Source organism: Streptomyces sp. AJS327 (genome assembly GCF_013450295.1).
Lineage (GTDB): Bacteria > Actinomycetota > Actinomycetes > Streptomycetales > Streptomycetaceae > Streptomyces.
On the sequence record NZ_SKBR01000003.1, the window covers coordinates 173,015 to 288,357 of the forward strand.

Here is a 115,343-nt window from a genome sequence, read left to right on the forward strand (position 1 = left end):
CCACCGTGGCCAGGGCCTCGCGGGTGGCGGCCGGGGGGTCGGCCAGCCGGTGCAGCTCCGCGTTGGCGAGCACGAACTCGTAGCCCGTCAGGAAGTCGTACATCCCCTCCTGTTCGGGGACGATCCCGATCTCCCGGTAGACGTTCCGCTCGCCCCAGATCCGGGTGCCGTCCAGCGTGACGGAACCGCCGGAGGGCTCCAGGAACCCGGCCATCATGTTGATGAGCGTGGACTTCCCCGCGCCGTTCGGGCCGAGCAGCCCGGTGACGCCCGGGGAGATGTCCATGGTGATGTCGTTGACGGCGACGACGTTCCCGAACCAGCGGGACGCGCGCGCGATGTGGAGGGTGGTCACAGCCCGGCCTTTCGGTAGCGGCGCAGCAGCAGCAGGTACGTCCCGCCGATCAGCGCCACGATGCAGAGGAGATACGCGAGGCCCTCGACGCCGGCCAGCTCGCGTCCCCCGGGGAAGAGGGTGATCCCCCCGAGGTAGGCGCCCTGGATCCCGTCCAGCAGCGAACCCGGCGAGCCGAGTCCGATCCAGCCGGTGAGGCCCCGCTGCTCCTGTTCGACGGCGATCTCCTGCAAGGCGCTGACCAGGAAGTACGGGACTGTGAGCACCGCGATGATGGCGGCGACGCCGAAGCCCCGGCGCGGAGTCACGGCGGCGATGGTCAGCCCGATCCCGGCGTGCAGCAGCGAGAACAGCGCGCACAGCACCAGTCCGCCCGCGAACTTCCCGGTCTGGTCGGCGAAGCCGAGTTCGCCCAGCAGCGCGCCCACGTACAGCACGAGCACCGGCGCGGCGGTGAACACGAAGATCGCGGCGGCGAGCGCGGCGTACTTCGCCAGCACGTAGTCCTGGCGCTCGATGGGGCGCGAGAAGTACAGCGGCACCGTCTTGAAGCGGAGGTCGAGGGAGACCGCCTGCGGGGCCATGGCCGCGATGAAGATCCCGGTGACCGGCTGGAGCTGGAGCGTGTACTCCGAGTACCCGACGGCGAGTTCGTCCCCGCCGGTCGCCACCGCCACCGCCACGACGATCGCGGCGGGCATGCACACCACCACGAACAGCACCATCGGCAGCGCCTTGGACTTGGCCGACCGGCCGAGCCCGTAGGCACCGCGCAGCGACTGCGTGAACAGCGACAGGCGCGCGTAGCCACGCCCCAGCCGGGGCCCGTCGTAGTGCCGGTACCCGATGTCGTGGATGACCCCGTCGCCGCCCCGGGTACGGGCCGGTTCTCCCACCGAGGGTTCAGACGCCATGCTCGTCCCCTCCCTTCCCGGCCACGCCGGTCTCTCCTGCCGCGCCGGTCCGCTCCGCCGCGCCGGTCCGCCCCGTGGGCTCCTCGCCTCCCGGCCGTCCGCCGGGCTCCTCCCCCGGTTCGCCGCCCCCGCCGTCCGCGGGCTTCTCGGCACCTTCGGGGTCTTCGGGCTCTTCGGGGCCCGCGTCCGGCCCGTCGGCCGGTGCCGCTCCGAACACCTCGGCGATCCGGTGCCGGCGCTGCTCCATCCGGACAAGTCCCAGGCCCAGCCGGGCCGTAACGTCACGGACGGTGTCGTAGACCGACTCGTCCGCCAGGTCCACCATCAGCAGATGAGCGGAGTCAGCCGCCCCGGACTCCGCGGACGGGCTGCCGAGGCGCAGCCCCGCCTCCGTCAGCGCGGCCCGCAGCGCGCCCGTCCCGTCCGGGCGCTCCTCCGTGTCGGTGACCTCGACCGCCAGCACCGCGGCGGCCTGCGTGTAGTCCGCGGTGGACCGGGAGCTGAGCAGCGTGCCCCCGTCGATGACCACCACGTGGTCGCAGGTGCGCTCCAGCTCCCCCAGCAGGTGCGAGGTGACCAGCACCGAGATGCCGAACTCCCGGTACACCCGGCGGATCAGCTCCAGCATGTCGTCCCGGCCCACCGGGTCGAGCCCGTTCGTCGGCTCGTCCAGGAAGACCAGCCGCGGGTCGTGCACCAGCGCCTGGGCCAGCTTGACGCGCTGCTTCATGCCCGTGGAGTACCCGCCCATCGGGCGGTACCGCTCCTCGTAGAGGCCGACGTGGCGCAGGGTGTCCGCGGTGCGCTCGCGCGCGGCGGTCGGCGGCAGCCCGGACATCCGCGCCAGGTGGACGACGAACTCGGTGGCCGAGACGTCCGGCGGCAGACAGTCGTGTTCGGGCATGTACCCGACGCGCTCCCGGATGGCCAGCCCTTCACTGGCCACGTCCATGCCGAGCACCGAACCGGTTCCCTCGGTCGCTGGCGAGAGTCCCAGCAGGATCTTGATGAGGGTGGACTTACCGGCGCCGTTGGCTCCCACCAGGCCGGTCACGCCCGGCTCGATACCGAGGGTCAGCCGATCCAGGGCGGTGACCTCGGGGAACCGTTTGCTGAGGTTGTCCGTGGCGATCACATTCACCCCACGACCGTATCGACGGCTCCCGACGGGGGCGTCCCCCCAGGGCCCCGAACCGACGTCCCCCTCAGGTCTGACAGCCCGTAAGGGAGGGTGTCCCCACGGACGACGCTCCCCTGACACCGCTCCGCGACGCCGGTTCGGAGTGGCTGCTGGCTGGGGTGGCGGCCGGTTCGGGCGGCCGGTTCAGGACGGCCGGGAGTTTTCCACAGCCCTTGACTGCGCCACGCCCCGTTGTCACATTCATCAGTGTCAAGTTACGCGCACGACCGCTCACGGGACGGACGGTTCGCGATGCCCCCGAAGATCCCCCCAGCCCCCGCGCACGCGCGGCCCACCCCACCTCCCCCGGCCGGGGCGTCGGCCAGCCAACTCCCCGCCGATCTGCGGGGTTTCCGCGAGGTGCAGCGGCTGGCATACGCCTGCGCCGAAGCCGTCGCGGCCCGGCTCGCCCCCGGGGTCACCGAGCGGGACGCCGCCCGGATGCAGCGTGAGTGGCTCACCGCGCGCGGCGTGCGCGACTGGTTCCATCTGCCCTTCGCCTGGTTCGGGGACCGCACGGCGTTCGCCGGGTTCCGCGTCCCGCTCCAGTTCTTCCCCACCAACCGGGCGCTGGAGCCCGGTATGCCGTTCATCCTCGACCTCGCGCCCATCCTCGGCGGACACACCGCCGACGTCGGCTACTCCGGAAGCCTCGGCCCGCACCGCGTGCAGCACCGGATGCTGAGGGACCTGCGGGCACACCGGGAGCTGATCCTGCGGGAGGTCCGCGAGGGCCGTCCGCTGCGCGCGATCTACCAGAGCGTGGATCGCCTGATGGACCGCCAGGGATACGCCAACCGGCACCGCCGCTATCCCTTCGGCGTCGTCGCGCACAAAGTCGGCCGGGTCCGGGAGCGGCGGGCGGCCCCCACCCTCTTCGGCTTCGGGACCAACGCCCTCCGGGGCCTCGCCCAGGACGCCCTGCGCGGGCACCGGGAGGGCTGGTCCCCGCTCTGGAGTCCGTACCGCTTCTCGGACCACCCCCCACAGCCCGGGCTGTGGGCCGTCGAGCCGCATCTCGGATTCCGGGGCACCGGCGCCAAGTTCGAGGAACTGCTGGTCGTCACCGACTCCAGCGACCCCGAGCAGCGGGCCTTCTGGCTGGACGACGATCTGCCGCACGTGCGGCGCTGGCAGGACGACCAGGAAGAGAGGGTGGCAGCATGAGCGCGGCAGTCTCGGGAGCCCGGGAGCGCTGGGTCCACACCGGCGGCATCGAGTTGTGTGTGGCGGAGTGGGGAGACCCCTCCCGGCCGACCATCGTGCTGGTGCACGGCTATCCGGACAGCAAGGAGGTCTGGTCGCGGATCGTCGAACGCCTCCGGGACACCTACCACGTCGTCCTGTACGACGTGCGCGGCTGCGGGCGCTCCACCGCTCCGAAGCCGCTGCGCGGCGGCTTCACCCTGGAGAAACTCACCGACGACTTCCTCGCCGTCGCGGACGCCGTCAGTCCCGACGAGCCGGTCCATCTGGTCGGCCACGACTGGGGATCGGTGCAGGGCTGGGAGTTCGTCACCGTCCCGCGTACCGAGGGGCGTATCGCCTCCTTCACCTCGATGTCCGGGCCCTCGCTGGACCACTTCGGCCACTGGATCAAGCAGCGCGCCGCCCGGCCGACGCCGCGCCGCGCCGCGCAGCTTCTCAGCCAGGGCGCCATGTCCTGGTACGTCTACCTGCTGCACACCCCCGTCCTGCCGGAACTCGCCTGGAAGGGCCCGCTGGGCAAGCGCTGGCCGAAGATCCTGGAGCGGCTGGAGAAGGTTCCCGCCGGGGACTACCCCACCCCCTCTCTCCCCTCCGACGCCTCGCACGGCGCCTGGCTCTACCGGGACAACATCCGCTCCCGCCTCAGTCACCCGAGGGACGACTGTCACGCGCACGCCCCCGTCCAGCTCATCACCCCCACCGGGGACGTCTTCCTCAGCGAGCGCCTCTACGACGAGCTGGACCAGTGGGTCCCGCGGCTCACCCGCCGCACCCTCCCCGGCAAGCACTGGATCCCGCGCACCCGGCCCGACCAACTCGCCACCTGGATAGACGAGTTCGTCGCGGGTCGGTCCGGTCGGAGCATGCCGCGGCCCGCGCCCTCCGGCGCGCACGCCGACCGCTTCAGCGACCAGCTGGTGCTGGTCACCGGCGCTGGAAGCGGCATCGGCCGGGCCACCGCCCTCTCCTTCGCGGAGGCCGGGGCCCGCGTCATCGCCGTCGACCTGGACGCCGCGAGCGCCGCCCGCACCGCCGAGCTGGCCGAGCTGGTCGGAGCGCCCAGCGCCTGGGCGGAGTGCGTCGACGTCGCGAACGGTCAGGCGATGGAGCAGCTCGCCGAGAAGGTCACGGAGGAGCACGGCACCGTCGACGTGCTCGTCAACAACGCCGGGATCGGCATCGCCGGGAGCTTCCTGGACACCAGCGCCGAGGACTGGCGGAAGACGCTGGACGTCAACCTCTGGGGCGTCATCCACGGCTGCCGGGCCTTCGGTCGGCGGATGGCGGAACGCGGCCAGGGCGGGCACATCGTCAACACCGCCTCCGCGGCGGCCTTCCAGCCCTCCCGGGTGATGTCCGCCTACAGCACCTCCAAGGCGGCGGTGCTGATGCTCAGCGAGTGCCTCCGGGCGGAACTCGCGGGCTCCGGTATCGGGGTCAGCGCGATCTGCCCCGGCCTGGTCAACACCAACATCACCAGGACCGCGCGGTTCACCGGTGTGGACGCGCAGGAGGAGAAGCGCATCCAGCACCGCATGGCCCGGCGGTACGACCTGCGCGACTACCCGCCGGAGAAGGTGGCGCGGGCGGTGCTGCGGGCGGTCGTCCGGAACCAGGCCGTCGTCCCGGTCACCCCGGAGGCCCGGGGCGCCCGGTTCGTATCCCGCCTCAGTCCCCGGGCGCTGCGCGCCGTGGCCCGCGTCAGGCCGCCCATGTAGCCCACGCCGAGCGGTAGTTCGTGTCCGGAAGCAGCTCGTGTCCAGCGGTAGCCCGTGCCCGGCCACGGCCCGTGCCCGGCCACGGTGCGTGCCCTGCGGTGGCGCACGCCCAGCGGTGGCGCACGCCCAGCGGTGGCGCACGCCCAGCCGCAGCCCGTGTTCAGCGACGAACGGCCCCGGGCCGCCCGCCCGTACCCCAGGCGGCCCGGACCACCCCCGGCGAGGAGGCACCGTGTACGAGGAGCAGGGTGAGGCGCACCGGTCCGGGCGCCCCCGCAGCCCCCGCGACCCCCATGACCCGTCCGGAACCCCCGAGTTGGACTCCGCCGGTCTCCCCACGGACGGTTCCACCACGACCGGTTCCCTCCAGGGCGGTTCCCCTCCGAGCGGTGCCGCCCTGGGCGCTTCCGCCGGGACCGGATCGGCGGGGAGGGGGCACGGGCTGAGCGAGACGAGCGGGACGGAGGGGTTGGCGCAGACGGACGGGGAGGGCGGGACGGGCGGCCAACCGCCCCCCGCGCGCCACGTGATCGCGCCCCGCCGGGTCGCCTTCGACTGGGAGCGCACGCCCCTGCACTGGCTCCCCGGCGAGCCGACGGCCACCCACGTCATCAACGTGCTGCACCTGCTCCTGCCCGCCGGGGAACGCTGGTTCGTCCGCGTCTTCAGGGAGGCGCTGCCCCTGGTCCGGGACGAGCGGACACTCCGGGACACCAAGGGCTTCATGGGCCAGGAGGCCACCCACAGCGTGCAGCACGCCCACGTGCTGGACCACCTGGCCGCACAGCGCCTGGAGACCCGGGAGTTCACCCGGTACGTCGACTTCCTCTTCGACCGGCTGCTCGGCGAGCACCCGCCCTTCGGTCTGCGGATCCCACCCCGCGAGTGGCTCCGTTTCCGGCTGTCCGTCGTCGCGGCGATCGAGCAGTTCACCGCCGTGCTGGGGGATTGGGTGCTGCGAGCTGACGGCCTGGACCGGGCGGATCCGGACGCGGTGATGCTGGACCTCCTCCGCTGGCACGGCGCCGAGGAGGTCGAGCACCGGGCGGTGGCCTTCGACCTGTTCCAGCACTGCGGAGGAGACGGCCTGCCCCGCTACACCCGCCGGGTCGCCGGCATGGCGGTCACCGCTCCGGTGATCGTGTGGCTGTGGGCCTGGGGAGCGTCCTACCTGATACGCCACGACCCGCTGCTCGACGGCCGGGCACGCTACTCCCTCCGGGCGCACAACCGGGCGGTGGCCAAGGGGCTGCTCCCCGGCTGGCGGGAACTGTTCTCCGCGATACCCCGCTACCTCCGGCCCTCCTACCACCCGTCGCGGGAGGGGTCGACGCGGCGGGCCCTGGCGTACCTGGCGACCTCGCCCGCCGCGCGGGCGGCGGCCGGGGCGCTGGCCCGCGCCTCCCCCTGAACCGTCCCGCTCTGTCCCGTCCCGCTCTGTCCCGTCCCGCCCTGCCCCGGTCCGTCCCACCCTGACCTGTCCTGTCCTGCCCCCAACCGAACCCACCGAACCGAACCGGGAAGTCGGCGCACCGGACTGCTCCACACGCTGAACTCGCTCCGCACGCCGGGCCGTCCACATGCCAGCCCGATCCACACACCGGGCCGATCCACACCGTGAACTGATCCGTGCGGTGGACCGATCCGTACGGTCGGCTGGTCAGCACGGTCGGCCGATCCGTACGGTCGGCCGGTCGCCCGCGGCGGGGAGCAACCGCCGCACCACCGCATCCGAGGAGACCCGAGTCATGGCCCTGTCCGAGTCCGAGTACCGGATCGAGGACCTCGCCCGCCACAGCGGCGCGACGGTCCGCACGATCCGCGCGTACCAGGATCGCGGTCTGCTGCCCAAGCCCGAGCGGCGCGGCCGGGCCAACGTCTACGGCGGCGCCCACCTCGCGCGCCTGCGGCAGATCGCCGACCTGCTCGACCGCGGCTACACCCTGGCCTCCATCAAGGAGTTGCTGGAGGCGTGGGACGAGGGCCGGGGGCTGGGCGGGGTGCTCGGCCTGGTCTCCGAGGTGGAGGGCCCCTGGACGGACGAGGAGTCCACCCGCGTCGGCCGGGCCGAACTGCACGAGCTGTTCGGCGGCTCCGAGGACGACGACGCGGTGGACGAGGCCGTCGAACTGGGCGTGCTGGTCCCGGTGTCCGGCGCCCCGGACACGTTCCTGGTGCCGAGCCCCCAGGAGCTGCGGGTCGCCGCGGAACTGCACCAGGCCGGGGTTCCGCTGCGCGCCATCACCGGCCACCTGCGCGAGTTGCGCGGCCAGGTGGAGCACATCGCCGCTCGCTTCCTGGACTTCACCAACGAGCACGTCTTCATCCGGTACCTCGGCAGCCGCCCGAGCGACGAGGACGCCTCGGAGGCCGCCGAGTTGGTGCGGCGGCTGCGCCCCCTCGCGCAGTACGTGGTCGACGCCGAACTGGCCCGCGCGATGCGGCTGCTCTCCACCCGGAACCTCCGGGACCACCTGCGGTCGGCCGCCGCCGCCCCGCCTCCCGCCGTGGATCCGAACCTGTCCACCACCGCCGTCCGGCTCCCCACGCAGACGATGGAGTCCGTACGGGAGTTGGTCGGCACCGACCAGGTGGCGGAGTTCGTCGCCGCCGCGGCGGCCCGCGAGGTCCAGGCCCGGCTGATGGACCAGCTCACCGCCCACGGCGCGGTCCACCCCCACCCCCGCGCGCGCCCCTCCGCGTCCGCGGCCGACGATCCGGACCTCCAATGACCGTCGGACCGGGACCGGAGATCGGGTTCAGGGGCAGGGTCCGGCGGCCCGGCGGCCCGGCGGAAATCCGGCTGCCGACGGCGCGGGTCCGCGACAGGCTGGGCGGATGAACGACCAACGCACCGTACGGATATCGAGGTTCCTCTCCCGGCACCTACGTCACCAGCCCGAACGCCTCGGCCTCCACCTCGACCCGGCGGGCTGGGTGGCGGTGGACCATCTGATCGCGGCGGCGACGGAACACGGATTCCGCTTCAGCCGCGAGGAACTGGAACACGTCGTCGCCAGCAACGACAAGCGCCGGTTCACGCTCTCCGGAGAGCACATCCGCGCCAACCAGGGCCACTCGGTCCCGGTGGAACTGAACCTGCCACCCCGCGAACCGCCCGAGTGGCTGTACCACGGAACCGTTCCCCGGGCGCTAGAGGCGATCCGGGCCGAGGGGCTGCGCCCCATGAACCGGCACGCGGTCCACCTGTCACCGGACCGGGAGACCGCCCGCCAGGTCGGAGCCCGCCGGGGCAGGCCCGTCGTGCTGAGCGTCCACGCGGGCCGGATGAGCCGTGGCGGCCACACCTTCCAGCGCAGCACGAACGGGGTGTGGCTCACCGAGGCGGTCCCGCCCCGCTTCCTCCACTGGCCGGCGTCCCCCGGCAGCTCCCCCGACAGCGCCTCCGGGAGCACCGCCCCAGCGGACGGCTCCGACCGGGACCCGATGACGCCGGAGTGACCGGCCCGTTCGACGGAAGCCCCGTAGGCTCTGAACCATGCGTCTGAGCACCGTGATTCTCCCGGTATACCGCTGGTCCGAGGGTGGCGAGGAGGTCTGGCGCCGCGCCGAGCGGCTCGGTTTCCACACCGCGTACACCTACGACCATCTGAGCTGGCGCTCGTTCCGGGACGAACCCTGGTACGGCGCCGTCCCCACCCTGACCGCGGCGGCGGCGGCCACCGAGCGCCTGCGCCTGGGCACCCTGGTGACCTCCGCCAACTTCCGTCATCCGGTGCCCCTGGCCAAGGAACTCGTCTCGCTGGACGACATCTCCGGCGGGCGCGTCACCCTCGGCATCGGCGCGGGCGGCTCCGGTTTCGACGCGACGGCGCTGCTCCGCGCGGAGGAGGAGCCCTGGACGCGGGGGGAACGGACCGCCAGGTTCCACGAGTTCGTGCCGCTGCTCGACCAGTTGCTGACCCATCCGGTGGTCACCGCCGAGGGCCGGTTCTACTCCGCGCGCGAGGTACGGAACATCCCCGGCTGCGTCCAGCGGCCCCGGCTGCCGTTCACGGTGGCCGCCACCGGTCCGCGCGGATTCAACCTCGCCGCCCGCCACGGCCAGGGCTGGGTGACGACCGGGGACTTCGCGGTGAACGCCGACGGCACCGCCGAGCAGTCACACGCCGCCCTCGAAGCGCAGATGAAGCAGCTGACGGCGGCCTGCGCCGTGCGGGACCGGGACCCGGCCGAGCTGGACAAGGTGCTGCTCACCGGCTTCACGCCCGACCAGCCCCTGCGTTCGGTCGACGCGTTCGTGGACTTCGCGGGACGCCACTTCGCACTCGGCTTCGACGAGATCGTGCTGCACTGGCCGATCCCGGACTCGGTGTTCGCCGCCGACCAGTCCGTGTTCGAGCGGATCGCGACGGAGGCCCTGGCGCAACTGCGCTCCTGACGCCCCTTCCTGCCCGGCCGCTGCCTCTGTCCCTGCCTCCTGAAGTGGGTCGGCGTGGCTGGGACGGACCGTGCCCCGCGTGCGCCGTGGGCCGGGCACGGTCCGATGGGCGTCCAGCCGTCCGCCGGGCGGGGACGGATCCCCGGGACGGGTCCAACAGCTGGGCGCAGCCGCTCAGTTCATGCTGTCGCCGTACACGTGGCCGACGGTCATCGTCATCAGCACCCGGCGGTCCGCGACCATCACGGACCGGTACTCCGCCCAGTCCGGATGCTCGCCCGAGGCGAGCCGGTAGTAGGTCACCAGCGCCTCAACCTCCGGCCCGTCAGGGTCACTTCCCGGCCCGACGAGCGTCACGGCGCCCTCGGCCGTGGCCCACGACCGGCCGTCCGCAGCGGTGACCTCCAGGGCCGCCCGCGGATCGCGCCGCAGGTTCGCCGTCTTGGCGCGTCCCTCGGTCATCGAGACGTACAGGACCTCGGCGGCACGGTCATAGAACGGCATGACGGGCGACAGCTGGGGCAGGCCGTTCGACCTGATCGTCGCGAGGACCCCGAGCCGGGACGCCGCGAGCAGCGCGCGCGGGTCGAACCGCGCTCCGCCCGGCCCCGGTGCGGAGTCTCGCTCGCTACCCCGCTGTTCCTGGCTTCGCTGGTCTCGTTCGGTCACGATCGCACTCCTGACTCCGCGCGGAACGGTTCGATCGCCGGGGCGTCACCGCTCCCCGAGGCGGGATGACCGCCAGCCGCCCGGCATCCGCCCGGCCCCGGCCCCGGGGAACTCGCCGTCGACGAGGGGGAACTGACATCGTGCGGCCACCGATGGGCGCGCGGCGTCCAACCGGCCCTCGCGTGTCCACGGCCCCGGCTCCGAAACCGCCGCCACGGCTGTTCCGCACCCGACCCCGTCTCCGGGCCCAACACCCCTCGCACGCTGCGCATTCCGTTCCGCCCGGCCTCCAGCCTCCGGCGTCCGCCATCCCGGAGACCGCCGGGACCGCCGACCGGACGCGTACGGTCGGCCCCCGGTCGGATCGGTGCGCGCCGTCGAGGAACCCCGGCGGCGAGACGCGCCCGGTCGTGGCCGGGGCACCGCGCTCCCGCCGTCCGGGGGACCCTCGTCCGGCGGCGGGGCCCACCGGCCGAACCGATGCCCCGGCCGGGCCACACGACCGAGCCCGCCGGTGCGCCGCGGCCCCGGACGCGGCTCCCGAACTCAACGCCCGAACTCCATCCCGAACACAGCTCCCGGCCGCCTTCGTTCGGGGCCGCGAAGGTGACACGCCAGCGAGTCACCGGGGCTGGGCGGGTCAGCGGGCCGGGCGGGTCAGCGGCGTAGCTCGGCGGCGGACGGTGGGCGCGCGCCCGCCCGGGAGCAGGTGACCGCGGCGGCCCGCGCGGCGAAGTCCAGGACGTCCAGCCACTGTTGCTGGGTGAGCTTGCCCAGCGCCCGGTGGGACAGCGCGCCGTGTTCGGACAGCCGGTGCAGCAGCGCGGCGTTCACCGTGTCCCCCGCCCCGATCGTGTCCACGACGGCGACCGGTTCCCCGGGAACGGCGATCTGGTGGTCCCGGGTGAACACCGTCAGCCCGTCACCGCCCTGGGTCAGCACCAGCGCGGCCGGACCGGCGGCCAGCCACTCACCGGCGGCCCGCAGCACGTCGCCGATCCCGTCGGCGTCCGCGAGCCACCGCGCGTCCTCCAGCGACAGCTTGACCAGGGAGACGCTGGGCAGCCACGAGCGGAACCGGGCCCGGTAGGTGTCCGGGTCGGAGATGAGCCCCGCGCGGATGTTGGGGTCGAGCACGGTGAACACGCCGCGCGCGAACTCCCGCCGCAGCAGCGCCTCGTAGGCACTCGCGCCCGGTTCGAGCACGAGGGAGCAGGTGCCGAACACCAGGGCGCTGGTGTCCTCGGGAACCTCGGTGGGCAGGGTGAACAGTCGGTCGGCGGTGCCCTCCACGTAGAAGCGGTACGCGGCGGAGCCGTCGGGGTGCACGTCCGCCAGGGCCAGCGTGGTGGGTTCCGCGCCGCGCTGCACCAACGCGGTGTCCACCCCGTTCTCCCGCAGTCCGTCGAGCAACCGCTCGCCGAAGCCGTCCGTCGACACCCGGGAGCAGAACGCCGTCGGCGTCTCCAACCGGGCCAGCGCCACGGCGGTGTTGTACGGCCCGCCGCCCCGCACCGACCGGAGCACGGGCAGTCCGCCCTCCTCGGCGGCCTCCCCCTCGGGCACCAGGTCGATCAACGCCTCACCGGCGACCACTATCACGATGTGCTTCCCCGTCCGTCCGAATGCTCTCGCCCGCCACGTCCGCCCCCATCCTGCCCAATCCCCCCGCCACCCGCGCGACCACCTCACACCCGTCACCGTCACCCGCCGCCCCGGCCCCGGCGACCCGGCTCACGCACGGCCGCCACCCAACGCACCGAGTGCGCCCGGTCATCACCCAACCGACGGTCGGGCCACGCCCGTTGCTCAACCGCCCCCGCACACCGGTCGCTGCTCAGCCCGGTTGGCGGGCCTGGACGATGAGGGTGCCGACGTGGTCCGGGTGGGGTGCGGGGACCACGTACGCGTGCGCGCCCACGAAGCCGTGGCCAGCGAGGATGGCCTCCCACTGGTCGGGCTCGTACGCCCAGCTCCGGATCGGGGTGCGGTCCCCCTTGAACCCGCCGGCGTACATCCCCTGCATGCCGTAGCAGCCCGGGACGGGCGGGGCGTGGGAGAACACCAACCGCCCGCCCGGAGCGAGCCGTCGCCGGACGGCGGGGAGCAGCACCTCGGGGTCGGTGAACCAGATGGCGCCCCAACTGCCGTACACCGCGTCCCACTCGGTGTCCTGGTCGGTGAGGAAGGCGACGGCCTCGGCCTCCTCGAACCGGACGCCCGGAAGGTGTCCCCACCGGCTCCGGGCCTGTTCACAGTGGACCGGCGACAGGTCGATCCCGGTCGCCCGCACCCCGTTCAGCGCGAGCGCGGCGACCGCCGCCCCCCGTCCGAACCCCAACTCCAGGGCGTTGGACGGTTCGCCCAGCAGCTCGGCTCCGGGCCCGTGTCCCGGATACTGCGACCAGCCGAAGGCCGTGCGCAGCGCCTCCTCATCCGACTCCTCCCCCCTCCGCTCCACCACCCTCGCGGCGAAGTCATCCCAGTAGCCGGCGCGTTCGTCGACGGTGCTCATGACGCTCCTCGCTCGGTAGGTGGCGGGATCCCCCTGCGTACGGCCGTCGTCCCGAGAGTGGGCGCGGCGCCGGAGTCCCACTAGCACGCTAGCGAGCGACAGCCGGTGACCATCAGGTCCCGGCGAGCCTCTACCCGATCGAATGAGAGCGCGCCGTCCCGCTGACCCTCCGCCGGCACCGCCCTGACCTGCGAGGTCGCGAACCCCTCGGAGCTCCGGGCGCCCCGGACCGCTCCCCGCGCCGGAAGCCAGGCCGTACTCGCGCCACCGGAACCCACCACGGCGTACAACGGACTGCGGCGGCACGCGAGTTCAGCCCCGTCCGGCGCGCGGTGCACGGGCGGGGAGGCTCACGAGCCCCCGTGCCACCGGAGCACGACGGTTCGCCGGCGCCCCGGCCCACGCGGAACGCTCCGGTGCCCGCTCGCCGCAGCGTCCCGACGGCGGATTCGGTGGCGTCAAGAGTGCTGGGTTCAGGGACGTACCGGGTCTGACCCGTCCCGCGCACCGGTGATCTCGCCACCCTCCCGCCCCGACTCCGCGCCAGACCGTGCCGACGGACCGGACCGTGCCGACGGACCGGACCGCACGGGCTGGACGGGCTGCACGGACCGGGCGGGGCGGTCAGGCTGGACGGGCTCGGCGGGACGCCCGCGCACGGTGATCGTGCTGCGGCCGTCCACGACCGTCCGGACCTGGAGGGAGCCGCAGGCGCACCGCGTCCAGAGGGTGTACCCCTCGCTGGTGGCGTGGCGGGAGAGGGTGCGCGGCGGTTGGTCGTCCGGCCATCCGCAGTACGGGCACGCGGACATGGGGTCTCCTCCTCGGGGACGTACGGTCACAGGCCCACGAACTCCCCCTCGCCACACGGCGATACGAGAGGGGGCGTGGGAACGCCAGCCGCGGATCGGTGTTCTCGGAACGGCTCGCGGCCGGACGTGGGACTCGGCGGGGCGGCGGGCACGGCGGGGCGTGGGACTCGGCGGGGCGTCGTCGGTGTCGTTCCTCTTCCTGGTGTCGGCTGGTTCCGGGGGCGCCCGCAGCGGTTTCGGGACGCGCGCGGTCGCGCCCGGGAGGGTTCGGTCAGTCCGCCGAACCCCGGGGCGTCCCGGGCGTGTGACCGGCTTTCCCGCTCCCGCGCGAGGAGCGGGCGGACGGTGGGCGGTGCCCCCACCGGGGGCGCCACACACAAGCCTCGCGCGCCACCGTCATGTAGGTCCAGGTTCTCTTTCCGCAGACAATCGTGTACAACAGCTTCATGATTGATCTGCGTCGCCTCTCCGTCCTCCGCGCCGTCGCGCACTACGGCACGGTGACGGCGGCAGCCGAGGCGGTACACCTGACACCCTCCGCCGCCTCGCAGCAAATACGCCAGCTGAGCAAGGAGTTGGACGTAGCGCTGCTGGAGCGGCACGGCCGCAGGGTGCGCCTGACCCCGGCGGCCCGCGGCCTGCTGCGGCACGCCGACCGGATCGCCGAGTACTGGCAGGAGGCCGAGGCGGAGCTGCACACCGCGCACCCCACGGCGCTGCGGGGGCACGTGCGGCTCGCGGGCTTCCCCACCGCCGTCTGCTCCCTGCTCGCGCCGCTGGCGGCCCAACTACGCGCCGAGGGACCGGATCTCACCGTCGAACTGCGGCAGGCCGAGCCGGGGGAGTGCTTCGACCTGCTGTTCTCGGGAGACGCCGACCTCGCGGTCGTGGAGGCCACCACCGACAGCCCGCCGCTGAACGACGCCCGGTTCCACCAACGTCCGCTCATGGACGACGCGTTCGACCTGCTGACTCCGGCTGACCACCCGCTGGCCACCGGACCCGCCCCGAAACTCGGTGAGTTGGCGGACGAGCCGTGGATCCTGGCCGCTCCGCCGTGTTCGGCCCGGCAACTGGTGCTCGCCGCCTGCACCAGCGCCGGGTTCACTCCGGCCATCGCCCACCAGGTGTCCGAGTGGAGCGTGGTGGCGACGCTGGTGGCGCACGGGCTGGGAATCGCGCTGGTGCCGCGCGTCGTCCAGCTGCCGCCCCAACTGAACCTGGCACGAACCCCGTTGGACGGCGAGGTCCGCCCCTTCCGGCGGTTGCTGCGGGTGGTCCGGAGCGGGGACGAGCGGCATCCCACCATCGCCGCCGCGGCCTCCCGGCTCGACGCCCTCGCGCCGCGCTGACCGCCACCGTCCTCCGCCCGTCCGGCCCCGGGGCTCCCGTCTCCTCCACCCCGGACCGCCGTGACCCTCATCACCCCAGGTCACCGACGTACGGGAGTGCGGCGCGCTCCCCCCGGGGGCGGCACGGGTGGCAGCCGTCCGGCCCACCGGCCACCGCACGTCGGGCCTGGTCTCCGGGGGCTCGGGAGCGCCCGGGCCGGGATGGCACTCTGGAGACATGACCAAGCGCCCCCGCGTCCGCGCGCCCGAGCTGCGCGGACGCGCCTGGATCAACACCGGCGGCCGGCGACTCTCCCTCGCGGAGCTGCGCGGCCGTCTGGTGGTGCTCGACTTCTGGACGTTCTGCTGCGTGAACTGCCTGCACGTGCTGGACGAGTTGCGCGCCCTGGAGGCCCGGCATCCGGACACCCTGGTCGTCGTGGGGGTGCACTCGCCGAAGTTCGCGCACGAGGCGGACCACCAGGCGGTGCTGGACGCCGTCGAGCGGTACGGCGTCGAGCATCCGGTGCTGGACGACCCGGAGTTGGCGACCTGGCAGCAGTACGCGATCCGCGCCTGGCCCACGCTGGTCGTCATCGACCCCGAGGGGTACGTGGTGGCGCAGCACGCCGGAGAGGGCCATGTGCACGCCGTCGACGCGCTGGTGACCGAGCTGGAGGCGGAGCACGCGACGAAGGGCACCCTGCGCCGGGGCGCTGGCCCGTACGTACCGCCCGAGCCGGAACCGACCCACCTGCGCTTCCCCGGCAAGGTGATCGCGCTGCCGTCGCGCCCCACCGTGTCCGGCGACGGAGGCCCGGACGAGCCGGAGTCCGGCCCCCGGTTGCTGGTCTCGGACACCACCCGGCACCAGCTGGTGGAGCTGGCGGCGGACGGCGAGACGGTCATCCGCCGTGTCGGCACCGGCGAGCGGGGGCTCAGCGACAGCCCCGTCCGGCTCAGCGAACCGCAGGGCATGACGCCGCTGCCGGACGGCCGCGTGATCGTCGCCGACACGGTCAACCACGCGCTGCGGATCTACGATCCGGGCACCGGCGCCGTCACGACCGTGGCCGGGACGGGCGCGCAGTGGATGTCCGGGGACCCCACCTCCGGCCCGGCGCGCGAGGTGCCGCTCTCCTCGCCGTGGGACGTGGCCTGGTTCCAGGACCGGGTGTGGATCGCGATGGCCGGTATCCACCAGCTGTGGACGTACGATCCGGCGACGGAACGGGTGGCGGCGGTGGCCGGAACCCGGAACGAGGGCCTGGCCGACGGTCCGGCCGAGGCCGCCTGGTTCGCGCAGCCCTCGGGTCTGGCGGTCTCGTCCGACGGGGAGCGGCTCTGGATCGCGGACTCCGAGACCAGCGCGCTCCGCTGGATCGACCGGGAGCTGACGGTGCGTACCGCCGTCGGCAGCGGCCTGTTCGACTTCGGTCACCGGGACGGCCCGGCGCCCGAGGCGCTGCTCCAGCACCCGCTGGGCGTCACCGCGCTGCCCGCCCCCGGCGGCGGGCCCGGCCCCGTCCTCGTCAGCGACACCTACAACCACGCCCTCCGGCTCTACGACCCGGTCAGCGAGGAGGTGAGCACCCTGGCGACCGACCTCAGGGAACCGTCCGACGCCCTGGTGCTCCCGCCCGCGCCCGGCGGCGCGGAGCGTGGCGAGGGCGGAGGGCCGCCGGAGGTCCTGGTGGTGGAGTCGGCGCGGCACCGGCTGACCCGGCTGCGGCTGCCCGTGGAGGCGGTGCCGGTCGACGCCGTCGCGCGCCGCACCCGGCGGGAGGCGACCGCGCTCGCGCCCGGCGAGGTACGGCTGGAGGTGGTCTTCCAGCCGCCCCACGGCCAGAAGCTCGACGAACGGTACGGACCGGCCACCCGGCTGCTGGTCAGCGCCACCCCACCGGAGTTGCTGGTGGACGGGGCGGGCCGGGGCACCGAGCTGCGCCGCACACTGCGGCTGGCCGACGGGGTGCCGGAGGGCGTGCTCCACGTGTCCGCGATGGCGGCGTCCTGCGACGAACCGGCGGGCGGCGCGGAGGCCGAGGAGTACCCGGCCTGCCATATGCACCAGCAGGACTGGGGGGTGCCGGTGCGGATCGGCCCGGAGGGCGCGGATCGGCTGCCACTGGTGCTGGCCGGGCTGGACGAGGGCTAGCCGACCGAGCGCCCCCACCGCCCCGTCCCGACCGGCCCCCGTCCCGGGTCCGGTACCTCCGCCCGAGGACGCCCCCGTACGGGGGGCTCGGCGCTCCGGGACGTCAGCCCTCCAGGAAGGCGGTGAGGCAGTTGGCGAGGAGGTATGGGTCGCGGGCGCCGCACAGCTCGCGGGCCGAGTGCATGGAGAGGATCGCGACCCCGATGTCCACGGTGGAGATCCCGTGCCGGGCGGCGGTGATGGGGCCGATGGTGGTGCCGCAGGGCACCGCGTTGTTGGAGACGAAGGTCTGCCAGGGCACTCCGGCCCGCTCACACGCCTCCGCGAAGACGGCCCGCCCGGTCCCGTCGGTGGAGTACCGCTGGTTGACGTTGACCTTGAGGATGGGGCCGGCGTTCGGCATCGGGTGGTGCCCCGGCTCGTGCCGCTCCCCGTAGTTGGGGTGGACGGCGTGCCCGGTGTCGGAGGAGAGGCACACCGAACCGGCGTAGGCGCGGGCGCGGTCCTCGTACCCCCCGCCGCGCGCCAGCACCGCGCGCTCCAGGACGTTCCCGAGGAGCGGCCCGTCGGCGCCGGTGTCGGACTGGCTGCCGTTCTCCTCGTGGTCGAAGGCGGCGAGGACGGGGATGTGGCGCGGGTCGCCGCGCTCGGCGGCGGCGATCAGCGCGGCCACCCCGGCGTGCACCGACAGCAGGTTGTCCATCCGGGGCCCGGCCAGCAGCTCCCGGTCGCGGCCCAGGTACGCGGGCGGCTCCACGCTGTGCACCATCAGGTCCCAGCCGAGGACGTCCTCCGCCGGGACTTCGGCCTCCTCGGCGAGGAAGCGGACCAGGTCGCCCTCGCGTGGCTCACCGAGCCCCCAGATGGGGGTCATGTGGCGCTGGCGGTCCAGCTTGAGCCCGTCGTTGGCCTGCCGGTCGAGGTGGATGGCGAGCTGCGGCACCCGCAGCAGCGGCCGGTCCACGTTCACCAGCCGGGTGTGCGTGGCGGCCGGGGCCCCGGTGGTGGTCCGGCGCGGGTCCTCCCCGCGGACGGTGAGCCGCCCGGCCAGTCCGAGGTCGCGGTCGAGCCAGGTGTTGAGCAGGGTGCCCCCGTAAATCTCCACGGCGATCTGCCGCCAGCCGTGCGCCCCGGTGTCGGGCAGCGGCTTGACCCGCAGGTTGGGGGAGTCGGTGTGCGCGCCCACGATCCGGTACGGGGTGGCGGGCGTCGCGCCCTCGGGCACGTACCAGGCGATCAGGGCGCCGCCGCGCAGCAGGTACTTCCCCCCGCGGGTGGCGTCCCAGGCGTCCGTCTCGTGGAGCTGCCGGAAGCCCGCCCCGTCCAGCAGCCGCGCGGCACTGCGGACCGCGTGGTAGGGCGTGGGCGAGGCCGTCAGGAACGCGAGCAGGTCGTCGGTGTGGCCGGGACCGAAGGGGGCCGCCGGGGGGTGGGGGTGCGAACTCATGGGCCTCAGCATACGAACGCGGAACATCCCGCCCTCACCCAATGGGCGGGAGCGGGATGTTCCGGATGAGGGGTGAGACGGCGAGCGGCTCAGAAGGCCGCTTCGTCGAGCTCCATCACGGACTGGTCGACGGCTTCGGCCAGCTCGCGCTGCACGGCGACACCTGGGAGGACGTTCGCCGCGAAGAACTTCGCCGCCGCGATCTTGCCCTCGTAGAAGGGCTTGTCCTTGGCGGAGGCGTTCGGCAGCCGCTCGGCCGCGACGGCGGCGCCGCGCAGCAGCAGGTAGCCGATCACCACGTCACCCGAGGTGAGCAGGAACCGGGTGGTGTTCAGACCGACCTTGTAGATGGCCTTCACGTCCTGCTCGGTGGCGGCCAGGTCGGTCAGCATGGTGCCGACGATGGACTCCAGGTCCGCGGCGGCCTTGCCGAGCTGCTCGCGGGAGCGCGCCAGCTCCTCCCCGCCGGGGGCCTCGGCCAGGAACTTCTTGATCTCCTCGGAGAGCGCGGTCAGCGCCTGGCCCTGGTTCCGGACCACCTTGCGGAAGAAGAAGTCCTGACCCTGGATGGCGGTGGTGCCCTCGTAGAGGGTGTCGATCTTGGCGTCCCGGATGTACTGCTCGATCGGGTACTCCTGGAGGTACCCGGAGCCGCCCAGCGTCTGGAGGGACTGCGCCAGCTGCTCGTAGGACTTCTCCGAGCCGTAGCCCTTGACGATCGGCAGCAGCAGGTCGTTCAGGGCGTGCGCGGCGGAGGCGTCCTCGCCGTTGTGCTCCCTGACGACGATCTCGTCCTGCACGCTGGCGGTGTACAGCACCAGCGACCGCATGCCCTCGGCGTACGCCTTCTGCGTCAGCAGGGAGCGGCGCACGTCCGGGTGGTGGGTGATGGTCACCCGGGGAGCGGTCTTGTCGGTGAACTGGGCCAGGTCGGCGCCCTGCACCCGCTCCTTGGCGTACTCCAGCGCGTTGAGGTAGCCGGTGGAGAGGGTGGCGATCGCCTTGGTGCCGACCATCATCCGCGCGAACTCGATGATCTTGAACATCTGGCGGATGCCGTCGTGCTTCTCCCCGAGCAGCCAGCCCTTGGCCGGGGTGTTGGCGCCGAAGGTCAGCTCACAGGTGTTGGAGACCTTCAGGCCCATCTTGTGCTCGACGTTGGTGGCGTAGACGCCGTTGCGCTCGCCCAGCTCACCGGTGTCCCAGTCGAAGTCGTACTTCGGCACGACGAACAGGCTCAGGCCCTTGGTGCCGGGGCCGTGGCCCTCGGGGCGGGCGAGCACGAAGTGCACGATGTTCTCGGACATGTCGTGCTCACCGGAGGTGATGAAGCGCTTCACGCCGTCGATGTGCCAGGTGCCGTCCGCCTGCTGTACCGCGCGGGCACGACCGGCGCCCACGTCCGAGCCGGCGTCCGGCTCGGTGAGCACCATGGTCGAGCCCCACTGCCGCTCGGCCATCAGCTTCGCGATCTTGTTCTGCTCCGGGGTGCCCTCGTCGTAGAGCACGCCAGCGAAGGGCGGGCCGGAGGCGTACATCCACAGGGCCGGGTTGGAGCCCAGGATCGCCTCGGCGAAGCCCCAGAGCAGCGAGCGGGGGGCGGTGGTGCCACCGATCTCCTCGGGGATGCCGAGCCGCCACCACTCGGCGTCCATGTACGCCTGGTAGCTCTTCTTGAAGCTCTCCGGAACGGGTGCGGTGTTCGTCTCGGGGTCGAAGACCGGCGGGTTCCGGTCCCCGTCCTCGTACGACGCGGCCAGCTCGTTCTCGGCGAGACGGAAGATCTCGTCCAGCACGTTCCTGGCGGTCTCCACGTCCATGTCGGCGAACGGCCCGGTGCCGTACACCGTGTCGCGACCGAGCACCTCGAAGAGGTTGAACTCGATGTCGCGGAGATTCGACTTGTAGTGCCCCATGGCGACGGCTCCGTAAGGCTCGTTCGTGCGTAACTGCTCAGCGTTCCACATCATGCTACCCGCCGGTAATAAGAAGCAACCCCTCATCGCCGGTCTGTGACTCGTTACTCTTTCCCGCATGTACGGCTATGACCAGACGGCCTCCGCGGGACACGGCTACCCCCACGCCGGTCACCCCGGCCACCCCGGGCAACAGCAGTACACCGCACCCCACGGGCCCCCGCCCCCGCACTACGGGCAACCGCCGCAGCAGCCGCTCTACCCCGAGCCCTCGCCACCCTCCCTCCAGGAGGCGGTGCGGGCCTTCACCACCGGCACCATGACGGCCGAGGACTTCCAGGGCGTCTTCTCCACCGCGAAGGTGTACTGCCCGCGCGGTGAGACCCCCGGGTTCCTGGCGCTGCACAACACCCAGCAGCCGGTGATCCCCATGTTCAGCACCCTCAAGGAGCTGCGGGGCTACGCGGGCAAGGAGTCCCGGTACTTCGTGATCACCGGCGCCGAGGTGCTGGACCTCCTGCCCTCGGGGTACGGCTTCGTACTGGACATGGAGGGTGAGCACCGCGTGGTCTTCGACGCCAAGGCCGTCGAGGAGATGGTCGACTTCGCCATGCGCCGGATGTACGGCTGACCCGCGCGCCCACGACCAGCGCAGCCACCCCGGCCACCGCGACCGCCCCGGGCCTCAGCCCCCGAGACCGCCGCGATCCGCACCCCCTGACGGCCACCGTGAGGGCCGTGATCCCCGCGGACGACACCGTCACCCCGTCCGTCTGATCGCCCGCGGCGCCTGAGGCGCTCTGGCCGCCCGGCTCACCGGCTCGGCACCGCGTCCCGCCCCTGAGCGACCCCCTCCGGGAGGTCGCGAGGGGTCAGTTCAGTCGCGGAACTCCTCCGGGCATCCGGAACCGCCCTGCGGCAGGTGCCCCTCGGCCCAGCGGGTCAGCTCGACCATCGCCGGGCGGAGCGCGGCTCCGGCCTCGGTGAGGGTGTAGTGCACCCGCAGCGGGGGGCCGTCCTCGACCCGGCGGGCGACCAGGCCGAGCGCGCCCAGCTCGGAGAGCCGGCCGGACAGCATGCGCTCACTGATCCCGGGGACGGCGCGGCGCAGCTCGGTGAAGTGTCCCGGGCCGTTCATCAGCGCGGCGAGGATCAGGCCCGTCCAGCGCTTGCCGAGCAGCTGGAAGACACGGGTGATGTCGGCCGTCGGCTCCGTGCAGATCGTCCCCTCGCCCGGCGTGGACTCTGACATCGGACCCCCTTCCCGCGTCGGCTGCCGTGGCCCCCTCATCGCGCCAGGGTACTACCCCGGAAGCAGGAGATGAAAAAAAGTAAGCAGCTGTGCTATTAATAGTCACGTACGTCAGCACACCTACTTATGCGCTACAAGGAGTCTCCGCATGGCCACGCTGCTGCACCTGGACGCGTCCCTCTTCTCCCGCGAGGGGTCCGTCTCCCGCGACGTCACCGCTTCCTTCCGAAACGCGTGGGAGGAGCAGCACCCGGAGGGCACCGTCATATACCGGGACCTGGCCGCCGAGCCGCTGCCGCACCTCGACGAGACCGTGGCGGTCGCGGGCTTCACCCCGCCCGCGCAGCGCACCCCCGAACAGGAGGCGGCCTTCGCCCCGCGCGAGACGCTCATCCGTGAACTGGAGCGGGCCGACGCGGTGTTGATCGGCGCGCCGATGTACAACTACACGATCTCCTCGACGCTGAAGGCGTGGCTGGACCACGTGATCGTGGTGGGCCGCACCACCGCCGCGGCGGAGCGGACGGCCGCCGGTACCCCGACGGTCGTCGTGGCGAGCCGGGGCGGCGGCTACGGGCCGGGCACCCCGCGGGAGAGCTTCGAGTTCGTGCTGAACTACCTGGGCAAGGTGCTGGGCGAGGAGATGGGGCTGGCGACCGAGTTCATCGTCCCCGAGCTGACCCTGGCCCCCACCACCCCCGGCATGGAGTCCCTGATCGACCTCGCCGCGCAGTCCCGCGCCGCGGCGCACGAGGCGGCGGGCGAGCGCGGGAAGAGCCTGGCCGCCGAGCTGCGCTGAACAGCCCGGTATCCCGCCCCGTCCCCGGGTCGGTCCCCCACCCCGGCCTCGGCCAGAGACACCAGCCCGCCCTCCACCGAACGGTCCGGACGCGCCCGCGTCCGGACCGTTTCGTCGTGCGCGGCTTCGTCGTGCGCGGCCGCCCCGGACCGTCCTGGGGCACGGAGTCCGGTGTCCGGTAGGCGGAGTCCGGGGCTCCCGTTCTGCGGGCGTCCGCCCTCTGGGCAACGGGGGCGGCGGACATGTGGAATGGCCTCCCCTCCGCGCGGAACGCGCACCGCGCCACGCCAGCACCCCCGCCACGACGGCCGGTTGACCGGAAGCGGTGGTTCCCACGGGGTCCCGGCGGGTCCGCGGCGTACGGCGACCGGCGGCGCGGGCTGGCGGCCGGAAGCGCGTCCCGCGCGCGGGCCCGGGTTGCTGCCCGCCTACTCCCCACCGGGCAGCACCCCGGAGGCCCGTGGCCAGCGGCTGCCCGAACACCTCGGCGCCGTACGGCGGATGGGCCTGGGCCCGGGCGGCCCGCGCGTCCGCCGACCGGTGCGGCGATCCAGCCAGCGGGGCCGACGGACCATCGGCGGCTGGCAGTCGGTGGGCATCAGTGGGCCACCGGTGGGCAGTCCAGGGCGAGACGGTCGGTGGACACCTGGCGCGGGGCTCACACCGTCGGGTGAATCTGCCGTGCGCGGGCATAGTCCGCGGCGGCGCCCTCACCACCCCTCGGACCTGAGACGCGGTCCACGGCGGGCGGGCCGCGCGGCCCGCCGCGGGCGATCGCGGGCACGTCCGCCCGCTTGCCGGGCACGAGCGAACTGTGATGGCGTGTCCGGCCTCGGACCGTGTGGCAGCCGTCTGCCGCCGGGGAAGCGGCCCGCGGGGCACTGGACCAGGGATCCACTCCGATTCCGGGACCGCCTCGGCGTGGGTGACCCCCGTCGTTCGGACTCTGGCACACCCTGGTCTATCCCAGACCACCGAACGGGATACCGGACAGGACCATGCCCGAAACCAAGAAGCCGTCAACCCCCAAGCCGTGCACGCACCCCGGCACGGTGCGCCGTGGTGGCAAGATCTACTGCGAACGCTGCAACCGCCAGCTGTACCTGTAGCGGACCACCGCCACGCGGCGCGGGCCCCTCGGCTCCGCGTGGGCGGCGCGGCCCTCGCGGGCCGCCCGACGGGCAGCGTCCCCCATTCAAAGGCTTATCGGACGCAACTAGGTGATAAGCCCTCCTCCCGTGCAGCGCCCGCCCGGCCACACGGAAGAGTCCGGACTGCGAGTGACGATCCGCGGCTCGCCCCGGGCGTCCGTCGGTACGAGGCGCGGCCCGTGGCGGCCAGCGCTCCTCAGCACCCGGGAGTGACATGAGGCAGGGAAGACAGCGCGGCAGCACCCGGCAGGCCCCCGGCGCCCGGGGCGACGGCGTACGGCGGGCGCCGGGGCGCGGCCGCCGCCCGGCTCGGCCGCGCGGCGCGGCCCGGACGGCCGTGGCCCTGGTCGTGGCGGTGCTGGCGTCCGCCCTCCACCCCGCCGTCGCCGCCGGGCAGCACACGGCCGGCCGGGAGGGCCAGCGGGCCCCGGTCACCGTGGACTTGGCGCTCACCAAGGAGATCGCCTCGGACGATCCGATCGCCCCGGGGGAGACCTTCGAGTACACGCTGGTCGTCCGGAACACCGAGCGGACGGCCACCGCCACCGGGGTCCGGGTGACCGACAACCTGCCGGAGACGCTCCGTTACGTACGGGCCCGGGTCCTGCCGCCCGGACGGGCCGAACCGGCGCCGGTGGACTGCCCGGTCGACGGCCGGCGGGTGCGGTGCCCCGCCCTGGACCAGCTGCACGCCGGGGAGGCCGCGATCTACACCCTGACCGTCCGGCTCGCGCCCTCCTACCGGGGGACGGGCGAGGACGTCGAGAACCACGCGACGGTGGAGAGCGACCACCCGGACCCCGACCCCGTCAACAACGGCGATCTGGCGGGGGTGCCCGGCGAGTTCGTGAAGCGGCCCACGGCCGATCTGGCGGTCACCAAACGGCCCGTCACCGGCGACCGGGTGGCGCCCGGCGAGACCTTCGCCTACGACCTGGCCGTCACCAACAAGGGCCCCTCGACGGCGCGGACGGTTCGGCTGTCCGACACGCTGCCGCCCGCCCTGGGGTTCGCCGGATCGCGGGACGGCTGCACCGCGCACGGCCAGCGGGTCAGCTGCCCGCCGCACGGCGAACTGCCGGACGACGGCACCGTCGTGCGGCGCGTCACGGTCCGGCTCGACCCGGGCTACGCCGGGGACGGCGGCGAGATCCTGAACCGCGCGACCGCCACCGCCGAGACGCGGGACCCGGACCACTCCAACAACTCGGGCCCGGTGCCCGGCGTCGGACTGCCCGACCGCGCCTGTGACGTCTCGGAACCCTCCCGGTCGGGACCGAACTCCGCGCGGGTTCCCGGTCGTTGGGACGGCATGCCGGACGCGGCCGAACCGCCTGTCTGCCACGGGGCCCCGGCCCGCACCGGACCGCACCGCACGGTCGCGCGGGACAGCGCCGGGTGACGGGCCGAACGCGCCGGGGCGCCCCGGTGGTCACCGGGGCGCGCGGCCGTCCCCGTCAGCGGGCGGTGACCGTCATGGGCACGTGGTCCGGGCCGGCCATCCCCGCGATCACCTCCTTGACGGTGTGCCCCGGCACCGGGCGCAGCCGCCAGCGTTGAAACAGCGTCGCCAGGGTGACCAGGATCTCGGCCCAGCTGAAGCTGTCCCCTATGCACTTCCGGCTGCCCGCGCCGAACGGCATGTAGGCCCCCCGCGGCAACTCCCGCATCCGCTCCGGGACCTGACGCTCGGGGTCGAACCGGTGGGGGTCCGGGTAGTGCTCGGGGTCGTAGTGCAGCGCGTACAGGCTGATCCCCACCTCCGTGCCCTCCGGGATGGTGTAGCCGCCGAGGTCCACCGGCTCCAGCGCGCGGCGCATCAGCAGGGTGACCCCGTGCAGCCGGACCACCTCGTCGATCACCTGCCGGAGGTAGACCAGCTTCGGCAGGTCGTCGTGGGTGACGGGCCGCCCGCCGAGCACCGTGTCGACCTCCTCCAGCAGCCGCTGCTCCACCTCGGGGTGACGGCCGACCTCGTGCATGGTCCAGGCGAGCGTGGCCGCGGCGGTGTCGGTACCCGCGACGAGCATCGTCATCAACTCGTCGCGGACCTCCCGGTCGGTCAGCCCGTCGCCGCTGTCCATGTCCCGCGCCGCGAGCAGCATGGACAGCAGGTCGGGGTGGTCCTCCGGGTCACGGTCGGCCTCCCGGGTGGCGGTGACCACCTCGTCGAGCACCTTCCGCAGCCGGGCGGCGGCGAGGTCGAACTTGCGGTTCGGGCCCAGCGGCACCCGGTCGAGGATCTTCGGGGAGACCGCCCGGATCAGCATCATCTTCAGGACGGTCGGCACGTCCCGGCCGATCACCTCCACCGCCGGTTTGCCGATGTCGGTGGAGAACATGCAGGCGGCGAGCGTCTCGATGGTGTGGCTGCCCATCACCTCCTCCACCGCGAGCCGCTGTCCCGGCTCCCAGGAGTCGGCGAGGGCCTCCGCCTGGCGGGCCATGATGCGGGTGTAGTCGGCGATCCGCTCGTGGTGGAAGACGGGCTGGATCATGCGGCGGTGCTGCCGGTGCACGTCACCCGTCGCGGTGGCCAGGCCACGGCCGACCAGCGGCTGCATCCGGTCGAAAAGCCGCCCTTTCTCGAAATAGCGGCCCTTGGTCGCCAGCACCTCGTAGGTCAGCTCGGACGAGGTGGCGAAGCAGATGGGCATGGTGCCCAGATGGATGCGGACCAGCGGGCCCGCCTCCGGCAGCCCCTTGAGGAAGGCATGCGGTTTGCGCCACAGGGCCGCGGTGTGTCCGAGCACGGGAAGGTGTCCGGGGGCGCGGGGCAGGTGCTTCAGCGAGGGCGGCATTGGGGGGTCCTCTCGGCGTGTGTGGTGCTGGTGCGGATCCTCACCTGTGGTCTCCGGCGCTCGGTGTGGTCGCGGGACACGCCCCGCGCGGACGCGGGCCTCCCGCACCGAACGCCCGGACCCGGCTGGTGCTGTGTGGAGGGGTGGCGCTCCGGTCTCCGGTCACGTGGTACCGACGCCCGCGCTGGTGCCCCGTCGGCGCGCTCCGCCTCGACCGGCGGACGGCGCGCGGCGGTTCGCGCTACACGGGCGTCCGCTCGCCGTCCAGCGCGCTCTGCCACCACCAGGTGATGGACGGGATGTCGAGCGGCGCCGGATCGTCGTCGGTCGGGGTGGCGGAGAAGGTGTTCGGCAACGCGGCCGGATCGTCGGGGGTGGTGTAGCGGATGGAGCTGATGCCCCAGTCCTGTCCCGCGCGGATGAAGGCGTCCAGGCTGTCGAGGTAGCGCCGCAGCCGCGGGCTGGCCGTGGCCCGCACTCCCGCGCTGACCTCCAGGTAGCGGCAGAGCACCCGGTCCCGCTGGCTGATGGCGGTGACCAGCGCCTCGTGCGCGGACAGTCCGTGGTGCCACTCCAGCACCCGCACGATGTTGAGGTAGTAGTCCCCGCTCTTGGCTTCCTTGTGGTGCGAGAAGAGGTCGTTGTCCCAGCAGATGACGAAGAACGCCATCTCCTCCAGCGCCCGCACCCGCTCCTGGTCGCCCTCGCCGGAGGGCAGTTCGTAGCCGTACGCGGCCTCCAGCAGGGGCAGCACCACCGAGGTGGCCCCGTCGTGCAGGCGCATCACCGTGTAGTCGTCCACCGTCGGCACGGTGCCCGCGCCGCGGTGGGCCGCCTCCCAGGTGACGGCGTAGAAGTACTCGCGCAGCGCGTGGATCCAGCGGGCCAGCTGGCTGGGCGTGGCCCACTGATCCAGCCGGGCGCGGAGGTCACGTAGCCCGTCGGCCAGCGCGTCCTCGGGCAGCACCGCGGAGTGGGGAGCCTGCGCGACGCGCAGCAACCGGCCCAGCGGGGTCACGAAGTCCGGGCCGAGACCGCCGTCGACCTCGCTCACCTCACAGTGGCCGTCGTCGACGCCGAAGAGCCACAGGACGAAGTCGGCCAGTATCTCCACCACCTCCTCCCGCCCCTCGGGCAGGATCCGGGCGGCAAAGGTGCCGATGTCGTGGTTGACCAACTGGCCACGGAGCGCCGGGGATCCGATGCGGTACCGCTCGGCCCAGGCGCGGGTGTGCGCGCTGACGGCCTCGTGGTGCGGGTGGATCGCCGGGCTGAACGGCGTGTAGAGCGGGGGTATTCGCAGCTGTCGCTGGGATCTCACGTCCACCTCGGTCATCAGCTCCACCGCCCGGTCCGGGTGGCGTTCTTCCGTCGCAGCCAGCCCCGTTGCCGGGGGTCGGCCGCCGTCGACGGTTCGTGCGCGCCGGACGGCGCGGTGGAGGGGGCGGGAGGGGGGGATGGGGGAGCGGCCGGCGGAAGCTCCGCCGACTGCCCGGGTACGGACATCGCCGCCTGCCGGACCACGGAGTTCGCGGGCTCCGGCGAGACCCCGACGGGCTCGCCGGAGGTCCGGCGCGGCGTGAACACGACCGGCAGATGCGTCAGATGGGACGAGAGCCAGGAGTCGTCCCACTCCAGTTCGTCCTCCCCGACCGCGAGCCGTAGGTCGGGCAGCAGGTGCAGCAGGGCGTCGATGCCTGTCTCGGCGATACCCCGCCCGATGTCCTGCCCGGGGCACTCGTGCGGGCCGCCGCTGAACGACAGGTGCGAGCGGTTGCGGTGCACCGGAACGGAGAGGTCGGGGCGGACGGCCGGGTCCGAGTTGCCCGCCAGCAGTCCCAGCAGCAGCAGGTCGCCCTCGCGGATCTCCTGACCGGCCAGCGTGGTGTCGCCGGTGGCCCAGCGGCCCGGCACCACCGTCATCGGCGGGCTGTCCCACAGCACCTGGTCGAGCGCGTCGGTCAGGGTCATGCTCGCCCCGGCCAGGTTGGCGCGCAGCCGCCGGTCGGTGAAGGTGACGACGAGCGTGCTCGTGATCAGGTTCGTGGTGGTCGTGTTCGCTGAGATCAACAGGAACCGCAGGTGCTCCAGGACCTCGTGGTCGGCCAGCCCCTCCTCGTGGAGTATCAGCCAGGAGGTGATGTCCTGGCCCGGCGTACCGCGCTTGCGCTCCACCAGCTCCCGCAGCAGCGAGACGATCAGGGTGTTGCTCTCCCCCGCCGAGGCGGTGCCCCGGATCACGTCCTGCACCCAGGTGACCAGCTGCGGGCCGTGCTGCTCGGACAGCCCGATCAGCCGGGACATCACCAGCATCGGCAGCTGCGCGGCGAACTGCGAGACCAGGTCGGCGCGGCCGGTGGTGCCGAACTGCTGCACCAACTGCCCGGTGAAACGGTTCACATAGCGGCGCATGCCGTGCCGGTCGACGCGGCCGATGCTCTGCGTCACCGCGGAGCGGAGCCGCTTGTGCTCCTCACCGTCGGCGAAGGAGCAGACCGGCTGCCAGGCGGTGACCGGGGCCAGCGGGTGTTCCGGGGTGACCTGGCCCTGCCGCACGGCGGTCCACAGCCGGGAGTCGCGGGAGAACTTCGAGGGCGTGCGGACCACTTCCAGTACCTCGCGGTGGCCCAGGACCAGCCAGGCGGGAAGGTCCCCGGGGATACGCACGGGAGCGACCGCGCCGTACTCCCCGCGCAACCGCTCGTAGAGCGCGGCGCGTTCGGAGGCCCCCTCGATCGCGTCGAGCCGGGGCGCTCCGTGCGCCGGACACCCCGGCGGAGGCGAAGCGGAACCGACGGAGTCGGGCGAGTTGGGGTCTAGCGTCACGATGCCTCCGAGTTGGCAGATCACGGTGCGGCCCTACCCTCCAGGGCGGGCGGCAGCCACGGCACACCCCCGAGCCTCCCACCGTCCCGCGTCCGGAACGGCCGGGGCGGCGCAACCGGAGGCCGACCTGACCGGAGACAGCATAGGTCAGCCATTCGTGTAGCGCCTGCGGAGTCACGGAGCGTCAACTCGCATCGTGGACAGGGGAGTAGGGGATCCTCCGTCAACTCCGACGCGGGGTGGTCGCCGCCGGTGGCAACCTCGGGGAGGCGCCAGAAACCATCCCTCCCCCCGTTCACGTCCTCCGACACCTCGGGTCGTCACCGGCTCCGGAACGACCCACCCCAGCACACGGTGACGGACCCCCCGGACACTCCGCTTCCGCACGGCTCCCCCACGGGTCCGGAGGCCCCGCCACACACGCCCCACACACGCCCCACGGGCGTAACGGAACGCGAACGAGGGGTCGTCCGGGCGCACCGGCAGGGCTTGGGACCGGGCCCGCGCGCTCCGGCGGACGCGCCCGTGACGCGGTGACGGGGCGTTCGGAATTCGTCCCTCCGCCTCCGGTGGAGGGTGGCCGGAACACCACCGGTACGTGCTCATCTTGTGTGTGACGTGAAAACTTCATGTGCCATGGGGGACTTGGGTGTGATACAGGCACCTCGTCACAGAACCACCGGTCCCCGCGAGCCCCAACTGGACCCATGAGTAACGGCGTTCACGTCGCACGGGGCGACGCGACACCCGGGGCGACGGCCGGGCCGGAGCGCCCGTCCGGCGGAGGCACCGGAACGGGCGGCACGGCCGTGGAACGCCAGTTGTGACGTACGCCCGGTGGTCCCGTACAACCCCGGCGGGGTGGGAGAGGTCATAGGGACGAACGTCTGGACACCCAACAGTCCCCCCACAGGAGGCAGTTCGTGCGTAAACGCACTACCCGTCTGCTCATCTCGACGGCCGCCGCGCTGGCCATCACCGGTGCCGTGCCGGTCGCCTGGGCGAACATCGACACCGGGGCCCAGGCCGCGGCCTGCGAGCCGAGCGACGCCAAGCCCGGTGCCGTCACCCCACGGGTGGACTTCGACAACGACGGCAAGGCCGACCTGCTGACCACCGCCCCCGACGGCACCATCGACGGCAAGGAGAAGGCGGGCTACCTCACCGTCGTCTACGGCTCCGCCGACGGCGCCGACCTGGAGCGGACGCAGCAGATCAGCCAGGACAACTTCGGGCTGCCCGGGGCGAAGGAGAACAACCGCTTCGGCACCCGCACCGCCGCTCGCGACCTGAACGGCGACGGCTACACCGACCTCGCCGCCCACTCCCACCTCGGCGGCACCGACGGCGAGGGCACCCTCACCATCATCTGGGGTTCGCCGGAGGGCCTGGTCGAGGCCACCACCGTGCAGACCGACCTCGGCGGCGCCGGGCTCGCCGCCGGCGACTTCGACGGGGACGGCAACGCCGACCTGATCGCGGACGTCCGCGAGGAGAAGGGCCTGCTCAAGGGCCCGTTCACGGACGACGGCGCCCCGGCGGGCACCGGCGCCGTCCCGGGCCCGGGCTTCACCGACACCGAGGTCACCGACGTCATCGCCGGGGACATGACCGGGGACGGCGTGGACGACCTGGTCAGCTTCGGCCGCTTCCAGAACAACGGCGAGTCCGCGATCTTCAGCGAGGGCGGCCCGGACGGCCTGACCGAGTCCGACGTCAAGATGCCCTCCGGCTCCACCGGCGCCATCGGCGACGTGGACAAGGACGGCTACGGCGACCTCGTCTTCCGCCTCTACCCGAACGGGGACGCGGAGGAGTTCGCCGGGGTCGTGCAGGTGCTGCACGGCTCGAAGTCCGGACCGGACCTCGACCGTGAGTCGCCCGAGTTCGTGCAGGGCTCGGACGGCGTGCCCGGCGCCAAGGAGGACGGCGACCAGTTCGGCGCCTCCATCGACGTCGGTGACGTGACCGGCGACGGCTACGCCGACGTGGCCGTCGGCTCCCCCGGCGAGAATGTGCGCGGCGCCGACGGCGCCGGAACCACCGTGCTGCTGCGCGGCGGCTGCTCCGGCGTGACCGGCAAGGACTCCGAAGCCCTCGACCAGAGCACCCCGGACGTCCCGGGCGCGCTGGAGGCCGAGGACCGGTTCGGCACGACCGTGCGGCTGCTCGACATGGACGGCGACGGCAAGCAGGACATGGCCGTCGGCTCCCCCGGCGAGAACGACGGTGACGGCGCCGCCTGGGTCGTCCCCGGGACGGCCGACGGGCTGAGCGGCCCCGGCACCACGTCCTTCGGGCCCGGTGACCTGAACGCCCCGCCCGCCAAGGCCCGCCTCGGGCAGGACATGGCCCGCTGACCCCGCGCCCCGGACCAGCCCCCGAGCGGGGAGGGCACGGGGCGCCGACGGCCGCCAGCAGACGGCCGAGGAGAGCCCGGAGCGGGCGCCCACGGCGCCGCGCTCCACCGCACACCCGACGGACCCGCGGGCCCGTCGGGAAGGCCAGCCGTTGACGTCCCGTGGTGGGGCGGGACGTCAACGCGCCAGCCGGGGCCGACCGTTCATCCGCCGGGACGGTCGGCCCCTCTCATCCGCCCACGTTGACTACCGCTGGCCGTCGTTCACCGCCGCTGACCGTCGCTGACCGTCGTTGACTGCCGTCGGCCGTCGCTGCGAACGGCGGGGCCGTACCACGCGGGAACAGCCGCCCTACCCGTCCGAGGACACCAGACGCCGTACGACCTCGCCCAGCAACTCCCGTGCCTCACCGGACTCGTGGGGGAAGAAGTGCCCCCCGGGGAAGACCCGCACCGCGCAACCGCCTTCGGTGACCGACTCCCATTCCTCCATCCACCGCACGGGCGCGAGCGGATCGTCCGCACCCGCCAGAACCGTGACCGGACAGCTGAGCGCCCGCCCCGGCCGGTGACGGTAGGTCTCCGCGAGTTCGAGGTCCGCGCGGAGGACGGACAGCACCGCCTCCACCATCTCCGCGCTACACGTCCCCTCTTCCGGTAGCCGGAGGAAACTCCCGGCCTGGCCGAGCAGTTCGGGAGTCGGCAGCCGGTGCATCGGGGCACGGGGTGGCCAGCGCGGCGGAGGCACCATGCCCGAGACGACCAGCGCCGAGGGCGGAAGCGCCCCCGTGTCCGCGCCACGCCCGTCAAGTCGCCGCCCGAGTTCGTAGGCGAGCAGCGCGCCCATGCTGTGCCCGTACAGCACGTACGGCACATCCAGCAACGGCACCATGACGGCCGCGAGTTCGTCCACCAGCGGAGCCAGCCGCAGCTGCGGCGACTCGGCCACCCGTCGTCCCCGGCCCGGCGGTTCGACGGCGCACAGCTCCACCTCCGGCCCCAGCCCCCGAGTCCACGGGGCGTAGCTGAGCGCGCCCGCCCCCGCGTGCGGAAGACAGAACAGCCGTACCCGGGGCGGTGGTTCGGCGTTCAGCCGCCGCCAGGGGAACCAGAGCCGACACGCGGCGGCGTCCGGGTCGTCGGCTGGTACGCGCTCCGTCGGCATCACTGCCCAACCCCCTCCATCGGCTCTCTCCCCCGGCTGCCCGGCTGCCCGGCCAGCGTCCCCGCCACCCGCCTTCCGGCTCTCCGGCTCTCCGGCTCTCCGGCCAGCGTCCCGGCCCGCTGCTTTTCCGGGTGCCCCTTCCAGCTCTACCCCGCCGGATCCGGTTCGCCCCACGGCCGCGCCGTCCACTCCCCGCCATGCGCGACGGACGGCCGGGAGGGAGCGGGGAAGACCAACTGGGCCGGGTAGCGAAGACGGTCAGGACAGTGGGCGACCGGACGGCCGGGCGGAGTGGTCGGGCGGACGGCCGAGCGGAAGGGCCCGGACCCGGAGGACGAGGAGGGACGGCCGGGCGGAAGGACCGGCTCCGCAGAGCGGCCCCGGAAGGCGGCTGGCGCTGAGGGCGGCCGGGACGGTTGGTCGTTCGACGAGTGGGGTCATTCAACGAGTGGTCGTTTTCGGCCTTCTCTTCGCACCCGGCACCGCCCCGGGCCGCGCCCCCGCTCGGTCATCACGAACGGCATCCCGGCCCCACCGCCTCACCCACGACACCGGCCCCACCCCGCCCAGCTCCTCGAACTCACGCCCCAGCACCACCCGTTCCCCGCCGCTCCGCGCCCCGGGCCGTTCTCCTGCCATCCCTCCGTCCACCCCGTCCGCACGCCACGGCGGTCGTGTCACACCACCCCGGTGCGCCCCCGGCCCCACCCGGCGTACGCGGTCTCCGGCGGCGCACTCCCCGGGATCCTCCGCGCACCGGCGGACAGCCGGAACCGGACGCGGGGCGCTGCCGGAGGTGTAGGCGGGGCGCGTGAGGGCCACGCTGGACACCATGACCGCTGACTGCCCCCGATCACCGCGGTATCCGTCGCCCACGCCCCCGGCGACCGACGACCAGGTGTCCGCGTACCGTCGCGCGCTCGGCATCCCCGAGATCGTCGACCTGCATACGCACTTCATGCCGTACCGCGTGCTGCGCAAGGTGTGGGACTACTTCGACACCGCGAGCGACCGTCTCGGCTTCCCCTGGCCCATCCACTACCGGACGGCGGAAGAGGACCGGGTCGCCCGGCTGCGCGCCATGGACGTGGGCCGCTGGACCGCCCTCGTCTACCCGCACAAGGCGGATATGGCGGAGTGGCTCACCGACTGGGCGCTGGAATTCGCCGCCCGCCATCCGGACTGCGTTCCGGGCGGCACCTTCTATCCGGAGCCCGACGCGGACACACAGGTGGAACGGGCGCTGGGGCGGGGCGCCCGGATATTCAAGGCCCACCTCCAGGTCGGCTCCTACGATCCGCGCGACCCTCGGCTCGACCCGGTGTGGGGACGGTTGGCCGAGGCCCGCACGCCGGTCGTCTGCCACTGCGGACACGGCCCGGAGACCGGCGAGGCCACCGGCGTCGGGCCCATCACCGAGGTGCTGCGCCGCCATCCCGACCTGGTGCTCGTCGTCGCCCACCTGGGCATGCCCGACTACACCGCGTTCCTGGACCTCGCGGAGCGCCACCCGTCCCTCATGTTCGACACCACGATGGTCTTCACCGACTTCACGGAGCGGATCGCGCCCTTCCCACCCCGGGAACGCGCCCGCCTCGCGGAACTCGGCGAACGGATCGTCCTCGGCACGGACTTCCCGAACATCCCCTACTCCTACGCCCACCAGCTCAGCGCGCTCCACCGGCTGGACCTCGGCGAGGACTGGCTCCGGGGCGTGCTGTACGAGAACGGCACCCGGCTGCTGGACCAGGCCGAGGCCGCCGCCCTCCGCCCCACCCCGGTCCCCTCTCGTGCGGGCAGTACGGGCGGTGCGGGCAGTACGGGTGACGCCGGTGACACGGGTGGTACGGACGGCGCGGGCACTACCGGCGGTACCGGCCGTACTGGCAGTAACGGCGGTACGGAGATGAGCGGTACGCGGACAGACGGCAGAGGGGGCGGGCGGTAGGGGGACGGGCGGGGCCGGAACCGGCGGTACGGGGGTGGGCGGAGGTCCGAGCGGCTGGGACGTCGGGGCCCGGCGGGATGCGTAAGGTGGGGACCGATGAGCGCTAACCCGGAAGTTGATCGGCCAGCCGAGTCGTCCACCGGGCCCTCCCCGGCCCGGCCCGGCGAGCGGACACCCCCGCCCGACCCGGCCGGTGGCCCGGATTGGAGCGGCGGGACCGACGCGGCCAGCCCGGGCGACTCCCCCACGGCCGACCCGGCGCCGGACGTCGAGGCCGAGGCCGTCGAACGGCTCGACCGGGCCGTGCGCACCGCCGAGACGGCCCTGATCGAGTACGAGATCGCGGTCGAGACCTTCCGGGTGGAGGTCGACAACTTCTCGCGCCTGCACCACCAGCGGCTCGGCCCGATGTACGCCCGGCTGGACGAGCTGGACGCGCAGATCGCCGAGGCGGTCGCCGCCCGCACCGGCGATCCGGAGGACGAACGCCGGGCGCGGGAGGCCCGGGGCGTGGTGATGCCCATGCCGGGGGTGGAGGAGCTGTTCATGGGCTGGATCGACTCCGGCGGGTTCAGCCCGGAGGCCGAGGCCATGCTCAGCGAGAAGCCGGTCACCCCGCCCTCCCGGGTGCGTCCCAGCGAGGAGGCCCGCCGCGCCTACCGCGAGCTGGTCCGCCAGGCACACCCTGACCTCGCCCAGGACGACGCCGAACGCGAACGGCGTGAGGCGTTCATCGTCCGCGTCAACCGCGCCTACGCCGAGGGCGACACCGCGACGCTGGAGGAGCTGGCGCGGGAGTGGGCCGCCGGTCCGGCCGCTCCGCAGCCACAGGCCAGCCGGGCCGAGGAGCTGTACGCACGGTTGGAGTGGCTGGCGCGGCGCAAGGAGATGCTCGCCGAGGTCGCCGCCGAACTGGAGGAGAGCGCGATCGGCGCCATGCTCCGGATGGCACCCGACGATCCGGACGCGCTGCTGGAGGAGATCGCCGAGCAGCTGCTGGCCCAGGTCGCCGAGCGGGAGGCTGAACTGGAGCGCCAACGGGCGCTGTTGGAACCGTCGCAGGAGTGAGCCCTCTCCACCCTCCCGCTTCGAACTCGGAGATCCGGGCTCGGGAGATCCGGAGTCGCGAGGGGGTTGGGAGATCCGAGGTCGGGTGGTTCCGGGTCGGAGGTCCGGGGTTGGAGGTCCGGGGTGAGGAAGTCTCTCGGCGCCCCGGCGGGCAGGGGCTTCGTGTGACGCGATGGGAAGGTGTCCCGGCCGGGCGACGGCCGAGGGCCAGCGGGAAGAACGAGCGACAGCGGAGGCGCGACAACCATGAACTTCGGTCCATTTCCGCAGATGGACGCGGCTGAGGTACCCGAGGACGCACTGCTGCTCGACGTCCGCGAGGACGACGAGTGGGCGGCGGGCCACGCCGACGGCGCCCTGCACATCCCCCTGGGCGAGGTGATCGACCGGCTCTCCGAGATCATCGAGCGTGCCGGTGCCACCCCGGACACCCCGGGCGGGGAACCCGGGACGCCCGTCCGGCGGGTCCACGTGATCTGCCGCGTCGGTGGACGGTCGGCACAGGTCACGCAGTACCTGCTGCAACAGGGGCTGGACGCGGTCAACGTGGACGGCGGCATGCTCGCCTGGGAGCAGGCGGGCCGCCCCCTGGTGGGCGAGGCCCAGCCCCCCTACATCCGCTAGCGCCCCACCTCCGGGCAACACCACCGAAGCTCCGCCACCGACGTTCCGCCACCACGGATGCGCACCGCGCCCACCCGGCCCGGATCGACGCGGACCGCGCCGCCACGGCCGGTCCGCCGGGCCCAGGGCGCGGTGGCTGTGCCCGCCAAGGCCGGTCTGTCCGGACCACGTCCGCCGGACCGTGCCCGGTCGGAGTGCGGCAGGTCCTCGGGAACACTCGGGCGACGCACGGGACGACCCCACGCACCGCCCACCCGAGCCCCCATCCGGCGCCCCCACGGCGCGGAACCGGCGCCGACGGTGACGTCCCCGAGCGGAGCCCACGGAGCGGATGACAGAGGCGGCGACGACAATGGGGGAGACCACGACGGTCACGGGTCCCAGGCTCCGAACTGTGCGCTCGTGCACCGCGGAAGCCCCCGCACCCCAGAAGGGAGCCGGACCACCGTGTGGAAGTGTGAGCACGTGCTCGGCGCCAGTCTCGCCGTCCAGGAGGTCGCGGCGCTGTACCGCGCGTCCACCCTCGCCGAACGGCGTCCGGTGGACAACGAGGAGCGCTTCGCCCGGATGCTGGCCGGTGCGAACCTGGTCATCACCGCCCGCGCCAGGGACGGCCGTCTCATCGGTATCGCGCGGTCCATCACCGACGGCGCGTACGCCACCTACCTCAGCGATCTGGCCGTCAGCACCGCGTTCCAGGGACGTGGCGTCGGGCGCGATCTGATCCGCGCCACCCGGGAGGCGGCACCGCAGGCCAAACTGATCCTGCTCGCGGCCCCGGCCGCGGTCGACTACTACCCGCATGTCGGCTTCACCCGGCACGAGTCCGCCTGGACCCTTCCGGAGATGGCGAACGAACTCTAGGGCCCGCACCACGGCCCTCTCGCCCCACGTCCTCAGCCAGCCCCTCATCCGCCACCGCTCCTCATCCGCCACAGCCTCATCCCGTACCTCACCTCACCGGCCCGCCGCGCGGTCGCTCCACGGCCAGGCCGCCCCTCCGCACGTCCGCTCGGAGGGGAAAACCCACACGCGCCCACCCCACGATCGCCCACCCTGATCGCCACTGATCACCACCGATCCCGGCAACTCCAGCCCGGGGGCCGCCCTTTCCTGCGGCACCAGTTCCGAGCACGTTCCGGCAGCACCGCACGGGAGCGGCCGGAGCACTCCGGGAACACCAACCCGGCGGCACGAGGCCGCCGCCACGGAACCGCGTACGCGACCAGCCACTCTGCCCCGGGCGCACCGGCCTGGTCTCGCTCCGCCCGGCGCCGGAACGGGTGTCGGGAGGCGTGCCCTTCCGCGGGGGCGCCCGCTGGGCACGGCCCCGAGGAACGACCGGCGTCCGACGCCCTCAGGCGTCGAAGTCCGCCTCCACCGAGGATGTGACCGGACGGGACTGGCAGGCCAGCACGTACCCGGCGGCCAACTCCTCTGGTTCGAGGGCGTAGTTGCGGTCCATCCGCACCTCCCCGGAGACCAGCCGCGCCCGGCAGGTCCCGCACACCCCGCCCTTGCAGGCGTACGGAGCGTCCGCCCGATGCCGGAGGACGGTCTCCAGCAGCGTCTCGCCCTCAGCCACCGGCCAGCTACCCCCACGCCCGTCCAGGGTGGCGGTGAGCGTGGCCGCGACGGGGGCCTCGGCGCCCTCGGCGGTGGAATGCGAGGCGACGGATATCCGGGAACTCCTCGGTTCCCCCTCCGGGGCCTCGTCGACGTGGAAGATCTCCTGATGAACGCGGGAGCGTGGCACGCCCAGCGCGCGGAGGGCGCTCGTGGCTCCCTCGACGAGTCCGAGCGGCCCGCAGAGGTACCAGCCGTCCACACCTCCGACGGGCAGCAGTCCGGGCAACAGCTCGGTCAGCCGGTCGGCGCTGAGCCTGCCCGAGACCAGGCCGGCCTGCTGTTCCTCCCGGGACACCACGGCGACCAGCTGGAAGCGGTCCGGGAAGCGGTCCTTCAGGTCGGCCACCTCCTCCAGGAACATCGTGGAGGCGGCGGAACGGTCGCTGCGGATCAGGGAGAAACGGGCCGCGGGCTCACTGGTCAGCGCCGACGCCACGATGGAGAGCAGCGGCGTGATCCCACTGCCTCCCACGACGCCCGCAAAGTGCCCGGGACGCGGTTCCAGGGTGAAACGCCCGGTGGGAGGCAGCACGTCGACGGTGTCGCCCACGGCGAGTTCCTTGAGGGCGTACGTGGAGAACTCGCCGCCCTCGACACGGCGGATCCCGATCCGGAGGGTGTGCGGCCGCGGGCTCGCCGGGTCACAGAGCGAGTAGGTACGCCGCGACTCCCCGCCCCGGCCGTCGGTACGGCGCAGCGCGATGTGCTGGCCGGGGGTGAAGCCGAAGCGGGGACGCAGTTCCTCGGGCACGGCGAAGCTGACCGCCGCCGCGTCGTCCGTCAGCCAGTCGATCGCGGTGACACGCAGTGGGTGGAACACGGCTCACACCTCCTTGAAGTGGTCGAAGGGCTCCAGGCAGGGAGCGCAGCGGCGCAGGGCCTTGCACGCGGTGGACGAGAAGCGGCTGAGCAGTGTGGTGTCCGCCGATCCGCAGTGCGGGCAGCGGATGCCCAGCTCCAGCGGTATCGGACCGGAGGTGTCCCGGGCGCCGCCCCGGGGCGGCGCTATCCCGAACTCGGCCAGTTTCCGGCGGCCTTCCTGGGTGATGTCGTCCGTGCTCCAGGGCGGGGTCAGCACGGTGCGGATCGCCACCTCGGCGATCCCCCGCTGGCGCAGCCGCTGTTCGATGTCGGCGCACATCGCCTCTATGGCGGGGCATCCGGTGTAGGTGGGCGTCAGCTTCACCTCGACTCGTTCCTCGCTCGGGGCCCGGACGCCACGGATCACGCCGAGTTCGGCGAGGCTCACCACGGGAAGTTCCGGATCGGGAACCGCACCGACCAGGCTCAGCAACTCCCGTTCCAGCGCGGTCGGCTGGTCCGTGGGCTCGGCGCCCGGTGTGGCGGTGTCGGGCTCTCGCGCGGTCCGGAGGCCGGGGTTCGGGGAGTTCACCATGAGGCTCCCGGGTGGCTCCGGTGGAGGTGCTGCATCTCGGCCAGCATGCGCCCGAACGGTTCGGTGTGGATGCCCTGGCGGCCCGCTCCGGCCGCCCAGGTCACGCCCTGCGGCGTCTCGGGCGGGGTGAGGGTTGCCCGTTCCAGCACCGCGCGAACGCTCGTCGTCCACCTCTCGCGCAGCGCGGCCCACTCCACGTCCAGGCCCTCCAGGGGCTGGAACAGCTCCTCCGTGTACCACCAGAGCGAGTCGAGCGCGCGCTGCGCGCGGCGGTGGCTCTCCGGGGTTCCGTCGCCCAGCCGGAGGGTCCAGTGCTCGGCGTGGTCGCGGTGGTACGCCACCTCACGGACCGCCTTCGTGGCGAGCGGCACCGCCCGGGGACCGGTGGCGAGCGCGCCGTACAACAGCTCCTGCCAGGAGGAGAAGAGCAGCTGGCGGAGGATGGTGTGGGCGAAGTCGCCGTTGGGCTGTTCGACCAACTGGCAGTTGTGGAAGGCGCGTTCCTCCCGGAGGAAGGCGAGGTCGTCCTCCGCTCCGACCTCGGAGTAGAGCGTCCGGGCCTGGCCGAGCAGGTCCAGCGCGATGTTGGCCAGGGCCAGTTCCTCTTCCAGGACCGGTGCCCAGCCCGCCCATTCCCCCAGCCGCTGGGAGAGGACAAGGGCGTCGTCGGCGAGCGGCAGCAGCGCGGACGGTGCGACGCCGGACGCGGACGCGGTGGAAGTCTGGGGCGCCGCTCCGGGCACTGCCCGCTCGCCGCCGGGGGAGGGCGGGGGCGTGGTGCGCGCGGTCACAGGTTCCGCACCCCCTCGGGCACCTCGTAGAAGGTGGGGTGGCGGTAGGGCTTGTCAGCGGCGGGTTCGAAGAACGGGTCCTTCTCGTCCGGCGAGGAGGCGGTGATCTCGCGGGAGGGCACGACCCAGAGTGAGACGCCCTCCGAGCGCCGGGTGTAGAGGTCACGGGCGTTCCGCAGCGCCATCTCGGCGTCCGGGGCGTGCAGGCTTCCGGCGTGGGTGTGGGAGAGGCCACGCCTGCTGCGGACGAACACCTCCCAGAGCGGCCAGTCGGCACTCATCGGTGGCTCCCTTCGCTACGCGGGGCACGGTCCCGCTCGGTGGCCGGTGTGGCCGGTGGTTCCGGGGCCGGTCCCCGGTCCTGGGGGTGGTGGCCGCGCGGGGGCTCCGGGGGCTGACCGCCCGGCGCCGGTGACGACGGGGTGGTGGCCTCCCGGGCGGGGGCGTGCTTGGCGGCGTAGGCGTCGGCGGCCGCGCGTACCCAGGCGCCGTCCTCGTGGGCCTGGCGGCGCTGGTTGAGGCGCCGTTCGTTGCAGGGGCCGTTCCCCTTGAGCACCTGCCGGAACTCCTCCCAGTCGATCTCACCGAACTCGTACCGACCGAGCTCCTCGCTCCAGCGGAGATCGGGGTCGGGGAGGGTGAGTCCGAGCGCCTCGGCCTGGGGGACGCAGATGTCCACGAACCGCCTGCGGAGTTCGTCGTTGGAGTGCCGCTTGATCTTCCAGGCCATCGACTGGGCGCTGTGCGCGGACTCGTCGTCCGGTGGGCCGAACATCATCAGCGAGGGCCACCACCAGCGGTCGACCGCGTCCTGGGCCATCGCGTGCTGTGCGGCGGTGCCCCGGCTGAGGGCCAGCAGCAGTTCGTACCCCTGGCGCTGGTGGAAGGACTCCTCCTTGCACACCCGCACCATGGCGCGCGCGTACGGGCCGTAGGAACAGCGGCAGAGCGGCACCTGGTTGGTGATCGCGGCGCCGTCCACCAGCCAGCCGATGGCTCCCACGTCGGCCCAGGTGAGCGTCGGGTAGTTGAAGATCGACGAGTACTTCTGGCGCCCGGAGTGCAGCTTGTCCAGCAGCTCCGCCCGGCTGACGCCCAGGGTCTCGGCGGCGCTGTACAGGTAGAGGCCGTGTCCCGCCTCGTCCTGCACCTTGGCCATCAGGATGGCCTTGCGGCGCAGGGAGGGGGCCCGGGTGATCCAGTTGGCCTCGGGCTGCATGCCGATGATCTCGGAGTGGGCGTGCTGGGCGATCTGGCGGATGAGGGTGGCCCGGTAGGCGTCCGGCATCCAGTCGCGCGGCTCGATGCGTTCGTCAGCCGCCACCGCGGCCTCGAACACCGCCTCCCGATCAGAGGAGAGCCCGGTGTCCTCCTCCAGCGGCGGTGATGTCGTCCCAGCCATCGAGCCCCCTTGCTCGCCCTCCGGCCGGGCACGGCAGCGCCGCCTCCCGGCCGCGTTACCAACCAAAACCAGCGCCACGACCACGAACGCCTGGTCGGCGGGCGGGCCCTGGGCTGTCCGGGCCGACCTACCGACCGATCGTTCGGTTCAATGGTGAGGCGCGGCCCCAGAGGGTGTCAAGGCTCGAATACGCTGAGGCGGCCGTGGGGGCGGCACGGCACCAGGCGCGGCGCGGTCCGCGTCGGCCGCGTCCCCTCCCCAGCGGCGCCCGGCGGCGCCCGTCCGACCGTCGGCCTTTCCAACACCCCTGCCACACCGGTCAGTTCACCGATCCGACGACTCCGGTGAACCCGAGATCCCAGCGGGCGCCGACCGGCGGGCGCTGGACCCGAGACGGGCACTCGGCGCGTTCGAGGGCCGCGCTCCCCGGAGCGCGGACGATCGGGCGGAGCTGGCGCCACGGAGCCGGAGGATCGGGGAGGCCGAGCCGCCGGGTGGACGAGTCGGGGGGCAGCGGGCGATATCAGGCGAGACCGGGCGGCGCGGACCGTACCCCGCGAGTGCGCCTCCCCCGGCCCACCGGAGACCGGCACCGGAATCCCCGGGAGTTGGTGCGGGCGTGCGGTGGCGCGCCGTACGGTGCGAGCGGCACCGTACGCCGCCCGGCGGAGCGCCCCGCCGCCTCGCGGACGCCGTCCGGGGAACGCGGGCCGGGCGCGAGCCGGGATCGCGGCCTGGTCGCGGACCGCGCACGCGCACCGGACACAACGGGCAGGGGCGCGGTCCCGGAGGGCGGGAGCGCGCACGGCGCCCCGCGCGCGAGCCCGGGCACGGCGGGCCGGGCGGGCGGGTCGGGAGAGCCGGGGTTCCCGGACTCCGGGGCTGGAGGCCGGGGCCACAGGGGGGTGGCCGAGCGCCGGTGACGGCGGTTGGCCAGGATTGGGTGCGGCACGGCGGCCAGGACCGCCGGAGCCACCGGAGGATGGGGAGCAGGGAGGGCATGGAGCCACAGGGACGCCAGGCGCCGGACGCCGAGCGGAGCGGTAGCGGACAGGGTGGCCTCGCCACGCTCTCCGGGCCCGCGCGCGCCGTCGTGGCGATAGCCGTCGCGGTCGTCATGGTCGCCGTCGCCGTCCATCTGGCGATGGTGTTCCTGCACGTCGCGCCGGACAACACCATCAGCAAGAAGCACGACCAGACGATCGATGACTACATCTATCCCGAGTTCGAGCAGAACTGGAAGCTCTTCGCGCCCAACCCGCTACAGCAGAACGTCGCGGTGCACGCGCGGGCCCGGGTCGCGCAGGAGGACGGTAGCGCGCGGGTCACTCGATGGGTGAACCTCTCCGCGATGGACGGCCGCGCCATCGACGGCAGTCTCGCGCCCAGCCACACCGTGCAGAACGAACTCCGGCGCGGCTGGGAGTTCTTCAGTAACTGGCACGACTCCAAGGGCAAGCCGGTGGGGCTCCGTGGCGAACTCTCGGAGCGCTACATCAAGCGGATCGTCATGCTCCGCCTCGGCCACGAGTTTGACGGCGGCACCGTGGAACGCATCCAGGTGCGGTCGGCGATCACCCCGGTGGCCGTGCCGGACTGGAGCGACGAGAAGCAGGACGTGAAGACCACCTACCGCGTGCAGCCCTGGTGGCAGGTAACCAGCGCGGACCTTCCCAAGGGCGGCGGCAAGTGAGCGAACAGCACGGACAGCGAGCCCAACCACCGCGGCACCCCGGGGCGCCCGTCCCGTCCGCAGAGGGCGCGGACCCGGACGTCCCGCGGGCCCCCTGGCACCGGCCCGCGTGGCGGGTCCGCGCGGAGACGAGCGTGGCCCACGGCCTGGAGCGGGTCACCGGCGCCGCGCTCGGGCCCTACCAGTCGGCGGTCGTGCGCATCGGTTTCGCCGCCACCTGGCTGCTCTTCCTGCTCCGCGAGTGGCCACACCGGCACGAGCTGTACGGGCCGGACAGCCCGTGGGGCTGGGACCTCGCCGAGCGGCTGGTCGACTCCAACGGCGCGTTCACCATCCTGCTCTGGTCGGACAGCGAGAGCTGGTTCGAGTTCGTCTATCTCTTCGCGATGGCCGCGAGCCTGGCGCTGCTGCTCGGCTGGCGCACCCGGGCCGCCTCGGTGCTGTTCATGGTCGGGGTGCTCGGACTACAGAACCGCAGCGTCTTCATGGGCGACGGCGGCGACAACGTCATCCATCTGATCGCGATGTACCTGGTGTTGACCCGATGTGGTCAGGTCTGGTCGCTGGACGCCCGCCGGGCCCGCGCGCGGGAGACCTCGTCGCCACCGGGTGACGCGACCGGCGTGGTGCTCTGGTCGGTTCTCGGCGCCATCCTGTTCGGCGCCACCTCGGTGGGCGGCTTCAGCACCGGCTGGGCGCTGTTCCTCTGGGGACTCTGGCTGATCCACGGACTGTGGTGGACGGTGAACCGGCTGGCGCCCGAAGGCGAGCCCCGCCGGGTCTGCGACATCCTCGCCAACCTGGCGCACAACGGGGCCCTGCTCGTCATCATGGCGGAGGTCTGCCTGATCTACGCCACGGCGGGCTGGTACAAGATCCAGGGGTCTCGCTGGCAGGACGGCACGGCCGCCTACTACCCGCTGCACCTGGACTACTTCTCGCCCTGGCCCTGGCTGGGCGACCTGGTCGCCAGCAGCGGTACGGCGATCATGGTGATGACCTACGCGACCGTCATCACCCAGGTCGCCTTCCCCTTCACGCTGTTCAACCGGCGGGTCAAGAACGTCCTGCTGGCCGTCATGATCGCGGAACACCTCAGCATCGCGGTCCTGATGGGACTGCCCTTCTTCTCGATGGCCATGATCGCCGCCGACGCGGTCTTCCTGCCCACGGCCCTGCTGGTCTGGCTCGGGGCCCGCGCCTCCGGGCTCGGCGCCCGCGTGCGCGGTCGGCTCCCCGCGCGACGCCGACCGGCCACCGACCCGTCGGCGGACCCGTTCGAGGCGGACGATCCGGGCGACGGCCCCGGCCCTCACCCCGCCGACCGGTCGGGCGAGCACCGCGATCCGGCGTACGCCGCTCCGCCCGTCCACGCCTCCGCGAGCCCCACCGGCCCGGACCCCGCGCTGCCCGCCCAGCGGACCGTCGCCACGGGGGCGTCACCGGCGGACGGGAGCGCCGGGGCGGGCGCACCGGCGGACGGCGCGCGGCGGACGGACGGCGAACAGCCCTCCGGCCGGGACGAACCGGACGGCGGCAACCGGCTGTCCTGGGGCCGCCCGGATTCCCCCGACGGCTGACCGAACGCCCGCCGCGCCCACCCCGGTTGGCCCCGTCCGGTCCGGCGGGGTCGCGACTCCGGTGGGGCGCGGCGGACGGTCCGGGTGGGCGGACGCGGGCCAGAGCAGCCGCCACCCGGCCCGTACAGTGAGCGGCGTGAGCGGGGAGAACGGTGGGCACGGCGGAAGCGCCGGTCACGGCGAAGGCGGCGCAAGCGGCGAAGGTGGCGGGGGCGCGGCGGCGACCGGTGCCGGCCCGGCCCGCTGGGCCGCCCTCCACGACGCGGACCACGTCCTGCTGGACGGATTCCACGCACTGAAGCACGCGCTCCGGTTCGGCGCCGAGGTGCCTGTCGCCCTCACCCGGGACCGCGCGGCCGCGCTGGACCTCGCCCACGCCCTCGCCCCCGACCGTGTCGCGGTGCTGGAGTCGCTGCTCACCGAGGTGAGCGGGGAGGAACTGCGCCGCCTGGTACCCCGTCCGCACCCCACTGGCGTGGCCGCGCTCGCCGTCCGGGACTCCGGCGCGGGTGCCGAGCCTCCGGCGCACGCCGCCTCCGCCCGCACGGCGCCCGTCGTGGTGCTCGACAACCCCCGGAACCTCGGCAACCTGGGGGCCGTCGTGCGGCTGGCCGCCGGATGCTCCGCTTCGGCCGTCCTCACCACCGGTTCCCTGGACCCCTGGCACCCGCAGGCGGTGCGGTCCAGCGCCGGGCTGCACTTCGCGCTCCCGGTCGGGCACCGCACCGTGGACGAGCTGCCCGAGGGCCCGCTCTACGCCCTGGATCCGGAGGGCGACGACCTGCGGGAACTGCCGCTTCCGGACGGCGCGCTCCTCGCCTTCGGCTCCGAGCGACACGGACTCTCCGCCGAACTCCGGTCCCGCGCGGACCATTTGGTCGCGCTGCCGATGCGCCCGCTGGTCTCCAGCTACAACCTGGCCACCAGCGTGGCCATGACGCTCTACCACTGGATGGCGCGGGGACGCCCCGAGCCGTACGCCGCCGAACCGGACGGTTCCAGCGGCTCCTGAGGTCCCGGCCGCCCTCACCAGCGCGGCCGCGCGGACCCCGCCGCCCCCACCCGGCCCGTCCACGCCGCGACCGGCCGCGACCGGCTGCGACCGAAGTGATCCCGCGCCCGCGCACGCCCCGTCCGACCTCCGCGTCCTCCGGCCGCGGCCCGTCGGACTCCGTCGGCGGCCCGGCCGGTCAGGGGGCGCCCCGCGCTGCCGTCGCGCGCGCCGCGCGGGCGGCCATCCGGCGGCTGGCCAGCCGGAACTCCTCGGGTCCCGCTATCCGGTAGGGGACGCCGACCGCCGCGACCACCCCGGCGAGCCAGTCCCAGTCGTCCGCGTGTGTGGTGTACCGGCAGCGGTCCGCGCCGACGGCCTCCAGGCCGCCGAACTCGGCGATCAGCCGGGGCGCCACCCGCGCGAGGGGCGCTTCGAACAGCACGACGCCGTCGCCGCCGGGGGTCCGGCCGGGAAGGCCGGACGGCCCACCCATCGGCCCGGCGGGAAGCGGGCGCGGCACGAACGTGTCGCCGGGGACGCGCACCTCCCGGACCCGGTCGATCCGGAAGCTCCGCCAGTCGCCCCGGTCGAGGTCCCAGCCGAGCAGGTACCAGCGGTGCGCCCGCAACAGCTGCCGGTACGGCTCGACCCGGCGCTCGGTCACGTCGCCGTCCGGCCGGACGTACCGGAACCGGACGTGGGACCGCAGTCGGACGGCCGAGGCCAGCGTCCCGAGCGCCGTCAGCCCGTCCGCGCCGCCCACGGGCCGTGCGCCGGGAGCGGGCCGTTCGGCAGGAGCGGGCCGTTCGGCGGGAGCGGGCCGTTCGGCGGGAGCGGGCCGTTCGGCGGGAGAGGGCCGGGGCTCCTCGGCCCGGCCGGGGACGGGTGCGTTCGCGTACGAGCGTGCGCCCGGGGCGCTCCGGTGCGGCCGGGCGCTGACGTCCGCCATGCTCCCGAACCCGGCGTCCCCCGGTTCCGTCCGGCGGTCGCCGCGCTCCTCGTCCGCCGCGCGCACGCCGCCCGCGACGGCCTCGGTACCGGCGCGCACGGCCGCGACCCTCGTCCGCAGCCGTGCGGGAAGCACCTGTTCCAGGTGGTGAAGGGCGCTGCTCCCCGGCCCACCGGTGCCGTCCTCCCAGCCGGCGGTCACGTGCCGCAGCCCGACGGCGAGGGCCAGCGCCTCCTCCTCGGACATCGGCAGGACCGGCATCCCGCCCGCGTCCGCGAGGCGGTAGCCGCCGCCGGTGCCCGCCACGGACTCCACCCGGTAACCCAGTCCCCGGAGCCGTTCGACGTCCCGGCGGAGCGTGCGCGGCGACACACTCAGCCGCGCCGCGAGGTGAGCACCGCTCCACGGCTGTCCGTGGCGGAGCAGGCTCAGTAGCCGGAGGGTGCGTGCGCTGGGGTCTCCCATCGCCTCAGCCTGCCACCCCGTGACCGGGATCCGCCCCCGCCCACCCGTCCGGAACCGGCCAACACCCCGCGACCAGGAACGGGCGCGCGCCCCAGCCAACGGGACCTGACGGCTCCTCGCAGCCAGAAACTGACGGCCCCTCGCCGCCCGGAACTGACGGCGTATCGCGGCCAGGAACTGGCCGCGAAACTTCCTACTGTTCCCGCCGAGCCAGCCGCTCACCGCGTGTCCCACGCGGGGCGGGAACCGGTGGCCGCGGGGAGCGCGGCGGAGAGGGAGTGCCGAATGACCATCGTCGTCACCACACCGACCGGAAACGTCGGTTCGCGTACGGTCCAGCTGCTGCTTCAGGCGGGTGTGCGCCCACGGTTGCTCGTCCGCGACCCCGGACGGCTGGACGCGGCGACCCGCGCCCGGGCGGAGGTCCGCGTCGGCGACCTCACCGACACCGCGTTCGTCCGGGAGGCGACGCGCGGCGCGGACAGCGTCCTCTGGGTCGACCCCACCCCCGCCACGGTGGCCGCACCGGTCGAGACGTCGCTGCGCACGGCGGACGGTCTGGTGGAGGCGGCACGCGCGGGTGAGGTCGCTCGCGTGGTGCTGCTGAGCAGTGTCGGGGCCGAACTCCGCCACGGGGCCGGGCACATCGACGCGCTCGGCGGCATCGAGGAACGACTGGACGCCACCGGGGCCGACGTGCTGCACCTGCGCTGCGGCTACTTCTTCAGCAACCTGTGGACCGAACTCGACGGGCTGGCCCGCGGGGTGCTGACCACCGCCTTCGACCCGGACCGGCCGATGGCCTGGGTCGACCCGCGGGACATCGGTGAGGTGGCGGCGGCGCGGCTGCTCTCGTCGGCCTGGCGGGGCCGGGTGGTGCAGGGGGTGCACGGGCCGGAGGACCTCAGTCCCGCCGATGTCGCGCGGATCCTGTCCGAGGTGCTGGGCCGCCCCATCCGGCTGGACGCGCTCAGCGACGCGGACGTACGCGCGGGGCTGCGCGGGGCCGGGCTGCCGCCCGGTGCGGTTGAGGCCATCGCCGGGATGAGTGCGGGAACTCGCCACCTCACCCCCGATCCGCCACGCGGTCCGCTCACCACGACGCCGGGCACGCTCACGGCGTGGGCGTCCACGCGCCTGCGCCCGGCGCTGGCCAGCCACGGCGGTGCGGAGGCGCGCGGAACCGGCGCGGAGGACTCAGCCCCGCGCCGGGAGGGCACCGCCCCGCCTCCCGCCGACCGTTCCTGAAGCGCGCGCCCGGGAAGCGGCGGGGTTCCGCCCCTGGACGGCCCCGGGTTCCGGCGGCCCGAGGTCCCCGAGGACTCCGGGGTTCCGGAGCCCCGCAGGAAGCTGCTCCTCCGGTCGCGCTCCACGGGACCGGCCCGGTTCCACGTCCTGCTGTCACGCCGGTTCCGCGCCGCGAGGGCGACGGCGGCGTCACCACAGGCATCATCACTGTCAGAGGTAGGGGCCACCGGAACGGGCCTGGGTGCCGGGCAGGTCACCGGCCTCGGCCTCGTCGGGCACCGCGCCGGGGGGCAGGGCCCTGCGCATCTGCTCCAACTGCGCCCGGGCCGCCATCTGCTGGGCGAACAGCGCGGTCTGGATGCCGTGGAAGAGCCCCTCCAGCCATCCGACGAGCTGCGCCTGGGCGATCCGCAGTTCGGCGTCGGTCGGCGCCGAGTCCTCGGCGAACGGCAGTGACAGCCGCTCCAGTTCGTCGATCAGCTCCGGGGCGAGACCGTCCTCCAGCTCCTTGATAGAGCTGGTGTGGATCTCCTTGAGCCGCGCCCGGCTGGCTTCGTCCAGCGGCGCCGCCTTCACCTCTTCCAGCAGCTGCTTGATCATGCTGCCGATGCGCATGACCTTCGCGGGCTGTTCGACCATCTCCGTGACCGGGACCTCAGCCTGCTCGTCGCCTTCACCATCACTGTCCCTGGAGGCAGTGCTGCCGAGAGCCATTCCGTCCGGGCCCACGACCAGGACCTGCGGGCTCTCCTGCGATCGTTCGTTGCTCGGCTGCGTCATACCCCCCATTCTGCATCCATCCCCGGGAGGCGGCCGGACGAGGGCGGTGACCGGACGGTAGGGGGAACTCCGGGGGATCCGCCCGTCCGCGCAGCCGTGAGGCCGTTCCGGACGGGACGGACGACCCGGGCGGGACAGGCGGTCCGGTGGGACGGGCCACGCGGCGGCACTCCGCCGGAACGGTCACCTCCGGCGCCGGAGGTGCACCCTCGCGCGACGGTACGAAACCGCCGTACCGGGACCGTACCGGGAGCGTCGCCGGACCCGTCGTACGAGAACGGACGGGGAGAAGCGGAAGTCGACCGGGGAACACCCGGGCGGGTGGGTCCTCCGGTCACGGCTGACGCGCGGAAGGGCCAGGCCGCCGGCACGACACGGACAGGCTCAGCCGCGGCGCATCCTGAACCCGATGAAGGCGAGCCCGAGTCCGATCGAGGCGAGTCCGGCGCCCAACGGCAGCACCGGCAGGACCTGTCCGGTCGGCGTCGCCCCGTCCTCCTCCTCGGTGGGCGTGGGCTCCCAGCTGGCGTCCGGCCCGTCGGGGGACGGGCCCCGGCTCACGCCGAGCGGGTCCGCCGCGTGGAGAGGACGGGGCGCCCAGGGCGGCGAGGGAGCCACCCCCGGCCGCCGCACCGTCTCCGCGCCGGGCCCTCCCGCGCCGGTGGTCAGCGCCGAGAGCCCCGCCGTCCACGCGTCCGCCGTCCGGGCCCGGTGCGGGACGGTGCCGTGGGCGTCCGTGGCGGGGCCGGGCCACGTGGCGGTGACGGCGGGCGGTGACGCGGCGGCCACTTCGGTGGGCGCGGCGGCCAGTGACAGGGCGGCACAGCAGACGGCGGCGAGCCGGTGTCCGCGTCTGCCCTGCCCCACGTGTCGCACTGCGCTGACCCTTCCGAGCCGGACCGTTCGCGATGTCACCAGCGTCACACAGCGGAACAGTCCCGGCATTTCGGATGCGGCACCTCGGAGGGTGCTTCGGGTGGGAAGGGGAGCGGAACGGTCGGCGCGCGTGCCGGGGCACGCGCCGCGCGACCGCGCCGGGAGGCGAATCGGCGGCTCCCGGGCGTCAGCTAGTCGTCAGCAGCACCTTGCCGACGTGCGTGCTCTCCTCCAGCACCCGGTGCGCCTCCGCAGCCTCGCGCAGCGGAATCGTCCGGTCGACGACGCCGCGCACCCGGCCGTCCGCCAGCAGCGGCCACACGTGCTCGCGCGCCTCCGCCACGATCCTCGCCTTCTCCTCTTCGGGCCGCCCCCGGAGCGAGGTCGCCGCGACGGACGCCCGCTTCCGCAGCAGCGCCCCGAGGTTCAGCTCGGCCGTCGCACCGCCCTGCAAGCCGATGATCACCAGTCGGCCGTCGGTCGCGAGCGCCCGCACGTTCCGCTCCAGGTACCGGGCGCCGACGATGTCCAGGATGACGTCGGCGCCGTGACCGTCCGTCGCCTCCCGCAGCTCGGACAGGAAGTCCTGCTCGCGGTAGTTGACGAGCACGTCCGCGCCGAGCTCCGCGCAGCGGCGCAGTTTGGCGTCGCTGCCCGCCGTGACGGCGACCCGCGCCCCGAGCGTCTTCGCCAGCTGGATCGCCATCGTGCCGATACCGCTGCCGCCGCCGTGCACCAGCAGCGTCTCGCCCGGCCGGAGCGCCGCGTGCATGAACACGTTCGACCAGACGGTACAGACGACCTCCGGAAGACCGCCCGCGTCCGTCAGCGAGACGCCCTCCGGCACCGGCAGCAACTGCCCCACGGGCACGGCGACCCGCTCCGCGTAGCCGCCGCCGGCGAGCAGCGCGCACACCTCGTCCCCGACCGACCAGCCACTCACCCCGGGGCCCAGCGCCGCGACGCGCCCGGAGCACTCCAGGCCGGGGTAGGGCGAAGCGCCGGGCGGCGGGTCGTAGAACCCCTGCCGCTGTAGCAGATCGGCGCGGTTGACGCCGCTCGCCACCACATCGACGAGGACCTGCCCCTCGGCCGGTTCGGGATCGGGCACCTCGGCCCAGGTCAGCGCGGACGCGTCGCCCGGCTCGGGAATCGTGATCGCATGCATGGAGGCGACGCTACTCCCCGCCCCTCCCCGCCCCGCGCCCCCGTCACCGCCATCCCGTCGAACCCTCAGGACACGGACGCCGAACGCCACAGCCGCCGCCACGCCGTCCGGCGGAGCCGCCTCGGACGGCTCAACGACCCGGCGGGCTCCCCGGCGGTCGGCTGGCCCGCTTGATGACCACCAGCCGGTCCGTCAGCTGGAGGGTCCCGGCCTCCGGATCGTCGAAGCTGAGCAGCCGGTGTCCCCGCACCACCGTCACCACCAGGTCCTCGCACTCACGCGGGGAACGTCCCGCCTCGGCCTTGGTGACCGGCCGCTCCTTCAGGTCGAGGCCGGTGCCCTGGTGGATCAGGTCCTCCAGCACCTCGCTGGCGTTCGGGCTGGTGGTGGCCAGGCCCAGCAGCCGCCCCGCCGCGCTGGCGCTGGTGATCACCGCGTCGGCGCCGGACTGCCGCAGCAGCGGCGCGTTCTCCTCCTCCCGCACCGCAGCGATGATCTTTATCCGGGAGTTGAGCTGCCGGGCCGTCAAGGTCACCAGCACCGCGGTGTCGTCCCGCTGCGGCGCGATGACGATCTGCTGGGCGCGCTGCACCTCCGCGCGCTTCAGCACCTCACTGCGGCTGCCGTCCCCGGTGACCCCGGCGAACCCCTCCGCGTTCGCGGCGTTCACCACGTGGTGGTTGGGGTCGATGATCACGACGCGTTCCCTGCTCAGGCCGCTCGACAGCAGGGTCTGGATCGCGGACCGGCCCTTCGTCCCGAAGCCGACGACGACGGTGTGGTCGCGCAAGGCGGACCTCCAGCGGGAGTGGCGCCACTGCTCACGGGTGCGTTCGGTGAGCGCCTCAAGTGTGGTGCCGATGAGGATGATCAGGAAGAGCACCCGCAGCGGCGTGATCAGCAGCACGTTCACCAGCCGTGCGGTGTCGCTGGTGGGGGCGATGTCACCGTAACCGGTCGTGGAGAGCGTGACGGTCGTGTAGTAGACGCAGTCCAGCAGGGAGACGGAGTCGTCGAAGTTGTCCCGGTAGTCGTCCCGCTCGACGTAGACCAGCAGGACGGTCAGCACCAGCACCCCCAGCGCCGCCAGCAGCCGCCGCGCGACCTGCCGGAAGGGACTGACCTCGGGCCGGGGCAACCGCACCGTCCGCTGCACGTCCTGCGAGAACGTGTCCGACGGCAGGGGGAGTTGACTGACCCGGCCGGACCGCCGCCGCGAGCCACCGCCGACGCCGCCACCACGCCGTCCCCCGGCGTCCCGCCGGGTACGCGCCGCGCGCTTCACCGGGGCAGCTCCAACAGTTCGACCTGGGTGCCCCCCGCGACGCCCCCCGGTGGCACCACGGCCAGCGCGTCGGCGCCCGCGACACCCCGCAGCATCGCCGGGCCGGAGTAGCGCAGCGGCCGCACGGCGGCCCCCGGCACGCGCATCACCGGAACGAGCCGGGTGTCGACCGGATGGCCGCGCACCTCACCGTCCAGCACCGCGTATCCGCTGGGCACCCGCGGCATCCCCCCGAGCCGCCGCAGCAACGGCTCGGCCAGCGACAGCAGACCGGCGAGCGCCGCCAGCGGATTGCCCGGCAGCCCCACCAGATGACGCCCGGCCCGCGGAACCCCGGCCGGGGCCCCCTCCGGTTCCGGTCCCGGCTCCGCCAGCACCTCGGCCAGCGCGTCCATCCGCCACCCCCCGTCCTCTCCCACCCCGCACAGCCGGTCGCCGCGGCTGGCCTTCCCGGCCGCCGGGGGAGCGGGGCGCGACGCGGAACGCAGCCGGGGACGCCCCGCCGCGCCATCCGAACCGGTCTCCGTCTCCGGTCCGGCGTCCTCCGCCACCTCGGGCAGCTCCGCGAGAAGCATCGGATGACCGGGGCGCACGCGCACCCCGTCCACGAGAAGCCGGGCACCGAGCCGCTCCAGCGTCCGGTGCAGGTGGTCGACCGGCCCGGCGGCGGTCCCGCCGGTCGTGACGACCAGCTCCGCGGTGGAGGTCGCCACCGCCTCGAACAGCGCGTCCGCGTCGTCCCCCAGCCAGCGGACCGCGCTCACCTCCACGCCGAGCCCGGCCAGCCACGGCGCCACCATCGGGCCGAGCGCGTCCCGGATCCGGCCCTCCTCGGGAAGTCCCCGGCGCAGCAACTCCTCGCCGAGCACCAGGATCTCCACCCGCGGCCGCCGCACCACGTCCAGGCGGTCGTACCCGGCCGCGGCGGCCAGGCCGAGCACCACCGGGGACACCCACACCCCGGCGGGCAGCAGCCGATCCCCCGAACGGCACTCCTGACCCCGGGGACGGATGTCCGTACCCGGCTGCGGCGCCTCCCGGACGACCCCACCGGCGTCCGCCTCGCTCAACCGGCGCAGCTGGCCCTGCCGGACCTCGCCGTACTCCGATCGCAACACCGCCGTCGCCCCCCGGGGCACTCGGGCTCCGGTGGCGATGGGCACCGCGGCGCCGTCGGCCAGCGGCAGCGGCGCCCGGCGATCACCCGCCAGCAGCCCCGCGCCTCCCGGAACCGCCGGGCCCCCGGACTCCTCCTCCGCCTCCGGCCCGCCCTCGGCCGCGTGCGGATCCACCAGCTCCCACGGTCCCGGGCCCGCCACCGCCCAGCCGTCCATCGCCGAGGTGTCGAACGGCGGCAGGTCGGTCAGCGCGCGCAGCGGCGCGGCGAGCGTGTGGTGCAGCGCCTCGTCCAGCGGCAGCGTCACCGGCGGCAGCGTGCCGCCCGCCGCCCAGGCGCACGCCCGCGCCTCCTCCCAGCCGGTGGCCTGCTCCCGGTGCCGGGGCGCGCCGGAGGTCCGCGCGGCGCCCGCCGACGGTGCGGACCGCTCCGCGCCGTCCACCGGTGTGGTCGCCTCGGCGTCGCCGCCCCACGATCCGCCACCCGGCGCGGAGTCGGCCGCGGCGTCCACCGGGTCCGGGGCGGCGTCCCCCGCGGATGGGCACGCGTCCGCCTGTGCGGCGGGCACGCCCGCGCCCTCCGGGAGTCGTCCCGCGGGCAGCGGCGCCGCGCCCGGCCCGAACGCACTCCCCACCGCGCCGGTCGACCACGCCTCTCCCCCGGCGGATCCGTCGGGCGCCCGCCCGCTGTTCGCCAACGCCACCGCCTCATCCAGTTCGTCAGCGCCGCTCATCGTGCTCTTCCGCCACCCAGCGGCGCGCCAGCTCCGCCGCCTGCCGCGCCGCCCGCGCCACCTCCTCCGGGGACCCGCCCCGCTGCGCCGCCGCGTATCCCACCAGGAACGTCGTCAGCGGGGCGGCGGGCCGCGCCACCGAATGCGCCGCGTCCCGCGCGAGATCCAGCAGCGCCGCGGTGAGGTTCGGTTCCGACGGCGCGGGGGAACCCAGATCGAGTTCGATGCCCAGCTCGGCCATGACTGCGGTCGTCCATTCATCCAGCACGGAGCCATGCTCCCTGATCCGCGCACGAGCCGAGGCGATGTCCTCCCAGGTGTCGCAGTCCACCGCCGCTCCGGCACCCACCTCCGAGGACGCCGACTCCGCGACGGGCACGGGGACCCGGCGCAGCGACAACCCCGGCAGCAGCAACCGCATCGGAAGCCCCGCGAGGCTCCCGTACTCCACGCGCGACAGCGCGAGTTCCCGCCGCAGCGCGTCCGCCCGGTAGGCCGCCACCAGCGGCTGGTCACGGCCGTCGAACAGCAGCGCGCCCTCCTCGGCGGCGGGCGCCAGCAGCTCCCGCACCGTCCCGGCGTCCAGGAACGGCAGATCCGCCGAGAGCACCAGGACCACCTCGGCCGTGCAGTGCCGCAGCCCGGCCTCCAGCGCGGCCAGCGGGCCGGAGCCCGGAGGTTCCTCCAGGGCCCAGCCGACCCGCCGGACGGTCGGCCGACGCGGTCCGACGACCGTCGTGGACGCGGCGTCCGCGCAGGCGGACAGGGTGCGGTCCAGCAGGGTGCGCCCCCCGACGGTGACGGACATCTTGTCCACCCCGCCGAGACGGCGCGCCCCGCCACCCGCGATGACGATGGCGTCGTAGTTCACACCTCAGAGCGTACGGAGCAGCAGCGCGGGTTGTTCCACGCGGTCCGCCACGTACCGCAGGAAACCGCCCGCCGTGCCGCCGTCACACACCCGGTGGTCGAAGGTGAACGAGAGCTGAACCACCCGGCGTAGCGCCAACTCGCCCTGATGTGCCCAGGGTTTCTCGGCTATGCGGCCCACCCCGAGCATCGCCGCCTCCGGGTGGTTGAGGATCGGCGTGGAGCCGTCCACCCCGAAGACGCCGTAGTTGTTCAGGGTGAACGTGCCGCCGGTCAGCTCCCCGGGGGTGAGGGACCCGGCGCGGGCGCGCTCCGTCAGCCGGGCCAGCTCGGTGGTCAGCTGGCCCGCGTCCCGGGCCTGGGCGTCCCGGACGACGGGCACCACCAGGCCCCGGTCGGTCTGCGCCGCGAAGCCCAGGTGCACCGCCGGAAGCTGGACGATCTCCTGTGTCTCCGGGTCGACCGTGGCGTTCAGCTCCGGATACCGGGTCAGCGCCGCGACGCAGATCCGGCCCAGCAGTGCCAGCAGCGAGATCGGCGGCGACTCCCCGCCGTCGTTCATCGCCCGCCGGGCGGCCAGGAGTTCCGTCGCGTCCGCGTCGACCCAGCAGGTGGCGTCCGGGATCTCCCGGCGGCTGCGGCTGAGCTTCGCCGCCACCGCCCCCCGGAACCCGGTCAGCGGCACCCGCACCTCCGCGCCGGGCGACGCCACACCGGACAGCGGCGCACCGGCCGCGCCCGCCACCGGCGCGGTGCCCGGGGCGGTGTCCGACGGGGCGGCGTCCACTCCCGCGTCCGCACCGCGCACCGCGCGCTCCACGTCGGCCCGCAGCACCAGTCCGCTCGGCCCGCTGCCCGCCACCCGCGAGAGGTCCAGCCCGTGTTCCCGGGCCAGCCGACGGACCAGCGGAGAGATCACCGGCACCGCCCGGGGCGCCCCTCCGTTCCCTCCCGGCGCGCCACCCCGCGCGCCCCCGTACGCCGCCGCACCGCCCGCCCGCGCCCCCGGCACCGCGGCGGCCACCGGCTCGGCCACCGCGCCGGACCGGCGGTCGGCCCGCAGCCGGGCACGGCGCCGCCCGCCCGCGCCGGGTCGCGTGCCATAGCCGACCAGCACGTTCCCCGAGCCGCCGACGTGCTCCGCCTCCGGCAGACCCGGACCGGCCCCACCCGGTCCTGCCGCCTCCGGCGCCTCGCCACCCCCGCTGCCGCCACCGGCAGCCCTACCGGCACCGGCGGCGTCGCCGGACGCCACGGCCACCAGGGGCGCCCCGACAGGGATCTCCTCACCCTCGGCGGCGTACCGGGCCGTCACCACGCCGGCGTACGGACAGGGCACGTCGACCAGCGCCTTGGCCGTCTCCACCTCCACCACCGACTGGTCCACCGACACCACCTCACCCACCGCCACCAGCCACCGGACGACCGTCGCCTCCGTCAGCCCCTCGCCCAGATCGGGCAGCGCGAACTCCCGGACCTCAGCCATGGGTACGCCCCCCGTCCCCCGCCACCCAGTCGCTCTCCCACTGCAACCGGGCCACGGCGTCCAGGATCCGGTCCACGCCGGGCAGATGGTGCGCCTCCAACATGGGCGGCGGGTACGGGATGTCGAACCCCGCCACCCGCAGCACCGGCGCCTCCAGATAGTGGAAACAGCGCTCGGTGACCCGCGCCGCGATCTCCCCGCCCGGTCCCGCGAACCCCGGGGACTCGTGCACCACGACCGCGCGGCCGGTGCGCCGCACCGACTCCACGACCGTCTCCTCGTCGAACGGGACGAGCGAGCGGAGGTCGACGACCTCCACCTCCCACCCCTCCTCGGCGGCCGCCTCGGCGGCCTCCAGGCAGAGCGGTACCGACGGCCCGTAGGTGATCAACGTCGCCGAAGCGCCGCGGCGGCGCACCACCGCCGAACCGATCCCCGGCACCTCCTCCGGCGCCGCCGGATCCCACGCGGCCTTCGACCAGTACAGCCGCTTCGGCTCCAGGACCACGACCGGATCGTCCGACGCGATCGCCGCCCGCAACAGCCCGTAGGAGTCCGCGACCGTCGCCGGGGTGACGACGTGCAGGCCGGGCGTCGCCATGTAGTAGGCCTCCGAGGAGTCGCTGTGGTGCTCCACACCACCGATGCCGCCGCCGTACGGCACCCGCACCGTGATCGGCATCGGCAGCGCCCCGCGCGTCCGGTTCCGCATCCGCGAGACGTGCGAGACGAGTTGCTCGAACGCCGGATAGGCGAAGGCGTCGAACTGCATCTCGACGACGGGCCGCAGCCCGTACATCGCCATCCCGACCGCCGTCCCCAGAATGCCCGCCTCGGCGAGCGGGGTGTCCGAACAGCGATCCGCGCCGAACTCCTCGGCCAGCCCGTCCGTCACCCGGAAGACCCCGCCCAGGGTGCCCACGTCCTCTCCGAGGACGTGCACCCGCGGGTCCTCCGCCATGGCGTCCCGCATCGCCTGCCGCAACGCCTGGGCCACGGCGGCCGTCTGGCGGTCGGCGGCCGCCGGTGTCCGCACCGCTGTCCCCATCAGCGCTCCCCTCCCCGAACCGCCGCGCCGCCGCCGGCGCCCTCCTCGGCCGCCAACTCGGCGCGCAGCAGCGCCTCCTGCTCCCGCAGCTGACCCGTCCGCCGCGCGTACACGTGGTCGAACAGCTCGCCCGGGTCCAGCCGCGGCTCCCGGTGCATCTCCTCCCGCATGCGCTCCGCCATCCGCTCCGCTGCCTCCGCCTCCGCACGCACGCCCGCGTCGTCCAGCAACTCCCGGGAGCGCAGCTCACGTTCCAGCAGCGCCACCGGATCGTGCGCCCGCCACTGCTCCACCTCGTCCGCCGTGCGGTACCGGCCCGCGTCATCGGCGTTGGTATGCGCCTCGATCCGGTAGGTGACCGCCTCCACCAGCGTGGGCCCGTCGCCCTCCCGGGCGCGTTCCACCGCCTCCAGCAGGACCTTGTGCACCGCCGCCGCGTCGTTGCCGTCCACCAGCCGGCCCGGCATGCCGTACCCCACCGCCTTGTGCGCGAGCGACGGGGCGGCCGTCTGCTTCTCCAACGGCACCGAGATCGCGAACCCGTTGTTCTGTACCAGGAACACCACCGGAGCCCGCCACACGGCGGCGAAGTTCAACGCCTCGTGGAAGTCGCCCTCACTCGTGCCGCCGTCTCCGACGAGCGCCAGCGCGACGACGCTCTCGCCCTGGAGGCGGGCGGCGTGCGCCAGCCCCACCGCGTGCGGCAACTGCGTGGCCAGCGGGGTGCTCAGCGGGGCGACCCGGGACTCCCGGGGGTCGTATCCGCTGTGCCAATCGCCCCGCAGCAGCGACAGCACCTCCACCGGATCCAGCCCCCGCGCCACCGCCGCGAGCGTGTCGCGGTAGCTCGGAAAGAGCCAGTCCCGCTCCTCCAGCGCCAGCGCCGCGGCGACCTGGCACGCCTCCTGACCCGCCGAGGACGGATAGACCGCCAGCCGCCCCTGTTTGGTGAGCGCCGTCGCCTGCTGGTTGTACCGGCGGCCGCGCACCACCCCGGAGTACAGGCGGCGCAGCGCCTCCTCGTCGAGCGACGCTCCCGTGCCGAGCAACCGGAACGGCTCCGCGTCCGGCAGCAACGGCTCCGGATCCACCCGTGGACTCCAGCCGGGAGCGGAACGGTGGGCGCCTGGCTGCTCTAGGACCGTCATGACGAGCACCTCCTCAGGGGGCGGCGGATCGGTTCGGGAGCGCACCGCACTCCCCTACCGATTGTTCGGTCGCCAGCACATTTTGGCTACGGGTGCCCTCAGCCTGTGGACAAACGGTTCCGCGGTCCCTTCCATGGCGGCAGGATGTCCACGGTGGGGAGGTTCGCGGGTATGCCGGAAGAACAGATGGCCAATGGATCTCCGCCGGACACGGCCGACGGCGGCGGACCCCACCGACCCACCGGCGACCCGCCCCCCAACAGCCCCCGCACCCACACCGCGACCGACCCCCCACACCGGCCCGCACGCCCCCTCGACGCCGTCGACCGGGACATCCTGCGGCTCCTGCGCGCCGACGGCCGCGCCTCCGTCAGGTCCGTCGCCGAACGCGTGCACATCTCCCGCGCCAACGCCTACGCGCGCATCAACCGGCTGCTGGACGACGGCGTCATCCGCGGCTTCAGCGCCCGGATCGACCAGGAACGCGCGGGCCAGGGCGCCTCCGCCTACATCACCCTGAAAATCGTCCAGGACACCTGGCGCAGCGTCCGCGAGCAGCTCCGCCAACTCCCGGGTGTCTCCCACATGGCGCTGGTCAGCGGCGACTTCGACGTGCTGCTCCTGGTCCACACCGCCGACAACCGGGCGCTGCGGGACCTCGTCCTCACCCGCATCCAGTCCATCCCCGAGGTCCTCAGCACCAGGACGCTCCTCGTCTTCGAGGAGACCGACCTGGAGCCCGACCCGTGACCCCACACGCCCGCCCGACTCCGCGCGCCCGCCCCCGACACGGCCCACCGGCCGGGCACCTCGCGGTCAGACGCGCAGACCGGCGAAGGCGGTGCGGATCACCGCCTCCGCGACCTCGTCCCGCGCGACCAGACCCTCCCGCCCCGCGCCCCGGCCCGAGGCGCGCGGGCGGTACCACTCCACGATCGAATTGATCATTCCGAACAGCAGCCGGGTAGCGAGGCGCACATCCACGTCGGAGCGGAGGTCCCCCTCCGCCACCGCCCGCCGCAGCAACTCCGCCACCCGCTGGTCGAACTCCCGGCGCCGCGCCATCGCCCACCGCTCGGTGTCGGTGTTCCCCCGCACCCGCAACAGCAGCGTCACGTACGGCAACTCGTCCAGCAGCACTTCCACCGTGCGCCTGGTGACGTACTCCAGACGCTCCACCGCGCGCCCCTCGCACGCCCCGGGCTCCACGAGGATGCCGAAGAGGCCGTCCAGCGCCCGGCTTATGGCACGGCGCAGCAGCTCCTCCTTGCCCCGCACGTGGTGGTAGATCGACGACTTGGAGATCCCGGCGGCCTTCGACAGATGCTCCATGGAGGTGCCGTCGTAGCCACGCTCGTTGAACACCGCGACAGCGACCTGGAGCAGGGAGTCTGGCGTGTAGGTGTCGCGCTTGGCCGGCATGCTGACGATGGTACGCAGTCCCTTCGCGATCTCCCCGGCCGCGCTCCGCCCCCGCCCCGGCCTCCTCTCCGGCCTCCTCTCCGGCTCCCTGTCCGGCTCCCTGTCCGGACTCCTGCCTGGCTCCTGCCCGGCCTCCTCTCGGGTCCCGTCTCCGGTCCCGCGCTCCAGTCCGCCCCCCTTCTCGCTCCGACCGTGGTTCGCCGCCCCCAGCCCGACCCGCCCGGTCGCGGCCCGTACCGGCCCATACCGGTCCGGCCGCGGCCGATCACGGTTCCGGCACGGCCCCCACCCACACACACGGTCATCCGCTGTCCGCCCACCACCACCGCCCGATCAGCGCGAACGCCGTCCCTCGGCCAGTTATCCACAGGCTCCGACCACCCCTTGCACCGACCGATCGTTCGGTACCAGTATCTATCTCCGTCACCACCGCCCAGCCCGACGAGGAGTTGGTCCGCCGTGCCCACCGGAACCGCAGTCGACGCCGCCCAGCTGATCAACCGGCACCGCGCCACGCTCGACCAGGCCATCGCAGCCATCGGCGACCGGGAGTTCTGGACCCCCCACCCCGAACACCCCAAGGCGTACGGCGAGAACGGCTCACTCAGCGCGGCGGAGGGCAAGGCGGCGTTCGAGGCCCTCCTCGGCGCCCGCTTCGACCTCCCCGGCCAACCCGGCACCGTCGACTGGACCGCCACCGAACGCTCCCCCTACGGCCTGGAACTCGGTGTCTCCTACCCCCACGCCGATCCGGGGGTACTCCTCCCCGCGATGCGCGCCGCCATGGCGTCCTGGCGCACCGCTGGCCCCGAGGCCCGGGCGGCGGTCTGCCTGGAGGTGCTGGCCCGTATCAACGCCCGCACCCACGAGTTCGCGCACGCGGTGATGCACACCAGCGGTCAGGCGTTCATGATGGCGCTCCAGGCCGGAGGGCCACACGCCCAGGACCGCGGTCTGGAAGCCGTCGCGTACGCCTACGCCGAGCAGACCCGCACGCCCGGCACCGCGGAGTGGGTGAAGCCGCAGGGCAAACGCGACCCCCTGCGGCTCAACAAGAGCTTCACCGCGGTCGGCCGCGGCGTCTCCCTGCTGATCGGCTGCAACACCTTCCCCACCTGGAACGGCTACCCCGCCTTCTTCGCCTCGCTGGCGGCGGGCAACCCCGTACTCGTCAAACCCCACCCGCGCGCCATCCTGCCGCTGGCGCTGACGGTCCGCACCGCCCGCGAGGTACTCACCGAGGCGGGCTTCGACCCGAACCTGGTAGCTCTCACCACCGAACACGAGGGGGAGGGCATCGCCAAGGACCTCGCGCTGCGGCCGGAAGTCCGCGTCATCGACTACACCGGCTCCACCGCCTTCGGCGACTGGCTGGAGGAAAACGCCCGGCAGGCACGGGTGTTCACCGAGAAGGCGGGCGTCAACACCGTCATCCTCGACTCGACCGACCACTACCAGGGGTTGCTGAGCAACCTCGCCTTCTCCCTCTCGCTGTACAGCGGCCAGATGTGCACCACCCCGCAGAACCTGCTGATCCCCCGGGACGGAATCGCCACCGACGTCGGCCACAAGACGTACGAGGAGGTCGTCAGCGACCTCGCCGCCGCCGTCTCGGGCCTGCTCGGGGACGACGGCCGGGCCAACGCCCTGCTCGGCGCGATCGTCAACCCGCAGGTGCGCGAACGCGTCGACGACGCGGGCGCCTTGGGCGAGGTGGCCCTGGCCAGCCGAGCCGTCGAGAACCCCGACTTCCCCGAAGCCACCGTCCGTACCCCGGTCATCATCAAACTGGACGCGGCCAAGCCGGAGGCCGAACCGCACTACCTCTCCGAGTGCTTCGGCCCGCTCTCCTTCGCCATCGCCGTCGACTCCTCCAGCGACGCCGCCGGTCTGCTGCGCCGCACCATCCGCGAGAAGGGCGCCATGACGGTGTCCGCGTACACCACCTCACCCGACGTGGAGCGGCTCATCGAGGAAGTGTGCTTCGACGAGTGCGCCCAGCTCTCCCTCAACCTGACCAGCGGGGTCTACGTCAACCAGACCGCCGCGTTCTCCGACTTCCACGGCTCGGGCGGCAATCCGGCGGCCAACGCGGCGCTCTGCGACGCGGCCTTCGTCGCGGACCGGTTCCGGATGGTGGAGGTCCGCCGCCCCGCCTGACCGGAACGGCACACGCCCCGCTCACCCCCGCTCGCTCTCACACCCTCTGCCGTCACCGGGACGGCAGAGGTGGAGAACCGGCGGCTCATGGTCCCCAACCCAGCACAGGAGGCGTGGTGTTCGGCGTTTCGACACCAGCTCGGGTCGACACCGGTTCGGGGACCTCGGCGTACGCGGGAGAGCGACCACACAACTGCACAGCGCGCTGCCACCGCCCCGCAAAGACTGGGACCAGAGGGCTGGCACCAGCGGCGGAAGCCTCGGGCGATGTCTTAGGTGAAGCCGTCAGGTGAAGCCGTCAGGCGGGATCTTGGACACAGGGTTAGTCGCACGGGATTCGGCGCCACGGCCTGGGCGGACGCGGTAACCGGGCCGACGTGTCAGTGGGAGTCGGCACGGGCCTCAGCCGGTTTCCTCCAGGAAGGCCCGGTCAGGCCCTCAGCAAAGCCCGGTCAGGCAGAGCCAGTCGGGCAGAAGTCGCCCAGTGAGAGCCGCCAGAGAGAGCCGGTTGCCGGGCCTCTCACCGGTTCGGTAACCGGAGGCCGTCCGGTAACCGGAGGCCGATCATCGGCGAGTGCGGTCGGGTCCGGTCGCCGGAGACTGGTCTCCGGTCCGGTCAGACGGCCCGGTAACCGGGTAGGTCACCGGGCCGGCCGGGCATCAGCCGGGGTGGCCGCTGGAGACGGTGAAGTCGACCTTGTCCTTCTTGGGGTCGAACGGCTCCATGCTGTCCGGGCTGTGCTCAAGAACGGTGTTCTTGCCCCACTGGTTCTCGTCCTCGGTGGTCGTCTCGCCGAGCTTCCAGCCCGCCTTGCGAATGCACGCCTTCGCGGAGGAGAGGTCGGTGCTCCGGAGGTCCGGGAAGCTGATCTTGTCCTTGTCGTTGTACGCCTCACGTGCCTCGGTGCACTTGGTGGCGTCCACGGTGCGGGACTTGTCCGGGCCCTTGAAGGACTCGCTCGGCTCGGGGTCGGAACCGCCGCTGTCCCCGCCGTCGTCGCCTCCGCCGCCGGGGCCTCCGGCGCCCGGGTCCTTGCTGGCACCGGGCGACTTGTCCTTGCCGGCCTGCTCTTCGCCGCCACCGTCCCCGCCGTTCGACGAGAGGACGAGGGCCAGGGTGACGATCACCGCTACCGCCGCCACGGCCACGCTCGCGATGACCGCGACGTTCTTCTTACCGCCGCCGCCACCCGCGTTCTGGGGGGACATGTTGTACGGCGGCGGGGTCTGAGCGCCCTGGCCGTAGGCGGGAGTGGGGGCGTAGCCATGTCCCAGCTGGGCGGTGTGGGGGGTGGGAGGCGGGGTCGAGGGACCGAACCCGCCGGTGTAGGGCTGCTGCCCGGTGCTCGGGTCGGCGCCGACGGGCGGGAAGACCGCCTGGCCCACACCCGCACCGCTGTTGGCCGGACCGCCACCGCTGACGATCATCGGCGCCGCGCCGGAGGCGCCACCGGCGTTGCCGACGCGGGTGGACTCCTCGCGCATGGACTCAGCGGACGGGAAGCGCTCGTTGGGGTTCTTCTTGAGGCTCCGGGCGACGAGGGCGTCCACGGCCGGGGTGATGGACTGGTTGATCGTCGAGGGGGCGACGGGCTCTTCCTGCACATGCGCGTAGGCGATGGCCAGCGGGGAGTCCGCGTCGAACGGGAGCCGCCCGGTGAGCAGTTCGAAGAGCATGATGCCGACCGAGTAGAGGTCGGACCGGGCGTCCACGCCCCGGCCGAGCGCCTGCTCGGGGGAGAGGTACTGCGGGGTGCCGACGACCATGCCGGTCTGTGTCATGGAGGTCACGCCGGACTGCATGGCGCGGGCGATACCGAAGTCCATCACCTTGACGACGCCGCGCTTGGTCACCATGACGTTCCCGGGCTTGATGTCCCGGTGCACGAGGCCCATCTCGTGGCTGATCTCCAGCGCGGCCAGCACGTCGCCAGTGATCTTGAGTGCCTTGTCGGCGGGCATCGCGCCGTACTGCGCGACGTCCGCGTCGAGGACGTTGCGCAGCGGCTGGCCCTCGACGTACTCCATGACGATGTACGGGACGGTCGAACCGTCGATGTCGTCCTCGCCGGAGTCGAAGACGGAGACGATGTTGGGGTGCGCGAGCCGGGCCACGGACTGGGCCTCACGGCGGAAGCGCTCACGGAAGGACTGTTCGCGGCCGAGTTCGGTGTGCAGCGTCTTGACCGCGACCTGGCGGTCCAGCACGGCGTCGTGGGCGAGGAACACGGACGCCATGCCACCGGCGCCGAGCAAGGACTGAAGCTGGAAGCGCCCGCCGACCGTGCGGCCCACGTAGTTTCCGGCTGCTTGTGCGCCGTCGTCACTCATCTGACTGTTTCCCCCTCGGCGGCGCTGCCCCCGCACAGGTACGTCCGAGCCTGCCGGAGCGATGGCCCAGTGATCCCAATATATTCAGGCCCCAAGTCTGCCCGAGGGCTGGGGCACGTCAAGTTCGTTGCCCGTTCCGTAACCGGATGCGCATCGTGTGACGGGCCCGTCGTGACCTCCGAAAGCGCGCCTGACGGCCGCGTCGCGAGCGCTCGTCTCACCCGCCACGCACCCCTCCAATCCATCCCTTTTCTCCCGTTTCCCCAACCCCCGGCGCCGCCGCCCCGATTCCGGAACCGCGCTGTCCGCACCGGCCTCCACCGTTCGCGACGTCACCTCCCGTCCCGCACTCCTCTCCCCTGCTTCTTCCGCCACTTCTCCCGCTTCTCCCGCTGCCTTCTTCCACACCTCCTTCTGACCCGTCCGCCACCTCGTCCCTTGCCTCTGCTCTTGCCTCTGCTCTTGCCTTTTTCGGCTACTTCCGCCGCCCCGCCCACACCCCTCCCCTCCGTCCCCTCCGTCTTCCGTGCGCCTCCCCTCCACCTCTCCGCCGGTCCTACCAACCCCTCCTACCAACCCCCGCTGATTCCCGCGCTTCCCCTCCCGTGCCCGTCCGTCGCGCCTCTCCGCCCCCGTCCGTCGGGCGTCCCCGCCCGCCTCCCCCTCGGGCGTCTCCGTCGTCCGTGTCCGTCGCGCTGTCGTGCGGTCCGCTCCCGCCCGTGGCGATCTCTCGGTCGGGTCCCCGTCCCGGGGCCTCGCCCCGACCCCCGTCCCGGCCTCTCATCTACGTCCCTCGCCTCGGTCTCTCGTCCCGTCGGTGCCCCGGTTCGTCCCGGCGATCTCCCGCGTCTGCCCGCTCCTCCCGTCACGGGACCGGACGGTCGGGCAGGGGACCGGCCGGGCGGACAGCGGTGCGGCGGGATCGGGTGGGCGCGGGCGCGGGTCCGGCGCAACCGGCCCGAGGGGCGCGCACCCAGTCCTCACGCCCTGGAGGAGAAGTCGAACACTCGGGGACCGGAGCACTCGGGGAGCCGGAGAAGCGCTCGGGGAGAGACGGAGGACCCCCGGAGGAACCGGAGGGAGCGCTCCGGACAGGGGCCGGGGCACGGGCGGAACAGGCGAGGGTAAACACCTGAGAAGGAGTGTTTCCGATGACATGAGAGCCCTGTCACCCTGGGCCGTCCATCGGCCGATTTCCCGCTGTCACCTGCGGTTCACCGTCCGCGTAGGGGGTTTCCGGACGCCCGGGCGTCAACGGCCTGCGACGTTGGGGGGCAACTTGCGAGTGAGGCGTCGCAGCCGGTTGGATACCCCTCCGTCCCCCATTCACATACCTCACCCTGCCTGTAGCCTCCATGCGGGGGAGTGCGGGGAGCACGCACCGCCCGCGAATCCGATTGACGGCGAGGACTGATGGCACAGACGCAGGGCGCCGGGGGCCCCGAGGACCCCGACGCGACAAGCGGCTCCATGCCCGATTCGCCGGAGCTGTGGGGTAACAACGGCCTGGTCGGCGACGGCCGCTACCGGCTGACTCACCGCCTCGGCCGGGGCGGAATGGCGGAGGTCTTCGGCTCCGAGGACCTGCGGCTGGGCCGCACGGTCGCCGTCAAGCTGCTGCGCTCGGATCTCGCGGAGGATCCGGTCTCCAAGGCGCGCTTCACACGCGAGGCACAGTCCGTCGCGGGGTTGAACCACCACGCGGTGGTGGCGGTGTACGACTCCGGCGAGGAGCTGATCGGCTCCAACATCACGCCGTACATCGTGATGGAGTTGGTCGAGGGCCGTACGATCCGTGACCTGCTGCTCACCGCCGAGGCGCCCCCGCCGGACCAGGCGCTGATCATCGTCTCCGGGGTGCTGGAGGCGCTGGCCTACAGCCACCACCACGGCATCGTGCACCGGGACATCAAGCCCGCGAACGTGATCATCACCTCCGGCGGCGCGGTCAAGGTGATGGACTTCGGTATCGCGCGGGCGCTGCACGGCGCGTCGAACACCATGACGCAGACCGGCATGGTGATGGGCACGCCCCAGTACCTCTCGCCGGAACAGGCGTTGGGGAAGACCGTCGACACCCGCTCCGACCTGTACGCGACGGGCTGCCTGCTCTACGAACTGCTGACGCTCCGCCCGCCGTTCACCGGTGAGACGCCGCTCTCGGTGGTCTACCAGCACGTGCAGGACGATCCGGTGCTGCCGTCCGAGGTGTCGGACGTGGTGCCGCCGGAGCTGGACGGCCTGGTGATGCGGGCGCTGGCCAAGGACCCGGACGACCGGTTCCAGACGGCCGAGGAGATGCGCGGGCTGGCGCAGTACGCGCTACAGATGCTGCACGAGCAGGGCAGCCACACCGGCGGTACCTGGAACACCGGCGCCATCGCGCAGCACGGCTCGACTCCGGCGATGGGCGTGCCCAGCGCGGGACATCCGGTGCACGGCGACACCTCGCAGCTGGGGCCGCCGCTGCTGATGGGCCGTCCCGACCGGGATGACGGCGGGTTCGAGGGCGGTCACCGCACGTCGGGCCGCCAGGGCGGCGGCAAGGGCGGCAAGTACGCGCTGATCGCGTTTCTCGCGGTGATCGCCATCGCGGCCGGGGTGTTCTTCGCGGTGAACGCCAGCACCGACGAGGGCGGCAACAAGCCTCCGCCGTCCACCTCGTCCTCGGCGCCGAAGGACGACGAGACGACCGAGGATCCGACGGACAGCCCCACACCGACCGAAGAGGACAACACCGAGCCCGGGGCGACGACGGGTGACACGGGGCAGCCACCGGAGCCGACCCCGACCGACACGCTTCCGAGCGAGACGGACACCAGCCCGACGGACGAGCCCACCGATCCGCCCAGTGAGACGGACAACGGGGGCGCCGGTGGCAACCCGGCGGGCGGCGGTGACGGCGGCCCGGACCCCTCGGACTCGGACGAACCGCCGCCCACGGACGAGGAGCCGAACGGCGGCGCCGACGTGGGCGCCTCGGGCGACAACGGCGGCGAGGGCACCGAAGCCGGGCCCAACGGCTGACGACTACTGGCTGACAACCGCTGACAACCGCTGGCTGACAACCCCCTGGCGCTGACGGACACGCGCTGGGGTGGCCGACGGCGGCCGTCATCCGCTGACAGGCCGGACCGGCTGGCCGCCCACGACTGACCCCGACCGTCGGCCGTCCGATGCCGCCCCACACCGCCTGACCAGCGGCCGGACCGGTCAGGCCGGTCGGCGGCGGCGCGCAGCGGGGCCGGGCTCGGCGTCAGCTCGTACGGGCGGTCGCTCGCTTACGATCTCGATCGTGCCGCAGCTGATCCCGCACGCCCTCCCCGAGCGCACGCTCCGCGCGCTGCTGCGCCGGTACGGTGCGGGCGATCCGCTGTGCTGTGAGCCGCTGTCCCAGGGGTTGCTGAACGACGGCTACCGGGTGGTGACCACGCGGGGGCGGTTCTTCCTCAAACACCACCTGGACAAGCCGCACCTGGACGGGGATCCGGCGGCCCCGGCGGGCCTGGCCCGCATCGAACGGCAGCACCGGGCGACGGCGCGGCTGGGGGCGCTGGGTATCCCGGTGGTCCCGCCGGTTCCGGACCCCGAGGGCCGTACGGTGACGGTGCTGAACGGCCGCTGTTACGCGCTGCATCCCTGGCTGGAGGGGCGGCACCGGTACGGCTCGGAGCTGGCGGCGGGGGAGTGCCGTCAGCTCGGCGCGCTGCTCGGCCAGGTCCACACCCGGCTGACGCAGGTCATACCGCCCCTTCCGGCACCACCACCGTCGAGCGCGGATCCGGCGGCGACCGAGGTGCTGATCGACGAGCTGCTGGACCGGCTGCGGGCCCGGCGCGCCCGCGCCTGCTACGACGCCTTCGACACGCTGGCGGAACACCGGCTGCTGGAGCGGCGGGTGCTGCTGCGCCGGTACGCGGCCTTCCGGCCCCCGGCGGCGCTGGCCCCGTCGGCGGGCTGGGTGCACGGTGACTTCCACCCCCTCAACCTGCTGTATCCGGTCACGGCCCCGGGGCGCGCTCCGCTGGCGATCCTGGACTGGGACCGGCTGGCGGTGCTGCCACGGGCGGAGGAGACGGTGCGGGGCGCGGCGATCTTCTTCGTCCGGGCGGACGGCACGCTGGACCTGCCACGAGTGCGGTGCTTCGCGCGGGCCTACCGACGGACGGCGTCGGTGGGCGCGGAGGAGCTGAGCGCGGCGGTGCACCGGGTCTGGTGGGAGCGGCTGAACGACTTCTGGATGCTGCGCTGGCGCTACCAGCTGGGGGATCGCCGGACGGACGGGCAGTTCCCGGCGACGGCGGCGCTGGCCGTGTGGTGGTGCCGGGAGTACGAGGCGGTCCGGTCGGCCTTTTGCGACTGAGACGGGGCGAGGCGCGGGTTCCGGGCTGCGGGTTCCGGGCTGCGGGGCACGGCGCCGGGCCTTCGGGTTCCGGGCGCCGGGCGCGGCGTGGCCCGGATGGCGTAGCCGGACAGGTCCCGGGGCGCGGGGTGGCGAAGACTGGCCGGGCGGGGCCGGTGAGGGCCGGGTGCGGTACCCCGCCTCCGGCCCGGGTGCGGGCGACGCGGAGCTGAACGGAAACGTCAGGAGCTGGCCGGGACGGATCACGACAGATCACGACCGGCCGAGGTTGGCCATTGCCGGTCACGGCGGTTCACGACCGGCCGATGCTGGACCGGACCTGGCCGGACCGACCGGACTGGCCGGACCCGGACGTGCGCGATCAGCGGCGCGTGCCCGCGGAGTGTGGAAGGGGCGTCTCATGACGTACCGGAACAGGGTTGATCTGGGGCTGCTCGCGTTGCGGCTGGGCACCGGCGGTGTGCTGGTCGCCCACGGCACACAGAAACTGTTCGGCTGGTTCGGCGGCTCCGGGCTGGAGGCGACGGCGGCGGGCATGGAGCAGATGGGCTACCGGCCGGGGCGGCCGAACGCGATCGCCGCCGGGGTGGGAGAGACGGGTGGCGGGGTCCTGCTCGCGCTGGGCCTCGCGACCCCCGCGGCGGGCGCGGCGGCGGCCGGGGTGATGGCGGGCGCCGTGTGTGTGCACGCGCCGTCGGGCTTCTTCAGCATGGAGGGCGGCTTCGAGTACCCGGCGTTTCTGGGCTCGACGGCGGCCGCCCTGGGCCTGGCCGGGCCGGGACGCTTCTCGCTGGACCGGGTGACCGGGCACGCCTTCAACCAGCCGTGGCTGCTGGCGGTGTCCTTCGCGGGAGCGGTCGCCGCCGCCGCGGCGACCGTGACCCGTCGGGCGCGTGGTCAGTCGGCGGAGGAGGAGCCGGACTCCCCGGCGGCCTCGGCGGACTGACGGACCTCGTCCATGTCGAGCCCGCGGGCCTGACCGATGAGGTCCTCCAGGACGTTCTCCGGGAGGGCGCCGGGCTCCGAGAAGACCACGATCCGGTCGCGGATGATCGCGAGCGTGGGGATCGACTGGATCTCGAAGGCTCCGGCCAGTTCCTGCTGCGCCTCGGTGTCGACCTTGGCGAAGAGGAGGTCGGGGTGGCGTTCGGCGGCCGACTCGTAGACCGGCCCGAAGGAGCGGCACGGACCGCACCAGCTGGCCCAGAAATCGATCAGGACGAAGTCGTTGGCGGTCACGATCTCGTCGAAGTTGTCCTTGGTCAGCTCGACAGTGCTGCTCATATGCTCTCCTGCGGTGGGTAGCTCCCCGGACGGTCCGCGACCTCTCCAGGGAAGACGATGACGCGGTGCCGCGCATTCCCGGCACCCGGAAGGTGTAATCCCATGAGTAATCTCGACCTTCGTCCCTCACCGACCGAGTGCGGTGGCCGGGCCGACACGGCCGCGCGGCCCGTCCGGGAACTGCTGGAACCCCGTCGGGTACCGCTGGGAGAGAGCACCGAGGTGCGCAGGCTGCTGCCCAACCTCGGTCGGCGCATGGTCGGCGCGTGGTGTTTCGTCGACCACTACGGTCCGGACGACATCGCGGAGGAACCGGGGATGCGGGTTCCGCCACATCCGCACATCGGCCTCCAGACCGTCAGCTGGCTGCACCAGGGCGAGGTGGTGCACCGGGACAGCCTCGGCAGTCACCAGCGGGTCGGGCCACGGGAGCTGGGGCTGATGACCTCGGGCCGGGCGATCGCGCACTCCGAGGAGTCCCCCCGGGACCACGCCCGGTTCCTGCTCGGCGCGCAGCTCTGGGTGGCGCTGCCGGACGCCCACCGGAACACGGCACCCGCGTACGAGTACCACGCGGCGCTGCCGGAGGTGGCGGGCGCCGGAGCGGGCGCGGGGCTCAGCGCGACGGTGCTCCTCGGCGAGCTGGACGGCGCGCGGTCGCCGGGCACCACGTACTCGCCGCTGGTCGGCGCCGACCTGACGCTGGACGAGGGGGCCGAGGCGCGGCTGCCCGTCGATCCGGACTTCGAGTACGCGGTGCTGACGATGGACGGCCGCACCGAGGTGGACGGCGTACGGCTCGATCCGGGGTCGATGCTGTATCTGGGGTGCGGGCGGCGGGAGTTGCCGCTGCGCGCGGAGAGCGCGGCGGGCCTGCTGCTGCTGGGCGGCGAGCCGTTCGAGGAGAAGCTGGTGATGTGGTGGAACTTCGTCGCCCGGACGCACGAGGAGATCGCCGGGGCGCGGGCCGACTGGATGGCGGGGCAGGGCGCCGGGGCCTCGGCGGGTGAGCAACCGTCGGCGCCGCCCCGCCGCACCCCGTCCGGCGAGGGACCGGCGGGGACGACAGGGGGAGCCGGGGCCGCCGCCGCGGACGGGGCGGTGGGCGAGGGGCCACGCGGCGCGGACCGCTTCGGCGGTGTCGAGGGGTACGACGGTCCGCCGCTGCCCGCGCCGATGCTGCCGGCCACCCCGCTGAAGGCCCGGGGCCGCACCCGCTGAGCCGGGGCGCCACCCCCGGCGGAGATCCGGGCGCCGGGCGGAGCGGGCGCCGGACGCCGGACGGGCGGGTACCTCGCTGCGCGGGTACCCGGAAGCCCGGGTACGCGTATCGGAGCGCCCACGGCGTCCGGGGTTCCGGCGCCTCGCGGCACGGGCGGCGGATTTCCCCGTATGTCCAGGTTTCACCGGGTCCCGGTCTCACATACTGAACCGGCTTCGCTCTTCCCGCGCTCCACTGGCGCGGGTTAACGTGCGGGTGTCCGTGGTTCGCGAGGCCGTGACCAGTGATGTCCCGACGTCCACCGGACGTTCGGGACGGCCGGGGCCTTAGTTGGAAATCCGAGCAAAGTTGCAGGTCAGTGGGGCCTCATGCGTCTATGGGGTTATTGGCACACGACTGTGGCGGGCCACGACCGGGACAGCAGTCACCGCTCGGTTCCCGTCCGCGACGCACCCACCCCGTGCGGCGAGCGGGACTGGGCGAGCCTCCCCCCGCCAGCGGGTGGGGGAGCACCAGGCCACCGGCGACCCCGGGGCCGGACAGACGGAGGAGCACACGTGACCGTGGAGAGCACTGCCGCGCGTGGCAGCACGCGCCGTAGCGGCGCCGGAGGAGAGCGCGCCGCGGCATCGGCGGCCCAGTCGGGCGCCGGGGACAGCGCGCGGGACGCGGCCGGGGCACCGTCCGCCGCCCCGGCGACGAGCCGCACCGGGGATGGCGCGAACCGGAACGGCGGCCGGAGCGCCACGAAGGCGCCCGCGAAGACCGCCGCGAAGACCTCCAAGGCCACGAAGCCGGCGAAGACCGATAAGGCAGCCAAGACCGCGAAGTCCGCGAAGAGCGGCGGCGGCGCCAGGGCCAGCGCCACGAGCCGGTCCGCGAAGGCCAGCGCCACGGCCAGGGCGGCGCGCGGCACCGGCGCCGAGCCGGAGCTGGTCCAGCTGCTCACGCCCGAGGGCGAGCGCGTCACGCACCCCGACTACTCCGTCGACCCGAGCGCCGAGGAACTGCGCGGTCTGTACCGCGACATGGTCCTCACCCGTCGCTTCGACGCCGAGGCCACCGCCCTCCAGCGGCAGGGCGAACTCGGCCTGTGGGCCTCGCTGCTGGGCCAGGAGGCCGCGCAGATCGGCTCCGGCCGGGCGCTCCGCCACGACGACTACGTCTTCCCCACCTACCGCGAGCACGGCGTGGCCTGGTGCCGGGACGTCGACCCCACGCTGCTGCTGGGCATGTTCCGCGGGGTGAACAACGGCGGCTGGGACCCGTCCACCAACAACTTCCACCTGTACACGATCGTCATCGGCTCCCAGGTGCTGCACGCCACCGGGTACGCCATGGGCGTCGCGAAGGACGGCGCGGACTCCGCCGTCGTCGCCTACTTCGGCGACGGTGCCTCCAGCCAGGGCGACGTGGCCGAGGCGTTCACCTTCGCCTCCGTCTACAACGCGCCCGTCGTGTTCTTCTGCCAGAACAACCAGTGGGCCATCTCCGAGCCCACCGAGCGCCAGTCCCGGGTGCCGCTCTACCGGCGCGCCGAGGGCTTCGGCTTCCCCGGCGTCCGCGTCGACGGCAACGACGTGCTCGCCTGCCTCGCCGTCACCCGGGAGGCGGTGCGCCGGGCGCGCGCGGGCGAGGGCCCGATGCTCGTCGAGGCGTTCACCTACCGCATGGGCGCCCACACCACCTCCGACGACCCCACCCGCTACCGGCGCGACGAGGAGCGCGAGGAGTGGGAGGCCAAGGACCCGATCCTGCGGCTGCGCCGCTACCTGGAGGCCTCCGGGCAGGCCGACGACGCCTTCTTCGCCGCGATCGACGAGGAGAGCGAGGCCGAGGGACGGCACGTGCGCGAGGTCATCCGCACCATGCCAGACCCCGACACCATGGCGATTTTCGAGAACGTCTACGCCGACGGGCACGCGCTCGTGGACGAGGAGCGGGCGCAGTTCGCCGACTACCTCGCGTCCTTCGCCGACGGTGCTCACGAGGAGGCCCGCTGAGATGACCGGAACCACAACCTCCGCCCCGGCCGCCGCCGTTCCGTCCAGCGGCTCCACGGCGCCCCGGAAGCTGCCGCTCGCCAAGGCGATCAACGAGTCGCTGCGGAACGCGATGGAGAACGACCCGAAGGTCCTCGTGATGGGCGAGGACGTCGGCAAGCTCGGCGGCGTCTTCCGCGTCACCGACGGACTCCAGAAGGACTTCGGCGAGGACCGGGTCATCGACACCCCGCTAGCCGAGTCCGGCATCGTCGGCACCGCGATCGGCCTCGCGCTGCGCGGCTACCGCCCCGTCGTGGAGATCCAGTTCGACGGGTTCGTCTTCCCGGCGTACGACCAGATCGTCACCCAGCTCGCCAAGACGCACGCCCGCTCGCTGGGCACCGTCCGGCTGCCCGTCGTGATCCGCATCCCCTACGGCGGCGGCATCGGCGCGGTCGAGCACCACAGCGAGTCGCCCGAGGCGCTGTTCGCGCACGTCGCGGGGTTGAAGTGCGTCTCCCCCTCGAACTCGGCGGACGCCTACTGGATGCTCCGGCAGGCCATCGAGTGCGACGACCCGGTGATCTTCTTCGAGCCGAAGCGGCGCTACTGGGAGAAGACCGCCTTCGACCCGAACGCCATCCCCGGCTCCCCGCACACCGCCCAGGTCGTGCGGGAGGGCACCGCGCTCACCCTCGCCGCCTACGGCCCGATGGTGAAGGTCTGTCAGGAGGCGGCGGACGCCGCCGCCGAGGAGGGCAACGCGCTGGAGGTCGTCGACCTCCGCTCCATCTCCCCGATCGACTTCGACACCCTCCAGCGGTCGGTCGAGAAGACGGGCAGGCTGGTCGTCGTGCACGAGGCGCCGGTCTTCCTCGGATCGGGCTCCGAGATCGCGGCCCGGATCACCGAGCGCTGCTTCTACCACCTGGAAGCGCCGGTACTGCGGGTGGGCGGCTTCCACTCCCCGTATCCTCCGGCTCGGCTGGAGGACGAGTACCTTCCGGGTCTGGACCGGGTGCTCGATGCCGTCGACCGCGCGCTGGCGTACTGAGGACCGGGAGAGTCGTGACGATGACTGACAGCGGTACCCGCTTCCGCGAGTTCAAGATGCCCGATGTGGGGGAGGGCCTCACCGAGGCCGAGATCCTCACGTGGTACGTCCAGCCCGGTGACACCGTCGCCGACGGGCAGGTCGTCTGCGAGGTGGAGACCGCCAAGGCCGCCGTCGAGCTGCCCATCCCCTTCAACGGCACGGTGCACGAACTGCGCTTCGGGGAGGGCACGACCGTCGACGTCGGCACCTCCATCATCTCCGTGGACACCGATCCCGGCGCGGGCCCGGCGACCGGCGGCGCGGCTGCCGCCGAACCGGCCGCCACCCCGGAACCCGCTGCGGAGTCCAGCGCGGAGACGGACGAGGACACCGAGGAGTCCGGCGCCCGCCAGCCGGTCCTCGTCGGCTACGGCGTGGCCCGCGGCTCCACCAAGCGCAGGCCCCGCAAGCCGCGGGGCGACACACCCGCCGAGGGCGGCCTCCCCGCGCAGACCCCGAGCGTCCCCGAGCCCGCCGGTGCCACGGTCAACGGCTACGGCGGCGCCACCGCCCCGGCCGCTCCCGGCGGCACGGAACGCCCGCTGGCCAAGCCCCCGGTGCGGAAGCTGGCGAAGGACCTCGGCGTCGACCTGACCCGCGTCACCCCCACCGGCCCCGACGGCGTCATCACCCGCGAGGACGTGCACGCCGCCGCCGGGCCCGCCAGCACGCCCGAACCGGCGGCGGCTCCGGCGGCCGCACCCGCCGCCACGGCGGCACCGGCGGCCTCCGCACCGGCGGAGCCGACCGGGGAGCCGGGCGCGCGGGAGGTCCGCGTCCCCATCAAGGGGGTACGCAAGGCCACCGCGCAGGCCATGGTCAACAGCGCCTTCACCGCCCCGCACGTCACCGAGTTCGTGACGGTCGACGTCACCCGTACCGTCCGGCTGGTCGAGGACCTCAGGAAGGACCCGGACATGGCCGGGCTCCGCGTCAACTCGCTGCTGCTGGTGGCGAAGGCGTTCCTCACCGCGATCCGGCGCCACCCCGAGGTCAACGCCGCCTGGGACGAGGAGAACCAGGAGATCGTCCGCAAGGAGTACGTCAACCTCGGTATCGCGGCGGCCACTCCCCGTGGGCTGATCGTCCCGAACATCAAGGACGCCCAGCGGCTCACCCTGCCCGAACTCTCCTCCGAGCTGAGCGAGTTGGTGAGCACCGCCAAGGAGGGCCGGACGAGCCCCGCCGCCATGCAGGGCGGCACGGTGACGATCACGAACGTCGGCGTCTTCGGCGTCGACACCGGCACGCCCATCCTGAACCCCGGCGAGTCCGCGATCCTGGCCTTCGGCCAGATCCGGCAGCAGCCCTGGGTCCACAAGGGCAAGGTCAAGCCGCGCCACGTCACCACCCTCGCGCTCTCCTTCGACCACCGCCTGGTCGACGGCGAACTGGGCTCGCGGGTGCTGGCGGACACGGCCGCCGTACTGGAGCGCCCCAAGCGGCTGATGACGTGGACGTGATCCACGCCTGACGCGGCCGCCCCGCGCCACCTCCGGCCACCGCCCCGGTCCGTCCGGGCGGTGGCCGGCGACGTCCCGGGGGCCGAACCGGACCGCCGGACCGAACCGCCGAACCCGGCGGCCGAACCCGGGGGCCGAACCCAGCGCGGGACGGCGGGTGTCCGTATGCCGGACAGGGACCTCACACGCATCCCTGTTGTATCTAAGATGTGCACATGCCTACCGCTCCCGCCTCGGCCAAGCGCCCACCCGCCGCCGAACGCGTCTACGCGCACGTCAAACAGGCCGTGCTGGAACGGCGTTACGAAGGCGGGATGCTGCTCACCGAAGGGGAGCTGGCGGGCGCCGTCGGCGTCTCCCGCACCCCCGTCCGCGAGGCGCTGCTCCGCCTCGAGGTCGAGGGGCTGCTCCGGCTCTACCCGAAGAAGGGCGCCCTCGTGCTCCCCGTCTCCGCCCAGGAGATGGCCGACGTGGTGGAGACCCGCCTCCTCGTCGAGGCGCACTCGGTCCGCCGGGCGGTGCCGCTGCGCTCCGAGGTCGCGGACCGGCTGGAGGAGCTGCTGGAGGAGCAGCGCAGCCGCGCGGCGGCCGGAGACCTCGCCGGGGTGGCGCGCAGCGACCGCTGCTTCCACGCCGAGATCGTGCGGAGCACCGGAAACGCCATCCTCTGCCGCCTCTACGACCAGCTCCGCGACCGCCAACTGCGCATGGGCGTCGCGGTGATGCACGCCCACCCGGACCGCATCGCCCGGAACATCACCGAACACGCCGGAATCCTGCGGGCCCTGCGCGAGGGGGACACCGAGGCCGCCGTCGCCGCCGTCCACCAGCACGTGAGCCGGGTGCGCCTGCTGGTACACGGCAGCGACACCCCTGAGGTCGGCGGCTCGGTTCCCGGAGCCAGCGCGATGGAGGCCGTCCTCGCGGAGGAACTCATCCTCCCGCGGCCGCCGGACACCCCCGCGACCCCCGGCGCCCCATCACCGTCGGCGCCCCCGGGAAGCGCCCCGGGGCGGGCCGACCGCCCCACCCCGGACGGCGAGGGCGCCCCCGTACCGGAGGCGAACCCGGGGCGCGGGGCGGCGAGTTCGTCCGCGGCGCCGTCCACCTCCCTGGAAGGTGCCGCAGCGCACGGCGATAGCCGATGAGCGCGCCCGCCGGGGCGCCCGGCGAGGGCGCGGCCCCCCTCGGCGGCTCCAGCGGACCCCTCCGGGGCGAGCGCCCCGGCGCCCCCGGCGAGCGCGACCCCGGCGGTACGCCGCGTCCGTCCGGCGGTTCGGACGCGCACCCGTCCGGCGGCCGGGGCTCCGCGGGCCGCACCCCCGCCGACGGGGCCCCCGGAGCCCCGGAGAAGCCCGGCGCACCCGGGGGCTCCGGCGCGAACGGCGCCGAGGGCGGCAGCGGTTACGGTCTCCGGCTGCCCGGCGACCCTCCGGGCGGCCCGCGCGCGGTAGCCGTCTGGGGTCTGGGCGTCGCCGTCTACTTCATCGCCGTCACCTACCGCACCAGCCTCGGCGTCGCCGGGCTGGACGCCGCGGACCGCTTCGAGATCAACGCCTCGGCGCTGTCCACCTTCTCCATCCTCCAGCTGCTGGTGTACGCCGGGATGCAGATCCCGGTCGGTCTGCTGGTGGACCGCTGGGGCACCAAGAAGGTGCTGACCCTCGGCATCCTGCTGTACACCGTCGGCCAGTTCGGCTTCGCGTTCTCCGAGTCGTACGCGGCGGCGCTCACCTGCCGGGCGCTGCTCGGCATGGGAGACGCCATGACGTTCATCAGCGTCCTCCGCCTCGGCACCCGCTGGTTCCCGGCCCGGCGCGGCCCGTTGATAGCGCAGATCGCCGCGCTGATCGGCATGGCGGGCAACCTCGTCACCACGCTGCTGCTCGCCCGGCTGCTGCACGGCTTCGGCTGGACGCCGACCTTCGCGGGCAGCGCCCTCGCCGGGGTGCTGATCCTCGCGCTGGTGCTCTGCTTCCTCCGCGACCACCCCCGCGAGTGCGCGCCGCCCCCCGCGCCGGTCACCGGCCGGGGGTACGTCCGGCGGCAGATAGGCGACGCCTGGCGGGAGCCGGGCACCCGGCTCGGAATGTGGGTGCACTTCACCACGCAGTTCCCGGGCATGGTCTTCCTCATCCTGTGGGGCATGCCCTTCCTGGTGGAGGCGCAGGGCCAGACCCGGGAACGCGCCGGGGAGATGCTCACCCTGGTGGTGCTCGCGAACATGGCGATCGGCCTGGTCTTCGGCCAGATCATCGCCCGCCACCACCGGGCGCGCGCCCCCATCGTGCTGGGCACCGTCAGCCTGACCGCGGTGGCCTGGGCCGTGGTGCTCTGCTGGCCCGGACAGGCCCCCACCGCACTGCTGTTGACGCTCTGCGTGGTGCTCGGCGCCTGCGGTCCCGCGTCGATGGTGGGCTTCGACTTCGCCCGCCCCGCCAACCCGCCCGAACGGCAGGGCACCGCCTCGGGCATCGTCAACATGGGCGGATTCACCGCCTCGATGACGACCCTGCTCGCGATCGGCGTCCTCCTCGACCTCACCGACAGCTACCGGATCGCGTTCGCCAGCCTCTTCGTCCTCCAGGGCGCGGGCCTGTCACAGATACTCCGCCTCCGCTCCAGGGCACAGCGCCGCGAACGCGAACGCGTCGTGGCCAGCCGGGTGGAAGCCGTCCACGTCCCCGCCTGACATCCCCGCCGAAACCCCACCGCAGCCCGTACCGCCCCGACCCCACTCCCCAACTCCTTTGGTACGCCGTTCTCTTCGGACTCGCGGTACCGAACGGCGCTGTCGGACGGCCCGGCTACCGTCCGCTATGACGACCGAGAGCCACCATGCCGCGCGCCACGGTAGCGAGAGCGGGACTTGGCCAACCACCAGTGGCGGCAGGGTGGTTGTCGCGCTGTCCGTCAACTCACCCCGCAGAGAGGTCCGTCAGTCGCCGCACGCCCAACACCCCTGACTAGAGCGGCACGTTGGGCTCCCGGACAGCAACCGCCCGGAGCAGCACGGTCGATGGGCCGTCAGTAGTGGAACCTCATTCGTCCGCAGGGGAGTTGGGGGGCGTCGGAGCTTCATCTCGGACGAAGGCGTCTCCCGTCCCGTACGACCGGGCCCCGCACGCGAACGGCGGGGTGGCCGGTGCCGTGCACCGTCCACCCCGCCATCGCGAGAGCACCCACCGCGTGACCGCTACGCGGCGCGCCACCGACCGTCGGGGCCACCCGGGCGCGCCGCTTCCCCGGAATCCGGTACAGCCGAGGCCGTGTCCCGGCCGGGGAGCGCGTCAGCGCGCGTGGCCCGGACCGGTCAGGGGATCGTGGCCAGCTGGTTCAGGATCGCCTGCGCGAAGTCCCGGTCCCCCTCGACCTTCACCGCGTCGGCCACCGCGTCCGGGCGCACCCGCCCGCACGCCAGCCGCAGGTAGGTCTCCCAGCCCATGGAGAGCGAGACCGTCGGGCCCAGCGAGGGGCTGCCGTCCACGGTGCCCCGGCCGTTCTCGTCCACGCGGACCGTACGCATGAACTCCAACTCGCCCTCGCCGCCGCCGATGTCGAAGACCACCGACGACTTCGGCGCCCCACCGGCCCGCTTGGCGACGACGTACGGCAGCATCCGCGTCAGGAAGTCGCGGGTGACCTGCGCGCCCGCGGAGTCGAGGTTGCCCGGCACCCCCAGGGCCCGGCGAATGTCCTGCTCGTGCACCCACACGTCGAAGACCCGCACCTGAAGCAGCTCGTCCAGGGTGATGTCCTCCGCGCCGGGCAGCACGTGCGGAACGACGCTGTCCGGCTCCCGCTTGTCGTTCCGCAACTGCCGCGAGCGCCGGATGATCGTGTACTCCAGCTCGCTCGTCATCTCCGCGCCCGTGTGGTGCCGCCGCACGTCGACCTGCACCTCCATGTGGCGGCTGGTCTCGTCCTTGATGTGGTAGAGATCGCGAGGCAACGTGTGGATCGGGCGAGGATCGCCCAGCAGCTCGCACTCGATACCGATGATGTGTGAGACGACGTCCCGAACCGACCACCCCGGGCACGCGGTGGCCCGGTTCCACTCGCCCTCGGTCAGCGACGTCACCAGCTCGGATATGGCTTCGATGCTCTGCGTCCAGGCATCGACATGGGATTGCAGACTCGGGTGGTCGGTCACGGTGCCCCTCGGCGGTACGGATCGTGGCGTTCGCGGTCTGGGTGCTCTCAAGTTACGCTGCGCTCGGGCACCACGGCAGTGCTTTCGGCTACCGATGCTAGAGCCAAGCGACTCCCCCAGACGCAAGGACGGTGGTACGGTGCGCGCTTCCCTCATCCAACTGCGGGTCGATCCCGACGAATCGGTCACTTCGCGCCGTGAGCGCGCGGCATCCCTCGTACGTTCTCAGGCCGAGGCCGATCTCGTCATCCTCCCGGAGCTCTGGCCCGTCGGGGCGTTCGCGTTCGACACCTTCGCCACCGAGGCCGAGGCCGTCGTCCGTCCCGGGCGGCATGACGCCGCGTCACCCGGCCCGACGCAGGAGATCATGGCGCGGGCCGCGCGGGACGCGGGGGTCTGGCTGCACGCGGGGTCAGTGGTGGAAGCCGTGCACCACCCCGACACGGTATCCGGCCGCTCCGCGCCCGGGCCCACCGGAGGAGCGGAAGCGGGCACCGGGGAGCCGGGTTCGGACTCCGGCGGACCCGCTCCGGGCTCCGGGGTCGAGCTGTTCAACACCTCGCTGGTGTTCTCGCCGGACGGTCAACTCGCCCGCACCTACCGGAAGATCCACCGCTTCGGTTTCGACCGGGGTGAGGCGACACTGCTGTCCGCCGGCTCCGAGCCCGTCACGGTGTCCCATCCGCAAACCGAACTCGGTCTCGCCACCTGTTACGACCTTCGGTTCCCGGAGCTTTTCCGGCGGCTGACCGACGCGGGCGCCACCGTCCTGGTGGTTCCGGCGGGTTGGCCGGACAGGCGAGCCGCCCACTGGTCACTGCTTGCCCGGGCCCGCGCCGTGGAGAACCAGACGTACGTCCTGGCCTGCGGAACGGCGGGCGAGCACGCGGGAGTTCCGCAGGCCGGACGCAGCGTCATCGTCGATCCCTGGGGGGAGACCCTCGCCGAGGCGGCGGGCAACGACGAGGAGGTCGTCACCGCCGAACTCGACCTCGGTCTGGTCGCCAGCGTGCGGGAGTCGTTCCCCGTCCTCCGGGACCGCGTGCTGTGAGCGGATCGCGGTGAGTCGGGCCCCCTGACCCAGGCCCCCTGGACCGGGTCCCTCGCCCTCGTTCCACGCGAGAACCCCGGGCGGGCACCGCCGAGGGGAAGGACGGCGGAAGGGCTGAGCCGGGGACGGGGCGAGCCCCCGGCGGCCGTTGGCGCCGCGCCGCACCCGTCGCGGACCGTGGCCACGGGGTCAGAGCGTGCCGAGGCTCTCGAAGGACTGACTCGCGTCCATCGGCTCCACGTAGCGGGACCGCCACTCCGGGCGGGGGTCGCTCCCGGGGCTGGTGTAGTACTCCCGGGCCCGCACGACCTCGCCCCGGTGGACCGTCCAGAACGAGGCGACATGGAACTGCCCCAGCGTCTCGTGCAGCACCTCGACCTCCGAGACGACCTCTCCGCAGGTGCCGAGGATCCGGAGTATGCGGATCGACCAGCCCTCCGGGTATTCGCTGTTCACGGCCACAAAGTTCTTTGCTCCCACAATGCGTTCACCGCTGACCGGCCACTCGATGACCGCGTCATCCGCGACGAGGCGCTCGACGCCAGCCCAGTCGCGTTCCTGAATCCGGCTCCACAGCGCCTCAACCACGCTTGAACACTCCATGAGTTCAGCCTGACAGACCCCCCGGGCAACCGGTTCACCACCTCGCTCCCCGCACGGTCCGCTCGGCCTCCCCGCGGCCCCTCCCTCGCCGGTCCCTCACCGGACTCGGCCCCTCCGGCACCGGGCCCGGGCCTCCGGCACGGGACTCGGGCCTCCGGCCGCCCCGCTCAGACCCTCGGTCCTCACCGGGCGGCCGCTCTCCCACCCGCCCCACACGTCGTCGGCGGGCGGGAGAGCGGTCAGGCCATGGCCACGCGCGCGGAACGACCGCGTCAACTGTCCAAGACGGCCGCTGGGCCCGTCAGTCGGCTGCCGGTGCGCACGTCAGTTGGTGGCGGTGCGCACGTCAGCTGTTCTCCAGCACCCGCTTGGGGTGCATACCGTTGACCATGCCGATGAACGGCGGGTGGATGCTGTAGCCGAGCATCCGCCGGATGTCCTCGCTGACGCCGCGGGCGGTGTCGAAGCTGGTGGAGAGGGTGAACGTCTCCTGCGGCCGCAGCCAGGGCTGGCAGTACTGGGTGGTGAGGGCGAGGCGCGAGGCGTCCGTCTGGTTGGGGCCGCCGCCGTGCCACAGGTTGCCGAGGAAGAAGACGCACGAGCCGGGCGGCATCACGGCCTGCGTCACGGTGTCGTCCGGGCCCGGGGTGCGGTCCTCGGGCCAGTGGTGGCTGTCGGGGTACACGACCGTGGCGCCGTTGGGCTCGGTGAACTCGTCGATGGCCCAGATCGTGGCCGCGCTGAGCACCGGCCGGGGCTGCGCCAGGGGGTACATGCCGTCGTCACGGTGCGGGAACTGGGTGCTCTCGCCGGGGAGGAGGTTGATGACCTGGAGCTGGGACAACAGGTAGTTGGGGTCGAGGATGCGGTCGAGTAACGCCAGGACCCGCGGGTGGTCCACCAGCCCGTCGGCCACCCGCGTCTTGTCCATCAGGCTGTAGACCCGCTGCGTCCGGTGGCCCTCGAAGACGTTGCGCCCGGTGCGGCCCAGCAGCGGCTCGACGCCCGCGCGGACCTCCTCGCACTGCTCCTCGCTGATGATCCGTTCCAGGATGACGTAGCCGTCGCGCATCAGCACGGCCAGGTCGGCGTCGGCGACAGCGGGGTCGACGCCATGCCCCGAACTCGTGGTCGCGCGATGGCGGCCAGCGAGATCCGTACGCAGATCATCGATGCTGTTGACCGGCAGCCCGCCGCCCTCACTTATTCGGTCTTGATCAATCGACATAGACGCCCCCTACTTAAAATTGATTTCGATTCACAATTGATGCTGCGTCACATTCGATATCGTGTCAATATGCCTGCCGAGCCGAGGACCGCGAAGGGCCGCGCCACCCGCGACCGGATCATCGGGGCAACCCGAGAAGCCCTGATCGCCGGAGGCGGACGCGCGGATCTCCAGGACATCGCGGTGCGCGCACACGTACCGCCGAGCCTCATCCACCGGTACTTCGACAGCAGATCCGGACTCATCTCGACGGTGGTCGCCGACTTCTACGACCGGTTGTCGGCGGAGGTGGTCACTCCCGACCTCACCGAGATCGGCCCCTGGCCCGACCGGGAACGCGAACGCGTACGCCGTGGTATTTCCTTCCACTACAACACCCCCTTCGCCAGCGTCGTCTACGGACCACTGGGCCGCGAACCGCGGGTCGCCGCCGCCGAAACCGAACTCATAGGCCGCATCATCGCCCTTGGCGCTGACAACATCCGCCGCGGCCAGCACGACGGCGACCTCCCCTCCTGCGTCGACCCCGAACTCGCCAGCGCGGCCATCTTCGGTTCCCTCCGCTCGCTGCTCGTCACCGCGCTCGCCCGCCCCACGCGGCCCGAGGTCGACGCGCTCGCCGCCACGCACTGGCGGCAGGTCGCCGCGGCCGTCGGCCTGCCGCCCGGGAGATGAGCACGCCACGTTGACAGCTGGGCGTGTTTGTCTATAACACGCGTCTATCACAGCGCCCGTGTCACGGTGCCCAGTTCGCTGGATTCATGGCCGCGACATTGCCAACGCCCCAAACTGACGGGCCGATCACACCCGAAGCCGTCATCTACGGCGGCGTGGATCGCCGAGCGGGCGTGCTCCGTAACCACCGCGCTCGCCCCACAGCACCTCGGGCCGTCCTGACCTGCGAAAGCACCGAGAATCCCGGATATCCTCCCGGCTACACCCTCCCGGACACCGTTCCCGATTCCACCGCTCGGTCCGGCGGCGTCCTCTCTGCCCGGAATCCGCCCCCGGCCCGCCGCCCACCGGAATCACCTCGGCGCGGCCCGCGAATTCCCGTACGGAAAACCCGTGGAAACCCTTCGAGAACCCGTGAGTTCGCCTGTTCGGAATTCTCGCCCCCTTCCGCATTGACGCGCACGATGCCCGGCACCACCCGGATCACGAGGCGTACCGTATTCCGGTCACGCTGCCGCTGGAAATTCCGCCGGAATACTCCGAAAGCTGTCGGAAACCCTGTCGGCCGTCCGGAACTCGTCCTCCGCACGGTCCACCACCGGGACGGGAACGGGGACGGGGGCGAAGAGGGGAACGAGGGCGAGGGCGGGGACGACTAGCTCGGCGAGGAGGGCCAGCGGGCCGGGCGGCGGCCGCCGCCCCACACCGTCCACCGGCCACCGCCCGTCACCCGGTCCCCCGGGTACGCGGGCTGGCGGTACGAGGGGGTGACGTGTGCGCGGCCGCCGGTCCCGAACTTCCGGCTCCGGAACGTCCGCCGCTCCGGAACGTCCGGGGTGGGCCCCACCGGGCGGCGGACGGGGCCGTGACCTCGGAAGGTGGGGCGGACCGGTCCAGTCGTTGCCTGATCGATGCGAAGGGGCGCGCGACGCGGGTGGGCGGTGCTGACACGGTGTCGGCACGCTCCGCGCGAAGAGGCCGTCTGACCTACGTTTCCGCAGGTCAGACGGCCTCTTATGGGGTGGAGCCTAGGGGAGTCGAACCCCTGACATCTGCCATGCAAAGACAGCGCTCTACCAACTGAGCTAAGGCCCCGCGCGCACTAGAGTACCGGGTGGGGCGTCGGAATTCAGACCGGGTATCGCCCCAGGTAGGGCTGGCTCCGTAGGATGCAGCGAGAGTTCGCGTCAGCGAAGTGACGCAGGGGAGTCCCGGGGAGACGCACATGGACGCAGCGCAGCAGGAAGCCACCGCGAAAGCGCGAGAGCTTCAGAGCCAGTGGTACGGGGAGCCGCTGGGCACCCTCTTCCGGCGTCTGATCGACGATCTCGGGCTCAATCAGGCGCGGCTCGCCACTGTGCTCGGGCTGTCCGCCCCGATGCTGTCCCAGCTGATGAGCGGCCAGCGGGCGAAGATCGGCAACCCGGCGGTCGTCCAGCGGGTGCAGGCGCTCCAGGAGCTGGCGGCCGAGGTGTCCCGGGGTGACATCAGCGCGGGGGACGCCACCCAGCGGATGGACGACATCCGGCGCACCGCCGGGGGCAGCGTGCTGCACAACACGCAGCAGACGCCGAGTTCGGGTACCTCGCAGACGCCGGTGAAGCGGGTGGTGCGGGAGATCCAGGCGCTGCTGCGCTCGGTCTCGGACGCGGCGGACATCCTGGAGGCCGCGCGTACGCTCGCCCCGAGCCACCCGGAACTGGCGGAGTTCCTCCGGGTGTACGGGGCGGGGCGCACCTCGGACGCGGTCAAGCACTACGAGGCGCACCAGAACTGACCCACCAGGGGTCCACGACGGTTCAGCCCACGGCCGACCGCAACCGATCACGGCCCACCACCGCCAGTCACCGCCAATCACGGTCACCGCGCGGCCAGTTCCGCGGCCACCCGTTCCCGGTCCGCGACCGTCCCACGGCCCGTCCCGTCCGGTTCGACCAGCCGACCGGCCCGGAACCGACCGCGGGCGCCCCGGGCGGTCCGCGCGGGGTGTGGGCGAGGCGGGCGTGGGCGGCGCCCGGTGGGGCGTTCGGCTTCGCCGTGTGCGCCGTCCGGCGTACGGTCGTCGGGAACGGCCGGGACGGCCCGGCGCACGCCACGGTGGGCGGCTGAAGGAGCCGCACACGGCGGCCGAGGAAACCGGACACGGCGGCTGGAGGAACCGGGCACGGTGGCCGGTTCGGGCCGCCGTCGGCGGCGAGGGGCGGGGCCACGGGGCCGGATCCGCCCCGTACGAGGAGCGAGGGAGCGGCGCGGCAGCATGGGCGAGATCTTCGCTGGCCGGTACGAACTGATCGATCCGATCGGCCGGGGCGGCGCCGGGGCGGTCTGGCGATCGTGGGACCACCGGCGGCGGCGCTACGTGGCCGCGAAGGTGCTCCAGCAGAGCGACGCCCACACGCTGTTGCGCTTCGTGCGCGAACAGGCGCTCCGTATCGACCATCCGCACGTGCTCGCCCCGGCGAGTTGGGCGGCGGACGACGAGAAGGTCCTGTTCACCATGGAGTTGGTGAGCGGCGGCTCGCTCGTCCATCTCGTCGGTGACTACGGGGCGTTGCCGCCGGGGTACGTGTGTGTGCTGCTCGACCAGCTGCTGGCCGGGCTCACCGCGGTGCACACGGAGGACGTGGTGCACCGGGACATCAAACCGGCGAACATCCTGCTGGCGGCGACCGGTAAGGGGCGGCCGCACCTGCGGCTCTCCGACTTCGGGATCTCGATGCGCAAGGGCGAGCCCCGGCTGACGGAGACCAACTTCGTTGTGGGGACGCCGGGTTACTTCGCGCCCGAGCAGATGATGGGCGCCGAGCCGGACTTCCCCGCCGACCTGTACGCGGTGGGGCTGGTGGCGCTGTACCTGCTGACGGGGGCGAGGCCGGACTCGCGGCAGCTGTTCGTCCAGTACGAGCGGGGTGTTCCGGAGGCGCCCGAGGGCGTGCCGGAGCCCCTGTGGCAGGTGCTGGGACAGCTGCTCCAGCCGGATCCGCAGCTCCGGTTCCAGACGGCCTCGGGCGTCCGGAAGGCGCTGGCCGCGGCGGTCGACATGCTGCCGACGGAGCGGTCGTCCGAACCGGCCGACATGATCGAGGTCTTCGACCAACTGGGGCCGTTGCCCGAGGGGTTCGGGCCCGGGGGCCCCTCGCGCGACGGCGCGGGCGGACCGGGCGGAGGGTCGTCGACCCAGGCTCCGGTGGCCTCGCCGACAGGCAGTTACCCGCTGTCCCCGCCGAGCGGGCAGGGCCGCACCGAGCCGATGCCGCCGGACACCCGAGGCACCCCCGACACCCCCAACCCTCCCGGCACTCCCGGCGGTCCGCACACCCCCAGCGCTCCTGGCGCGCCCGGAGCCCCCGGGGGTCCGCACACACCGGTGCCCGCGCCGTCCGCGTCCCCCGCGCCGTCCACGCCACCGCCGGGGGCTCCGGGGCCGCTGCCGGGACCGCCGACCCAGGCGTACACCACTCCGGGGCTGGCTCCCGGCACCGGGCCGGAGGGCTTCCCGCAACAGCGGTGGGCGCCCGCCGGCTACGGCCCGGCGGGCGGTGCGCCGACCGGCGGCTCCGGCAGGTCCGGGGGCCCGCCGCTGAAGCTGGCGATTCCGGTGCTGCTGGTCGCGATCCTGTGTCTGGCGGGTGGCGTCTGGGCGCTCTCGGCCGCCTGAGCACCGCGCCCACGTCACCGCCCCCGCCACCGGCCCCGGGTCGGGTCACCCCGTCGTGGGGTCCCGGGGCGCGGTGGCACACGAGTACTACAAAGACACAAGTACTACGGAGACACGGGGTCACGGGACTACCGCGACCGGGGCTGCCGCGACCGGGGCGTCAGGCGGGCGGCTGGGGTCCGGAGGGCGGCTGGCTGGCTCGCGGCCCCGGTCCGGTGGGCGGCGTCCCCTGGCTCGTCCGTCCCGGCGACGCCTGACCGGGGACGGACGGATCCGGAACGGACGGGCCGAAGGGCGAGCCGGGCGCCGGGTAGCCGCCGGGGGCTCCGTGCGGGACGGGGAAGGGACCGGCGGGGGTCGCGGGGCGACGCCGGGCGATCACCGTCCACACGCCGAGCCCCACGACCAGCAGCGAGCCGACGCCGATGCCGAGGTAGCCGAAGCGCCGCAGCCCGTCGCTCCGGGAGGCGTCGGCCTCGGTCTGGCCCTTCGCGGCCATCTCCCGGTCCCGGTCGGTGACGCCGAATCCGGCCTCCGCGGCGTCACCGTCGTACTCGGGCCCCTCGACGGGCTCTCCGTCGACGGCGACGCGGAGGAGGATCGGCACCTCCTCGGGGAAGTACTTGTCCAGCTCCGGGCTGAGGGTGACGACGAGGTACTGCCAGCCCGCCACGCGCATGTTCGTGCTGCCCTGGGCGAAGCGGCTCTCGTACCGCACCGGTTTGCTGGTCAGCTCGGTGCGGTCGAACTTCGCCCGGTACGTCTGCGCGCTGCGCCGCACGACCGGACCGCGGGCGGTGTTGAACAGTTCCAGGTGGAACGCGCTGCTGGTGTAGTCCATCCGGCTGTCGTCGGCCCGAACCTCCGGGTTGGGCAACTCCAGACCGCCGAGGAGCCGCTGCCCCCAGTCGACGGGGACCTTGTAGAAGCGGGTCTCGCCGGGGCGCACCCTGTCCTTCCAGACACCGTCACCGATCGCCCCCGCGCTGGCGAAGCCGTCGCCGCCGGAGGCGTCCTTCGGCTCCCCGGTGGGGGTGCTCGGCCGGTGGGAGGGGGTGCTGGTCGGGCCGTCGGACGGGGACTCCGAGCCGCCGCCCTTGAGACCGGGCTCCCGCATGTACGAGATCTCCAGGGGCCAGGCGCCGCCGCCGGACCCGTTCGACCGCTCGACGCGCAGCAGGTACGGGCCCGCGGCCTGGCAGTCCTCGTCGCTGCCCCGGCCGATGGTGCGGACGGCCCAGGCGGTGAGGGGGGAGGCCAGGTCGCCGCGGATCTCCGCGTCCGAGTCGCCACAGGAGTCGCCGCCGGTGGTCTCCAGGGACACCTCGATCTCGTCGCGGTAACTCCGCACGGGGGAGCCGGGCTTGGGGGCCGCGGTGGCCGCGAAGTACGCCGTGGAGGTGTCGTCGAGGGTGACGGCGTAGAACTTCTCCTCGCCCGGCCGGACGGAGTCCGTGTGGCTGCCGGGGGAGAGCTCCGGGGCGTCGGCGCTGCTGGCGGCGCCCGTGACGTCCTTCGCGTCGTCGGCCGCCCGGTAGGGCCGGGGTTCGGCGGCCGCGGCGGCGGGGGCCGCCAGCGCCAGCGCGCAGAGCGCGGCGACGAGGCTGACGGCTCCCCGGACGGCGGCCGGGCGCCCGGATGCGCGGATTCCGCTGGGCGTTCTGCTCACGGGTTCCCCCCTCATCGCGTTCCTGCCGTGGTTCCCGAGCGGCGGCGCAGGGCGTACCAGAGTCCGGCCCCGGCGGCGAGCAGCACCGCCGCGCCGCCCCCGGCCAGCGCCGCGACCGGCGGGCCTGAGTCACCGCCACCGGCGGCCTCGCCGTTCTCGCCGTCGCTGCCCGCCTCACCGTCCGTGGCGGCGGGCGGCGCACCGTGCTGGGGGCCGCTCTTCGCCTCACCCGGGACGGCGACGCGGAGGACGATCCGCACCGCTGCCCGCTCGGCGATCCGCGCCGCGTCCGCGCCGAGGGACACGGCGAGATAGTAGTCACCGTCCCGGCGGACGGCCTCGACCGAGGTGGTGCTCCGCTCGTGCCGGTTGTTCCAGGCCACGGGCACGGTGCCCATCGACACCCTGGTGGGCTGGCCCCGGTAGGGGCGGACGCGCTGGAACCGGGAGCCGTTGTCGAGCGGGATGCGGCCGGGGGCGTAGGCGCTGGTCCACACGGTGGAGCGGGGGTTCCTGCCGTCGCTGGTGGGCTCGTTGGCGAACTCCACGTCGTAGCGGAGCCGCTGTCCCCAGCCGACGGGCACCCGGTACCAGCGGGTCTGGGCGGGCAGCAGGGTGTCGCGCCAGACCCCGGCGCGCAGCGCGGTGGCGTCGTTGAAGCCGGTGCCGCCCCGTACGTCCTTCGGGGTTCCGGTGGGCAGCCGCAGACCCCGGTCGTCGTAGTCGGTCTCGGCGCGGGCGGGGGTGGTGCCCTTCCTCAGCGGGGCCTCGGTTTCGAGGCGCAGTTCGACGGGCCAGCGGGCGCGGTCGGAGCGGCGGCCGGTGCGGCGGGTCAGCTCGACGACGTAGGTTCCGGCCTCGTCGCAGCTGGCGCCGCCCTCCTCGCTGGGGACGCGGCTGACGCCGGTGGTGAGCGGGGCGGCGCCCTCGGACTGCCGGAACCGGCTGATCTCGCGGTCGCAGAGGCGTCCACGGGCGGTGCGCAGCGTCAGGGTGAGGCCGTCGAGCAGGGCGACCTGGGCGCCGGGGTGGGGGACGCCGGTGGCGGCGAGGTCGGCGGCGGAGCGGCCGTCGAGTTCGACCGAGTACCAGCGGCTGCTGTCCGGGCCGATGGTGTCGAGGTACTGGCCGGGGGCGGTCAGCGGGGTGGGGGCGGACTCGCTGGTTCCGCCGGTGACGCGGCTGCCGCGCAGGCGGTAGCCGTCGGCGGAGAGTCGTCCGGCGCGTTCGAGTTCGCGGGCGAGGTCGTCGGCGTCGGGGGCGTCGTAGTACCTGCCGTGCCCGGCCTCGGCGACACAGCGGAGCTGCTTCCTGGCCTTGCTGTTGACCTGGAAGCCGATGGCGTCGATGCGGAGGTCGACGCCGTCCTTGGCCAGCTCCTTGGCGACGGCGCAGGGTTCGGGGGCGCCGCAGTTGTCCTCCCCGTCGGAGATCAGCAGGATCGTGCGGCGGCCGAGGGCGTCCCGGCCGGTGCCGGGAAGGTCGGCTGCGGCCTTGCGGAGGGCGAGGCCGATAGGGGTGTCACCCCTGGGCTCGACACCGGCGACGGCCTTCTTGATCCCGCCGCGGTCGAGAGGGCGGACGGGGGTGACGAGGCGGGTGTCAGTGCAGCCCTCGGTCTTGTCGGCGCCGTAGACGCGGAGTCCGGTGGGGAAGCGGTCGGGGAGGCTGTCGACCACGGTGCCGACGGCCTTCCTGGCGGTCTCGATGCGGGTGCGGCCGGAGCCGTCGCCCTTGGCCATGGAGCCGGAGGCGTCCAGCACCATCTCCATCGAGTCCTTCCCGCCCGCAACCTCGCCGAGTGCGGCCGCCGCCACGGGCCGCGCGGACGCGGGGCGCTGCCCGTCCGAGGCGGCGCTCCGGGCGTCCGCCGCTCCGGCGGCCGGAAGCGGACCGGCCACCAGGGCCAGCAGGACGGAGCTGGTCAGTGTGGTCACTCTGGTCCGACGCGTTCCGCGCATCGCTGTGGTCCCCCCTTCACCCAAGGCCACACTCGGCCTCTTTGCTCACGCACGCTAGTATTTGCATGAGCAAGGATCAAGGGCTTGGGCGTCACGGTCACGCAACGGGCCCACGACGGTACGTAACACACCCCGGCCCCACCGCCCCGCCTCCGGGAAGGCAACAGCCGTCAGACCGCGGGCATCCACCACCCGAACCGCACCCGGGCGCGGGCGCGGGGCCGGGGGCTGGGGGCTGGGCGGCTGGGGTCGGACGCGGGGGCCGGGGCTCCAGAGCCCGGCCCTGGGCGTCAGCCCGCAGCCGGGGGCCTCGCACGGGGCGTCGCACGCGAGCGCCGGACGGCGTCACACAGGGGCGCCGGACCGGACCGTCGCACAGCGGCACCGGACGGACCGAGCGCCGGACATACGTCGGGGCCCCGGCCACCGTCGGCCGAGGCCCCGATCCCAGAGGGCTGTTGGGTCACACACCCGAAGAACCCGCGGGCACGGAGTCGGTCGCCTCCGTCCACAGATCCTGCTCGGCGCGGTCCGCCTGAATCTGGCGGTACACGAGGAGCCCGCCGATGGCGGCCAGTGCGACCAGGAGAAGCTTCTTCACCGCGCTACCTCGTCCTTCTGTACACATAGGGACCTCACTTGGCTGGCGATGATACCCAACCGTTGTGCGGCCGCGGCGTTCGGCCCGACCCGAAGGTGCCCGGAGCGGGCCGGGCAGCGTCCCCCACGAACGCCCAGGAGACACGAGAAACCCCCGGTCACGGGGACCGGGGGCCTTCAGGCGGTGGGGCTAACTGGACTTGAACCAGTGGCCTCATCCTTATCAGGGATGCGCTCTAACCATCTGAGCTATAGCCCCGCGCTGCACGGAAAGGTTAGCGCACTCCAGGCCGTCTCCCAAATCGCTTACCGGGAGCTGGGACGGCCTCCCAGGGCGGTCACTCGTCCTCCGCGAGCGTCACCTCGACGCCACCGACGAACCCGGCCGACATGTTGTAGATGAAGGCCCCCAGCGTGGCCAGGGCCGTGGCCAGAACCACGTCGATCGCCGCTATCACGGAGGTGAACAGCAACACCCGGGACAGGGACAGGTACTGCTGGAGGTCGAAGCCGTTGTCGCCCTCCGAGCCCGTCGCCTGGCTGATGGTCTCCCCGACGGAGGAGAACACCCCCATGGCGTCCATCACCATCCACAGCACCGAGACGGCCACCACCGTGCACAGCCCCAGCGCGACGGACAGCAGGAAACCGACCTTCATCACCGACCACGGGTCTACCTTCGCCACCCGCAGCCGCGCCTTCCGCGTCCGGGGCGCGGTGCTCGCCCCCGTCCGCGGACGGCGCACGGCCCCGGTGGAGGGCCCGCCGGGGGGCGGCGTCCCGGAACCGGCCGCGCCGCCCGGCCCGCCACCGGGGGGCGCACCCGGCGGGGCCGGGTACGCCTGCGGCGGGTGGTGCGGCTGCGCCTGGGGCGGCTGCGGTCCTGGCTGGGCCGGGGGCTGCGGCCCGGCCTGCCACTGACCGTCGGCCGGCTGAGCTTGCGGCTGGGGCTGCGCACCACTCACGCCGTATCTCCTCGTCGTCCTAGTCCATCGACGGGTTCCGCGGCTCCTCGCCTGGTTCGACGGCCGCTTCCACTTCCTCCGCCTCCCGACCGGCCTCGGCGTTCCGCGCGATCCCCACGACCGCGTCTTTCTTGCCCAGGTTGATCAGTTGGACACCCATCGTGTCACGTCCGGTTTCCCGCACCTCAGCAACCCGTGTGCGGATCACGCCACCACTCAGGGTGATGGCGAGGATCTCGTCGGACTCCTCGACGACCAGCGCGCCGACCAGCGATCCCCGGTCCTCGACGATCTTCCCGGCCTTGATTCCGAGACCGCCACGGCCCTGCACCCGGTACTCGTCGACGTTGGTGCGCTTCGCGTAGCCGCCGTCCGTGGCGGTGAAGACGAACGTTCCAGCGCGCACCACGTTCATTGACAGCAGCTCGTCGCCCTCGCGGAAGCTCATGCCCTTCACCCCGGAGGTGGCCCGGCCCATCGGCCGCAGCACCTCGTCGGTCGCGGTGAACCGGATCGACTGCGCCTTGCGGCTGACCAGCAGCAGATCGTCGGCGGCGGAGACCAGCTCGGCGCCGATCAGCTCGTCGTCCCGGCCGTCCGGCATCTCCCGCAGGTTGATCGCGATGACGCCCCCGGAGCGCGGGGAGTCGTAGTCCTTCAGCGGCGTCTTCTTCACCAGCCCGGACTTGGTCGCCAGCACCAGGTACGGCGCGGCCTCGTAGTCGCGGATGGCGAGGATCTGCGCGATCTCCTCGTCCGGCTGGAAGGCGAGCAGGTTGGCGACGTGCTGCCCGCGCGCGTCCCGCCCGGCGTCCGGGAGTTCGTACGCCTTCGCGCGGTAGACGCGGCCCTTGTTGGTGAAGAACAGCAGCCAGTGGTGGGTGGTCGAGACGAAGAAGTGGTTGACGATGTCGTCCTCCCGCAGCTTCGTGCCGCGCACCCCCTTCCCGCCCCGCTTCTGCGCCCGGTAGTCGTCCGTCTTGGTGCGCTTGACGTAGCCGCCACGGGTGATGGTGACGACGATGTCCTCTTCGGCGATCAGGTCCTCGATGGACATGTCGCCCTCGAACGGGATCAGCTGGCTGCGCCGGTCCTCGCCGAACTTGTCGACCAGGGCCTTCAGTTCGGAACCGATGATCTGCCGCTGCCGCTCCGGCGAGGCCAGGATCGCGTTGTACTCGTCGATCTTCGTCTGGAGTTCGTCGTGCTCGGCGGTGATCTTCTGCCGCTCCAGCGCCGCGAGCCGCCGCAGCTGCATCTCCAGGATCGCGTTGGCCTGGATCTCGTCGATCTGGAGCAGGTCCATCAGGCCGCCGCGGGCGACCTCCACCGTCTCGCTGCGCCGGATCAGCGCGATGACCTCGTCGATCGCGTCCAGCGCCTTCAGCAGACCGCGCAGGATGTGCGCCCGCTCCTCGGCCTTCCGCAGCCGGAACTGGGTACGGCGGACGATCACGTCGATCTGGTGGCTCACCCAGTGCCGGATGAACGCGTCCAGCGAGAGGGTGCGCGGCACGCCCTCCACCAGCGCCAGCATGTTGGCGCCGAAGTTCGTCTGGAGGTCCGTGTGCTTGTAGAGGTTGTTGAGGACGACCTTGGCGACCGCGTCCCGCTTCAGCACGATCACCAGCCGCTGACCGGTGCGCGAGCTGGTCTCGTCCCGTACGTCGGCGATCCCGCCGATCCGGCCGTCCTTCACCAGGTCGGCGATCTTCAGCGCGAGGTTGTCCGGGTTCACCTGGTACGGCAGTTCGGTGACGACCAGGCACTGACGGCCCTGGATCTCCTCGACCTCGACCACCGAGCGCATGGTGATCGAACCGCGCCCGGTGCGGTACGCCTCCTCGATGCCCTTGCGGCCCACCACCAAAGCGCCGGTCGGGAAGTCCGGGCCCTTGATCCGCTCCATCAGGGCCTCCAGCAACTCCTCGCTGCTGGCCTCCGGATGGTCGAGGTACCACTGGGCACCGGCCGCCACCTCGCGGAGGTTGTGCGGCGGGATGTTCGTCGCCATCCCGACCGCGATGCCCGCCGAACCGTTGATCAGCAGGTTCGGGAACCGGGCCGGGAGGACGGTGGGCTCCTGGTTCCGCCCGTCGTAGTTGTCCTGGAAGTCGACGGTCTCCTCGTCGATGTCCCGGAGCATCTCCATCGCCAGCGGCGCCATCTTGCACTCGGTGTACCGCATCGCGGCCGCCGGGTCGTTGCCCGGGGAACCGAAGTTGCCGTTGGAGTCGACCAGCGGCATCCGCATCGACCAGTGCTGCGCCAGCCGCACCAGGGCGTCGTAGATGGAGGAGTCGCCGTGCGGGTGGTAGGTGCCCATCACGTCACCGACGACGCGGGCGCACTTGTAGAAGCCCTTCTCGGGCCGGTACCCGCCGTCGTACATCGCGTACAGCACCCGGCGGTGCACCGGCTTCAGGCCGTCGCGGATGTCGGGGAGCGCACGGGAGACGATCACGCTCATCGCGTAGTCGAGATACGAGCGCTGCATCTCGGTTTCGAGGCTCACCGGCTCCAGCCGGGCGGCGGCGCCCTCCGTACGCACGGGAGCGGCGGGGTCCTCGCCGGGGGTGGGGTCGGCTGTGGGGGTCTCGTCGGCCATCGGTGTGTCCAAGTCCTTGTCTCGGTGCGGCGCTTACCTGCGTCCGCGGATCGCTGCCGTCGGGGACGGGGCGGGCGCGCTCAGATGTCGAGGAACCGGACATCCTTGGCGTTGCGCTGGATGAAGGAGCGCCGGGCCTCGACGTCCTCGCCCATCAGGATGGAGAAGAGGTCGTCGGCCGCCGCGGCGTCGTCCAGCGTCACCTGCTTCAGCACCCGGTGCTCCTGGTCCATGGTGGTGACCCGCAGTTCCTCGGCGTTCATCTCACCGAGTCCCTTGAAGCGCTGGATCGAGTCGTCCCGGATCCGCTTGCCCTGTTCCCGGCCGAGCTGGATCAGACTGTCCCGCTCCCGGTCCGAGTACGCGTACTGGTGCTCGTCCCGCCCCCACTTGATCTTGTAGAGCGGCGGCTGGGAGAGGAACACGTGACCGTGTTCCACCAGCGGGCGCATGAAGCGGAACAGCAGGGTCAGCAGCAGGGTGTTGATGTGCTGGCCGTCCACGTCCGCGTCAGCCATCAGAATGATCTTCTGGTAGCGGAGCTTGCTGATGTCGAAGTCCTCGTGGATCCCGGTGCCGAAGGCCGAGATCAGCGCCTGCACCTCGGCGTTCTGGAGGACCTTGTCGATCCGGGCCTTCTCCACGTTCAGGATCTTGCCGCGGATCGGGAGGATCGCCTGGAACTCCGGGTCCCGGCCGGACTTCGCCGAACCACCGGCCGAGTCACCCTCGACGATGAAGATCTCGCACTGCTCGGGGTCGTTGGACTGGCAGTCCGACAGCTTGCCCGGCAGCGACGCCGTCTCCAGCAGGCCCTTGCGGCGCGTCAGATCGCGGGCCTTGCGCGCCGCGACCCGCGCGGTCGCCGCCTGGATGCCCTTGCGGATGATGTCGGCGGCCTCGTTCGGGTTGCGGTCGAGCCAGTCGCTCAACTGCTCGTGAACGATCTTCTGCACGAAGGTCTTCGCCTCCGTGTTGCCCAGCTTCGTCTTCGTCTGACCCTCGAACTGCGGCTCGCCCAGCTTCACCGAGATGATCGCCGTCAGCCCCTCCCGGATGTCCTCGCCGGTGAGGTTGTCGTCCTTCTCCCGCAGCAGCTTCTTGTCCCGCGCGTACCGGTTGATGAGCCCGGTGAGCGCCGCGCGGAACCCCTCCTCGTGGGTGCCGCCCTCATGCGTGTGGATGGTGTTGGCGAAGGAGTACACGCCCTCGCTGTACTGGCTGTTCCACTGCATCGCGATCTCGGCCGAGAGCATCCGCTCCTTGTCCTCGGCGTCGAAGTCGATCACCGTGGGGTGGATCAGCTCGCCCTTGCGGGAGTTGAGGTAGCGGACGAAGTCCGAGATCCCGCCCTCGTAGTGGTAGCGGACGGCGTTCTGGTTGCCGTCCTCGTCCACGTGCTCGGCGCGCTCGTCCCGCAGCGCGATGGTCAGCCCCCGGTTGAGGAACGCCATCTCCTGAAAGCGCCGCGCCAGCGTCTCGAACGAGTAGTCCGTGTTCTCGAAGATGTCCCCGTCGGCCCAGAACGTGACCACGGTGCCGGTCTCATCCGTCGCCTCGTTCCGCTGGAGCGGAGCGGTCGGGGTGCCGAGCTTGTAGTCCTGCGTCCAGCGGTAGCCGTCCCGCTTGACCTCGACGGCGACCTTCTGCGACAGGGCGTTCACCACCGAGACGCCCACGCCGTGCAGACCACCGGAGACCGCGTACCCGCCACCGCCGAACTTGCCGCCCGCGTGCAGCACCGTGAGCACCACCTCGACCGCGGGCTTCTGCTCGGAGGGGACGATGTCCACCGGGATGCCCCGGCCGTTGTCCACGACCCGGACCCCGCCGTCCGCGAGCAGCGTGACGTCGATGGTGTCCGCGTGGCCGGCCAGCGCCTCGTCCACGGAGTTGTCCACCACCTCCTGTACGAGGTGGTGCAGACCACGTTCGCCGGTCGACCCGATGTACATCCCGGGGCGTTTACGGACCGCGTCCAGCCCTTCCAGGACGGTGATCGCACTGGCGTCGTACGCCGACTCACCGGCGTCACCGGGATCCTCGGGGACGGGTACCGGCACGGCGGCGCCGTTCTGCTCGGAGAGGTTCTGCTCGTTCTCGTTGAGATCGCCGGAATCGGCCACGAAGCGCCCTTTCTGGCACAGCACAGGCCGTCTCCTGGACATGGTGGAGCGGCTGCGTCGTTCGACATGTTCCGCAACGGGGCGGCTCACTCCAGTGTACCGGTGGCGGACATGTGAATGGGGGTTTGCCGGTACCTGAGCCCGCACGTGCCGCCTTCAACCGGCCTCCGCCGACTCCCCATATGCACTCCGGGGTGCCAAGAGGCTCACACGGGCGCTCAGCGCTTCCGCTGTCAACGCTCCCGTACCGTGAGCGCACTCACGCAACCCGTGACAGCACCCCGCCGTCAAACAACGACACATCGGGACAAGAGACACACCTCCCGGAAGGGAGGCGGATGACACCACCCGCACCGTCCCCGGCACCCCCGATCCGAGGCAGAACACCCCGGCGGCACCGCCGAGCCCACCCACCGTCGGAGAGCGTGGCCCACACCACAGCGCCGCCCTCCCCGACCCGCTCCCCGCCCTCACTCTCCGGGGGAACCGCGCTCACTCTCCGGGGGAACCGCGCTCACCGTCCGCGCCCACGGCACCCACACACCCCAACCCCTCGAACACATGCCGCGATCCACACGTCACTCTCCGGAGCGGCGGCGGCGAACGGACGTCCCGGGCACGGCCCGCGCGCTCACGAGCGCGCGCGCTCACGGGGAGACCGCGGGAGACGGGATGGGTGGTTGGGCGACGTGGGCGGGTCAGCGGGACGGCCGCGGGACGGGTGAGCGCCGGGCCGAGGACGGGCGGGAGCGGTCGGGCCGAGGCAGGTCCGGAGACAGACTGGAGACAGACTTGGAGGCGGGGCGGGAGACGGAGGGGGCGCCAGGTCGGGGCCCACTGGGCGACCGGGGGCCGCTGGGTCGCGGTGCGCGGACGCGTATCCCGACGGACGCCCGATCGGCGGGACGCGCCCGCCACGGGCCCGGTCGGCCACGGCGGCTACCCACCCACCACGGATCGGCCCCACCAGCGCGCGCCTCCCACCACCCGCCGTGGGGGCGTGCTCGACGCCGCTCAGCGCCGCCACGGGCCGCGCGGCCCAAGGAGACGCAGCGGAGGGGGAGTTCCACGGAAGGCAGCCGCCACCGGCGCGGGCCGGAGTCGCGTCACCCGTAGGTGTCGCCGGGGCCCCGGCTCCCCGGAGCCCGCAGCGGCCCGTACCCCCGGCTCGGCGCCTCCGGACCGCGCACCCGGATACTGCGCACCGTGCCCTGCCCGAGGTCCTCGTTGAGCCTCGCCACCAACTTTGGTGCCAACAGGCGCAGTTGGGTCGCCCAGGCGGTGGAGTCACAGCGCACCCGGAGCAGCCGCTCCTCCTCGTCGTACCCCAGGGGCTCGCAGTGCTGCGCGATCTCCGGACCCACCAACTGCGGCCACCGGCCCATCACTCCGCCGACCGCGGCCGGGGCCTCCCAGCCCCGCTCCTCGATCAGCCGGTGCACCGCCGCGCCCAGCGGCAGCGGGTCCCGCCCGTCCCTCCGGGCACCGGAGCGCAGCCCGCCGCGCCGCGCCTGGCGGCGCTGCTGCGCCTCCGCGCCGCGCTCCCTGGCCTTCTCCTTCGCCGCGCGCAGCGCCACCCGCGCCAGATCGACGCCGGACGGGGCCGCGGGCTCGCCCTCCCCGGCGCCCTCCGGACGCTCCAGGTCACCGCCGCCGGGCCGCGCGTCACTCATCGCGGGTCACCAGCCCCTCGGCCACCGAGAACCGGGCCCCGGTCAACTCCCCTGGCACGTCCTCCTCGGCGGCGGCCGTCACCAGCACCTGCTCGGCGTCGGCCACGAGTTCCGCGAGCCGGGTACGGCGCCGCGCGTCCAGCTCCGCGAACACGTCGTCCAGCACCAGCACCGGTTCACTCCCCTCCGCACGCAACAACTCGTACGAGGCCAGCCGCAGCGCCAGCGCCAGCGACCAGGACTCGCCGTGACTCGCGTACCCCTTGGCGGGCAGCCCACCGAGGCTCAGCAGGAGTTCGTCACGGTGCGGGCCGACCAGCGTCACCCCGCGCTCCACCTCCCGGCGCCGGGCCTCCGCCAGCGCCGCCAGCAGCCGCTCGTACAGCTCCGCTGGCGGTGTCTCCACCGTCGGGCCCTCGCCCGCCACGCCCCGGTACTCCAGTTCCACCGGACCGCCGCCCGGTGCCACCCGTTCGTACGCGGAGTTCACCACCGGGCCGAGCGCCGCCACCAGTTCCAGGCGGCGGCTCAGCAACTCGGCCCCGGCGCGCGCCAGATGCTGGTCCCACACGTCCAGCGTCGAGAGGTCTGCGCCGCGCCCGCCGTGCCGACGGGCCATCGCCGCCGTCTTGAGCAGCGAGTTCCGCTGCTTGAGCACCCGGTCGTAGTCCGCGCGCACTCCGGCCATACGGGGGGCCCGCGCCACGACCAACTCGTCCAGAAAACGGCGCCGTTCACCCGGGTCGCCCTTGACGAGGGCGAGGTCCTCCGGCGCGAACAGCACCGCGCGCACGATGCCCAGCACGTCCCGTGGCCTGACCTGCGCGGAGCGGTTGATCCGCGCCCGGTTCGCCTTACCCGGGTTCAGCTCCAGCTCGACCAGCTGCTGCCGCTCGCCCTGCCGGACGGCGGCCCGCACCACCGCGCGCTCCGCGCCCTGGCGGACCAGCGGGGCGTCCGCCGAGACCCGGTGGCTGCCCAGCGTGGCGAGGTAGCCCACCGCCTCCACCAGGTTGGTCTTGCCCTGGCCGTTCGGGCCGACGAACGCCGTCACACCTGGCTCCAGCGCCACCTCGGCCCGGGCGTACGAGCGGAAGTCCGCCAGCGAGAGATGTGTCACGTACACGTGTCCGGCTGGCCTCCCCTGTGCCCCGTCCTCGCGCGCCGTGCCCGGCGGCGGCGCGTTACTCCGTGCTCCGCACCGAGTGGCCGCCGAACTGCTCACGCAGCGCGGCGATCATCTTCATCTGCGGCGAGTCCTCCTGCCGGGAGGAGAACCGGGCGAAGAGCGAAGCGGTGATCGCGGGCAGCGGCACCGCGTTGTCGATCGCCGCCTCCACCGTCCACCGGCCCTCGCCGGAGTCCGCAGCATAGCCGCGCAGCCGCGCCAGGTGCTCGTCGTCGTCCAGCGCGCGGACCGCGAGGTCGAGCAGCCAGGAGCGGATGACCGTGCCCTCCTGCCAGGAGCGGAAGATCTCGCGGACGTCCGTGACGGACTCCTCCGCCTCCAGCAGCTCCCAGCCCTCGGCGAACGCCTGCATCATCGCGTACTCGATGCCGTTGTGGACCATCTTCGCGAAGTGCCCGGCCCCGGCCCGGCCCGCGTGTACCGCGCCGAACTCGCCCTCGGGCTTGAGCGCCTCGAAGATCGGGGCGACCGCTTCGACGTGTGCCGACTCCCCGCCGTACATCAGGGCGTAGCCCAGCTCCCGGCCCCAGACGCCACCGGAGACACCGCAGTCCACGAAACCGATACCGCGCTCGCCCAGCTCCCCCGCGTGCCGTTCGTCCTCCGTCCAGCGGGAGTTGCCGCCGTCCACCACCACGTCCCCGGGGGAGAGCAGCTCGCCCAGCTCCCCGATGGTGCTCGCGGTCGCCTCCCCGGCGGGGACCATGACCCACACCACCCGCGGGGCGCTCAGGTTTTCCACCACCTCGGCGAGGCTGTGGACATCGGCGAGATCCGGATCCCGGTCGTATCCGACGACGGTGTGCCCGGCGGCGCGGATCCGCTCGCGCATGTTGCCGCCCATCCTGCCGAGACCGACGAGTCCGAGCTCCATCTGTGCCCCTTCGCTTACCTATCGCGACCTGCGGCGCGTTCCTCCTGGTTCACACCACGGGTGAGCGTACGCGGTCCACGTGGATGGCTGGAAAGGCCTGTGGACAACCACGCCGGTGCGGCCACCTGACGGGGGCGTCTTCCAGCAGGCGGCCCCGGAGGACGGGACGAGCGGTGGAGAATCGGCCAGCGGCCCGCCACGGAACGCCGACGGTGGCGGTGAGAGGCATCGGACGTCAGCGGTGGCTGGCGGGAACCAGCCACCGCGAACCGCTGTCAGCTACCACCGGCCGCCGTCCCGCCCCGGGTGGCTGCCCGGAGGCTCCGGTCGGCGACCCTGGCGGGAAGCTCCCGCCGCGAGCCCTGACCGAAGCTCCGACAGGAGAGACCACGGACGGACCGAGCACGCCGGAGACGAGCGGAGTTGGCCGACGGCGGCTGCGCTCCCCCGTCCCGGCCCGGGTCAGCCAGAGAGCCGTACGGGCATGATCAGGTACTTGTACGCGTCGTCCGCCTCGGCGTCCTTCGCCGGGCGGCCGCTGAGCAGCGCGGGCTTGGTCGAGGTGGTGAAGGAGAGCTGCGCCACCGGGGAGTCGATCGCGCTCAGGCCCTCCAGCAGGAAGCCGGGGTTGAAGGCGATCGAGATGTCGTCGCCCTCCAGGTCGGCGTCCACCCGCTCCACAGCCTGTGCGTCGTCGCTCGACCCGGCCTCCAGCGTCAGCACGCCCTGCTCGAAGCTCAGCCGAACCGGGGTGTTGCGCTCCGCGACCAGCGCGACCCGCTTGACGGCCTCCACGAACGGGGCCGTCTCGATCACCGCGACCGAGTTGAACTCGGTCGGGAACAGCGTGCGGTACTTGGGCAGATCACCCTCCAGCAGCCGCGTGGTGGTCCGGCGGCCGGCGCCCTCGAAGCCGATCAGGCCCTCGCCGGTGCCGGAGCCGGAGAGCGCCACGGTGACGCTGTCGCCACCGCTCAGCGACTTCGCGGTGTCCAGCAGGGTCTTCGCGGGCACCAGCGCCACGGCGGAGAGGTCGGAGGTCTCCGGCTTCCACAGGAACTCGCGCACGGCGAAGCGGTAGCGGTCGGTGGAGGCGAGCGTCACGGTGTCGCCCTCGATCTCGATCCGGACGCCGGTGAGCACCGGAAGGGTGTCGTCCCGCCCGGCGGCGACCGCGACCTGGCCCACGGCCGCGGCGAAGACCTCGCCGGGCACGGTGCCGGTGGCGGTCGGCATCTCGGGAAGCGCGGGGTACTCCTCAACCGGCAGGGTGTGCAGCGTGAAGCGGGAGGAGCCGCAGACCACGGTGGCGCGCACACCGTCTGTGGAGATCTCGACCGGGCGGTTCGGCAGGGAGCGGCAGATGTCGGCCAGCAGCCGGCCGGAGACCAGCACGGTGCCGTCCTCCTCGACCTCGGCCTCCACCGAGACCCGGGCGGAGACCTCGTAGTCGAAGCCCGAGAGGCTCAGCGAACCGTCCTCAGCCCGGAGCAGCAGCCCCGCCAGCACCGGCACCGGAGGGCGGGCCGGGAGGCTCTTGGCCGTCCAGGCCACCGCCTCCGCGAGAACGTCGCGCTCTACCCGGATCTTCACCTTCAGCCGCCTCCTGCTGTCGCTGGCCGCTCGCCCCGTGGGACTCGTGTCGTCGTGGCCGTCCTGTACCGCCGTCTCCGGCTGTTGCCGGTCCCCAGTCTGACGCACACCACGGACAGCCGGTGCGGGCGTGCGTCAAGTCGGTGCTCGGTGGGTAGAACGCCGCAGCGCCGAGTTGTGCACAGCCCCCACTTCGAAGCGATTCCCGGGCTCTCTCCGTGTAGTCGTAGTAGTAGGGCTTGTGGAAACCGTGGATAACGTTGTTTCCGCAGGTCATACCCGGTTTTTTGTCCACCGGTGCTTGTGGGTCGAGCAGTGGACAGAGGGCCGTTCCTGTGGACGGTGGAAAGTTCTGCACAGCCGATTCACAGGCAGGGACGACTTCCCCACAGGCCGAGGGGCCCTTATCCCCACCTTGCCCACAGGGCAAACCCAGGCCGCACTGTGACGGCTTTCACTCGGATCAGTGAGGCAGCGCGTAACGTTGCCGAACAGTGGACAGAGCTGTGGAGAAGCTGGGGACAACTCCCTGAACCCTGTGGGCGGCCGGTGGACAGCGCATCGCTCTCGCTGGCTGCCCGATACACCCTCCACATCATGTGGAAACCCGGGGCCCACAAGTCCACAACCCCCTGACCTCCCCTTACTGATCATCAAGCTCCCACCTGTGGACGCGAGATGGGACAACCTGCGTGGTCCCCACCGTGTGGACGGCGCGGAGCGCCCAAAGTTGTGGACATCCTCGCTGAACCCCGTTGGATTCGAACGGCGATCACCGTTACGGGGCGCGAACGACGATCGCCCGCACCGGAGTTGCTGCCGCCCAGACCGGCTCGCCCTGCCGCTCTCCTCTCTCCGCTCCTCCTCCGCCCCTCCCGCACCCGCGTCCGCTTCTCCGCCTGCCACGCCGTCCGCCACCTGCCCTGACACCCTCAACCGCGCCCCGTCACCGCCGTCTTCTCCCCTTCATCCGCGCTCCGCGCTGCTCCGCCGTGCTCGACTCCCGCTTCCCCGTCCAACCGTCGTGCGGAGGGAGCGACGGAGGATCGACGACGTCCGCCGGTGCTGGAGTGCCGCGTCGCGAGGACGGCCAGGCGGAGCGACCGCGGGCCAGCCGCCGCGAGAACCGCGAGCCTGGGCACCTCGCACCGTCCGGCGGACAGGACGGTGACGGCGCGGCCGGAGCCGGGGCCATCGGGACCACCGGGCGCGCGTAGGGCGCCCGCGGCCGGAACGGACGTCAGGGGAGAGAGCGGGGTTCGCTCGGACAGCCGCGCATCGCGGCGCCGGAGCCCGCGGATCGCCGTGCCTCCGGGGCCTGTTGACGACCGGACGTGTACCGGGATCGGCATGACCAGCAGACCGGTGAGCGGGCAGGCAGAGCGGGCCGGGGGTGCGCGGGGGCGGACCGGGCGGTGATCTCGTGTGCGGCGGTACCGCCGCACACGGCGTCAGGCGTTCTTGATGCGGTTGGTCAGCTCGGTGACCTGGTTGTAGATGGAGCGGCGCTCCGCCATCAGCGCGCGGATCTTGCGGTCGGCGTGCATCACCGTGGTGTGGTCGCGTCCGCCGAACTGCCCGCCGATCTTGGGCAGGGAGAGATCGGTCAACTCGCGGCAGAGGTACATCGCGATCTGCCGGGCCGTGACGAGGATCCGGCTGCGCGAGGAGCCGCAGAGGTCGTCGACGGTCAGCCCGAAGTAGTCGGCGGTGGCGGCCATGATCGCGGGGGCGGTGATCTCCGGTGTGGCCTCCTCGCCGCCGGGGATCAGGTCCTTCAGCACGATCTCGGTCAGGCCGAGGTCGACGGGTTGCCGGTTCAGACTGGCGAAGGCCGTGACGCGGATGAGCGCGCCCTCCAGCTCACGGATGTTGCGGGAGATCCGCGAGGCGATGAACTCCAGTACCTCCGGCGGGGCGTTGAGCTGTTCCTGTACGGCCTTCTTCCGGAGGATCGCGATACGCGTCTCCAACTCCGGTGGCTGTACGTCGGTGATCAGGCCCCACTCGAAGCGGTTGCGGAGCCGGTCCTCCAGTGTGACCAGGGCCTTGGGCGGCCGGTCGCTGGAGAGCACGATCTGTTTGTTCGCGTTGTGCAGGGTGTTGAAGGTGTGGAAGAACTCCTCCTGCGTGGACTCCTTGTCCGCGAGGAACTGCACGTCGTCGACGAGCAGGATGTCCATGTCGCGGTAGCGCTTACGGAAGGTGTCCGCCTTGCCGTCGCGGATGGAGTTGATGAACTCGTTGGTGAACTCCTCGGAACTCACGTAGCGCACGCGGGTTCCGGGGTAGAGGCTGCGCGCGTAGTGGCCGATGGCGTGCAGCAGGTGGGTCTTGCCGAGCCCCGACTCCCCGTAGATGAAGAGCGGGTTGTACGCCTTGGCCGGAGCCTCCGCCACCGCCACCGCGGCGGCGTGCGCGAAGCGGTTGGAGGCGCCGATGACGAAGGTGTCGAAGAGGTACTTGGGGTTCAGCCGGGCGGTGGGCTCACCGGGACCGGTGGCGGGCGCGGGCTGCGCGGCGAGCGGGCCGGGGGCGCCGCTGGGGGCCGGAAGCTGGGACGGGCCCTCGTAGGGCGGTGCCGGTGGCTGGCCCTGCGGCGGCATGTGGTGCTGACGGCCGTGCTGGTCGTACTGGTGCTGCGGGCCCTGGTGCCCCGGGCGCTGGTGGCCCTGGGGCGGCTGAGGCCGTTCGTACCGTTGGTCGTACTGCTGCTCGTAGTTCTGGTCGTAGCCCTGCTGGTCGTAGCGCTGCTCGTACCGCTGGGGGGCGCGCTGCGGGGGGACCTGCTGGTCGTAGGGCGACGGTGAGTAGGACTGCGGTGACTGGTGGTTCCGGGGTGGGGTCTGTGGCCAGGACCCGGGCGGCTGGTGTCCCTGCGCGCCCTGGGGGCCGGGGGCGTTCTGGTGCGGTGGCCGGTCGTAGGGCTCGTAGGGCGCTTCGTACGACTGCTCGTACCGGTGCGGGCCCTGCGGATAGTCCTGATAGCCACCGCGAGGGGGCGGCAGTTCCTGCTGACCCGGGTGGTGGTCGTACTGCGCCTCGAAGGTCTCGGGGTCCCGCCCTGCCGGGCCGTCCGGTGCCGGACCGCGTGGGGCGGAGTGGCCCTCGGCGGGTTCGGCTGGTTCACTCGCCTCTTCCTCGGGGGTGGCGGGCCCGGTGACGGTGACGGCGATCCGGATCGGCTGCTGGCACTCCCGCCGGAGGGCGTCACTGATCATGGGAGCGAGGCGCCCCTCCAGGACGCCCTTCGCGTACTCGTTGGGCACGCCGAGCAGGGCGGTGCCGGAGACGAGCACCAGCGGCTGGCACTCCCGCAGCCAGCGCTGGTCCTTCGCCTCCACCCCCTGACTCCCGGAGAGCAACTGCTCCAGCACGCGTGGCCACACTGCGGCAAGATCGGCAGGCAGGTCAGCCACGGGTCACGCTCTCTCACTCACTGGAAGGGGTCGCTCGGTGAAGGAGACCAGATCCCACGAATGTGTGTCTCTCGGGACGGTCGGGAAGGAAGGGAAGTTCAGCCACGGTAGTCAGCCGCGCAGTCACCATTCAAGTCGTTGTCCACAGGCTGTGCACGGAGTGGGTGCGGGCTGTGCCGGACCCGCTCTGGTTTGACCGGGTGGCGAGGCCGCGCGTACCGTAACGAGGTCGAGTTGTCGACGGCTGCTGCCGCCTGCCTCCGATGGGCACGATCACGGGGTGATCCCGGCCGATCAACGCGGTACTCACCCCGGCGTTACGAGCTGCTCGTGGGCGCACGGTGACAGCCAGTCGACTCCCCACAGGCGTCCCGTGGTGAGCACGGGACTCGAAGTATTCCTGGAGCCCCCGAGTGAGCAAGCGCACCTTCCAGCCGAACAACCGCCGCCGCGCGAAGACCCACGGCTTCCGGCTGCGCATGCGGACCCGCGCCGGTCGCGCGATCCTCGCGAACCGTCGTAGCAAGGGCCGTAGCCGCCTGTCGGCCTGAGCAGCCTGACCACAGGTCCATGCCGTGCTGCCTACCGAGAACCGGCTGAGGCGGCGCGAGGACTTCGCGGAGGCGGTACGCCGGGGACGCAGGGCCGGGCGCCCGCGCCTCGTCGTTCACCTCCGCAGCCGCCAAGACCCGCACCCGGCGGGGGACGAGGTTCCCCCGCCGCGTGCGGGTTTCGTCGTGAGCAAGGCCGTGGGCAACGCCGTCGTACGCAACCGCGTGCAGCGGCGCCTGCGCCATCTCCTGCGGGACCGACTGGAGCGCCTGCCCGCCGGTAGCCTGGTAGTGGTTCGGGCGTTGCCCGCCGCGAGTGAGGCGGACCACAGCGCGTTGGGACGCGATCTCGACGCCGCGCTTCAGCGGTTGCTGGGAGGGCCTTCACCATGAAGTACCCGCTGCTCTGGCTGATCAAGCTGTACCAGTGGACCATCAGTCCGTTGCTCGGACCGGTGTGCCGGTACTACCCGTCCTGTTCGCACTACGGGTACACAGCCGTCCATCGGCACGGCGCGGTGAAAGGGACGGCACTGACGGCCTGGCGCATTCTGCGCTGCAACCCGTGGTCGCCCGGTGGCGTCGATCACGTCCCCGCCCGGAAGCACCCGGTATGGCATCAGCGGATCCGCTACCGCTGGCAGCAGCACCGGACCCAGTCCAACGCCCAAGGAGCCTGATTCGTGGACACGATCCTCGGTCCTCTCTATACCGTTGTCTCCTGGATCATCGTCCAGTTCCACTCGCTGTTCAGCCTGGTTTTCCATGAGGACAGTGGTTGGGCCTGGGGTCTGTCCATCATCTTCCTGGTGGTGCTGATCCGGATCGCTCTGATCCCGCTCTTCGTGAAGCAGATCAAGGCCACGCGCAACATGCAGGCGATCCAGCCTCGGATGAAGGCGATCCAGGAGCGCTACAAGAGCGACAAGCAGCGTCAGTCCGAAGAGATGATGAAGCTGTACAAGGAGACCGGGACGAACCCGCTCTCCAGCTGTCTGCCCATCCTGGCGCAGTCGCCCTTCTTCATCGCGCTCTTCCAGGTGCTCAACCACATCGCTGGCAACCGGCCGGTCGGCGTGCTCGACGCCAGCCAGGTGGACAGCGCGCGGAACGCCAACATCTTCGGTGCGCCGATCGCCGCCAAGTTCATGGACGGCTCGGAGAAGGTCGCCGAACTCCAGTCCTCACTGACCGATGTCCGCGTCGTCACGGTCATCATGATCGTGCTGATGTCGCTGTCGCAGTTCTACACGCAGCGGCAGATGATGACGAAGAACGTCGACCTCACGGTGAAGACGCCGTTCATGCAGCAGCAGAAGCTGCTGATGTACATCTTCCCGGTCATGTTCGCGGTCTTCGGCATCAACTTCCCCGTCGGCGTCCTCGTCTACTGGCTGACCACCAACGTGTGGACCATGGGTCAGCAGATGTACGTGATCAAGCGCAACCCCACCCCCGGCTCCCGTGCCTTCCAGGAGCGCCAGGACAAGCTGCGCGCCAAGGGCAAGCTCAAGGAGGACCCGGAGGAGGTCGCGGTCCGCGAGTCCGTTGACGCCGCCCGCGCCCGCCGCCAGCAGCCGAAGCGGCAGACCAAGGCACAGCGCCAGACCGGTACCACCGCCCAGGGCAAGCAGTCCGCCGAGCAGCCGGCGAGCGACGAGTCCGGGGATGCGGAGACCCCTCCGGCGAAGCAGGGCCCGAAGGCTGGTCAGGGTCCCAAGGGCGGCCAGGGCCAGAAGCAGGGTGGCAAGCAGGGCCAGAAGCCGGCGCAGGGGCAGAAGCAGAGCGGTAAGCAGGGGTCCAAGGCGGCACAGCAGGGCGGGCAGAAGTCCGGTCAGAAGCAGGGCCAGAAGAAGTCCGGGCAGCAGCGGAAGGGCGGCGGCCCGCAGCGTTCCAAGCACCCGTCCAAGAAGTGAGCGCAAAGGAGTCCCAGGCCGTGACGGATACCACTGCGGCAGAGAGCACCGAGACCGACCCCCTGTCCCGTCTTGAGCAGGAAGGCGAGATCGCGGCCGACTATCTGGAAGGGCTCCTCGATATCGCCGACCTGGACGGTGATATCGACATGGATGTGGAGACCGACCGGGCGGCCGTCTCCATCGTCAGCGAGGGGTCCGGCCGAGATCTGCAGAAGCTGGTCGGACGGGACGGCGAGGTGCTGGAGGCGCTTCAGGAGCTGACCCGCCTCGCGGTACACCGGGAGACCGGCGACCGCAGTCGGCTGATGCTGGACATCGCCGGGTTCCGGGCGCGGAAGCGCGCGGAGCTGGCGAAGGTGGGGGCCGAGGCGGCGGAGGAGGCCAAGAGCACGGGGCAGCCCGTCAAGCTCCAGCCGATGACGCCCTTTGAGCGCAAGGTCGTGCATGACGCGATCAAGGAGGCCGGGCTGCGCAGCGAGTCCGAGGGTGAAGAGCCGGAGCGCCGGGTGGTCGTGCTGCCGTGACGGAGCAGGACGACGAAGCGGTGGAGCTTCCCCCCGCGCCAGCCGCCGCCCGGGAGGTCTTCGGTGACGCGCTCCCGACCGTGCTCCGGTACGCGGAGTTGCTGGCGGACGCCGGGGTGCGGCGCGGTCTCCTCGGGCCGCGGGAGGTGCCGCGGCTCTGGCAGCGGCACCTGCTGAACTGCGCGGTCCTCTCCGACATCGTGCCGGAGGGGGTGACCGTCTGCGACGTGGGCTCCGGCGCGGGGCTGCCCGGGATCCCCCTGGCCCTGGTGCGTCCGGACCTGGAGATCACGCTGCTGGAGCCCCTGCTGCGGCGGACGACCTTTCTCCAGGAGGTCGTGGAGCTGCTGGGGCTCGACCACGTGACCGTGCAGCGGGGCCGGGCGGAGGAGGTACTGGGCACCCTGGCGCCGGTTCATGTGGTGACGGCGCGGGCCGTGGCGCCGCTGGATCGGTTGGCGGGCTGGGGCGTCCCCCTGCTGCGACCGTACGGGGAGATGCTGGCGATCAAGGGGGACACCGCTGCCGAAGAGCTGAAGGGGGCGCGAGCGGCCCTCCAGAAGCTGGGCGTGGTGGAGACCGAGGTGGTGCAGGTCGGTTCCGGTGTGGTCGATCCGCCTTCCACGGTGGTGCGAGCGACGGTTGGGGAGAGCCCGGGCGGGGTGCGGTTCGCGGCCAAGCGGGCCAAGGCCGCCAAGACCGCTCGCGCGGGGCGGACGCCCCGGGGGGCCCGCCGCCGCCGCTAGGACGAGCCGGATGCCGGCTGAGCCGTGACAGAACCCGTCCCCTAGGGGGCGGGTTCTCTCTGTGTCCGAGGCGGGCCGGCCGCCCTTTGGTGAGGGGTTCGGAGAGCCAGCGAGGTGTCGCCACCGGAGAGGCCAGGGGGGCAGCCGATCGACCCCGTGGCTACTCCAGGGACGTTGTTGGCGAGGTCCCGACGGAGTGTCGCGGGGGAAGCCCTCGGCGGTACGTGCATCGTGTTTCACGTGAAACGCCGCTCACTGCTGCAAGGAATCATCAGTCGAGGTCGAGCCGCCACCGGACCCCGTGGACGTGCCGCTGCGCGGCCCGCGGAGAGCAAGTCGCCCGGTACCGGGCGGGATTCATCCACAACAGAGTGGGGCTCGCTGGTTCGCGGGGCTCCCGACATGGCAGGCTCTTCCCCTAGAGAGCCTGATGTCGAGGAGAGTGAACCGTTGCGGTCCGACGCCCATACTGCGGGACCGATGGCCGATCCGGTCCCCGGCCCCCGTTCAGAACCGGTGGAGGTTTCACGTGAAACTCCACCTCCGATGGACGATACGCCGATCGGCCGCGCTGCCCAGCAGGCCGTCGAGGCGATGAACCGTGCTGGGGAGGGTCTGCCCCGGCCGGAGCGGACCCGGGTGATGGTCGTCGCCAACCAGAAGGGTGGTGTGGGCAAGACCACCACCACGGTCAACCTGGCGGCGTCCCTCGCTTTGCACGGGGCCCGCGTCCTGGTGGTGGACCTGGACCCGCAGGGCAACGCGTCCACCGCCCTCGGTGTTGACCACCATTCCGAGGTGCCCTCCATCTATGACGTGCTGGTGGAGAGCAAGCCGCTAGCTGAGGTCGTCCAGCCGGTGCCTGATGTGGAGGGGCTCTTCTGCGCGCCCGCCACCATCGATCTCGCGGGCGCGGAGATTGAGTTGGTCTCACTGGTCGCTCGGGAGAGCCGCCTTCAGCGGGCACTTCAGGCGTACGAGCAGCCACTGGACTACATCCTGATCGACTGCCCTCCGTCGCTGGGGTTGTTGACGGTCAACGCCTTGGTGGCCGGGGCCGAAGTGGCCATTCCCATTCAGTGCGAGTACTACGCGCTGGAGGGCCTCGGACAGCTGTTGCGGAACGTCGACCTGGTGAAGGGGCATCTGAACCCCGCCCTGCACGTGTCGACCATCATCCTCACCATGTACGACGGCCGGACCCGCCTGGCTTCCCAGGTGGCAGAAGAGGTGCGGGGCCACTTCGGCAAGGAGGTGCTGCGGACCAACATTCCCCGTTCGGTCCGAATCTCCGAGGCCCCCAGCTACGGGCAGACGGTGCTCACCTACGATCCGGGCTCCAGCGGCTCGCTGTCGTATCTGGAGGCCGCCCGGGAGATCGCGCTCCGGGACCCGAACGCGCGACAGGACCAGCAACAGCAGCAGCTTGGCAGCGGTGTGGAGGGGCTCAGTGAGTGATCGACGCAGGGGGTTGGGACGCGGACTCGGGGCGTTGATCCCGGCGGCCCCCAAGGGAGCCGACGAGCCGGACGCTGCTGGCTCCGGAGAGAGTGCGGGAACGCCGACGGCGGTGCCGGTGCTCACGCAGGGGCGGGAGGGGCGGGGTGTCGCGGCGGCCAAGGTGACCGCGTTGCCGCAGGACCCGGTTCCACGTGAAACGGCAGACGTCGAGGCGCCCCTGGAGCAGGCGCCAGAGGACACCGGAGTGTCGGCGGTGTCGCAGGCGCACTTCGCCGAGGTGCCGCTGGACGCCATCACGCCCAACCCCCGGCAGCCGCGTGAGGTGTTCGATGAGGACGCGCTCAGCGAACTGGTGACCTCGATCAAGGAGGTGGGTCTTCTCCAGCCCATCGTCCTACGGCAGTTGGGGCCGGGCCGTTATGAACTCATCATGGGGGAACGGCGCTGGCGTGCCTGTCGTGAAGCTGGCCTGGAGCGCATCCCCGCGATCGTCCGGAAGACCGAGGACGAGGAGCTGCTGCTGGACGCGCTGCTGGAGAACCTCCACCGCGCGCAGCTGAATCCGCTGGAAGAGGCCGCCGCCTACGACCAGTTGCTCAAGGACTTCAACTGCACGCACGACCAGTTGGCGGACCGCATCGGACGTTCCCGGCCCCAGGTGTCGAACACGCTACGGCTGCTGCGGCTCTCCCCCTCGGTCCAGCGGAGGGTGGCGGCCGGGGTGTTGTCGGCCGGTCATGCCCGGGCGCTGCTCTCTGTTGAGGATGGTGAGGAGCAGGACCGGCTGGCGCATCGGATCGTCGCCGAGGGGCTGTCCGTGCGCGCGGTCGAGGAGATCGTGACACTGCTCGACGCCAAGCCGAAGGCCAAGAAGGCCAAGGGACCCCGGGCTGGGGCCCGGGTCTCCCCCGCCTTGGAGCACCTCTCCGGCAGGCTTTCGGACCGCTTCGAGACGCGGGTGAAGGTCGACCTCGGGCGGAAGAAGGGAAAGATCGTCGTGGAGTTCGCTTCCATGGAGGACCTGGAGCGGATTCTCGGGCAGCTTGCCCCTGGAGAGGGCCGGGTTCTGGAGACGCAGCTGACCCAGGAGTCGGACGAGGACGGCGAGGAGCTGGAGCTGGCGGCGGAGCAGGAGACGCTGCTGGACGAGGATTCCGCGTCGGATATGGGCGCCCGTCGCCCGCCTGAGTAGGGCCCGTCCGGCGTCTGTGCGAAAGCTTCCGGGCGCCGGTCAACCCACGGACGAGCTGTCGCCCCATGGCTAGGATGGTGCCATGGGGCGACAGCTCGTTCCGCTCACTTTGGACACCCTCCCGCACCTCCCCGACCCATGCGCGGAGTGTGCCTTCTGGGAGCTGGATCCGGTCCGGGGCGAGGAGGCAGCCGGGGCGGGGCAGTCCGCACGGGAGAAGGAGTCCTGGCTCTCCTCGGTGCTGCTGCGGTGGGGCTCCTGCGGGCGCGTGGTCTATGTGGACGATCAGCCCGTGGGGTTCGTGCTCTACGCACCGCCCGCCTATGTTCCGCGCTCCGCCGCCTTTCCCACCAGTCCGGTCTCCCCGGACGCGGTGCAGTTGATGACGGCGCGGCTGCGGACGGAGTACCAGGGCCAGGGGCTGGGCCGCGTCATGGTGCAGACGGTCGCGAAGGATCTGCTGCGACGGGGCGTCCGGGCGATGGAGGCGTTCGGGGACGCGGACTGGCGTCGGCCCGCCTGCGTTCTGCCAGCCGATCACTTGCTCGCGGTGGGCTTCAAGACGGTGCGTCCGCATCCCGTCTTTCCGCGACTGCGGCTGGAGTTGCGGTCCACTGTCTCTTGGCGGGAAGACGTGGAGCGGGCACTGGATCAGTTACTGGGCGCGGTGCAGAAGGATCCGGTGCCGAGACCCCTGTGAGGCGGTGTGTGTCACGGTCTGCGGTGGCGGCCGGGCGGACCGAGGTGGGTTTCACGTGAAACGGATGGTTGGCCGCACCCGTCGTGGTCCGTGCGGAGGGAGAACCGGGACAACGAAAGAGCAGCCGGCCCGCGAGGTGCGGGGTCCGGCTGCTCTTGCTGAGGTGACGCAGCGCTGAGCGTCGTGATGGCTCAGAGGAACTCGGCGAGGTCCTTCTCGATGGCGGCCTTCGGCTTCGCGCCGACGATGGTCTTCACGACCTCGCCGCCCTGATAGACGTTCATCGTGGGGATCGACATGATCCCGTACTTGGCGGCGACGGCCGGGTTCTCGTCGATGTTGAGCTTGACGACGGTCAGTCGCTCGCTGTGCTCGGCCGCGATCGCCTCCAGCGACGGGGCGATCTGGCGGCAGGGGCCGCACCAGGCGGCCCAGAAGTCCACGAGCACGGGCTTCTCGCTGTTGAGCACGACCTCCTCGAAGTCGGCATCGGTAGCGGTCACGGTGGCACCGGCCATGGTGTCTCTCCTCTTTCCTGGATTTGCTGGGATCGTCAGCGATGGGGTGTGCGGGGTGTCTCTGCTGGGCGGGTAGTGCTGGCGCGGTCAGACAGCCGCGGTCTGCTTCTCCGCGGTGGCGTTCTCGGAGTCACCGGCGAGGGAGGCGAGGTAGCGCTCCGCGTCGAGGGCGGCGGAGCAGCCCGTACCCGCGGCGGTGATGGCCTGGCGGTAGGTGTGGTCCACGACATCGCCCGCGGCGAAGACGCCGGGGATGTTGGTCCGGGTCGAGGGCGAGTCCACCTTGAGGTAGCCCTCCTCGTCGAAGTCCAGGATCCCCTCGAAGAGTTCGACGCGCGGGTCGTGGCCGATGGCGACGAAGAGACCGGTCACCAGGAGATCGGAGGTCTCGCCGGTGGTGGTGTCGCGTAGCGTCAGCCCGGAGAGCTTGTTCTCCTTCTCGTGGATCTCGGCGACCTCGCTGTTCCAGGCGAACTTGATCTTCGGGTCGGCGAAGGCGCGCTCCTGCATCGCCTTGGAGGCCCGGAGGCTGTCCCGGCGGTGCACGATGGTGACCGAGCTGGCGAAGCGGGAGAGGAAGGTGGCCTCCTCCATCGCTGTGTCCCCACCACCGACGACGACGATGTCCTGGTCCCGGAAGAAGAAGCCGTCGCAGGTGGCGCAGTAGGAGACGCCGCGTCCGGAGAGGGCGTCCTCCTTGGGAAGCTCCAGCTTGCGGTGCTGCGATCCGGTGCTGACGATGATCGTCTTTGCGCGGTGAACGGTGCCCACCGAGTCGGTGACAGTCTTGATCTCACCGGACAGGTCGACGGCGGTCACGTCGTCGGGCACCAGCTCCGCGCCGAAGCGCTCCGCCTGGGACCGCATGCTGTCCATGAGGTCCGGACCCATGATGCCGTCCTGGAAGCCCGGGTAGTTCTCCACCTCGGTGGTGTTCATGAGCGCACCGCCCGCGGTGACGGAGCCCTCGAAGACCAGCGGCTTGAGGGAGGCGCGGGCGGTGTAGAGCGCCGCGGTGTAGCCAGCGGGGCCCGAGCCGATGATGATGACGTTGCGGACGTCGCTCACGGGAGTCTTCCTTCTC

General features: G+C 72.7%; 91 protein-coding genes, 2 tRNA genes and 1 pseudogene (1 of these 94 cut by a window edge). 44 read left to right on the plus strand and 50 right to left on the minus strand.

What is annotated here, in order from left to right; translation table 11 throughout:
* The 3 genes in view from E0L36_RS18160 to E0L36_RS18170 are tightly spaced (each overlapping or abutting the next) and all read right to left on the minus strand, a layout consistent with a single transcriptional unit that may run on beyond the window.
* On the minus strand, positions 1 to 355 hold the start of the coding sequence (locus tag E0L36_RS18160; RefSeq protein WP_180930190.1) for an ABC transporter ATP-binding protein. 563 nt of this gene lie to the left of the window's left edge; the window shows 355 of its 918 coding nt (coding positions 1-355); it begins with the start codon at positions 353 to 355; its stop codon lies off the left edge, out of view.
* Entirely contained in the window at positions 352 to 1,269 is a 918-nt protein-coding gene (locus E0L36_RS18165; protein ID WP_180930191.1) for an ABC-2 transporter permease, read from the minus strand. Before E0L36_RS18165 ends, E0L36_RS18160 begins: the two co-directional genes overlap by 4 nt.
* Positions 1,259 to 2,404, minus strand: a complete 1,146-nt coding sequence (locus E0L36_RS18170) for an ABC transporter ATP-binding protein (protein WP_180930784.1) — start codon at positions 2,402 to 2,404, stop codon at positions 1,259 to 1,261. The genes E0L36_RS18165 and E0L36_RS18170 overlap by 11 nt, the downstream gene beginning before the upstream one ends.
* A gap of 297 nt (positions 2,405 to 2,701) precedes the next feature.
* Here E0L36_RS18170 and E0L36_RS18175 point away from each other — a divergent pair, with 297 nt between their 5' ends.
* The 6 genes from E0L36_RS18175 to E0L36_RS18200 all read left to right on the plus strand — a co-directional run bounded on the left by E0L36_RS18175 (position 2,702) and on the right by E0L36_RS18200 (position 9,778).
* Positions 2,702 to 3,616, plus strand: a complete 915-nt coding sequence (locus tag E0L36_RS18175) for a M24 family metallopeptidase (protein ID WP_180930192.1) — start codon at positions 2,702 to 2,704, stop codon at positions 3,614 to 3,616.
* Complete coding sequence (locus E0L36_RS18180; protein ID WP_180930193.1) at positions 3,613 to 5,376, plus strand: SDR family oxidoreductase; 1,764 nt, start codon at positions 3,613 to 3,615, stop codon at positions 5,374 to 5,376. Before E0L36_RS18175 ends, E0L36_RS18180 begins: the two co-directional genes overlap by 4 nt.
* Before the next feature lie 469 nt (positions 5,377 to 5,845).
* Positions 5,846 to 6,787 (plus strand): metal-dependent hydrolase, encoded by a 942-nt coding sequence (locus tag E0L36_RS18185; RefSeq protein WP_219636873.1) that lies wholly within the window; start codon positions 5,846 to 5,848, stop codon positions 6,785 to 6,787.
* 337 nt (positions 6,788 to 7,124) lie between these two features.
* Positions 7,125 to 8,108 carry a MerR family transcriptional regulator gene (locus E0L36_RS18190; protein WP_180930194.1) on the plus strand — a complete coding sequence of 328 codons (984 nt, stop codon included), beginning with the start codon at positions 7,125 to 7,127 and terminating at the stop codon, positions 8,106 to 8,108.
* A 106-nt stretch (positions 8,109 to 8,214) separates the two neighbouring features.
* Positions 8,215 to 8,838 carry an RNA 2'-phosphotransferase gene (locus tag E0L36_RS18195; RefSeq protein WP_180930195.1) on the plus strand — a complete coding sequence of 208 codons (624 nt, stop codon included), beginning with the start codon at positions 8,215 to 8,217 and terminating at the stop codon, positions 8,836 to 8,838.
* A 37-nt stretch (positions 8,839 to 8,875) separates the two neighbouring features.
* Positions 8,876 to 9,778 (plus strand): LLM class flavin-dependent oxidoreductase, encoded by a 903-nt coding sequence (locus E0L36_RS18200; protein WP_180930196.1) that lies wholly within the window; start codon positions 8,876 to 8,878, stop codon positions 9,776 to 9,778.
* A gap of 174 nt (positions 9,779 to 9,952) precedes the next feature.
* On the opposite strand, the gene E0L36_RS18205 is transcribed toward E0L36_RS18200, so the two are convergent.
* The 4 genes from E0L36_RS18205 to E0L36_RS18220 all read right to left on the minus strand — a co-directional run bounded on the left by E0L36_RS18205 (position 9,953) and on the right by E0L36_RS18220 (position 13,774).
* Positions 9,953 to 10,354: a PPOX class F420-dependent oxidoreductase gene (locus E0L36_RS18205; RefSeq protein ID WP_219636874.1), complete on the minus strand. Its 402-nt coding sequence runs from the start codon at positions 10,352 to 10,354 to the stop codon at positions 9,953 to 9,955.
* Between the two features lie 750 nt (positions 10,355 to 11,104).
* A complete protein-coding gene (locus E0L36_RS18210; protein ID WP_180930198.1) occupies positions 11,105 to 12,049 on the minus strand; it encodes a carbohydrate kinase in 945 nt (314 codons plus the stop codon).
* Between the two features lie 235 nt (positions 12,050 to 12,284).
* Positions 12,285 to 12,962 (minus strand): trans-aconitate 2-methyltransferase, encoded by a 678-nt coding sequence (locus E0L36_RS18215; protein ID WP_180930199.1) that lies wholly within the window; start codon positions 12,960 to 12,962, stop codon positions 12,285 to 12,287.
* A 473-nt stretch (positions 12,963 to 13,435) separates the two neighbouring features.
* Complete coding sequence (locus tag E0L36_RS18220; protein ID WP_180930913.1) at positions 13,436 to 13,774, minus strand: hypothetical protein; 339 nt, start codon at positions 13,772 to 13,774, stop codon at positions 13,436 to 13,438.
* Between the two features lie 446 nt (positions 13,775 to 14,220).
* Here E0L36_RS18220 and E0L36_RS18225 point away from each other — a divergent pair, with 446 nt between their 5' ends.
* Positions 14,221 to 15,126, plus strand: coding sequence for a LysR family transcriptional regulator (locus E0L36_RS18225; RefSeq protein WP_180930200.1), 906 nt, complete (start codon positions 14,221 to 14,223; stop codon positions 15,124 to 15,126).
* Between the two features lie 217 nt (positions 15,127 to 15,343).
* A complete protein-coding gene (locus tag E0L36_RS18230) occupies positions 15,344 to 17,263 on the plus strand; it encodes an NHL domain-containing thioredoxin family protein (RefSeq protein ID WP_180930201.1) in 1,920 nt (639 codons plus the stop codon).
* 103 nt (positions 17,264 to 17,366) lie between these two features.
* On the opposite strand, the gene E0L36_RS18235 is transcribed toward E0L36_RS18230, so the two are convergent.
* Together E0L36_RS18235 and E0L36_RS18240 are read right to left on the minus strand one after the other, a co-directional pair.
* Positions 17,367 to 18,710: a M18 family aminopeptidase gene (locus E0L36_RS18235; RefSeq protein WP_180930202.1), complete on the minus strand. Its 1,344-nt coding sequence runs from the start codon at positions 18,708 to 18,710 to the stop codon at positions 17,367 to 17,369.
* 89 nt (positions 18,711 to 18,799) lie between these two features.
* Complete coding sequence (locus E0L36_RS18240; RefSeq protein WP_180930786.1) at positions 18,800 to 20,626, minus strand: acyl-CoA dehydrogenase; 1,827 nt, start codon at positions 20,624 to 20,626, stop codon at positions 18,800 to 18,802.
* Positions 20,627 to 20,744: 118 nt separating this feature from the next.
* Between E0L36_RS18240 and E0L36_RS18245 the strand changes: the two genes are divergently transcribed.
* Positions 20,745 to 21,257 (plus strand): SseB family protein, encoded by a 513-nt coding sequence (locus tag E0L36_RS18245; RefSeq protein WP_180930203.1) that lies wholly within the window; start codon positions 20,745 to 20,747, stop codon positions 21,255 to 21,257.
* 246 nt (positions 21,258 to 21,503) lie between these two features.
* Here E0L36_RS18245 and E0L36_RS18250 read toward each other — a convergent pair whose 3' ends face one another.
* Positions 21,504 to 21,878 (minus strand): helix-turn-helix domain-containing protein, encoded by a 375-nt coding sequence (locus E0L36_RS18250; RefSeq protein WP_180930204.1) that lies wholly within the window; start codon positions 21,876 to 21,878, stop codon positions 21,504 to 21,506.
* Between the two features lie 148 nt (positions 21,879 to 22,026).
* On the opposite strand from E0L36_RS18250, the gene E0L36_RS18255 reads away from it, so the two are divergent.
* On the plus strand, positions 22,027 to 22,677 hold the full coding sequence (locus E0L36_RS18255) for an FMN-dependent NADH-azoreductase (RefSeq protein ID WP_180930205.1): 651 nt from the start codon (positions 22,027 to 22,029) through the stop codon (positions 22,675 to 22,677).
* Positions 22,678 to 24,042: 1,365 nt separating this feature from the next.
* Positions 24,043 to 25,230, plus strand: a complete 1,188-nt coding sequence (locus tag E0L36_RS18260) for a DUF11 domain-containing protein (RefSeq protein WP_180930206.1) — start codon at positions 24,043 to 24,045, stop codon at positions 25,228 to 25,230.
* Between the two features lie 55 nt (positions 25,231 to 25,285).
* Here the strand turns inward: E0L36_RS18260 and E0L36_RS18265 are convergent, their stop codons facing one another.
* The 3 genes from E0L36_RS18265 to E0L36_RS18275 form a co-directional block, all read right to left on the minus strand.
* Positions 25,286 to 26,629: a cytochrome P450 gene (locus E0L36_RS18265; protein ID WP_180930207.1), complete on the minus strand. Its 1,344-nt coding sequence runs from the start codon at positions 26,627 to 26,629 to the stop codon at positions 25,286 to 25,288.
* A gap of 241 nt (positions 26,630 to 26,870) precedes the next feature.
* Positions 26,871 to 27,965: a selina-4(15),7(11)-diene synthase gene (locus E0L36_RS18270; RefSeq protein ID WP_180930208.1), complete on the minus strand. Its 1,095-nt coding sequence runs from the start codon at positions 27,963 to 27,965 to the stop codon at positions 26,871 to 26,873.
* On the minus strand, positions 27,965 to 29,455 hold the full coding sequence (locus E0L36_RS18275) for a cytochrome P450 (RefSeq protein WP_180930209.1): 1,491 nt from the start codon (positions 29,453 to 29,455) through the stop codon (positions 27,965 to 27,967). The genes E0L36_RS18270 and E0L36_RS18275 overlap by 1 nt, the downstream gene beginning before the upstream one ends.
* A gap of 923 nt (positions 29,456 to 30,378) precedes the next feature.
* On the opposite strand from E0L36_RS18275, the gene E0L36_RS18280 reads away from it, so the two are divergent.
* A complete protein-coding gene (locus E0L36_RS18280) occupies positions 30,379 to 31,815 on the plus strand; it encodes an FG-GAP and VCBS repeat-containing protein (protein ID WP_180930210.1) in 1,437 nt (478 codons plus the stop codon).
* 351 nt (positions 31,816 to 32,166) lie between these two features.
* Here the strand turns inward: E0L36_RS18280 and E0L36_RS18285 are convergent, their stop codons facing one another.
* On the minus strand, positions 32,167 to 32,979 hold the full coding sequence (locus E0L36_RS18285; RefSeq protein WP_180930211.1) for a thioesterase II family protein: 813 nt from the start codon (positions 32,977 to 32,979) through the stop codon (positions 32,167 to 32,169).
* A gap of 832 nt (positions 32,980 to 33,811) precedes the next feature.
* Here E0L36_RS18285 and E0L36_RS18290 point away from each other — a divergent pair.
* The 4 genes from E0L36_RS18290 to E0L36_RS18305 all read left to right on the plus strand — a co-directional run bounded on the left by E0L36_RS18290 (position 33,812) and on the right by E0L36_RS18305 (position 37,483).
* On the plus strand, positions 33,812 to 34,927 hold the full coding sequence (locus tag E0L36_RS18290; RefSeq protein ID WP_308416824.1) for an amidohydrolase family protein: 1,116 nt from the start codon (positions 33,812 to 33,814) through the stop codon (positions 34,925 to 34,927).
* Positions 34,928 to 35,023: 96 nt separating this feature from the next.
* On the plus strand, positions 35,024 to 35,995 hold the full coding sequence (locus tag E0L36_RS18295) for a J domain-containing protein (protein ID WP_180930212.1): 972 nt from the start codon (positions 35,024 to 35,026) through the stop codon (positions 35,993 to 35,995).
* Between the two features lie 246 nt (positions 35,996 to 36,241).
* Positions 36,242 to 36,619: a rhodanese-like domain-containing protein gene (locus E0L36_RS18300; protein ID WP_180930213.1), complete on the plus strand. Its 378-nt coding sequence runs from the start codon at positions 36,242 to 36,244 to the stop codon at positions 36,617 to 36,619.
* 465 nt (positions 36,620 to 37,084) lie between these two features.
* On the plus strand, positions 37,085 to 37,483 hold the full coding sequence (locus E0L36_RS18305) for a GNAT family N-acetyltransferase (protein WP_180930787.1): 399 nt from the start codon (positions 37,085 to 37,087) through the stop codon (positions 37,481 to 37,483).
* A gap of 493 nt (positions 37,484 to 37,976) precedes the next feature.
* Here the strand turns inward: E0L36_RS18305 and E0L36_RS18310 are convergent, their stop codons facing one another.
* The 5 genes from E0L36_RS18310 to paaA are packed head-to-tail and all read right to left on the minus strand — an operon-like array spanning position 37,977 to position 41,837.
* Positions 37,977 to 39,068 carry a 2Fe-2S iron-sulfur cluster-binding protein gene (locus tag E0L36_RS18310; protein WP_180930214.1) on the minus strand — a complete coding sequence of 364 codons (1,092 nt, stop codon included), beginning with the start codon at positions 39,066 to 39,068 and terminating at the stop codon, positions 37,977 to 37,979.
* A gap of 3 nt (positions 39,069 to 39,071) precedes the next feature.
* The gene (paaD, locus tag E0L36_RS18315; protein ID WP_180930215.1) at positions 39,072 to 39,644 is read right to left on the minus strand and encodes a 1,2-phenylacetyl-CoA epoxidase subunit PaaD; all 573 of its coding nucleotides are present in this window, start codon (positions 39,642 to 39,644) and stop codon (positions 39,072 to 39,074) included.
* Positions 39,638 to 40,435, minus strand: a complete 798-nt coding sequence (gene paaC / locus E0L36_RS18320) for a 1,2-phenylacetyl-CoA epoxidase subunit PaaC (RefSeq protein WP_374705556.1) — start codon at positions 40,433 to 40,435, stop codon at positions 39,638 to 39,640. The genes paaD and paaC overlap by 7 nt, the downstream gene beginning before the upstream one ends.
* On the minus strand, positions 40,432 to 40,716 hold the full coding sequence (gene paaB / locus E0L36_RS18325) for a 1,2-phenylacetyl-CoA epoxidase subunit PaaB (RefSeq protein ID WP_180930216.1): 285 nt from the start codon (positions 40,714 to 40,716) through the stop codon (positions 40,432 to 40,434). Before paaB ends, paaC begins: the two co-directional genes overlap by 4 nt.
* On the minus strand, positions 40,713 to 41,837 hold the full coding sequence (gene paaA / locus E0L36_RS18330) for a 1,2-phenylacetyl-CoA epoxidase subunit PaaA (RefSeq protein ID WP_258016325.1): 1,125 nt from the start codon (positions 41,835 to 41,837) through the stop codon (positions 40,713 to 40,715). The genes paaB and paaA overlap by 4 nt, the downstream gene beginning before the upstream one ends.
* Positions 41,838 to 42,837: 1,000 nt before the next feature.
* On the opposite strand from paaA, the gene E0L36_RS18335 reads away from it, so the two are divergent.
* The 3 genes from E0L36_RS18335 to E0L36_RS18345 all read left to right on the plus strand — a co-directional run bounded on the left by E0L36_RS18335 (position 42,838) and on the right by E0L36_RS18345 (position 46,122).
* Positions 42,838 to 43,530 carry a DUF5819 family protein gene (locus E0L36_RS18335; protein WP_180930217.1) on the plus strand — a complete coding sequence of 231 codons (693 nt, stop codon included), beginning with the start codon at positions 42,838 to 42,840 and terminating at the stop codon, positions 43,528 to 43,530.
* Positions 43,531 to 43,664: 134 nt separating this feature from the next.
* Positions 43,665 to 45,110, plus strand: a complete 1,446-nt coding sequence (locus E0L36_RS18340; protein ID WP_308416825.1) for an HTTM domain-containing protein — start codon at positions 43,665 to 43,667, stop codon at positions 45,108 to 45,110.
* 274 nt (positions 45,111 to 45,384) lie between these two features.
* Entirely contained in the window at positions 45,385 to 46,122 is a 738-nt protein-coding gene (locus tag E0L36_RS18345; RefSeq protein ID WP_219636879.1) for an RNA methyltransferase, read from the plus strand.
* A gap of 178 nt (positions 46,123 to 46,300) precedes the next feature.
* Here the strand turns inward: E0L36_RS18345 and E0L36_RS18350 are convergent, their stop codons facing one another.
* Entirely contained in the window at positions 46,301 to 47,518 is a 1,218-nt protein-coding gene (locus tag E0L36_RS18350; RefSeq protein ID WP_180930219.1) for a YafY family protein, read from the minus strand.
* Between the two features lie 285 nt (positions 47,519 to 47,803).
* On the opposite strand from E0L36_RS18350, the gene E0L36_RS18355 reads away from it, so the two are divergent.
* Positions 47,804 to 48,766 (plus strand): NAD(P)H-binding protein, encoded by a 963-nt coding sequence (locus E0L36_RS18355; protein WP_180930220.1) that lies wholly within the window; start codon positions 47,804 to 47,806, stop codon positions 48,764 to 48,766.
* A 210-nt stretch (positions 48,767 to 48,976) separates the two neighbouring features.
* Here the strand turns inward: E0L36_RS18355 and E0L36_RS18360 are convergent, their stop codons facing one another.
* The 9 genes from E0L36_RS18360 to pdhA (E0L36_RS18400) all read right to left on the minus strand — a co-directional run bounded on the left by E0L36_RS18360 (position 48,977) and on the right by pdhA (E0L36_RS18400) (position 59,277).
* Positions 48,977 to 49,546: a bacterial proteasome activator family protein gene (locus E0L36_RS18360; RefSeq protein WP_308416826.1), complete on the minus strand. Its 570-nt coding sequence runs from the start codon at positions 49,544 to 49,546 to the stop codon at positions 48,977 to 48,979.
* Between the two features lie 384 nt (positions 49,547 to 49,930).
* Positions 49,931 to 50,422 carry a hypothetical protein gene (locus E0L36_RS18365; protein ID WP_180930221.1) on the minus strand — a complete coding sequence of 164 codons (492 nt, stop codon included), beginning with the start codon at positions 50,420 to 50,422 and terminating at the stop codon, positions 49,931 to 49,933.
* A 187-nt stretch (positions 50,423 to 50,609) separates the two neighbouring features.
* Positions 50,610 to 51,590, minus strand: a complete 981-nt coding sequence (locus E0L36_RS18370; protein ID WP_180930222.1) for an NAD(P)H-quinone oxidoreductase — start codon at positions 51,588 to 51,590, stop codon at positions 50,610 to 50,612.
* Positions 51,591 to 51,720: 130 nt separating this feature from the next.
* Positions 51,721 to 52,773 carry a potassium channel family protein gene (locus E0L36_RS18375; RefSeq protein ID WP_180930790.1) on the minus strand — a complete coding sequence of 351 codons (1,053 nt, stop codon included), beginning with the start codon at positions 52,771 to 52,773 and terminating at the stop codon, positions 51,721 to 51,723.
* A 98-nt stretch (positions 52,774 to 52,871) separates the two neighbouring features.
* Positions 52,872 to 54,725 carry a molybdopterin molybdotransferase MoeA gene (locus tag E0L36_RS18380; protein ID WP_180930223.1) on the minus strand — a complete coding sequence of 618 codons (1,854 nt, stop codon included), beginning with the start codon at positions 54,723 to 54,725 and terminating at the stop codon, positions 52,872 to 52,874.
* Complete coding sequence (locus E0L36_RS18385; RefSeq protein ID WP_180930224.1) at positions 54,712 to 55,596, minus strand: DUF6457 domain-containing protein; 885 nt, start codon at positions 55,594 to 55,596, stop codon at positions 54,712 to 54,714. Before E0L36_RS18385 ends, E0L36_RS18380 begins: the two co-directional genes overlap by 14 nt.
* Positions 55,597 to 55,599: 3 nt before the next feature.
* The gene (locus E0L36_RS18390; RefSeq protein WP_180930225.1) at positions 55,600 to 57,081 is read right to left on the minus strand and encodes a dihydrolipoamide acetyltransferase family protein; all 1,482 of its coding nucleotides are present in this window, start codon (positions 57,079 to 57,081) and stop codon (positions 55,600 to 55,602) included.
* A complete protein-coding gene (locus tag E0L36_RS18395) occupies positions 57,074 to 58,129 on the minus strand; it encodes an alpha-ketoacid dehydrogenase subunit beta (RefSeq protein ID WP_180930226.1) in 1,056 nt (351 codons plus the stop codon). Before E0L36_RS18395 ends, E0L36_RS18390 begins: the two co-directional genes overlap by 8 nt.
* Complete coding sequence (gene pdhA, locus E0L36_RS18400) at positions 58,129 to 59,277, minus strand: pyruvate dehydrogenase (acetyl-transferring) E1 component subunit alpha (RefSeq protein WP_180930227.1); 1,149 nt, start codon at positions 59,275 to 59,277, stop codon at positions 58,129 to 58,131. Before pdhA (E0L36_RS18400) ends, E0L36_RS18395 begins: the two co-directional genes overlap by 1 nt.
* Before the next feature lie 171 nt (positions 59,278 to 59,448).
* On the opposite strand from pdhA (E0L36_RS18400), the gene E0L36_RS18405 reads away from it, so the two are divergent.
* Positions 59,449 to 60,027: an Lrp/AsnC family transcriptional regulator gene (locus tag E0L36_RS18405; RefSeq protein ID WP_258016326.1), complete on the plus strand. Its 579-nt coding sequence runs from the start codon at positions 59,449 to 59,451 to the stop codon at positions 60,025 to 60,027.
* 66 nt (positions 60,028 to 60,093) lie between these two features.
* Here the strand turns inward: E0L36_RS18405 and E0L36_RS18410 are convergent, their stop codons facing one another.
* A complete protein-coding gene (locus E0L36_RS18410; protein WP_180930228.1) occupies positions 60,094 to 60,699 on the minus strand; it encodes a TetR/AcrR family transcriptional regulator in 606 nt (201 codons plus the stop codon).
* A 459-nt stretch (positions 60,700 to 61,158) separates the two neighbouring features.
* On the opposite strand from E0L36_RS18410, the gene paaN reads away from it, so the two are divergent.
* Positions 61,159 to 62,859: a phenylacetic acid degradation protein PaaN gene (gene paaN / locus E0L36_RS18415; RefSeq protein WP_308416827.1), complete on the plus strand. Its 1,701-nt coding sequence runs from the start codon at positions 61,159 to 61,161 to the stop codon at positions 62,857 to 62,859.
* Between the two features lie 660 nt (positions 62,860 to 63,519).
* Here the strand turns inward: paaN and E0L36_RS18420 are convergent.
* Positions 63,520 to 65,190 carry a protein kinase gene (locus E0L36_RS18420; protein WP_180930230.1) on the minus strand — a complete coding sequence of 557 codons (1,671 nt, stop codon included), beginning with the start codon at positions 65,188 to 65,190 and terminating at the stop codon, positions 63,520 to 63,522.
* A 1,413-nt stretch (positions 65,191 to 66,603) separates the two neighbouring features.
* On the opposite strand from E0L36_RS18420, the gene E0L36_RS18425 reads away from it, so the two are divergent.
* From E0L36_RS18425 to E0L36_RS18435, 3 genes are all read left to right on the plus strand, one after another.
* Positions 66,604 to 68,217 (plus strand): protein kinase, encoded by a 1,614-nt coding sequence (locus E0L36_RS18425; protein ID WP_180930231.1) that lies wholly within the window; start codon positions 66,604 to 66,606, stop codon positions 68,215 to 68,217.
* Between the two features lie 268 nt (positions 68,218 to 68,485).
* Positions 68,486 to 69,553 carry a phosphotransferase gene (locus tag E0L36_RS18430; RefSeq protein ID WP_308416828.1) on the plus strand — a complete coding sequence of 356 codons (1,068 nt, stop codon included), beginning with the start codon at positions 68,486 to 68,488 and terminating at the stop codon, positions 69,551 to 69,553.
* Between the two features lie 400 nt (positions 69,554 to 69,953).
* The gene (locus E0L36_RS18435) at positions 69,954 to 70,499 is read left to right on the plus strand and encodes a DoxX family protein (RefSeq protein WP_180930232.1); all 546 of its coding nucleotides are present in this window, start codon (positions 69,954 to 69,956) and stop codon (positions 70,497 to 70,499) included.
* Here E0L36_RS18435 and E0L36_RS18440 read toward each other — a convergent pair.
* Positions 70,451 to 70,837 (minus strand): co-chaperone YbbN, encoded by a 387-nt coding sequence (locus tag E0L36_RS18440; RefSeq protein WP_180930233.1) that lies wholly within the window; start codon positions 70,835 to 70,837, stop codon positions 70,451 to 70,453. The genes E0L36_RS18435 and E0L36_RS18440 overlap by 49 nt on opposite strands.
* Before the next feature lie 102 nt (positions 70,838 to 70,939).
* Between E0L36_RS18440 and E0L36_RS18445 the strand changes: the two genes are divergently transcribed.
* From E0L36_RS18445 to E0L36_RS18470, 6 genes and pseudogenes are all read left to right on the plus strand, one after another.
* Positions 70,940 to 72,058: a pirin family protein gene (locus tag E0L36_RS18445; RefSeq protein ID WP_180930234.1), complete on the plus strand. Its 1,119-nt coding sequence runs from the start codon at positions 70,940 to 70,942 to the stop codon at positions 72,056 to 72,058.
* Positions 72,059 to 72,616: 558 nt separating this feature from the next.
* Positions 72,617 to 74,062: a pyruvate dehydrogenase (acetyl-transferring) E1 component subunit alpha gene (pdhA, locus tag E0L36_RS18450; RefSeq protein ID WP_180930235.1), complete on the plus strand. Its 1,446-nt coding sequence runs from the start codon at positions 72,617 to 72,619 to the stop codon at positions 74,060 to 74,062.
* Between the two features lies 1 nt (position 74,063).
* The gene (locus E0L36_RS18455; RefSeq protein WP_180930236.1) at positions 74,064 to 75,098 is read left to right on the plus strand and encodes an alpha-ketoacid dehydrogenase subunit beta; all 1,035 of its coding nucleotides are present in this window, start codon (positions 74,064 to 74,066) and stop codon (positions 75,096 to 75,098) included.
* A 20-nt stretch (positions 75,099 to 75,118) separates the two neighbouring features.
* The gene (locus tag E0L36_RS18460; protein WP_180930237.1) at positions 75,119 to 76,603 is read left to right on the plus strand and encodes a dihydrolipoamide acetyltransferase family protein; all 1,485 of its coding nucleotides are present in this window, start codon (positions 75,119 to 75,121) and stop codon (positions 76,601 to 76,603) included.
* Between the two features lie 215 nt (positions 76,604 to 76,818).
* Positions 76,819 to 77,466, plus strand: a pseudogene (locus tag E0L36_RS18465) (GntR family transcriptional regulator); the annotation flags it as partial.
* A 281-nt stretch (positions 77,467 to 77,747) separates the two neighbouring features.
* A complete protein-coding gene (locus tag E0L36_RS18470; RefSeq protein WP_258016327.1) occupies positions 77,748 to 79,295 on the plus strand; it encodes an MFS transporter in 1,548 nt (515 codons plus the stop codon).
* A 621-nt stretch (positions 79,296 to 79,916) separates the two neighbouring features.
* On the opposite strand, the gene E0L36_RS18475 is transcribed toward E0L36_RS18470, so the two are convergent.
* On the minus strand, positions 79,917 to 80,756 hold the full coding sequence (locus tag E0L36_RS18475) for a maleylpyruvate isomerase family mycothiol-dependent enzyme (RefSeq protein WP_180930239.1): 840 nt from the start codon (positions 80,754 to 80,756) through the stop codon (positions 79,917 to 79,919).
* A 139-nt stretch (positions 80,757 to 80,895) separates the two neighbouring features.
* Here E0L36_RS18475 and E0L36_RS18480 point away from each other — a divergent pair, with 139 nt between their 5' ends.
* Entirely contained in the window at positions 80,896 to 81,807 is a 912-nt protein-coding gene (locus tag E0L36_RS18480; protein ID WP_180930240.1) for a carbon-nitrogen family hydrolase, read from the plus strand.
* 189 nt (positions 81,808 to 81,996) lie between these two features.
* On the opposite strand, the gene E0L36_RS18485 is transcribed toward E0L36_RS18480, so the two are convergent.
* Positions 81,997 to 82,410 carry a nuclear transport factor 2 family protein gene (locus tag E0L36_RS18485; protein WP_180930241.1) on the minus strand — a complete coding sequence of 138 codons (414 nt, stop codon included), beginning with the start codon at positions 82,408 to 82,410 and terminating at the stop codon, positions 81,997 to 81,999.
* Between the two features lie 346 nt (positions 82,411 to 82,756).
* The gene (locus E0L36_RS18490) at positions 82,757 to 83,638 is read right to left on the minus strand and encodes a phytanoyl-CoA dioxygenase family protein (RefSeq protein ID WP_180930242.1); all 882 of its coding nucleotides are present in this window, start codon (positions 83,636 to 83,638) and stop codon (positions 82,757 to 82,759) included.
* A gap of 69 nt (positions 83,639 to 83,707) precedes the next feature.
* On the opposite strand from E0L36_RS18490, the gene E0L36_RS18495 reads away from it, so the two are divergent.
* Positions 83,708 to 84,313: a TetR/AcrR family transcriptional regulator gene (locus E0L36_RS18495; RefSeq protein ID WP_180930243.1), complete on the plus strand. Its 606-nt coding sequence runs from the start codon at positions 83,708 to 83,710 to the stop codon at positions 84,311 to 84,313.
* A 1,022-nt stretch (positions 84,314 to 85,335) separates the two neighbouring features.
* On the opposite strand, the gene E0L36_RS18500 is transcribed toward E0L36_RS18495, so the two are convergent.
* Positions 85,336 to 85,408: transfer RNA gene (locus E0L36_RS18500), tRNA-Ala, on the minus strand.
* 130 nt (positions 85,409 to 85,538) lie between these two features.
* Here E0L36_RS18500 and E0L36_RS18505 point away from each other — a divergent pair.
* Both E0L36_RS18505 and E0L36_RS18510 read left to right on the plus strand, forming a co-directional pair.
* Positions 85,539 to 86,090 carry a DNA-binding protein gene (locus tag E0L36_RS18505; RefSeq protein ID WP_180930244.1) on the plus strand — a complete coding sequence of 184 codons (552 nt, stop codon included), beginning with the start codon at positions 85,539 to 85,541 and terminating at the stop codon, positions 86,088 to 86,090.
* Positions 86,091 to 86,570: 480 nt separating this feature from the next.
* Positions 86,571 to 87,971, plus strand: a complete 1,401-nt coding sequence (locus E0L36_RS18510) for a serine/threonine-protein kinase (protein WP_180930245.1) — start codon at positions 86,571 to 86,573, stop codon at positions 87,969 to 87,971.
* Positions 87,972 to 88,131: 160 nt separating this feature from the next.
* Here the strand turns inward: E0L36_RS18510 and E0L36_RS18515 are convergent, their stop codons facing one another.
* The 12 genes from E0L36_RS18515 to dnaA form a co-directional block, all read right to left on the minus strand.
* Entirely contained in the window at positions 88,132 to 89,640 is a 1,509-nt protein-coding gene (locus E0L36_RS18515; protein ID WP_180930246.1) for a hypothetical protein, read from the minus strand.
* An 11-nt stretch (positions 89,641 to 89,651) separates the two neighbouring features.
* Positions 89,652 to 91,577 (minus strand): VWA domain-containing protein, encoded by a 1,926-nt coding sequence (locus E0L36_RS18520; RefSeq protein WP_308416829.1) that lies wholly within the window; start codon positions 91,575 to 91,577, stop codon positions 89,652 to 89,654.
* 487 nt (positions 91,578 to 92,064) lie between these two features.
* Positions 92,065 to 92,202, minus strand: coding sequence for a DLW-39 family protein (locus E0L36_RS18525; protein WP_180930914.1), 138 nt, complete (start codon positions 92,200 to 92,202; stop codon positions 92,065 to 92,067).
* Between the two features lie 184 nt (positions 92,203 to 92,386).
* A tRNA-Ile gene (locus E0L36_RS18530) sits at positions 92,387 to 92,460 on the minus strand.
* A gap of 79 nt (positions 92,461 to 92,539) precedes the next feature.
* Positions 92,540 to 93,166 carry a DUF3566 domain-containing protein gene (locus E0L36_RS18535; protein WP_180930248.1) on the minus strand — a complete coding sequence of 209 codons (627 nt, stop codon included), beginning with the start codon at positions 93,164 to 93,166 and terminating at the stop codon, positions 92,540 to 92,542.
* A gap of 19 nt (positions 93,167 to 93,185) precedes the next feature.
* On the minus strand, positions 93,186 to 95,774 hold the full coding sequence (gyrA, locus tag E0L36_RS18540) for a DNA gyrase subunit A (protein ID WP_180930249.1): 2,589 nt from the start codon (positions 95,772 to 95,774) through the stop codon (positions 93,186 to 93,188).
* Between the two features lie 80 nt (positions 95,775 to 95,854).
* Complete coding sequence (gene gyrB / locus E0L36_RS18545; RefSeq protein WP_180930250.1) at positions 95,855 to 97,924, minus strand: DNA topoisomerase (ATP-hydrolyzing) subunit B; 2,070 nt, start codon at positions 97,922 to 97,924, stop codon at positions 95,855 to 95,857.
* Between the two features lie 1,082 nt (positions 97,925 to 99,006).
* Positions 99,007 to 99,573 carry a DUF721 domain-containing protein gene (locus E0L36_RS18550; protein ID WP_258016328.1) on the minus strand — a complete coding sequence of 189 codons (567 nt, stop codon included), beginning with the start codon at positions 99,571 to 99,573 and terminating at the stop codon, positions 99,007 to 99,009.
* On the minus strand, positions 99,566 to 100,699 hold the full coding sequence (gene recF, locus E0L36_RS18555; protein ID WP_180930251.1) for a DNA replication/repair protein RecF: 1,134 nt from the start codon (positions 100,697 to 100,699) through the stop codon (positions 99,566 to 99,568). The genes E0L36_RS18550 and recF overlap by 8 nt, the downstream gene beginning before the upstream one ends.
* Before the next feature lie 58 nt (positions 100,700 to 100,757).
* Positions 100,758 to 101,636 (minus strand): phosphogluconate dehydrogenase (NAD(+)-dependent, decarboxylating), encoded by an 879-nt coding sequence (gene gnd / locus E0L36_RS18560; RefSeq protein WP_180930252.1) that lies wholly within the window; start codon positions 101,634 to 101,636, stop codon positions 100,758 to 100,760.
* Between the two features lie 462 nt (positions 101,637 to 102,098).
* Positions 102,099 to 103,229: a DNA polymerase III subunit beta gene (gene dnaN / locus E0L36_RS18565; protein WP_180930253.1), complete on the minus strand. Its 1,131-nt coding sequence runs from the start codon at positions 103,227 to 103,229 to the stop codon at positions 102,099 to 102,101.
* A gap of 1,451 nt (positions 103,230 to 104,680) precedes the next feature.
* The gene (gene dnaA, locus E0L36_RS18570; RefSeq protein WP_180930254.1) at positions 104,681 to 106,648 is read right to left on the minus strand and encodes a chromosomal replication initiator protein DnaA; all 1,968 of its coding nucleotides are present in this window, start codon (positions 106,646 to 106,648) and stop codon (positions 104,681 to 104,683) included.
* A gap of 413 nt (positions 106,649 to 107,061) precedes the next feature.
* Here dnaA and rpmH point away from each other — a divergent pair, with 413 nt between their 5' ends.
* The 9 genes from rpmH (at position 107,062) to E0L36_RS18615 (ending at position 113,741) form a co-directional block, all read left to right on the plus strand.
* On the plus strand, positions 107,062 to 107,199 hold the full coding sequence (rpmH, locus tag E0L36_RS18575) for a 50S ribosomal protein L34 (protein WP_180930255.1): 138 nt from the start codon (positions 107,062 to 107,064) through the stop codon (positions 107,197 to 107,199).
* 24 nt (positions 107,200 to 107,223) lie between these two features.
* The gene (gene rnpA, locus E0L36_RS18580; RefSeq protein ID WP_180930256.1) at positions 107,224 to 107,592 is read left to right on the plus strand and encodes a ribonuclease P protein component; all 369 of its coding nucleotides are present in this window, start codon (positions 107,224 to 107,226) and stop codon (positions 107,590 to 107,592) included.
* The gene (gene yidD, locus E0L36_RS18585) at positions 107,589 to 107,879 is read left to right on the plus strand and encodes a membrane protein insertion efficiency factor YidD (protein ID WP_180930257.1); all 291 of its coding nucleotides are present in this window, start codon (positions 107,589 to 107,591) and stop codon (positions 107,877 to 107,879) included. Before rnpA ends, yidD begins: the two co-directional genes overlap by 4 nt.
* Before the next feature lie 3 nt (positions 107,880 to 107,882).
* A complete protein-coding gene (gene yidC / locus E0L36_RS18590) occupies positions 107,883 to 109,115 on the plus strand; it encodes a membrane protein insertase YidC (RefSeq protein WP_180930258.1) in 1,233 nt (410 codons plus the stop codon).
* A gap of 20 nt (positions 109,116 to 109,135) precedes the next feature.
* Positions 109,136 to 109,642 (plus strand): R3H domain-containing nucleic acid-binding protein, encoded by a 507-nt coding sequence (locus E0L36_RS18595; protein WP_180930259.1) that lies wholly within the window; start codon positions 109,136 to 109,138, stop codon positions 109,640 to 109,642.
* Complete coding sequence (gene rsmG, locus E0L36_RS18600; protein ID WP_180930260.1) at positions 109,639 to 110,388, plus strand: 16S rRNA (guanine(527)-N(7))-methyltransferase RsmG; 750 nt, start codon at positions 109,639 to 109,641, stop codon at positions 110,386 to 110,388. Before E0L36_RS18595 ends, rsmG begins: the two co-directional genes overlap by 4 nt.
* Positions 110,389 to 110,790: 402 nt before the next feature.
* The gene (locus E0L36_RS18605) at positions 110,791 to 111,846 is read left to right on the plus strand and encodes a ParA family protein (RefSeq protein ID WP_308416830.1); all 1,056 of its coding nucleotides are present in this window, start codon (positions 110,791 to 110,793) and stop codon (positions 111,844 to 111,846) included.
* Positions 111,839 to 113,041, plus strand: coding sequence for a ParB/RepB/Spo0J family partition protein (locus tag E0L36_RS18610; protein ID WP_180930261.1), 1,203 nt, complete (start codon positions 111,839 to 111,841; stop codon positions 113,039 to 113,041). The genes E0L36_RS18605 and E0L36_RS18610 overlap by 8 nt, the downstream gene beginning before the upstream one ends.
* A gap of 82 nt (positions 113,042 to 113,123) precedes the next feature.
* The gene (locus E0L36_RS18615; protein ID WP_180930262.1) at positions 113,124 to 113,741 is read left to right on the plus strand and encodes a GNAT family N-acetyltransferase; all 618 of its coding nucleotides are present in this window, start codon (positions 113,124 to 113,126) and stop codon (positions 113,739 to 113,741) included.
* Positions 113,742 to 113,932: 191 nt separating this feature from the next.
* Here the strand turns inward: E0L36_RS18615 and trxA are convergent, their stop codons facing one another.
* Both trxA and trxB read right to left on the minus strand, forming a co-directional pair.
* Positions 113,933 to 114,259: a thioredoxin gene (gene trxA, locus E0L36_RS18620; RefSeq protein ID WP_180930263.1), complete on the minus strand. Its 327-nt coding sequence runs from the start codon at positions 114,257 to 114,259 to the stop codon at positions 113,933 to 113,935.
* Positions 114,260 to 114,346: 87 nt separating this feature from the next.
* Positions 114,347 to 115,327, minus strand: a complete 981-nt coding sequence (gene trxB, locus E0L36_RS18625; protein ID WP_180930264.1) for a thioredoxin-disulfide reductase — start codon at positions 115,325 to 115,327, stop codon at positions 114,347 to 114,349.
* Between the last annotated feature and the right edge of the window lie 16 nt (positions 115,328 to 115,343).

Excerpts from the sequence above, each read along its gene's own strand:
- E0L36_RS18495 (WP_180930243.1), top strand. The coding sequence starts at position 83,708 with ATGCCTGCCGAGCCGAGGACCGCGAAGGGCCGCGCCACCCGCGACCGG.
- E0L36_RS18395 (WP_180930226.1), bottom strand. The coding sequence starts at position 58,129 with ATGGGGACAGCGGTGCGGACACCGGCGGCCGCCGACCGCCAGACGGCC.
- E0L36_RS18470 (WP_258016327.1), top strand. The coding sequence starts at position 77,748 with ATGAGCGCGCCCGCCGGGGCGCCCGGCGAGGGCGCGGCCCCCCTCGGC.
- E0L36_RS18245 (WP_180930203.1), top strand. The coding sequence starts at position 20,745 with ATGTACGGCTATGACCAGACGGCCTCCGCGGGACACGGCTACCCCCAC.
- E0L36_RS18265 (WP_180930207.1), bottom strand. The coding sequence starts at position 26,629 with ATGCCGCCCTCGCTGAAGCACCTGCCCCGCGCCCCCGGACACCTTCCC.
- E0L36_RS18215 (WP_180930199.1), bottom strand. The coding sequence starts at position 12,962 with ATGAGCACCGTCGACGAACGCGCCGGCTACTGGGATGACTTCGCCGCG.
- E0L36_RS18605 (WP_308416830.1), top strand. The coding sequence starts at position 110,791 with ATGGCAGGCTCTTCCCCTAGAGAGCCTGATGTCGAGGAGAGTGAACCG.
- E0L36_RS18485 (WP_180930241.1), bottom strand. The coding sequence starts at position 82,410 with ATGGAGTGTTCAAGCGTGGTTGAGGCGCTGTGGAGCCGGATTCAGGAA.
- E0L36_RS18455 (WP_180930236.1), top strand. The coding sequence starts at position 74,064 with ATGACCGGAACCACAACCTCCGCCCCGGCCGCCGCCGTTCCGTCCAGC.
- E0L36_RS18355 (WP_180930220.1), top strand. The coding sequence starts at position 47,804 with ATGACCATCGTCGTCACCACACCGACCGGAAACGTCGGTTCGCGTACG.
- E0L36_RS18190 (WP_180930194.1), top strand. The coding sequence starts at position 7,125 with ATGGCCCTGTCCGAGTCCGAGTACCGGATCGAGGACCTCGCCCGCCAC.
- E0L36_RS18490 (WP_180930242.1), bottom strand. The coding sequence starts at position 83,638 with ATGTCGATTGATCAAGACCGAATAAGTGAGGGCGGCGGGCTGCCGGTC.
- E0L36_RS18255 (WP_180930205.1), top strand. The coding sequence starts at position 22,027 with ATGGCCACGCTGCTGCACCTGGACGCGTCCCTCTTCTCCCGCGAGGGG.
- E0L36_RS18550 (WP_258016328.1), bottom strand. The coding sequence starts at position 99,573 with ATGAGTGACGCGCGGCCCGGCGGCGGTGACCTGGAGCGTCCGGAGGGC.
- E0L36_RS18360 (WP_308416826.1), bottom strand. The coding sequence starts at position 49,546 with ATGACGCAGCCGAGCAACGAACGATCGCAGGAGAGCCCGCAGGTCCTG.
- E0L36_RS18250 (WP_180930204.1), bottom strand. The coding sequence starts at position 21,878 with ATGTCAGAGTCCACGCCGGGCGAGGGGACGATCTGCACGGAGCCGACG.
- paaD (WP_180930215.1), bottom strand. The coding sequence starts at position 39,644 with ATGGTGAACTCCCCGAACCCCGGCCTCCGGACCGCGCGAGAGCCCGAC.
- E0L36_RS18370 (WP_180930222.1), bottom strand. The coding sequence starts at position 51,590 with ATGCATGCGATCACGATTCCCGAGCCGGGCGACGCGTCCGCGCTGACC.
- E0L36_RS18380 (WP_180930223.1), bottom strand. The coding sequence starts at position 54,725 with ATGAGCGGCGCTGACGAACTGGATGAGGCGGTGGCGTTGGCGAACAGC.
- E0L36_RS18180 (WP_180930193.1), top strand. The coding sequence starts at position 3,613 with ATGAGCGCGGCAGTCTCGGGAGCCCGGGAGCGCTGGGTCCACACCGGC.
- E0L36_RS18420 (WP_180930230.1), bottom strand. The coding sequence starts at position 65,190 with ATGAGTGACGACGGCGCACAAGCAGCCGGAAACTACGTGGGCCGCACG.
- yidD (WP_180930257.1), top strand. The coding sequence starts at position 107,589 with ATGAAGTACCCGCTGCTCTGGCTGATCAAGCTGTACCAGTGGACCATC.
- E0L36_RS18240 (WP_180930786.1), bottom strand. The coding sequence starts at position 20,626 with ATGGGGCACTACAAGTCGAATCTCCGCGACATCGAGTTCAACCTCTTC.
- E0L36_RS18270 (WP_180930208.1), bottom strand. The coding sequence starts at position 27,965 with ATGACCGAGGTGGACGTGAGATCCCAGCGACAGCTGCGAATACCCCCG.
- E0L36_RS18505 (WP_180930244.1), top strand. The coding sequence starts at position 85,539 with ATGGACGCAGCGCAGCAGGAAGCCACCGCGAAAGCGCGAGAGCTTCAG.
- trxA (WP_180930263.1), bottom strand. The coding sequence starts at position 114,259 with ATGGCCGGTGCCACCGTGACCGCTACCGATGCCGACTTCGAGGAGGTC.
- paaB (WP_180930216.1), bottom strand. The coding sequence starts at position 40,716 with ATGAGTGCCGACTGGCCGCTCTGGGAGGTGTTCGTCCGCAGCAGGCGT.
- pdhA (WP_180930227.1), bottom strand. The coding sequence starts at position 59,277 with ATGACGGTCCTAGAGCAGCCAGGCGCCCACCGTTCCGCTCCCGGCTGG.
- E0L36_RS18300 (WP_180930213.1), top strand. The coding sequence starts at position 36,242 with ATGAACTTCGGTCCATTTCCGCAGATGGACGCGGCTGAGGTACCCGAG.
- gyrA (WP_180930249.1), bottom strand. The coding sequence starts at position 95,774 with ATGGCCGACGAGACCCCCACAGCCGACCCCACCCCCGGCGAGGACCCC.
- E0L36_RS18510 (WP_180930245.1), top strand. The coding sequence starts at position 86,571 with ATGGGCGAGATCTTCGCTGGCCGGTACGAACTGATCGATCCGATCGGC.
- E0L36_RS18435 (WP_180930232.1), top strand. The coding sequence starts at position 69,954 with ATGACGTACCGGAACAGGGTTGATCTGGGGCTGCTCGCGTTGCGGCTG.
- E0L36_RS18260 (WP_180930206.1), top strand. The coding sequence starts at position 24,043 with ATGAGGCAGGGAAGACAGCGCGGCAGCACCCGGCAGGCCCCCGGCGCC.
- E0L36_RS18405 (WP_258016326.1), top strand. The coding sequence starts at position 59,449 with ATGCCGGAAGAACAGATGGCCAATGGATCTCCGCCGGACACGGCCGAC.
- E0L36_RS18165 (WP_180930191.1), bottom strand. The coding sequence starts at position 1,269 with ATGGCGTCTGAACCCTCGGTGGGAGAACCGGCCCGTACCCGGGGCGGC.
- E0L36_RS18295 (WP_180930212.1), top strand. The coding sequence starts at position 35,024 with ATGAGCGCTAACCCGGAAGTTGATCGGCCAGCCGAGTCGTCCACCGGG.
- gnd (WP_180930252.1), bottom strand. The coding sequence starts at position 101,636 with ATGGAGCTCGGACTCGTCGGTCTCGGCAGGATGGGCGGCAACATGCGC.
- E0L36_RS18350 (WP_180930219.1), bottom strand. The coding sequence starts at position 47,518 with ATGGGAGACCCCAGCGCACGCACCCTCCGGCTACTGAGCCTGCTCCGC.
- E0L36_RS18390 (WP_180930225.1), bottom strand. The coding sequence starts at position 57,081 with ATGGCTGAGGTCCGGGAGTTCGCGCTGCCCGATCTGGGCGAGGGGCTG.
- E0L36_RS18225 (WP_180930200.1), top strand. The coding sequence starts at position 14,221 with ATGATTGATCTGCGTCGCCTCTCCGTCCTCCGCGCCGTCGCGCACTAC.
- E0L36_RS18290 (WP_308416824.1), top strand. The coding sequence starts at position 33,812 with ATGACCGCTGACTGCCCCCGATCACCGCGGTATCCGTCGCCCACGCCC.
- E0L36_RS18425 (WP_180930231.1), top strand. The coding sequence starts at position 66,604 with ATGGCACAGACGCAGGGCGCCGGGGGCCCCGAGGACCCCGACGCGACA.
- E0L36_RS18220 (WP_180930913.1), bottom strand. The coding sequence starts at position 13,774 with ATGTCCGCGTGCCCGTACTGCGGATGGCCGGACGACCAACCGCCGCGC.
- E0L36_RS18445 (WP_180930234.1), top strand. The coding sequence starts at position 70,940 with ATGAGTAATCTCGACCTTCGTCCCTCACCGACCGAGTGCGGTGGCCGG.
- E0L36_RS18195 (WP_180930195.1), top strand. The coding sequence starts at position 8,215 with ATGAACGACCAACGCACCGTACGGATATCGAGGTTCCTCTCCCGGCAC.
- E0L36_RS18615 (WP_180930262.1), top strand. The coding sequence starts at position 113,124 with ATGGGGCGACAGCTCGTTCCGCTCACTTTGGACACCCTCCCGCACCTC.
- paaA (WP_258016325.1), bottom strand. The coding sequence starts at position 41,837 with ATGGCTGGGACGACATCACCGCCGCTGGAGGAGGACACCGGGCTCTCC.
- E0L36_RS18460 (WP_180930237.1), top strand. The coding sequence starts at position 75,119 with ATGACTGACAGCGGTACCCGCTTCCGCGAGTTCAAGATGCCCGATGTG.
- E0L36_RS18440 (WP_180930233.1), bottom strand. The coding sequence starts at position 70,837 with ATGAGCAGCACTGTCGAGCTGACCAAGGACAACTTCGACGAGATCGTG.
- E0L36_RS18175 (WP_180930192.1), top strand. The coding sequence starts at position 2,702 with ATGCCCCCGAAGATCCCCCCAGCCCCCGCGCACGCGCGGCCCACCCCA.
- E0L36_RS18410 (WP_180930228.1), bottom strand. The coding sequence starts at position 60,699 with ATGCCGGCCAAGCGCGACACCTACACGCCAGACTCCCTGCTCCAGGTC.
- E0L36_RS18285 (WP_180930211.1), bottom strand. The coding sequence starts at position 32,979 with ATGCCGACGGAGCGCGTACCAGCCGACGACCCGGACGCCGCCGCGTGT.
- E0L36_RS18200 (WP_180930196.1), top strand. The coding sequence starts at position 8,876 with ATGCGTCTGAGCACCGTGATTCTCCCGGTATACCGCTGGTCCGAGGGT.
- E0L36_RS18230 (WP_180930201.1), top strand. The coding sequence starts at position 15,344 with ATGACCAAGCGCCCCCGCGTCCGCGCGCCCGAGCTGCGCGGACGCGCC.
- E0L36_RS18235 (WP_180930202.1), bottom strand. The coding sequence starts at position 18,710 with ATGAGTTCGCACCCCCACCCCCCGGCGGCCCCCTTCGGTCCCGGCCAC.
- E0L36_RS18335 (WP_180930217.1), top strand. The coding sequence starts at position 42,838 with ATGGAGCCACAGGGACGCCAGGCGCCGGACGCCGAGCGGAGCGGTAGC.